The following is a 111,012-nucleotide window of genomic DNA, read 5'->3' on the forward strand; positions in this document are numbered from 1 at the left end:
GCCGTACTCGTGCGAGTCGTCGAGGATCAACTCGAGAACGGAGTAACCCCGCTCGTCCTGCACGTACGCGTCGACCTTGTCGATCCACTCCGCGAAGATCGGATCGCGCAGGTACAGGCTCTTACCCATCTTGCGATGCTGCGCACCGAAACCGGCCATCACCCACACCGGACCGCTGGTGACGGGACCATCCACGGAGTAGACGTACGGCTTCTGCTTGCCTTCGGCGACGGCGCGCAGGCCCTTGATGGCCTCATCGAAATCGTGGGCCAACACCACGGCGCGCGAGCGCCCATGATTGCGCCGGGACAGCGATCGCCCGATGGACTCCAGCGAATAGGACTGGCCCTCTTCGGATTCCATCCAGTCCGCCAGCGCGGCCGCGGCGGCCTTCTTGCGAGAGGACAGGAAGCCCGAGATAAAGAGCGGAACAACGGGAGTCACCGGCTCTTCGGCAGAAAGCTCGGCCAACGCCTCCTCTTTGAGGCGCTTGGCCTCATCGGTCAGTCCGGGTAGCTCCTGCGGCCCATCGGAGTACCCGCCGATGAACTCGCCGTACTCATTAAACCGGGACTCAACGGATTCGACCTTTCCTTCTTCAGTATCCGCCTCTGCCACAACATGTTTGCCGTCGACGTCGGAATCTTCGTCCACGTCGGATTCTGACGGCTCACTGGGTTCCACCAGGTCGATCGGCAGCACCTCACGCACCACGATGTGGGCGTTGGCGCCACCGAAACCGAAGCCGGAAACACCGGCGATGGCGTGCCCGCTGTAGCGCGGCCAGTCGGAGACCTGGTCGACGACCTTCAAGTGAATTGCGTCGAAGTCGATGTATGGGTTAGGGCCGGTGTAGTTGATCGACGGCGGAACCTTGTTGTTCTGCAGGGCCAGCACGATCTTCGACAGGCTCGCGGCACCGGCCGCGGATTCCAGGTGCCCGAAGTTCGACTTGGCCGAGCCCAGCAGTGCCGGCTTGTCGGCGTCGCGGCCACGGCCCACTACCCGGCCCAGGCCGTCGGCCTCGATCGGATCGCCGAGAATAGTGCCGGTGCCGTGCGCCTCGATGACGTCGACGGTGCGCGGATCGATACCGGCGTCCTTGTAGGCCTTGCGCAACACCTCGGCCTGGGCGTCGGGGTTTGGCGCGAGCAGACCATTGGACCGGCCATCGTGATTCACCGCGGACCCGGCGATGATCGCCATGATCGGGTCACCGTCGCGTCGCGCATCGGAGAGGCGCTTGAGCACCAGCATGCCGCCACCCTCGGAACGGCTGTAGCCGTTGGCATCCTGCGAGAACGACTTGATGCGGCCGTCCGGGGCCAGCACGCCGCCGACCTCGTCGAAACCGACCGTCACGAGCGGTGTGATGAGTGCGTTCACGCCACCGGCCAACACGACGTCGGCCTCACCGGACCGCAGGGCCTTCACGCCCTGATGTACCGCGACCAACGAGGAAGAACATGCGGTGTCGACGGCGACACTGGGGCCGCGAAAGTCAAAGAAGTACGAAACCCGGTTGGCGATAATCGAACTCGCGTTTCCGGTGATGGCGTACGGGTGCATAACGGTGGGGTCGGCCACCGACAGGTAACCGTAGTCGTTGTTGGAGCTGCCGATGTAGACACCGACGCTGTCTCCCTTGAGGCTCGATGCCGGGATGCGCGCGTTCTCCAGCGCCTCCCAGGTGAGTTCGAGGGCCATCCGCTGCTGCGGATCGATATTGTCGGCCTCCATCTTGGAGAGCGTGAAGAACTCGGCGTCGAACCCCTTGATGTCCTTGAGGTATCCGCCACGGGTGGCGGCTTGCGCAACGCGTTCGGCGATTCGCGGTTCACTGGTGAACTCTTCCCAGCGCCCCTCGGGCAGGTCGGTGATCGCGTCGCGGCCCTCCAACAGCGCCTCCCACAGCTCCGCCGGGGTATTGACGTCACCGGGCAGGCGGGTGGCAAGACCGATCACCGCAATATCGAATTCGCCTGTGGCAGCCTTGGGATCGCGTGACCAGTCCTCATCACCGGCGTCCGGCAACTCCGGCTCGCCCTCGATGATGCGGGTGGCCAGTGACTCGATGGTGGGGTGCTGGAAGGCCACGGTGGCCGTCAGCGTCACCCCGGTGAGGTCTTCGATATCGGCCGCCATGGCCACCGCGTCGCGCGAGGACAGACCCATCTCCACCATAGGTGCCGACTCGTCAATGCGATCGGGGCTCACCCCGGTGGCCTTGGCGATCCAGTTGCGCAGCCACTCGCGCATCTCGGCGACAGTCAGCTCGGCGCCGCCCGTGGATGTCGCAGCTTCTGGAGCCTCGGGCTCGGTTTCGATCTCTGGTATCGAATCCTGTTGCGTATCAGTCATGTTCGAGCCCTCTCCGGGGTATCGCGTACGGACGACCGTGTGTAACGGTTACTGCCGGTCGTCGGGGAATGCGGTCTGCTGGTAGCCGCCGCGCAGGCTGCCATCCAGGTAGCTGGTCCGCGCGGCCCGGCGGGCGATCTTGCCGCTGGAGGTCCGCGCGATCGAGCCGGCCGGAACCAGCAGCACATCGCGCACCGTCACACCGTGGCGCACCGCGACCGCGGCGCGCACGTCGTCACCCACCGCTTGGTTATCCGACTTGTGAGCACCCACGCTGCGCTCGCCGATGACGACCAACTGCTCGGAGGAGTCCTCCGGGTCGTACTTCAAGCCGGCGTGCGGGTTGTCGAAGACCACCTGCGGCAGCTGGTTGGCCGGCACCGAGAACGCCGCGACGTATCCCGGACGCAGCGCCTTGTTGGCTTCCTGCGCGGTGAACTCCACATCCTGCGGGTAGTGGTTACGCCCGTCCACGATGATGAGGTCCTTGACGCGACCGGTGATGTACAGCTCGCCGTCCACCCACACTCCGAGGTCACCGGTGTTGAGCCAGATGGCGTCGTCCGGCACACCCTCGGCATGCGATTCGGCGATCCGCGACTTGAGAGTGTTCTGGAACGCCTCGCGGGTTTCCTCTGGCCGGCCCCAGTAGCCGGAGCCAATGTTGTTGCCGTGCAACCAGATCTCACCGATCTGGCCGTCGGGCAGTTCGGAGGCGGTCTCACCGTCCACGATGACGCCCCACTCGTCGCGGGCCATCCGTCCGCTGGACACCTGGGTCACCGAGTTTTCAGCGCCCGGCTCCACCTCCACGATGCGCCCGGCGTTCAGCTCGGTGCGGTCCACGTGCAGCACGCGCGCCCGGTCCGTGTTCCAGATGGTAGAGGTGACGAACAGCGTGGCCTCGGCCATGCCATAGGACGGGTGAATGGCCCTGGGGTCAAAGCCGTAGGGCTCGAAGGCGTCGCAGAACTTCTTGATGGAGGACGTCGACACCGGCTCGGAACCGTTGATGATCGAGTACACGTTCGACAGGTCCAGCGGCGGCTCGCCCTCCTTGGGCAGACCGCGCAGCGCGCAATGCTCGAAGGCGAAGTTGGGCAGCGCCGAGAAGCTTCCCGAGCGGTCGTCACCCTTGACCGCCATCTCCCGCAGCCAGCGCAGCGGGCGGCGAATGAACGCCGCCGGACTCATTACCGTCATGTGCTCACCGATCATGGACGGCACCATCACCGTGATCAGACCCATGTCATGGAAGAACGGCAGCCAGGTGGTCCCACGGTGACCGGACTGACCGTCCTTGCCTTCCTGCTGCGACAACGCGTCGACCAACTGCAGCAGGTTGGTGGCGAGCGACAGGTGCGTGATCTGCACACCCGCCGGGGCGCGGGTCGAACCGGAGGTGTACTGCAGGTAGGCGATGGTGTCCTTGGTGGCCACGGGCTCCACCCAGGTCTGCCCGACGTCCGCCGGAATCGCATCAACGGCGATCACACGGGGGCGCTCCTTGGGGGGACGGTTCCGGAAGAACTTCCGCACGCCCTCGGCGCACTCGGTCGTGGTCAGCACCGCGGACGGCTGGCAGTCGTCGAGCACCGCATGGAGGCGGCCCGCATGGCCGGCCTCGCTGGGATCGAACAGCGGCACCGAAATTGCGCCGGCATAGAGGGCACCGAAGTGCGCGACCAGGTAGTCGAGGCTCTGCGGCGCCAGGATGGCGACGCGGTCGCCCGGCTTGGTCACCTGCTGCAGGCGGGCCGCGACGGCGCGGTTGCGTGCGCCGAACTCCGACCAGGTGATGTCGATATAGGCGCCATCGCGCTCTTTGGAGAAGTCGAGGAACCGGTACGCCAGGCTGTCGCCCTGCGACTCCGCCCAACCTTCGACGTGACCAACGATGCTCCCGTCTTCTGGGAACTTGATGTGGCCCGCCGAGTCGAGGAACGGGTTGTCGAACGCCATGTGTGCTTATCTCCTCTGACGGTGCATGGTGCGCGTTTCGCGGGCCTGAGGCATTCGCGAGCACGCGTCATCGCGAACGTCAAATCCTCGATGATGGTACCGAGAGGCGATCGCGTACTACGGCAGCTCAGGCGGCCATTCGCGACGAGATTATCGGTCGGCGTCGGCCAGCCAAAATCCCGCGACCCCGCGAACGGCTTACAGTCTTATTTTTCTCTTAATCTTAGGCGAGCGTACCGTGCCCGCCAAATATCTCGGCGCCCTGTTGCGAAGATGACATCGAGGCCTGTCAGCCGTGCTTCGGATGGGGCGCCTTCTCGATGAGCCCCTCGGCCCAGCTGGTGGTCCATACCGTCGCCGGCTGACCATCGATCTGCCAAAACTCCGGCGTGGCATACAGCGCGTGTACGGGTGCACCCGCGCCGCCGGACAGAATGTCCAGCGTCTTGCCCAGGTTGGAGATGTTGAAGGCGTCCGGCGGCGCCGCGCAGATCAGATCCCCGGTACCGCAGATCTGATTGGTGCGGTCGCTGAGCTCACCAAATCCTCCGGGACGCGGACCCGACATCTTCAGACCGAACGAATCCAGCACCCCTAGATCGCCGAGCGTGACCTCAGCACCCTGTCCGGGCGGGTTGGGTCCGGGCGAGAGCCCGACCCCGTCCTGACGGCGGCCGTCTGCGATCAATGTCACGCCAAGCACCAGGTCCTGATCGACCGGTCCCTCGCCGTTTCCGATCTGGTTGGCGATGTCACCGGCGATCACCGCACCTTGCGAGAAACCAATCAGAACGTAGCTGGTGAGCGGGCAGCGGTCGTACATCTCGGACAGCTGCTTGACCGCGCGGTCCGTACCTTCCTTGCGGCTGTCGTTGTAGGACATCTGGTTGTCATTGGCGAACGGGTTGTGGAACTGGGCGGTGTACGGCACCGTCCACGTCTCCAACCGGGCCTTGTCGAACTTCTCAGTGATCGGCCGCGAGACGTTCAGCAGCAGCGAGCGCGGGAACTGCGTGGGATTGAGCGGATCCTCGGTGACCGACGACTCCCACGTGCCGGGGATGACGAGCGTCTGCACATCAGGGCAGTCGGCGCTCTGGAAGGCAGGCCGGGGTTTCTGCCCGGGCCGGGTCAACGGCGGTGTCGTCGTCGTCACCTGCCCCGCCGGGGGCGTGACGTCGTCAGGCCTGCGGACGATGACAACGACGATCGCGATCACCAGGATGACGACGACGGCCACGGCCAGCGCCGCGGCCAAACCGAGAATCCGGTGTCGTTTACTACTCGAGGTCTTGGGCATGTGTCTCCTGGCCGTTCTTGACGTGCGGTCTCGCAGCTTGCTCCACGGTACCGGGAGCCCCGGGCGAGGCTACCGAACCGATGCGATCCGCACCTGCGCAAATGATCGTCACAGCACAGAATTCGTTACGCGATTGTGGCCGTCGGCCGTCGCCCGAAACGACGAAAGCGGCGACCACCGAAGTGGTCGCCGCTTTCGCGATTGTCAGTGATGCTCAGTGGCTGCCCAGGTAGGCGACCATGTCAGACTTCATGGCCTTGAGTTGGTTGCCCCAGTAGGTCCAGTTGTGCAAACCACCCGGGGGGAACTCCACGTGGGCGTTCTTGCCACCGGCGGCGGTGTAGGCATCGACGTACTGCTTGTTGATGCCGATCGCCATACCCTCCAGGAATCCACCGGTGAAGTTCTCGAAGCCGTTACGTGTGGCGTCGAGGTCGGTGGCGTCGCCGCTACCGCAGTAGATCCACAGGCGGGTGCCGTTGGCCACGGTCTTGTCGATGTTCAGGAACGGGTCGTTGCGAACCCAGGCCGGATCGCTATCCGGTCCCCACATGTCCTGCGCACTGAAGCCACCGGCGTCGCCCATAGCCATACCGACCTGCCCCTTCATATCTGCGGGGTGCAGGAAGCCGGACAGCGCGCCGGCGTAGATGAACTGCTGCGGGTGGTAGTTGGCCAGCGTGATGGCCGACGCGCCACCCATGGACAAACCGACGACAGCGTTACCGGTCCGGGACACACCGTTGTTGGCGGCCAGGTACGCGGGCAGCTCCTGGGTCAGGAAGGTCTCCCACTTGTAGGTGAAGACGCCGTCCTTGCCCTTGGCGGGCTGGTACCAGTCGGTGTACCAGCTGGACTGGCCGCCGACCGGCATGACCACCGAGATGCCGGACTGGTAGTAGTCCTCGAACGCCGTGGTCTCGATGTCCCAGCCGCTGAAGTCATCGCGCGCACGCAGACCGTCCAGCAGGTAGAGGGCCTTGGAGCCGCCTCCCTGGAACTGGATCTTGATGTCGTGACCCATGGAGGCCGACGGCACCTGTAGGTCCACGACCGGGAGACCCGGACGCGAGAAGGCATTCGCTACCGCCGAACCACCGGCAACGCCGATAAGTCCTGGTAGAACGGCCGCAGCAGCGGCTACAGCCGCAAGTCGACGCGCAGTTGCGCCACGCATGTTTGTAAAGAGCTTCATTACCTCAGTATCCCGTCTGCTTCAGTCGGCGTTACATGTCAGGCCGACAGACATCCTGTGGGGTCCCCGAAGTAGTCAACCACATCAGGAGGGCTGTCAACACATCCCGGCGCGGATGTTGGCCCTCCGCAACCGGACCGATGTGGTCTCGAGACACAATCCGGCGAAAGACGAAAAGAGCGGTGGCCACCGGGGTAGCCACCGCTCTTTTGACTGCTTATGCCTAGTGGCTCTGCAGGTAGGCGACCATGTCGGACTTCATGGCCCGCAACTGCTGACCCCAGTAGGTCCAGTTGTGGATACCGCCCGGAGGAAACTCGACGTGAGCGTTCTTGCCACCGGCTGCGGTGTAGGCCTCGACGAACTTCTTGTTCGACCCGATGGCCATGCCCTCCAGGAATCCACCGGTGAAGTTCTCGAAACCGTTACGGCTGGCGTCCAGGTCGGTGGCGTCGCCGGTGCCGCAGTAGAGCCACAGGCGAGTGCCGTTGTCGATGATCTTCTGGATGTTCAGGAACGGGTCATTGCGCTGCCAGGCCGGATCGCTATCCGGGCCCCACATGTCGGAAGCGCTGAAGCCACCGGCGTCACCCATGGCCATACCGATCTGAAACTTCATGTCCGACGGGTTCAGGAAGCCCGAGAGCGCACCCGCGTAGATGAACAGCTGCGGGTGGTAGATCGACAGGGTCAGCGCGGCCGAGGCACCCATCGAGAGACCGACGACAGCGTTACCGGTCTGCGAGATGCCCTTATTGGCAGCCAGGTACGCCGGGAGTTCCTGGGTGGTGAAGGTTTCCCACTTGTAAGTCCAGACGCCGTCCTTGCCCTTGGCCGGGTTGTACCAGTCCGTGTAGAAGCTGGACTGACCGCCGACAGGCATGACCATGGAGATACCGGACTGGTAGTAGTCCTCGAACGCCGTGGTCTCGATGTCCCAGCCGCTGAAGTCATCGCGCGCACGCAGACCATCAAGCAGGTAGACGGCCTTGGTACCGCCGGGCTGGAACTGGACCTTGATTTCGCGGCCCATCGACGCCGACGGCACCTGCAGGTACTCGACCGGAAGCCCGGGACGCGAGAACGCGCCCGCAATCGCCGAGCCACCGGTAACGCCGACAAGACCGGGCAGCACGGCTGCGGCCGTTGCCACTACAGCCAGTCGACGCGCGGTAACACCACGCATCTTCGAAAAGAGCTTCATTTACTTCGTTTTCCCATCTGTTTCAATCGATTTCCCACGCGCAGGCCAACGGATTTGATGGACGCCCATCGCACACTCGCGCGGTAGTCAACCACATCGCTGGACCTGACAGCATCATCACTATGTGCGCCTGCGGACCTTCTCAAGGTGCTCCGAGACCCTAGCCATTGAGCGTGGCAATCAGATCACCCTTGAGGGCCTGCAGTTGCTGTCCCCAATACGGCCAGGAGTGATTCCCGGACGAGGGGAAGACAAATGTGGCGTTGCTGCCGCCGGCGGCGACATACGCCTGCTGGAACCTCTTGTTGCCGCTGACAGCCAGCGACTCCAAGCTGCTCGCGCTCAGGGCGACACCGGCATCGCCGTTTTCGTCGATCGGTGTCGAGCCACCGGGAGCGCAATAGATATAGAGGCGGGTTCCGGCCGCGACCAGCCCCTGGACCTGCGCGGTGGGGTCATTGCGCCGCCACGCCGGATCCCACGGCGGGCCCCACATGTTGTCGACGCTGTAGCTGCCGGCGTCGAGCATCGCGACCCGAATCGCGTTGGTCATGAAAATGGTTGAGGGATTGAGGAATCCCGAGAGCGAGCCCGCGAATCTGAACTGTGCGGGGTGGTAGGCGGCCAGGATCAGCGCCGCGCCGCCACTCATCGACAGTCCCACCACACCATTACCGGTGGCCGATATTTGCTTGTTGGTGGCGAGGTACACGGGCAGCTCTTGTGTGAGGAATGTTTCCCACTTGTACGTGTACGGCTGCTTGTTGAGCGCAGACGGCGAATACCAGTCGCTGTAGAAACTCGACTGGCCGCCCACGGGCATGACCACCGAAATTCCGGACTGATAGAACCACTCGAATGCCCCGGTGTTGATATCCCAGCCGTTGAAGTCGTCCTGAGCACGAAGCCCGTCAAGCAGGTAGACCGCCTTAGGTCCCCCACCCATGAACTCGACACGAATATTGCGCCCCATCGAATTGGAGTAGACGTCCAGGTACTCGACCGGAAGTCCCTCACGCGAAAACGCATGCGCGGTGGCCGGACTGATCGCCAAACCCGCAGCCATCGCCAATGGCATCACAACCGCCGCTAACAGGGCCGTCAGCACGCGGCGGGCTCTCACGCGCACGCTCATCTGGGGTCCATCCGTTTCATTGGGGGAAGTCACAACTGTCACTTCTGTAACGCAACATTGCGCCTGAAGTGTCTGACACGGTCGTCTTCGTATCGCCGTGACGGGGCCGCGGCGTTACCTAATTGGGATCTCGATTCGGACACGGAAACCCACCGGCACTGTCGCGTGGAGGGCCCCGACGGGGAACGCTCTAGGGACCGGTCGCCGGAAGCCCAGTGTACGGGGGAGTATCCAGCTTCGGCATCGGCAGACCGCATCGAGCCAGTTCAAAGGGCGGCACACGGTCAATTCGGTAGGTGGTGAACTCCGCGGAGTGCAGCAGATTGGACACGAAAAGCCGAGGTGAGAGCGGCCGACGTATCGAACCCAACATCGCATCAGTCTGGGGGCATTTGAGCGCCTCCACGGCCTCCGCCACCCAGTCCTGGTCGATGTATCGAGGGATGTACGGGTAGCGCTTGAGCCAGGGCCCGTCGGCGATCATCCAGTCCGGGAAGAGGTTCTTGTCGTGCCCGATGCGTCCGTCGGTGATGCGCGCGGTGTGTGCGGCCAACGGGTTGGCCAGACCGATTTGGTCCACGATCCGCACATCCAGGCCCAGGTTCATCCCCAGCATGCCCAGGTTGGTGAACAGCACCGCGTGCGGCCCGCGATAACCGTGCGGAATCGGAGGTGGCGGCGGGATGGCCGGCACCACATCCCACTGGTCGTAGTTCCCCGACGGGAGCAGTAGCGCGCCATCCGGGGTGTTGTCGATGGCCACCAGCACCGCACGCATGCGCGGGTAGTTCAGGTAGTCCGCGGCGGTCAGCGGATGGGCGACACCGGTCGCCTGCGCGTAGAAGCGCCGTTCATCGACAATGCCGCTGTAGGTGACCTTGGTGCCATCCCCACCCATTCCCGGGGAATTGGCCACCCACACCGACCAGCCGGCAATGCCGGCGAACAGGCCGACAGTGGCCGCAGTGAGCAGGCGAGCCTGCTTCGGAGTGAAGGCCGCACTGTCCGGAGCGGCCAGCGGAACCACCGAGATCGGGAGCAACAGACAGAACACCGGTGTCAACAGCACGCGCGCGTGCATGAAGTCCCCGCCCTGGCGGATCCAGTACACGCCCTGGATGAATCCGCTCGCAAGCATGAAAAGAACTACGGCGGTGGGGTTTTGGACAAGACGTGCCAGCCAGCCGTATCCGGGGGCGGCCACCTGACGCACCCACCATTGACCGCGGCGAGCCTGGTAGGCCGCCACGCCGAGCGCGATGAGCAGGACCGCCGGAACCCAGATGAGATACGGCGAATTCATGTTCTGCAGGTAGACGAAGCCCTGTCCCCATTTGGAGCCCGACGCATCCTTGGCGATCGCCGTACTCGGCACCAGCAGGCCGTAATAGCCCATCCTGAAGATCTGGTACAGCACAGGCAGTGCTCCACCGGCCGCCACGATGTACACCCGGATGGTGAACCCGCGCGCAGCGATCACCATCATCACCAGGAAGCCGCCACCGATGAGCGCGAGCTCCGGACGGATCAGCACGCTCAGCCCGGCCAAAAAGGCCAGCCCTAACGTAAACCGCTTGCTCAGAACATCTTTCTGGTCTTTGTGGGCGGCATGCACGATCCGCCGGTCCACCGGTTGATGCGGGCCGCCGCGCCGATCGAGGGTCACCGGCATGCGCACGGCCTGTGCCCACATCACCATCATGAGCCACAGCCCACCCAAATATGCCAGCACCAAACCGTTTTCAAGGCCAGAGGTGGCGAAGTCGCGGGCCGGAGGGATGGCGATGTACACCAGCATTCCTGCGGGCACCATGACGGCGGCGCGCCCGGCAAGCAGCGGCGCGTAGAGCCGGGCGGTACCCAAGATGGCCAGCGCGACTCCGGCCAGGCTCAGCACCAGCGACAGCGTCAGCGCCACGTACTCCAGGCGCATGCCTCCACCGGCCCAACTACCCAGATACGTCAGATAGGTCCACACCGTGGAGGTATTGGCCTCCACCCGTTCTCCCTTATTGAAAACAGGACCGTTGCCCGCCAGCAGATTTCGCACGGTACGCAGCACGATGAGGCCGTCATCCGCTATCCAGCGCCGCTGCCAGGCACCCCAGCCGAACAGCACGGTCACGGTGAGGACGCTGACCCACATGGTGAAGCGGGTCAGTCCATTGCTAGGGCCCAGCGCCCGGGTCCGTTCAGGAGAAGTAGAAGGCCGCACCGAGTGATCCGATCCATGCGACGAACAGGAACTGCAGCACCCTGTCCCCCAGAGCGATCTCCTCGGGCTCGCCTGCCTCGCCCCCGTCGACATCAACCGCGTAGCGCAGGATGGCGACGGTGAACGGAATCATCGATGCCACAAACCAGGATCCGGCGCGGTGGTCACGTTCGAAGGCCCACAACCCATAACAGACCACGATGGCGGTGGCCGATAGCGTCCACACGAAACGCAGGTAGCTGGAGGTATATCCCTCGAGCGACTTACGTATCTTGGCACCCGTCTTCTCGACGATCTGCAATTCGGCATAGCGCTTACCCGCGGTCATCATGAGCGACCCGAAGGCCATGATCAGCAGGAACCACTGCGACAGATACACCCCGGCGGCCACACCGCCGGCAATCGCCCGAATGAGATAGGCCGATGAGACGATGCAGATATCGATGACCGGCTGGTGTTTCAGGCCGAAACAGTAGGCCAGCTGGATGGCGATGTAGATCGCTATCACGATGACCAGATTGATGTTGACGCGCGATGCGATACCCAGCGATCCGGTAGCCAGCACCACCGCAAGCCCGTACGCGGCGGGTATCGGGAGCACCCCCGCGGCGATCGGCCGGAATCGCTTGGTGGGGTGCTGCCGATCGGCCTCCACGTCGCGGGCGTCGTTGATCAGATAAATGGATGAGGCCGCCATGCTGAACGCAACAAAGGCAATAGCTACCCGGATGAAGATGCCCCGGTAGTCGTGCGGCGAGATATCGCCGAGCGCCGCCAACGGCGCCGCGAAGACCAGAACGTTCTTCACCCACTGGCGCGGGCGCACCGCCTTGACGATCCCCGAAACGAGATTCTTGGGCGGGCCCGCCGTAGGAGTCGGTGCCTCACTCATCGCTGTTCCTCCTTGAGCGCCAGGCGAACGTCCGCCCGACGAACGGCCGCGCCGATCAGTGCGCCAATCGCGGCGCCCGCGGCCACATCTGTGGGGTAATGCACGCCAAGAACCAACCGCGACAATGCCATCGGCGGAATCAGCAGCGCGGGCAGCGGCAATCCCGTCAGCGGTGCGAGCAGCACTGCCGCCGCCGCGGTCGAGGTGGCATGCGAGGAGGGGAAGCTCAACCGACTTGGCGTACTGACGTTCACCCGCACCGCCTCATGGCTGGGACGACGGCGACGCACCACACGCTTGATGATCACCGAGGCGGCGTGGGCGCCAAAGGCGCCGGCGCCCGCTGCCAACCAGCTGCGACGACGGGGCTTGTCGCGCCTATTGATGGCGGCGCCGACCAGCGCCGCGGCCACCCATCCGATGCTGTGCTCACCGAAATGGGACAGCCCGCGAGCAGTGCTGAGCACCCCGGGCCGACCGGCGAGGGCCGACTGCACGGCGACCAGAACCGCGGTCTCACCCTGCGGCGCGGTCACCTCGCCCGGCAGCAGACCGGTCATGCACTCACCCCGGGATTCACCGACTGAGCCGCCATGTTGTCCTTCTCGATGCCAAGGATGTTCTCCCACTGCTCTTTGCTGGTCAGCGTCGGCAGCGCGTTGCGGTAGGTCTTGCGCATCTTGTTGAAATTACGCATCAGCTGCAGGTGGCGGCGCACCGACGCGCGCAGTAGCTCGAACATCTTGGCGCGGTCACGCTGCCGGTACACCACGCCCCGCCCGTCGGCGGTGGTCACGGTGACACCATCGACACGGCACAGCAGGAACCAGCGAGCATCCTGGGTCGCTACATTCAGCTCCGGGCGCACGTGATGCGCGGGGTCTTCCTTCTTGAGCTGATGGATGACACCGCGGGAGAGCCGGAACCCGATGGCGGGCAACGACACCGGCGGCTTGTGCACCTTGCGGCGTCCGGACGGGGCTGGCAGCGAGGTGGCCGTCGGGAGCACCACGGCGTCCGGGAAATCCTGGCGCATCTTGCGCACATCGGGCAGCGCCGACTCCAGAATCGATGCGATGTGCTCGGGCCCCGCCAGGAAGTCGTCAATGGCCCGGTTCTGGATGGCCACGGTCGAGTACTCCAGGCACAGCAGGTGTTTGAAGGTAGCCTTCAGCGAGCTGGCGAGCAGACCGCGGATCGGGCTGTCCCAGTGCAGTGCCGCGACCACCAGCCGGTTGCGCAGGTGGAAGTAGGCCTGCCAGTCGATGGCGTCGTCCTTGTCGCTCCAGGCCATGTGCCAGATCGCGGTGCCCGGCATCGACGCGGTGCCGTAACCGTGCTCGTTGGCCCGCAGGCCGTACTCGACATCGTCCCACTTGATGAACAGTGGCAGCGGCTGGCCCAATTCCTCGGCCACCGCACGGGGGATCATGCACATCCACCAGCCGTTGAAGTCAACATCGATGCGGCGGTGCAGCAGCCTGCTGCGATCATGCTCGATATCGTCGAGTGCGAACTCGGCGAAATCGTGGTCGTACTCGGCGAACGGAGCACTGGTCCACATGAAGTTGTCGCGGTTGACCATCTCACCCATCACATGCAGGTGCGAGGGCTCCTGCAGATTGAGCATCTGGCCACCGACGAGCATCGGCGCCTTGGCAAACCGGCTCAACGCCAGGGCCCGCAGGATCGAATCCGGCTCGATCCGGATGTCGTCGTCCATGTAGAGAATCTGCTCGCAGTCGGTGTTCTTGAGCGCCTCGTACATGACACGGCTGTAGCCACCCGAACCACCCAGGTTCGGTTGATTGAACACTCGCAGCCGGTCCCCCAGGGGCCCCGCGGCAGCGGCCCACTCGGGATGATCCTTGGCCTTCTTGGTGCCCTGGTCCGGAACAATGACCGCGGTAATCACCTTGTCCACCTGCGGGTCCGAGGTGAGCGCCTTGAGGGCGTTCACGCAGTCTCCGGGGCGGTTGAAGGTGGGGATGCCCACGGTGATGCTGGCCCGGCCGGGCGCAGCGCTCGGCGCGTACCAGCCCGCGTTATGCAGCGCGACTTCGGTATCGGAGGTGATGTCGAACCAGATCCAGCCGCCATCCTCGAATGCGTCCAGGCCGATTTCGAACTCGATCACGGCATTCTGGCCACTGAACTGGGTGCCGCCCACTGTGATTCGAGCTCCAGTGGCCTTGGTTCGGTACACGTCGATGCGCCCGGCGCCGCTTAGTTCAATGTGCAGCACCACGTTTTCCAGCGTCGACCAGCGGCGCCAGTAGCTCGCCGGGAAGGCGTTGAAGTACGTCGCGAATGACACCTCGGACTCCGCGCCGATCTCCAGGGTGGTGCGGGTGGGCGCGTGCGCACGCTTGGCATTGGTGTCGGACTCGACGATGTAGAGCTTGCGCACGTCGAGCGGTTCACCCGGCCGGGGCAGGATCACCCGGGACAGCAGGCTCACCGCATGCGATTCAGCCGAATCGATGGGGCCGAATGGAATATCACTCATTGTCGTCACCTCCGGACAAGGGTGCACCGTCGGCCAGGTGCGGCGCGAGCACGTTGTCGTACATGCTCAGCGCACTGGCGATCGCCATGTGCATATCGAGATATTGATAGGTACCCAGCCGGCCACCGAACAGCACCTTGGCCGAAGCTGTTTCCTGCTTCGCGCGCGCACGGTAGGCGGCCAGGATGGCCCGATCGGATTCTGTGTTGATCGGGTAGTACGGCTCGTCATTCCCCTCGGCGAACCGCGAGAATTCCCGCATGATCACGGTCTTATCCGTCGGATAGGCCCGTTCCGGATGGAAGTGACGGAACTCGTGGATCCGGGTGTAGGGCACATCAGCGTCGTTGTAGTTCATCACCGGAGTGCCCTGGAAATCGCCGGTATCGAGCACCTCGACCTCGAAGTCCAGAGTGCGCCAACCCAACTGGCCTTCCGCATAGTCGAAGTAGCGATCCAACGGCCCGGTGTACACAACCGGAGCATGAGGCGACTGCGCGCGCAGGTCTTCCTGGACTTCGAACCAGTCGGTATCCAGGCGCACCTCGATCCGGTCGTCGGCGGCCATGTTCTGCAGCCACGCGGTGTACCCGTCGACCGGCAGTCCTTCGTAGGTGTCGTTGAAGTACCGGTTGTCAAAGGTGTAGCGCACCGGCAGTCGGGTGATGTTCCCCGCGGGCAGCAGCTTGGGGTCGGTCTGCCACTGCTTGGCGGTGTACGCCTTGACGAACGCCTCATACAGCGGGCGCCCAATCAGCGATATCGCCTTTTCCTCAAGGTTGGTGGCGTCCTCGGTGGTGATCTCGGCGGCCTGCTCGGCAATGAGCGCGCGGGCCTCGTCCGGGGTGAAGTAGCGGCCGAAGAACTGCGACACCAGCCCCAGGCCCAACGGGAACTGATAGGACTGCCCGTTGTGCATCGCGAAAACGCGATGCTGATACCCGGTGAACTCGGTGAACTGCCGCACGTAGTCCCAGACTCTCTTATTAGAGGTATGGAACAGGTGGGCGCCGTACTTGTGCACCTCGATACCGGTCTGCGGCTCGGGCTCGGAGTAGGCATTACCACCAATGTGGTGACGCCTCTCGACGACGAGCACCCGCTTGTTCAGTTGCGTGGCCGCACGCTCGGCGATGGTGAGGCCGAAAAACCCGGATCCGACGACGATCAGGTCGAACTGTTGGCTTTCTCCGGTCACGTGCAGTCAGGGTACTGGACCGGCACCACGAGCCCCGGACAGCGACATCCGCCCCGCGTGGAACAAGCCCGCAAGGGTTCGCAGGTACGGATCCGGTCGCGATTGGCTCACGATTTGGTTTCGTCCCTCTAGTCACACCAGTAACTCTGGTTACCATCGAAAGCGACGGTTCCGGTGCCGATCCGCCGATCCGACACCCACGGGAAATCCCGTGAAAGAACACGCAAAACCGCAGTACACCATAAGTGATCGACCCGATATTGAGGAGACTTCCGTGCCTAATCGTCGCCGCCGCCGGCTTTCGACAGCCTTGAGCTCGGTCGCCGCGCTGGCCGTTGCAAGTCCGTTTGCCATCGCCCTCGCGACCAACATGACCCAGGCCGCCGCGCCCGCGCCTTCACAGCAGGAATTCGTGCAGGCCGCGATCGTGTCGGATCTCCCCGGCGAGCTCATGGGCGCAGTTCAACAGATGACGTCACAGTTCGGCGTGCAGATCCCCGGGCTGTCCGGTCTCAACATCCCCGGTCTGGGCGGTGGCGGGCTCGGTAGCCTCGGTGGCGCCAACCCGGCGCTCGCCCCCGGTGGTCTCACCACGCCGGGCGGCCTGACCAGCCCGTCTACGTCGCTGACGAACCCTGCGCTGACCAACCCCGGACTCACCAGCCCGGGCGGGACCACCACGCCTGGACTTACCGATCCGGCACTGACCAACCCCGGTCTGACCAATCCGGGTCTGACTAACCCGGCCGCTCCGGCGAGCACCCCGGGACTCACTCCCGCGACGGGTGTGAACCCGGCGCTGACCGATCCGGCCGCAAGCACTGCGGGTCTAACCTCTCCCGCCGGTGAAGTCCCGATCACACCAAACCCGGCCCTGGGCACCGGCCTGACCAACCCGGCGCTTGCCGACCCTTCGCTGGCGGGCCTCGGCACGCCCAGCGGACTCGGCGGCGGCAGCAGCCTGATCAGCGACGCGATGGGGGCCGTGAACCAGCTGGGCATCACCCAGGCGGTTGACCTCATCAAGGGCGCCATCCCGGCGGCCGCCTCCGCGGCGGCTCCGGCGCCGGCCGGCTAGGTCGACACACAAGCTAGGTAGCGAAACGGCACCGCAGGGCATAGAGGCTCTGCGGTGTCGTTGCGTGTGACCAACCCGCCAAATATCAAGATTGACAATTGACGCGTGTCGAATCACTAGTCACATTTGTCCCATACGTAACATCCCTGGTGGTCGTTTCGCTCCATGCGGCGCGTCCGGTGTGATCCAGGAGAGACGACGTGCCAGTACGAATCAGCAAGATGCCCATGAGGCGGCAGCTTGCGCTGGCTCTTGCCGCGACCGCGACGGTAATGACCGTCAGCGTGGTCGATCACCTCAAAACCGAGCAGGCCGAAGAGACTGCCATCACCTCGCAGTCTCTACAGAATTCCGCGACTCACGAGATCCTGACCGCGGAGGTCGGACTACCCGGCCTGAACACACCGGCCACCGTGCACGATATCCAGCAGGCCGAATCCTTCAGCCTTGTCGCCGTCCGCGGTGAAGACCTGGCCTCCGTCAACGTTTCCGTGCGGGCGCAACAGACCGATGGCGGTTGGGGGCAGTGGTACGAACTCCACCCCGTTGAGTCCGGCGACCCCGTGGCCCAAGACAAGGCAATACCCGCGGCGACAGAGCCGGTATTCGTCGGCTCCACCCATTCCGCTCAGATCGCCGTGCAACCCCGGTACGGCGCGAACGTGAAGGCGCCGAAGACCGGCGGCGGCGACCCCGGCCTGGGTTACCGGCCGGCGAGCATCGAGCAGCCGCTGACCACTGGGCTCGACGCCATCTTGATCAGCCCCAAGCTGGCACCACCCGACGGTGCACGGTTCGAAGAGCGCTGGTCGGCGCCGATAGCGCTGCCCCAGGCGGGCCCGCGCATCATCACTCGTGCCCAATGGGGAGCCAACGAATCGGACCGGTGCCCACCGGTTTACAACAGGGACGTGCGCGCGGGAGTGGTCCACCACACCGCCGGAAGCAACAACTACTCGCCGTACGATTCCGCCGCCATCATCCGGGCTATCTACGCATATCACACCAAAACCCTCAAATGGTGCGACATCGCCTACAACGTGCTGGTGGACAAGTACGGGCAGATCTTCGAGGGCCGTTTCGGCGGCATCACCAACAACGTGCAGGGCGCCCACACCGGCGGATTCAACGAGCACAGCTGGGGGCTGGCGCTGATCGGCGACTTCACTCGCGAAGAGCCCTCTCCCGCAATGCTGCAATCCGCCGGCCGCATGCTGGGCTGGCGTCTGCGGCTCGCCGGAGTGGATCCGCGGGGCCAGGTGGACCTGGCGTCGGAGGGCGGCCCCTTCACCACCGTGCCCGGAGGAAGAATCGTCACGCTGCCCACGATTTTCACGCATCGCGACGTCGGCAACACCGAATGCCCAGGTGAGGCCGCGTACCGCTTGATACCCCGCCTTCGCGATATCGCCGCAGGCGCCGCCAACGGAGAGCCCCCTGATCTGGTCGACGCGATGCGCGGCGGCGCCATCTATGACACCTGGACGCGGTTGGGCAGCACCGACAGTTCCCTTGGTGCGCCCACATCCACTGAGCAACAGGCTGCCGGTGATGCCCGCTTCGCCACCTTCCGCAATGGCGCCATGTACTTCTCCCCCGGCACCGGCACCCATCCCGTTGTCGGCGCGATCTACCACGCCTGGGCCGAAACAGATTTTGAGCGAGGGTCGTTGGGGCTCCCGGTGACCGACGAAGTGAGCGAACCGAACATCATCGTGCAGAACTTCCAGAAGGGCTCCCTGATCTACGACCGGGCCAGCGGCCGGGTGTCAAGCGTGATCAACGGCGAGACCCGCGAAATCCTCGGAGTAGCACCAGTGGCACAAAGTGCCTTGCCCGAACAGTTCTCAGCTCCGGCCGCACCGGCAGCACCGCCGCCGCCCGCACCGGCTCCGCCTCCCCCGCCTCCCCCGGTAGAACAGTTCGCGCCCGCCGCCTAACGCCGGACGCACCTAAAAGGTCTCAGCCCCACCAGCGTTCAAGAACCTTCGCCACCCCGTCGTCGTCGTTGGTGGCAGTGATCTCATCGGCGGCAGCCCGCGCATCCGGGTGCGCATTACCCATCGCCACCCCGTGCCCGGCCCAGCGCAACATGGCTACGTCATTGGGCATATCGCCGAAGGCGATGATCGATTCCGGCTGCACCCCAGCCTGATCCGCCACCACAGCGATTCCGCTGGCCTTGCTGATCCCGATGGGCATCACCTCGATGAGCCCGTTGTCGGTGGAATAGGTGATGGCCGCTCCCGCCTCGGTCACCAGCGGCGCGAGGATCTCGGCCATCTCCGAGCTACGGGCTCCGGCCTTGCGCACCAGCAGCTTCACCGCCGGAAAGCTCAGCAGGTCCTCCAGCGACACCTCGGTGTTGTCGGGGTTCAGCCAGGCATGCTCGTATCCGGGCGAACTGACGAATTGCGGCGTCGCGGCGTCGTGTGCGCTGCGGCCCACCCGCTCCACCGCCAGGCCCACCCCGGGAATTGCGGCTTCCGCCACCTCTGCGAGCACGGCGAGCTCCACCGGGCTGAGTGTGGCCGCCGAGATGATCCGGTCACTGTCCGCGTCGTACAGAACGGAGCCGTTGGCGCACACCGAGATCGGCGCGAAGCCGAGGGCATCGACGATTGGGGTGATCCAGCGGGGCGGACGGCCGGTGGCCAGAACGAACGTGCTGCCCGATTCGACCGCGGCGGTGATGACTGCGCGGGTGCGTGCCGACAGCAGCTCGTCGGAATCGATCAGCGTCCCGTCCACGTCGGACGCGATAAGGGTGGGAGGAGTCACGTGCGGCCCGGCCCTGTCTTCTTCTGGGCCCGCTTATGGGCACGTTCTGCCGATTCCGCCGCATCGAGCGCTGCGGCTTCCTCCAGTGTGGGGGCGCTACCGCCCAGGCGCCTGGGCAGCCAGTACGCGCCGGGCTCTTCCGGGTAGTCCTGCTGCGCCAGCGTCAGCAGCTGCTCCATGGCGTCGTGCAATTCGGCGGTCGTGCGCCCGAAGTCCGGGGACGCGTTCAGCAGCGGACCGACTGCGACATTGACGGGGATTTTGCTGTGCCCCAGATCTTTTGGATGATCCTTGGTCCAGATACGCTGAGCCCCCCAGACGATGAGCGGAACGATCGGTACGCCGGCCTCATGAGCCATCCGGGCGGCGCCGCTCTTGAACTCCTTGAGCTCGAAACTACGGCTGATGGTGGCCTCCGGGTACACCCCGACGATCTCTCCGCCACGCAGACTGGCCACCGCCGCCTCATAGGCACCGTGGCCCGCGCTGCGGTGGACGGGAATCGCCTTGGCATGTTTGATCAGGAAGTTCATGATGGGCACCTCCTGCATTTCCGCCTTGAGCATGAACCGCAGCCGCCGACCGGCGCGGACCGTCGCCAAACCCGCCGGAAGAAAGTCGACGTAACTGGTGTGCTTGATCGCGATCACCGCACCACCGCCGGACGGGACCTGCTCCAGACCTCGATATCTGATCACGGTCCCTGTGAGGAAGACCGCCGTATTAGCCGTGATTTCGAGGAGTCGGTAAACCGGTTCCATCTAGCTGTCTTTCTGGGCCTGCTTTTCTGCCTCGCGAGCGGCGCGTTGTGCCTTGCGCTCGGCAGCGTCCTGGGCATCCCACTGTGCGGCCTCGGCCAAGGTCGGCGCGGACCCACCCAGCCGATGCGGCACCCAGTACTCTCCGGCCGGATGCTGGCCGTAGTCGTCCTGCACCTCCAGCAGCAGGTGTTGCATGCGTGCATGGAGCAGCGCGGTGAGCTCCGAAACCGGCAGCGTCGGCTCGATAGGTGCGCCCACCGCGATGGAGATCGGCGTATTGGTGCGACCGAGATTCTTGGGATGCCCCTTGGTCCAAATGCGCTGCGCGCCCCAGACGACGTGCGGGACGATCGGCACACCGGCCTCGATGGCCATGCGCGCCGCCCCTGACTTGAATTCCTTGATCTCAAAGCTGCGGCTAATGGTCGCCTCCGGGTACACCCCCACCAGTTCACCGGCCTTGAGCTTGTCGACTGCCTCGGCGTACGACGCGGCACCGTCGACGCGGTCGACCGAGATGTGCCGACAGCCCCGCATGATGGGGCCGGTGATCTTGTTGTCGAAGGTTTCCTTCTTGGCCATGAACCGCACCTTGCGTCCCTTTTTCTGAAGGAACGCCGGCAGCCCGGCGAAGGTAAAGTCCATGTACCCGGTGTGATTGATCGCCACGACCGCCCCGCCTTCAGTCGGCAGGTTCTCGACACCCGTAACGGTGAACTTCAGGCCTTGAATGGCCCAGACGGTACGGGCAAGCCCAATCACCGTTCCATAGACAGGCTCCACGTGACGAGCCTAGCGCTGGCGGCCCGCTCAGTGCACTCGGATACCCGCCTAACGCTGAACCCCACCACCGCCGTCAGCCACGATCACCTGGCCCGTGATGAACGAACCCGCGTCGGACAGCAGCAACAGCGCCGGGCCGACCATCTCGTCGGTGTGTGCCACACGTCCCATGAAGGATTGCGCGGCCATGGCATCGATGACCTCCTGCGGGTTCTGCTGCAGCATGTAGGTGTCGACCGTGCCGGGAGCCAGCGCGTTCACCCGGATGCCCCGCCCGGTGTACTCGGCGGCCATCGACCGGGTGAAGGACATGAGCGTGGCCTTCATGGCCGCGTACATCGACAACATCGGCACGTACTGAAAAGCGGCCACCGATACCACGTTGAGCACCGAGGCATACTCACTGGCGGTCAGATGCGGCAACGCCGACTGCACCAGAAACACCGGACCGCGCACATTGACGTCGAACGACTTGCCCAGCGCCTCCGGCGTGTAGCTGCCCATGGGCTGCGCGACCGGGTTCGCGGCGGCGTTCACCACGATGTCGACACCTCCGTACTCGTCGACCGTGCTCGCGACCAGCCGGTCGATATCACCCAGATCGCCCATGTGGGCGGGCACGCCAAATGCGCGATACCCCTTGTCCTGTAGCTCCTTTGCCGCAGCGGTACAGGCATCGGCCTTCCGGCTGGACACCACGACCGATGCCCCACAGGCGCCGAGAGCCTCGGCAATCGCGTATCCGATTCCGCGGGTACCACCGGTGACGATGGCGGTGCGTCCCGACAAGTCGTAGAGCGCTTGGAAGTGGTTGAGGTTCACGTTCGGCACGCTACCCGCCGATCGATGGCGGGCAGACTGGAACCGTGACGATTCCGATCGAGCCGGTGACCACCCCCGACATCGTGGCACATATCGCTGCTGGCCGACCGGTACTCCCGGTGTGGTACAACGAGATTGGTGGTCGCACGTTTCAGATCGGAGCGGGGCCCGGCCGTGAATTCGTGAAGGTATCGGCACCCCATCCGGCGATTGACCTGCGTGTCGAGGCCGAGAAGCTCGCCTGGGCGGGCCACTACACGACGGTTCCCCGGGTCCTGGGCGTCGACACCGACGGCCCGCTGCATTGGCTGCACACCGCCGGTGTGCCCGGCCACAGCGCGGTGGCGCCCCGCTGGATCGCCAACCCGGAGCCCGCGGTGCGGGCCATAGGTTTCCGGGCTGCGGGCGCTGCATGACAGCCTGCAATTGTCCATACAGCCGGTCAGTGGCCGATCGCGTGGCCCGCATCGCCAAGCCGGACGAGCTTTCAGCGCACCCGCCCATCGACCGCCTGGCGGTATGCCACGGCGACGCCTGCGCACCCACCACCCTCGTGGACGACGAGGGCAACTGGTGCGGGCACGTGGACTTCGGTGATCTGGAGTTGCCGATCGCTGGGCCGACCTCGCGGTCGCCAGCTGGTCCTTGGAATGGAATTACGGCAAGGGCTTGGATGCGGTGTTCTTCGAGGCCTATGGCGTCGTCGACGACCGCGAACGCATGGCCTACTACCGGCGACTGTGGGACGCCGAAGACTAACCCTGCCTAGAAGCGGCCCCGCGGCAAGTTTCCGTAATCTGGATCGCATGCGTCTGTCGACCCGCCGGGCCTTGTTGCTGGTAGCACTCGTCGCGACCCTGGCGGTGGCGGCGGGCGGCGCCATCGGTTTCTACCGTGCGCGCACCGCGAGCCCGGCATTTCCCATCGTCGATACCACCGCGCTGACCCCCGGACGGGCGACCGTGGTGCGGATCCTCGGGCAGGAATACGCCGAGCAGGCCGGGATGGTGAAGTACTCCGAGGGCAACGACGAGCCCTGGTGCGCCGACTTCACCAGTTGGGTGATGCGTGAGTCCGGGCGGCCGTTCGCCAACCCGAACTCCGGGAACTGGCGCATTCCGGGGGTGTTGACGCTCACCGCATACCTCAAGGATCAAGGGCGCTACGAGACCGCCGGGTACGCGCCGAAGCCGGGCGACATGGTGTTGTACGACGAGCCGAGTCCGAAGGGCCAGCATGTCAACATCGTGCTGATCAATGACAACGGCACCCTGACCACGGTCGGCGGCGGCGAGGGCAGGGGAGTCGGGTTGTCGACCTATGTGGCCGCCGATGATTCGGGTATCACCGGATACGGGCGCTACGAGTAATCACCGCGCGACCGATCGCAGCATCACCGGTGTATCGGCACGCTGCAGGTGGCGCAGGAACTGCGACATCGCCGGCGATACGGCCGAGTCCGCACGACGGACAAACAGCGTTTCGACACGTGCCTGGACGGGCGGCAGCTGGTGCACACGCACTGCGGAGACACGCTGCGATGCCGTGACGACCGCAACCGGAAGTAGCGTCGCACCCATATCCGCCGCGACACATCCGAGAATTCCTTCCAGGCTCCCGAACTCAAGGACTTGAGGGTCTGCGATGCCATGGTCGACAAAGATCTCGTGCAGCCTGTCGCGGTAGGCGCAGCCATTGCGAAAGACGAGCATCCGCGCCGACGTATCGAAGACTTCCCGGATATCGTTGTGGTGCTGGGCGGTAACCAGGACTAGCTCTTCGACGAAAGCCAAATCCTTTGTAAGAGAATCATACTCGACAGGGCCACAGACAAACCCGCCATCGAGCCGATGATCGTTCACCATATCGGTCAGCTCGGCCGTGGTACCCGTGGTGAGTGTGAAATCGACTCGCGGGCAGTGCGCCGCATACGCGGCCAGAATGCCGGGCAGGCGCAGGCCTGCCGTAGTTTCCATGGAGCCGATCGCCAGCGTCCCGGTGGGTTCGGCCTCATCGCCGACCACTTGAGCGGCTTCTCTCAGCAGTGCCGTGATGCGCTCGGCATACGGGAGAAAGGCTTCCCCCGCGTTGGTCAGGGTCACTCCCCGCGCGTGCCGACGAAACAGCTCGACGCCGAGTTCGTCTTCCAGCGCCTTGATGTGGGTGCTGACGTTCGACTGCACGGTGTGGAGCCGCTTCGCCGCATGAGAGATGCCACCGGCCTCGGCAACCGCGAGGAAATGCGTGATGTCACTGAGCTCCATGTCCGAAGCCGATCACGCACTGGCGGCGGCCGGAACGGCCAGCTCACCGGTGACGTACTGCGCCTGCCCGAAGCCGAAAGACCAATCCTGCGGCCCGTTTTCGCTGATCGCCACGAACAGATCCGGGCCTGCCACGTCAACTGCCGCCAGTTTCGTGGCCAGCGCCGAGAAGACCTTCTGTTTGGTCTCCGTCGTCCGGCCGGCTTGTGTGAAGATGTGCACGATCACCACCTGCGCCGATCGGCGGAATCCCAGTCCCGCATCTTCGGCGATGATATCCGCCGAGTCATGCCCCGTAATGATCTGGAATCGGTCGCGCACAGGGATTTTCAAGACCTCGACCAGGGCCTCGTGCACCGCGTCGGCGATAGCGCGCTGCTGTTCGCCCGTCCGATCCGAGGTGACGTCGATACGCACTAGTGGCATGGGCTTACTCCTTGGTGTGTCGGGTTGATAGCCGCGGCCTGGGCCACCATGGAATGGATGATGTCGGCGGCACTTTCGATACTCCGTATCTGCCCAATGCCCTCGCCGACGATCACATTCGCGACGGTGTAATCCTCACCGGCCAAACCTGTCTGGTAATCGGCACGGGCCCGGTCGAGATGCCGGACGAGCTCGGCTTCGTGGCCGTGCCACCTGTTGACGAAATCGTTGCGCAATACCCTGCCGCTGTACGCGGACGGCCAACTCTTGCCGCGCACAATGTCATAGACGTGTTGGCGGATGGTGTCGTCGCCGCTGGCCTGAATGGCGGACTGCTGGGCGGCTGGAGAGATTGCCGCTTCCTGCGCAGCCAGAAAGCGCGTGCCGACCAAGGCCCCGTCGGCGCCCAGTGCCAGCGCTGCCGCCAGACCGCGGCCATCGGCCACTCCGCCGGCCGCCAACACGAGGACCTGAGGCGCGTTCTTCGCGACAACATCCACGATCTCGGGCACCAGGGTGAACGTCGATCGTTGTCCTGCCCCGTGTCCGCCCGCTTCTCCCCCCTGAGCGGCGATGACGTCGGCACCCACCTCGACGGCACGGAACGCCTGCTCGACGTTGTGGACCTGGCAGATCAGTGGCACCCCGGCGGCCCGGATCCGCGGCGCATAGGGCGCGGGGTCTCCGAATGACAGCAAGATCGCTGCGGGACTCTGTTCCAACACGAAATCAAGGACATGCTCGTTGCCGTTCAGGGTCCAGGTGATGAACCCGCATCCCACGGCGCCGCGCGCCCGCTCAAACTGTTGGCGAACCCACGCCTCGTTCGTGTAGCCGCCGCCGAGTAGGCCCAACCCACCCGCCGCGCCGACGGCGCTCGCGAGGCGCGCATCGGCGACATCATCCATCGGCGCCAGGACCACCGGATGCTCGATGCCGAAGTGGTGGGTTAACCGAGTTTTCAAGGTCATGTCTCAACCGTAGGTTCGCGAGAAACCCCAGGTCCAACGGTTTCTAGCGATAGGAGAATTCTGTTTTTCAGAACGTTCTCCAGACTATATCCCTCTCCTTGAGAAGGGTGAGTCCCGATACCATCGGCGAGTGATCCTGCGCCAGATCGCGATCAATCGTGAAAAGCAGCCCGATGCTTGGTATCTGGAGATCCCTGCGATAGCACAGATCGCGAGAGAGCCTCTTCGGTTGACCACCGGCGTCACCGTGATCGTCGGGGAGAACGGCTCGGGCAAGTCCACCTTCCTGGAAGCGGTGGCCTCTTCGTGGCGTTCGCGGCTGCCCTATGCCGTCAGACACTGGGGCGCACCCGGTGGGACCGAGGACACCGACCTGTACTGGGCCGTCACCTTCGATGCCGAGCACCCGCGTCCGGGAGGGGGCTGTTTCTTGCGTGCCGAGGCGATGCACCAGCTGTTCACGACGGTCGACCAACGCACCCCGGAACAGATCTTCGACGGCAGGCTCAATGAGCGCTCGCATGGCGAGTCGTTTCTGGCGTTCCTTGCCGAACGCGACATGGAGCGCGGGCTGTTCATCCTCGACGAACCCGAGGCGGCACTGTCCTTCACCTCGTCCCTGCAATTGATGGCGATGCTCGACGCCGTGGTCGCCGCGGGATCTCAGGTCATCATGGCCACCCACTCCCCCGTGCTCGCGGCATTTCCTGGCGCCACCATCCTGGAGTTCGGGGAAGATGGTGTGCAGCAGTGTAATTGGAACGAGCTGGAGATGGTCGGGCACTGGCAGCGCTTTCTTTCCGAACCGCACTCCTATCTGCGCCACTTGTTCGAGGCCGAATGATGCAACGGGACATGCGCTGTGCGGTACTGGGCGCCGCCTGCGCGATCGGATTCAGTCCTATTGCGGCGGCGCTGACTGTGGTCGCATACCGGTTTCCGGTGCCGATGACGGGTTACGTCAGCGGTCCAGCCAATATCTGGGCAGCGATGTTTGGCGCCGTTTTCTACTTGGTGCTGGGCGGTTTCGCCGTCATCGGCGGCTTCGGGGCCGGAGCCGGTCTGGTGGCGGAACGGCTACGACCACACCACGCAGTGCCCTACACGGTCGGTGCCGCGTTCGTCGTCGCGCTATTGGGCGCGCTATCCCTTGCCCTGTTGGAATACGTCGTCGGGGTCTGGTGACCGGCCGCCCTGCGCAACCATCCGGCGGGTGAGGCCTCCGAGGATCCTGGCGGCCTCGGCAAGCGTGCGCTGCTCATCGGACGGCAGCGTGCTCAGCCACGGATCCAGAACGCTCTGCCGCTGCGCGCGCATGGCAACAAGAGCCTCGCGTCCCCGTGCGGTCAGCTTGATGCGCTGCGCCCGCTTGTCGGCGGAATCCACCCGTCGCTCGACGTACCCGACATCCTGGAGCCGCTTCAACTGCACGGTCATGGTGGGTTGGCTGCAATGGTCGGCCTGAGCCAGGTCCGAGATCCGCGCGTCCTCCATCTCACCGACGAGTGCCAGCAGCCGCGCCTGCCCGGTGGGTACAGGCAGCTCGGCCTGACTGGATACCCAGCGGTTAAGCCGCGCGATCACGGTCAGTACGTCGGCGGTCAGGCCATCGGCGGTGGACACACGCCGATTTTACGTAGCGTCTCTATACAAGGGGATTTCGATGTACAAATAGCGGACCTACGCTCCCGTCCGCGGCTTTGGACCCCGTAATCGCAGCTCGATAGGCTGGGGGTCATGCGAGTCACCAGTGTCGGCCACGCCGGATTCTTCATCGAGACGGCTGCGGGCAGCATTCTCTGCGACCCCTGGGTCAACCCCGCGTACTTCGCTTCCTGGTTCCCGTTCCCCGATAACAGCACACTGGACTGGGACCGGCTCGGGAACTGCGACTACCTCTACGTCTCGCATCTGCACAAGGACCACTACGACCCGAAGAATCTGACCGAGCACGTCAACAAGGACGCGGTGGTACTGCTGCCCGACTATCCGGTGCCTGACCTGAAGCACGAGCTCGAAGGACTGGGATTCCACACCTTCGTGGAGACCGAGGACTCGGTGAAGCATCACGTGAGCGGTCCCAAGGGTGATCTGGACATCATGATCATCGCGCTGCGGGCTCCTGCCGACGGACCCATCGGCGACTCCGGCCTCGTGGTCTCTGACGGCATCACCACGGCTTTCAACATGAACGACGCCCGCCCCGTCGACCTCGACGTGCTGGCCGAAGAATTCGGTCATATCGACGTGCACATGCTGCAGTACTCGGGGGCCATCTGGTACCCCATGGTCTACGACATGCCCGCCCGCGCCAAGGAGGCCTTCGGCACCCAGAAGCGGCAGCGCGGAATGGACCGATGCCGTCAGTACATCGCGCAGGTGGGCGCCACCTGGGTGATCCCGTCGGCCGGGCCACCGTGCTTTCTGGATGCAGAGCTGCGCGACCTCAACGACGACCACGGTGATCCGGCGAACATCTTCCCGGACCAGCTGGTGTTCCTGGACCAGATGCGACAGCACGGCCACGACCGGGGCCTGCTGATGATTCCCGGCACCATCGCCGATTTCACTGGCTCCGAACTGAATTCGTTGACGCATCCGGTGTCAGACGAGGAGGCCGAATACATCTTCGGCGCAGGCAAGGCCGCATATATCGAGGCGTACGCGCAGCGAATGGCTCCCGTACTGGCCGCAGAGAAGGCCTCCTGGGCGCTCGCCGAGGGAGAACCGCTACTGGAGCCGCTGCGCGCCAAATTCGAGCCGATCATGGCGCAAACCGATCAGATCTGTGATGGCATCGGCTATCCCGTGGAACTGCGCATCGGAAACGAGACCGTTGCGCTTGATTTCCCCAAACGCATTGTCCGCGAACCTATTCCCAATGAGAAGTTCCGCTACGGGTTCGGAATCGCGCCCGAGTTGGTGCGTACGGTGCTCCGCGATGACGAGCCCGACTGGGTGAACACCATCTTCTTGTCCACCCGCTTTAAGGCCTGGCGAGTGGGTGGCTACAACGAGTACCTGTACACCTTCTTCAAATGCCTCACCAACGAGCGCATCGCCTACGCCGATGGCTGGTTCGCCGAAGCCCACGACGACAGTGCCTCGATCACCTTGGACGGCTGGGAGATACAGCGCCGCTGCCCACACCTGAAGGCTGACCTGTCGAAATTTGGTGTGGTAGAAGGAAAGACGCTCACCTGCAATCTGCACGGGTGGGACTGGAACCTGGAGACCGGCCGCTGCCTGACCTCCAAGGGCCACGAGCTGCGGTCCAAGAAGCTCGGCTAAGCCGGTACCAACTCGAACATCGGAATCACCCGGTCAATCCGCGACTGGTAGTCGCCGAAGAACGCGTACCTGGGCACCAGCGCCGGGAACATCTCGTCGCGCTCACTCGAATCCAACTCGCGCACAACGGCGTTGTAGATATCGGGAACGATCTCGACGGCCACCTCGGGATGGGTGCACACATTGAAGATCCACGACGGGGGCCTCTGTTGTCCGCCGTTGGACCCCACAACGAACCTGCGCCCGTCGTGCGCGAAGTACCCCAACGGTGTCAGCCGTTTGATTCCTGACGCAGCGCCGGTGATCGTCAGGATGAGCACCGGCATCTCGTCGTCGGCTACTCCGGGCAGCTTGCCGCCGTTCTCGCGGAGCAGCCGAAAGTCCGAACCCCACCGTCCCACCTAGTGGACGCTGCGCACCCGCTGCCGCAGCTCGGACGCCTCGACAGACTCGGTGCTGTACACACGCACCACCGCCTCGTCGCCTGCCTGTAGATACGTGGACTCGCCCAGCGGCGTGTACTTGGTTGCCCCGATACCGATCAACACATGCGCGGGGTGCCCGGCGGCCACCATGAGCGCGCCCACATCCTCCAAAGGAGTGTCCGGCGAACCCTTTTGGTTGTCCAGTCTTTCGGTGATCCAGTCCAAGAGCACTTCGCCGTAGTAGGAGTAACCAAGCAGCGGGCTGTCCACGCCGTACTCATGCTCTTGTCCGTCCGCAGTGTGTAGATGACAGTTCAACCGCAGGGTGGCGGTTGGTCCGTCGGGGGTAAGATCGCTGACTTCAAAGAACTGTCGCGCAACGCCTTTGGATGCCGCCCCCCAATTCTTCTTGTAACTGATCTTGGGGGCATTGGGCCGCCGGATAGAGCAGTCGTTGAAAGCCCCCAGTGCAAACGGCTCCAGCGATGCGACAACGTCACCACGCCAGTGCACCCGGCATGCCAACCCCACCTCGGGTTCGATCTGCAGGTTCAGCGGGGTGTCACTCTCGGGCAGTACCGTCTCATCGTGCGAGAGCGGGAACTGCCCCAGGAATCCACCGTCACCGGGCACGTACCAGGGGAAGATCCCCTTGGGCGCGATGCCGTTAGACGCCACGTTCACGAAATCCGCTGACTCCCCGGCCTGTTCGAGATGCCCGGCGAAGTTCCCGGCCACCCCGAAGCCGAACCAGCTACGCAGTTCGTCCAGCTCGACGTCGAGCATCTTGCTCATTTGGGCTCCAGCACTTCGGTTCCGACGAAGGGCACCAGGGCCGCGGGTACCCGAACGCTGCCATCGGGTAACTGGTGGTTCTCCAGGATCGCCACCAACCACCGCGTGGTCGCCAGCGTGCCGTTGAGTGTCGCGGCCGTCTGCGGCTTACCGTTCTCGTCGCGGTAACGCACGGCCAGCCGCCGCGCCTGGAAGGTGGTGCAGTTGGAGGTGGAGGTGAGTTCGCGGTAGGCCTGCTGCGTCGGAACCCATGCCTCGCAGTCAAACTTGCGGGCCGCCGACGATCCCAAATCTCCTGCCGCAACGTCGATCACGCGGTACGGCACGTCGATGTGGGCCAGCATCTGACGCTCCCAGCCCAGGATCTTGTTGTGCTCGGCCTCGGCGTCCTCGGGCTTGCAGTAGACGAAGGCCTCCACCTTGTCGAACTGGTGCACCCGGATGATGCCGCGGGTGTCCTTGCCGTAGCTGCCGGCCTCGCGGCGGAAACAGCTGGACCATCCGGCGTACCGCAGCGGACCCTCATTCAAGTCGAGGATCTCGCCAGAGTGGTACCCGGCGATCGGCACCTCCGAGGTGCCGACCAGATACAGGTCGTCTTCCTCGAGGTGGTACACCTCGTCGGCATGGGCGCCTAAAAACCCTGTGCCACCCATTATTTCGGGCTTGACCAAGACCGGGGGAATCAGCAGGGTGAAGCCGTTGGCCACCGCGGTCTGCACGGCCAGCTGCAGCAGACCGAGTTGCAGCAGCGCTCCATATCCAGTGAGGAAGTAGAACCGGGCACCGGAGACCTTCGCGCCACGCTCCATGTCGAACAGTCGCAGTGACTCGCCCAATTCCACATGGTCCTTGGGATTTTCGATGGCAGTCGGCTCACCCACCAGCTCGCGGACCACAAAGTCCTGCTCGCCACCGGCCGGGACGCCGTCGATCACCACATTGCTGATCGCCTTGTGTGCCTCGGTGAATGCGGCCTCTGCGATCACCTGCTCGGCTTCGGCGGCCTTGACTCGCGCCGCGAGCTCAGAGGCGGCAGCCAGCAACGCGGGGCGCTCCTCGGGCGTCGCCTGACCTACCTTCTTACTTGCCGTCTTCTGCTCCGCGCGCAATGTATCGCCGGTCGACACCGCCGCCCGCCGCGACGTATCGGCGTCGAGGAGCACATCCACGAGTGCCGGGTCCTCGCCTCGCAGACGCTGCGAGGCACGCACCGCGTCGGGGTTTTCACGCAGAAATTTGAGGTCGATCACCCGCTGAACACTACTGGGGCTAGTTTCCGCACCTGCGATTCAGCCCAGTGCTGACCCATCGGCTCCGACAATCGTCTCGACCTGGGCACGCAACCCCGCCAGCTCCTCGCGCCGGGCCGGCGTGTACTCGCGCGCCACCTCGTCGAGCACACACACCGTCCCGGCGACCTCACCGGCTGAGTTGTGAACGGGAAGCCCCAGATAGTTGGTGAGGCCGAACTCGATTTCATCCTCGTTGCCCGCGAAAAGCTCGTCGACGCGCAAGTCCCTCACGAAGACCTCGTCACGGGTGTCCACGACATGCTCGCAGTACAGAGGGACCCTGCCCGGGTCGTCTCCCGCTTTCTTTCCGACAGAGCCAACCGCGTAGTGCTCGGCCGCCTCTCCAGCCGTGGCAGCGACAGCCATCGCACCAGGCTCCGAACGCATGACCGGCCCCGATCGGACACCTAGCAGGCGCGCGACCTCGTCGAGCCGCGGCGCCAGCAGCGAGGGCTGCACTCGCCATGAATCCCCAAGCGGCCTAACGGCCGAACAGGCTCACATACTCGTCCTTGCCGAACATCCGCGCCGCATCGAGCGCGGACGGGGTCCCGGCGGTGGGGTCGGCGCCCGCCTTGACCAGGATTTCGACGATGTCGTCGGAGCCCTTGAACACCGCGCCGGCCAACGGGGTCTGCCCCTTGTCGTTGGCGCGATTGACGTCGGCGCCGCGCGCTATCAGCGACCGCACCGTCGACGCGTTCCCGTGGTATGCGGCCAGCATGACGAGGGTGTCGCCTGCCTCGTTCGTCAGATCCACCGGTGCACCGGAGTCCAGGTATGCGGCCAGGGTGGACGCGTTGCCCTCTCTGGCCATATCGAAAAGTTCGTGGGCGAGCGCGGCGACCTGCTCGGCAACGCGGGCCTGATGCTCGGCTTCCCCCGCTGAAGAGTCGCCGATCTCGTCGCCGTCATCACGGTCAGGTTCCATCGATGTCACAGAGTTCAATCTAGCTGCGCTCGCGGAGAGCATCGCTGGGCTAACCCGCGCCGCCACCTGTAACAATGACTGCAGTATGAGTGACGAAGCCGAACCCACGCCGAAGGTCGAGCGGGACGAGTCCTCCCCGGACCAGTCCACCGACGACGAGGTGGGCACCGATACGTCCGGGGACTCCGCTGCTGAGTCCCCGGACGCTGCCGTGCCACCCGCGGAGGCCCAGGAAACCCCGGAGACCCCCGGCACCTCGGACTCTGATACCGAATCGGTCGCTGCCGACTCTCCGCAGACGGAAGTCCTGGACTACCCCGAAAACGAGGATCCCGACGCGTCCGCCGATGGCGTCGACGAGGCCGCTCAGCCGGCGAAGAACCGCTGGTGGGACGGCCTGAAAGAGGGCCTCAAAGAGCGCTCCACCCACCGTGCGCTGCTGCTCGTCACTTTTGGCGGGTTGTTCATCGCGGGTCTCACTCAGGCGCTGCCGGACGGCTGGACCTCGGCAGACCGTTTGGTCAACAAGATCGACTCCAACCCGGTGCCGAGCACCGGCGCCCCGGGCAACAGCACCTTCAATTCGGCAAAGGGTGGCGACTGCCTCAGTTGGTCCGCGCCCACGTCCATGGCCGATGTCCGCACCGTTGATTGTGCGATCGACCATCGTTTCGAGGTCGCCGAATCCATTGACCTGCGGACCTTCCCCGGCACGGAGTACGGGCCGGATTCGCAGCCGCCCAGCATGGTGCGCATCCAGGAGATCAGCCAGGAGCAGTGCCAGGTCGCCATCAATCGCTATCTGGGCGATCGCTACGACCCGAACAGCCGATTCACCATGGGCATGCTGTACCCGGATAAAAAGGGCTGGTCTGAGGCGGGCGAACGACGCGTGCTGTGTGGGCTACAGCTCCCCGGCTCCGACAACCAGCAACAGCTCTTCCGCGGCAAGGTGGCCGAGCAGGACCAGTCCAAGGTCTGGCCGGTAGGCACGTGTGTCGGCATCGACTCGACGACGAACCTGCCCACCGAGCTCCCGGTGGACTGCGACAGGGCTCATGCCATGGAGATCACCGGAACCGTGAGCCTCGCGGAGCAGTTCCCGGGTTCGGTACCACCCGAACCCGACCAGGACGCGTTCATCAAGGACAACTGCAACCGCCTGACCAACGAGTACATGGGGAATCCCGACGGGTTCCGCGCCACCACGCTGACGCTGTCGTACAACACGATCACCTTGCCGAGCTGGACCGCGGGGAGCCGTCAGGTCAGCTGCAACATCGGTTCCACCCTCGGCAACGGCGCGTGGTCGACCTTGGTCAACAGCGCCAAGAGCGGGCAATTACTGATCAATGGGCAACCGCCGGTACCGCCGCCGGACATTCCCGCGGACCGGCTGAACCTGCCGCCGATCCCGTTGTCCACCACCCCGGCGCCGACCCAGCAGCCGACTCAGCAACCCAGCTACACCCAGCAGCCGACATACACGCAGCAGCCAACCCGCACTCAACAACCAACACAGCAACCGAACCAGCAGCCGACGCGGACCTCTGCGCCGCCGACATCTTCGGTCGCGCCTAACCCCAGCAATCCTCCCGGCAACACGATCGTGACGACGCTGCCGCCGGGTGCGGGTCCACCACCGCCGCCTGCGGGCCCGCCGATGGATGGTCCTCCCATGGAGGGACCGCCGATGGAGGGGCAGGTACCGGGACAGGCACCCCCGGGAGCCCCGCCACCCGGGCCGGCCTAGCTGTGCCCGCTCCCACCTCCGGCCCCTGATGGCAGTCCCAATGAGCGAGCAACGGTTCGAAGAACTCGTCGCCGATGCCCTCGACGCCGTGCCGCCCAAGCTCGCCGCCGCCATCGACAACGTGGTGGTGCTGGTCCAGGACCGGCATCCGGAGGATCCCGAGCTACTTGGGCTGTACGAGGGGATCGCGCTGACCGAGCGTGACAGCTTCTACGCGGGCGCGCTGCCGGACACCATCACGATCTATCGCGAACCGCTGCTCGAGATGTGTTCCAGCGAACACGAGGTGGTCGACGAGGTGACGATCACGGTCATCCACGAGATCGCTCACCATTTTGGTATCGACGATGAGCGATTACACCAGCTGGGCTGGGACTAAAGAGGCGGCTGAGGTTTGCTAGAAAAAAATCCAAAAATCTTGGAGAATGATGGAACCGAATAGAGGGATCCGCCGTCCATCTCTAGTGAAAGGGCAAATCTGCCCTTAGGACGACGCGAGACGAGTGGGGGAAAGGGGACAGAAGATGGCTGACGTACCGGCGCCCGCCCAGCGTGAGGAGATCCGTTGGGACCTGGCTAACCAGCCGGGAACTGTTCTGCAGGTCGATCCGGATGTGATGAAGGATGCCGCTGTCGAGTACGACGCGATGGCGCAGCGACTGCAGGAAGCTCTCGACAAGCAGCTCGAGGCCACGAAGTTCGGCTCCGCGGGCCGCGACGAGGTGTCCACCGCAGTGGCCAACGCGTCCGCGAAGACCAACGAGAACTTCGAGAAGGTCGCCAAGGACGGTATCGAGCAGCTCAAGCGCATTGCCGAGGCGTTCCGACGCAACTCGCAGGCGTTCGTGGACCTCGAACGGCACAACGCCGCCCGTATCAATGGTGTGGGGGAATAGATCATGACCGGATTCACTGGCGTCAACTGGGTGGCCCGTAAGGCGAAGAAGCTGGCCCTGGACCTGACCACCGGTGCTGGCCCGACGCATGTGGTCGACAGTGCCCTGGCCTGGCAAGAGATCAGCGCCGCGTTCGCCGAGGTGCACGAGAACAGCCTGGGTGTCAGCGAGAAGCTCGTGGAGGGGTACCGCGGACCTCGTGCCGAGGAGGCGCTGTCCAAGCTGACCCCGTTCACCGAGTGGCTGGACAAGATGGCCGGACTGACTCAAGAGGTCAGCGTCACCGCTAACACCTATGCCGAGTCCTACGGCACCGCGGTTCTCGACATGCCGCACATCAACGACCTGGCCCAGCTTGAGAAGGCCAAGGCCGAGGCTCTGTCCGCAGGCGGAGCGCTGTTCGGACTCCACGCCACCACCGAAGGCATGGAGCAGGGCCTCGATCTGCAGGCCGCTAAGGCCATGGAGACCTACGAGTCAGCTAGCGAGCCCGCGGCCAAGGTCGTGGAGTTCCCGGCGGCTCCGGAGATCATCAAGTACCCCGAAGAGAAGTCGGAGGCCAACAGCGGCAACACCGGTGTCAGCGCCGCAGGCGTCGGCCTGTCCGAGATGGGCCCGAGCCCGCTGAGCCCCGACTCCGTGCCCGGCGTGCAGAGTGCCCGTGCGGCGGCCATATCGATGACCGCCAACGCGGCCTCCGCCGGCGGCTCCGGTATGGGCATGGGCGGAATGGGCGCGCCGATGGCCGGCATGATGGCCGGCGGCGCGCTGGCCGCGAGTGCGGGCAAGGGCATCAAGGTCGGAAACGTCAACAACAAGAGGGATGAGGACGAGGACGACGAGAAGCTCACCGCCATCGGCGCCACTGGCGTCTTCATGGGCGACGAGAGCAAGCCCGTCGAACTGCCGGACATTCTGACCACCAAGTCGGGTACCGACAAGGTCGCCGACTTTGAAAATGTAGATGCCTCAACGCTGTTCGAGCGCGGCGGCTCCAAGGGAGCAGTGGCGCCGCCGGTCCTCGGTGCGAGCGCGGAGCTGTGACCGTCCGCCTGGACTTCGACGAACTGGAGCTGACCCGCGAGATCACCGGTAACGACCTCTTGCCGGTTGTGTTGGCCGCGGGTCCGCGCCACGAAGACGAAGTCGAACATCGAGACGCCCTGGAAAACGCCCGCGCCAGGCTCAAGGAGCGCAACCTACTGAAGGGCGAGGACCTTCACCCGACGCTGCGCGACATGCTGACCTCGGCCAGCAAGGCCACCGGTCAGGTGGCGGTACGCCGTTGGGCGGGATCGCAAATGCTGCGCCTGTGCCTGGTCGAGCACGGCGAGGCGTATGTGCTGCTGGTCAACGATGGCGAGGGTGTGGCCATGCGATCGGTGTCCGGTTCACTCGGCGCCGAACTGTGGCGCTACCTGGGGGATGCCACCCCGCTGAAGTTCGGGTCGGTCAACGCGCCCGCCGAGCAGCTGGCCCTGGCCCTCAATGCCGAGCCCGCCGATATGGCCCGCCATCTCATGGCGCTCGGTGCCACCAAGGCCGACGCCGTAACCGTCGCGAAGGCGATGGCTCGCCGCGGCGCGATGACCGAGATCACCGCGATTCGCCGAGTCGACGGCATCACCGACCGTGCACCTGGCGGAGTTGCGGTGTACGACACCGCGTTTGGCCGAATCATGGCGACCCCCAGCACGTCTGCCGACGGTGCGTTGTGGGCCACGCTCACTCCAGCGACACCGCAGCGGATGACGCACGCACTCAAGAGCCTCGGCCTGGAGTAGGGCAGCGGCCCTGTTCACACCGTCTTGGTGACGCCGTAGTGGCCGATGATGTCTTCAGTTCCTGAGGTCGTGCTGGTGAGCACCGCATAGGACCGCAGGAACAACTGCCCGATGCACCCATCGATCTTGATGTGGACATCCTTGAGCGTGACGCGTGATTGCGTGCCCTTGAACTTCTTCTTGTGACAGAGACGTTGATGACCTCACCGGGCTTTGGCCCCACCTCAATGTTTCCCACGAGGAGCATGCTGATATTGCCGAGTCCGGACTGGCCGATCGACGAGGAGAGGCCGACGCTTCCGGTTAGACGAACACCACCCAGCGCGATACCGCAGCCGATCTGATAACCCGCCTCGACAGTGCCGCCCTTCAATGTGGTGTTACCGCCGCCCTTCACGCTGGCGATGAATGTGCCTCCGGCCAGATACAAAAGAAGGCTCCCCCGCCGCTCGGTTACGGCCACTCGTCGGCATACGGTGCTAGAACACGGGTATGAAGAAATCACCGGAGTGGCGGCACGCCATCAGCTGCGGCGTGGCCTGCCGAGATTGCATCCGAGATATCGACCACTGCCACGGTACGTTGATCGTGCATTCCTCCCGGCATTCCGAGTGCACAGACCGTGACTGCGACGGGCACTATCTACTACGACACAGCCTCATCATTGATTGCATTGCCGCGCAATGTAATTGCGAGGGCGAGAGCCGGCTGGCGGTCTAGCCCATTGGGTCGGCCGACTGCGCCAGTTCCTCGGCGCTGGCAGCTTCCTGATGCGGGAAGGGCGCAGCCGCATCGCCCCACTGCACGCAGCTCCATCGTCCGTCGGTAATCGGTGCCAGCACAACCGCTTCCGCATTACGCAGGTGATGGTTCACCGCGAAGCCAGGGTCCACTCCAGCGAGAGTGGCCGCCACCAAGCGGATCGCCGCACCATGGCTCACCACCACCACATCACCGGTCGACGCGTCGTTTTCGAGGTGTCGCAACCGGAGCTCGGCAACCACGGGCAGATACCTGTCGAACACGTCTTGCGCGGATTCACCACCAGGCAAACGGGTTCCAAATTCACCGAAGTGCCAACGCTCATATGTGCGGTCGAAAATCTCGAACGACTCCAGGCCGGTGTGATCCTCCAACTCCCCCGCCTGCACCTCATGCAAACCGTCGAGCTGAAGCGCCTCCGCACCAAGATGTCCCGCGATCTCCGTGGCGCTCTGGACGGCGCGCAGCGCCACCGAATGCACCAGCGCCGCAGGCGCATGCTCCTCGTACTGTTTGGCGAACAGGCGGGCCTGTTGCAGTCCGAGCTCGGTCAGCGCCGCACCCGGCGGTTTGGTGTCCAGCCTGCGTTCAACGTTTCCGTACGACTGCCCGTGCCGGACCAGGACAAGGCGCCCGCTCACCGCAGCTTCCCTTCTCGCGTCTCGGCGAGCCATCCGGACGCCTCGTCCAATACCGGCGGGTTGGCGCCGGCGGGCGCTGTGATTCCTCTTGGCCACGATCCCAAATACCGCACATCCGCACAACGACGATGTAGTCCCTTGAGTGCCTCGCCGACGGCGACGTCGTCGATATGGCCGGCACAGTCCAGGAAGAACCGATAGGTACCCAGGCCGGTACGAGTCGGCCGGGACTCGATGCGGGTGAGATCGATATCCCGGATCGCGAACTCGTTCATGGCGGTGGCGAGAGCGCCGGGTACGTTCCCCAGCCCCAGCACCACCGAGGTGCGATCCGAGCCGGTTGCCGCCGGCGGCGGCCCCGGTTGCCCCACCAGCACGAAGCGCGTGTGCGCATGAGCTTCATCGACGACGCCGCTGGCCAGGGCATCCAGCCCCAGTCGCTGCGCGGCCCATTCCGTGCATACGCCCGCGTCGGCCCGCAGCGCCTTCACATCCTCGGCCGCCGCGGCATTTGAGTTGGCGGCGATTAGCTCGGCGTTCGGCAGGTTGGCCGCCAGCCACTCGCGCACCTGCGCGGCGGCGATCGGGAAACCGGCGACAGTCTTCACGTCCTCCGCGGACGTACCCGGCCGCACCGCGATGGTGAAGGACACCGGCAACACCGTCTCCGCGAAGATCTGCAGCGGAGTGCCCACCGCCAAGGTATCGAGTGTCGGGACCACCGGGCCCTCGAGCGAGCTTTCTATCGGAACGCAGGCGTAGGCCGCGTCACCCTTCTGTACCTGCACCAACGCCTCACGCGCACTGGCAACCGAGACCGGCTCCACCTCAAGCGAGCCGGGAATCCGCCCCGTCGTGCGCAGCGTGGTCAGCGCGGCCTCGGAGAACGTGCCTTCCGGCCCCAAATACGTGATGCGCTGCACACTTCAAACCTTAGGCGTTCCACGGCCGGGCGAACCCTCGACACAGGCGACAGCACAGGTGTCCCTTGCACTCTCGACGGTCCGTTGTTAACTTAGGCTTACCTCAGTTCATCGGGTTCTCCAGGGTTTGAACAGGAAGGGTCACCATGACCGCAGCACCGCCCACCACCGCCGAGCGTGTTCGTTCGGCTTGCGCACGGGCCGCGAGCTCAACTCTCGCCATCGCCGGAGCCGATGTGGTCGGGACCTCGCTGCATCATCTGTTCGACGACGGCACCTTCGCCGTCGCGGTCCCCTCGGATAGCGCCACCGCCGCCACCGTCGTCGCGGCCGGCCAATCCGGGATGCCCGCCCTCCTTGAGCTGACCGACCAAGCACCGCTTCCCGTGCGTGAGCCGGTGCGCTCACTGGTTTGGGTGCGCGGCAACGTGGTGGCCGCATCCGACCGGGAGGCCCGCGGCATCGTCGACGTGATCGCCAGCCGGATACCCAATCCGGCACTCCTGGACATCCGCACCGATATGCGGCTGCGCACAGAGCCCGGCTCGGTACTGCTGTGCCTGAACGTGGAGTCCGTCGTCGTCGCCGACTCGACAGGAGCCGAGTCGGTTGATGTCTCCGCACTGCTCGGTGCACGTCCCGACCCCTTCTGCGCACTCGAGGCCGGCTGGTTGTCACATATCGACCACGACCACCGCGATCTCGTCGAACGACTGGCGCGACGCCTTCCCCTGAACCTGCAGCACGGCGAGGTTCGGCTGCTCGGCATCGACCGCTACGGCATCCAGCTGCGCGTGGAAGGCGCGGCGGGCGACCACGACGTGAGACTGCCGTTCAACGAGCCCGTCAACGACACCGCGGGCCTGAGCCAGGCACTGCGCATTCTCGCCGGCTGCCCGTTTCTCAACGGACTGCGTGCCCGCAAGATCTAACCCAGCAACAGTTCGCGCAATACCTCGGCGAACATCACCGGCGCCTCACGGTGCGCGAAATGACCTTGGCCAACAAGCTCTTTGACTCGCACACCGGCTACCCGCCGTGCCAAATATCCCACCGGCTCACGGAACTGCAGCGGCGAGTTCGCCCCTTCGAGTAGCAGCATCGGGATGACCACACGGGTGTACTCACCGAGCACCTCCACGCAATGATCCAGGGCCTGGAACTCCCGCGACACGGTCGCCGAGCGCGCTCGAACCGCCGCGCTCCCTTGCCGATTCGCCGTCGCCACACTGTCCGACACCGGAAGCGGTGGCTCGTATAAGACGACGGCAGCAACATCGAGTCCGCGACGCAAGGCCTCCAGCACGACAACGGCACCGAACGAATGGCCGAGGATCACCGCGTCGGGTCCCGCTTCCGCAGCCACCGCGATGACATCGTCCGCCTCACGCGCCAGGCTGTGTTCCTCGGCGTCCGTACTCGCACCATGGCCACGCCGGTCGACAAGAAAGCACGTGAAGTCCCGTCGCAGCGCCGCGGCGACATCTGACCAGGTCGCTCCCGAATCCATCGCGCCGTGCACCATCACGAGCGGCGGCCCCTCACCGGACACGGTCAGGCTCAGACGAACCCCATCGGGCGACGCCACATAGCGCAGAGTGCTCACCACATCGGACACTCTTCCACCAATACCAGCCACAATGGGCGCCGTGGCAGAATCGGAGTCTTCACCTCTTCGTGTATGCGGCTCACCAGACATGACACCGAGCACCATCCGCATCGAGATCTGGATCGTGCTCGCCATCAGCTTCGGGATGAGCGCGGTCAGCGCAATCCTGCAGTTCACGTCTGCCGTCCTGGCCGGGCTTGCCGGCCAGACCGTAGCGCTCAATCCGCGCCGCGCTGAGCTCAGCCTGATCGACCTGGGATTGAACCTGGTGTCGATCACACGGCTGGTGGCCTGGGGCGCACTCGCGATATATCTGTTGTGGCGCAGCGGTTTCAGTCCGTCTTCGATCGGGCTTGGCCGCTGGCGCTGGCGGCCCGACAGCTTGGGTGCACTCGGATTGGCGGCGCTTATCGGGCTGCCGGGCCTGGCGCTGTACGTCGGCGCGCGCTGGATGGGCTTGAGCGTTCAGGTCATTCCCGCCTCCCTCGATGACACCTGGTGGCGGCTGCCGGTGCTGGTGCTGTCCGCATTCGCGAATGGCTGGGCCGAGGAGGTCGTTGTCGTCGCCTACCTACAGACACGACTGCGGCAACTGGGCTACGGAACGACCGCCGCCATCGTGTCCTCGGCGCTACTACGCGGTTGCTACCACCTCTATCAAGGTTTCTCGGCCGGTATCGGAAACCTGGCGATGGGTCTGGTCTTCGGATACGTCTGGCACCGCACCGGACGACTATGGCCGCTGGTCGTCGGCCATGGCGTGATCGACACCGTCGCCTTCGTCGGGTTCGCGTTGCTCCGTGATCACCTGGTCTGGCTCCATTAGCCTGATCTCATGGGACGCGCAGGATGACCGAGCCCACTATCCCCTTCCGTGGACGGCGTCCCCGTCAACGGAAGAGCCGGGAGGACAGCGAGGTCATCCGCCGGCACCTGCACCAGCCACCTCCTCCGGCGCGCGGTAACCCGCCGCGCCGCCCGAACCTCCCGCCGCCGCGCCGCGAGCAACCACCGCCACCGAGGCCGTCTTCCCGCGATCCACGACCGCGTCGTCCGGCACCACCAGCCAAACCACCACCCTCGCGTCCACGACGCACCCGGCGATGGGGCACCTGGATACGGCGCACCTTCGTTCTCGCGACGACCCTTGTCCTCCTTGGGTTCTGCACCATCATTGGCACGGCGTTCTGGATCGACGGGCGGCTACATCGCGTGGACGCGCTCACCAACTATCCGGAACGCCCCTCGGCCGGTAGTGGCACCAATTGGCTTCTGGTCGGCTCAGATAGCCGCCAGGCCCTCAGCCCGGAACAGGAAGCAGAGCTCGCCACCGGCGGAGACACCGGAGACGGCCGCACCGACACAATCCTGCTGGTGCACATACCCGCGTTCTACAACGGCGGGCCGGCCACCATGGTGTCCCTTCCGCGTGATTCGTATGTCCCCATCCCCGGCTACGGAAGTGACAAGATCAACGCCGCGTTTACGCTGGGCGGGCCATCGTTGCTCACCCAGACCGTCGAACAGGCCACCGGGCTGCGCATCGACCACTACGCGGAAATCGGATTCGGTGGATTCGCCTCGGTAGTCGATGCCATCGGCGGCGTCGCGATCTGCCTCGACGAGCCGATCGACGATCCATTGGCCGGAATCAGCCTGGCGGCCGAGTGCCAGACACTCAACGGGCCCGACGCACTGGGATACGTGCGCAGCCGGGCTACGCCTCGCGCCGACCTGGATCGCATGACACACCAACGGGCGTTCATGTCCGCACTGCTTCACCGAGTAAGCAGTCCGGCGGTCTGGACCAACCCGTTCCGCTGGTATCCCCTCGCCACATCCACCTCCGATGCCATCACCATCGCGCAAGGCGATCACAGCTGGAATCTGGCCCAATTGGGGCTGGCCCTATCGGGTTCCGTGCAGAACCTCACCATGCCTATCGGCTCGTTCTCCTCGAACTGGGCGGGAGACATCGTCACCTGGGATGAGGACGCCTCCGGACGGCTCTTCGAGGCGCTACGCACCGGTCGACAAGTTCCCGCAGACCTCTTGCCCGACCCGGCCACAGCGACCCCTTGACGCACTAGGCTTTTCGATGTGGCTACCACCGATCTCCATGCGCGCGCATCCTCGCCATTCCTCGAACTGTTGCGTGATCAGATCCGCAATGAGTTCACGGCCTCGCAGCAGTACATCGCCATCGCGGTCTACTACGACGATGCCGATCTGCCGCAGCTGGCCAAGCGCTTCTACGCGCAGGCGGTCGAGGAGCGCAATCACGCGATGATGATCATCCGCTACCTGATCGACAAGAACGTCGCCATCTCCATCCCCGGCGTCGACCCCGTCATCAACGAATTCGCGGACGCGCGCGCACCGATCGCCCTAGCCCTCGAACAGGAAAAGCGCGTGACCGATCAGGTCACCGAACTCGCTCGGTCGGCCCGGTCTTCAGGTGATTACTACGGCGAGCAGTTCATGCAGTGGTTCCTCAAGGAGCAAGTCGAGGAGGTCGCCCTCATGGACACGCTGCTCACGGTCGTCGACCGCGCTGATCACGACCTGTTCGATCTGGAGAACTTTGTGGAGCGCGAACTCAACCGCCCCGTCGGCCAGGATGCGACGGCGCCCCCTGCAGCCGGCGGCGCACTCTAAATCAATTTTGCGCACTGCGATTCCCAATTAGGGGTGCGCGTACATTAACTTTGGCTAAGTTAAGAATAAGCCAATTAGCTTGCGTAATATTCAACCAGTACTTAGGTGACGATAACCTCATTAAGGTTGGCCTTGGCTGACAATGGCCCTGACCTGGTCTATTGTCGAATTCATGTCCGCGACCGACACCCCCAAGACCAAATTCAATGCGCTCCTTCATGACCAGATCGGCCACGAGTTCACCGCGTCGCAGCAATACATTGCAATTGCCGCGTATTTCGATGATGCCGACCTTCCACAGCTCGCCGCGCATTTCTACAAGCAGGCGGTCGAAGAACGTAATCACGCCATGATGATCGTGCGTTACCTCATCGACCGGAGCGTTACCGTGGAGATCCCCGCTGTGGGTACGGTGACCAACGGATTCACCGCGCCGCGCGAGCCCCTGGCCCTGGCGCTAGCTCAGGAGCAGACCGTCACCGAGCAGGTCACCGAGCTGGCCCGTACTGCCCGGGATGAGGGCGACTACATCGGTGAGCAGTTCATGCAGTGGTTCCTCAAGGAGCAAGTGGAAGAGGTCGCACTCATGGACACGCTACTCACGGTCGCCGAGCGTGCCGGAGACAACTACTTCGACCTCGAGGAGTTCGTGGCGCGCGAGATCTCGGTCGTATCAAGCGATCCCACCGCACCCCCGGCCGCGGGTGGCTCGCTGTAGTCATCCTGACGGGCTCGAAAACAATCTCTCCCCTGTCCTCGGCCGTGGTCGAGGACAGGGGAGAGATTGTTTTCGAGCCCGTCACGCCACTTCACGGAACCCCCGTCGGCTAATCTTGAATAGCAGATCCTGATTTGCCATCTCCAGGGACGACGCGACGAAAGGGGGGCAGTGGACCCGATGTTCCGCGGCCGACACATTCAGCTGACGCTCACCGCTTCTCGTGCCATCGAGTCACTTCGCGCTAATCCTTTGTTTGTCGATGCATGGGCCGAGCATCTGGTACAGGCATCGGGCGAGCCCTACGCATTGGCACTGCTGAACCAGCAACCAGCGGGTTCCCCCGTTGCTGCGGACGCGACCAGCGACCACAAATCCTTCGTCGCGCATTGTCGGTCTCTCATGACGAAGCATTACGACGATTCCCTCCTCGCGGCGACGCGTTCCGGCGCCCGCCAGGTGGTGCTGTTGGCAGGCGGACTAGACACTCGCGCCTACCGGCTGGATTGGCCCGAGGGCACCACGGTCTTCGAGGTCGACTACCCCGAACTACTCAGCTTCAAGCAAGAAGTGCTCGCCGATAGCGGCGTGGAGTCACGGGCCGAGCGCCGACAGGTCGGAACATTCCTCAGCGGCCCCTGGCAATCGGACCTCACCGCTGCGGACTTCGATCCGGATCTGCCCACCGCATGGCTCGCGGAGGCACTTGTCTCACACCTACCCGGCCCCAGCCATGACGCGCTCTTTGAGCGAGTCATCGAGATGTCGGCGCTCGGCAGCAGTATCGCCACCGACACCGATGGCATCGCGCCCTCTGGTCAGCCGTGGGCTGACGTCCGTGATGCATTGGGCCCGAACGCATTGCATGCCGACGGGCTCTCCCCGGTGAACGACGGACGCACCCTATCCGGGGAGTGGCTGTCGGGACATGGCTGGCTGATAAGAACAACCACCGGTTACGAACTCGCGGAACGCTATGACCGTCCGTTGGACGGCGAGCCGGCGCCATACTCTCAGGAATTCGCGGAACGCCGGTTCCTTACCGCGACGCTGCCGGCGACGTATCTGTCCTAAGCGGAGAACTCGGGCCCTGTGGTGGGATTCCGCACCGCACGCGTGGTTTCGGCTACAACGCCGTACCGGTGAGGCCCCGCTGTAGCCACGATTTGGTGCGACCGGGATGGTTGGTCGCGATCCAGGCGACGCCAATGCTTCGGCAGAACTCGACGTCCTCGTAGTGGTCGACCGTCCAGCAGTACGTCGCCCGTCCTTGAGCCGCCGCCCTGTCGACCAACTCCGGATGCTCACGCAGGGTCGCGATGGACGGTCCCACTGCGGTGGCTCCCACCGTGGTCGCAGCGCTGCCCCCTAAATACCGGGACGTCTCACCCAGTAGCACTGTCGGCAACATGGGGGCCGCGCGACGGATGCGCCACACCGCCGCAGCCGAGAAGGACATGACGACTGCTCGCGACATATCCGCCGATGCCGGTGCGGCGATCCCGAACCGGTGCAGCAGAGCGAGCACCTTGTTTTCCACCAGCGACCCGTAGCGCACAGGGTGCTTAGTTTCGATGAATAGTTTCACCGGGCGGCGGTTCCAGTCGAGCACGAGCGAGACCAGCTCCTCCAACGTGAGCAGCCCGGTGCCTGGTCCGGCCTCAGCGCCGCCCGGATGCCAGCCGCCGAAGTCCAACGCGCGCAACTGACTCAGTGTCATTTCGCTGACCAACCCGGTCCCGTTCGACGTGCGATCCACCCTGCGGTCGTGCACGCAGACGAGCTGTCCGTCCCGAGTGAGACGGACATCGCATTCCACCCCATCCGCGCCTTCTTCGAGAGCGAGCTCGTAGGCGGCAAGGGTGTGCTCGGGCCGGTCCGCCGACGCACCCCGATGCGCGACGACGAACGGATGTCGTTTAGCCCTGCCGTCTATCTCGTCGGCTCCTTGCACAAGCTGGGGCTCCGCCCCATCACCAGGCTCCGGCGACTCGGTCACGCTCCAATGCTGCCGGTTCCTGCCCCGTCGGTTCAACCGCAGCGCCGGAATTGTCCCCGCGTGTCGTCGGCATATCCGGGCGATCGGCATCAACGGGTACCGGCCCCTGCGGGGATTCCACCGCCAGCCAGCGCACCGAGCGGTGCTGCCCCTCCGGAGCGGTGAAGCCGTTGTATACGCGCCGCAGTGACCAGGCCGCAACCGCAGCGACGGCGTAATCGAGGGTGGTGAACAGCGCGTTGTCGGCGACGCCCTGCACGGTGAGCGGATCGCGGACGACCCACGTCACGAGCACCAGCAGCCAAGTCACTCCCCAGAGGATCGACCACCACACGATGTTTCGGTACTGCCGATACCACCGGTTTTCGACCTTGGCGAGCTCGAGCAGCAGCAGGGGTATGCCGACGATATTCACGATCGGCACCAGACAGCCCACGCGGATCTCCCACCGCGCCCGTGGATCATCAAATCCCAGGTCACGGTATGTTTCAGCACGCCGCTCGATCATCCAGTCGGTGAGGAACCACGCGGTGGCGGCCATCACCGCGAAGGCAACCGCCACACTGAAGAGCACTAGCCCGTTCGAAGCGCTGGCGACGGAGCGCGGAATCAGCGCCCCGCGGTTGTACACCATCAGCGCATATCGAAGAAAATGCGCACACGAAACGATTGCCAGGGTGATGATTGTGGCCAGCAGGAGCCTCTCGAGCACACGGCTGGGGATATGACCCCCGGCTATCCCTTGGTGTGAGGACCCGGCCGGTTCGATGTGGTCTACCAGACCCCAGCGGGGGATGTATCCGTAACGCGGTGTCGGCCCGAGCGGACGCCGACGGCGGGCCGGGGTCGGGGGCGAGCCGGGACGCACGGCAATCCATCGATATCCCGCGGGAAGCCGCGTGGGACGGGCCGGAGGACGCCCGGCGGGCGTTGCCACAGGCCCCTGTGCGGTGGGCGGAACCCAGTACTTGCCGGTCGGCGGCTGGGCTCCGGCGGGCGGACGGGGCATCGGCGCGGAAGGACGCGGCGAGGCCGTCATCCCCGGGTCAAGCAACGTGCCCCGACACCGCGGGCACCAGTATCGACGCTGCTCACGCACGTTCCACTGGGTACCGCAGCGGGAGCACACCTGGATCATTCGTCCAGCGTAACGGCCTGAGGGCGCAACCTGCAGCGAGCAGTGCACTGGCACCAACCTGAGAGGGAGGTCGCCAGGAACTCAGCTGATCGTCGGTTTACCTGCCTGTACCCAGGCCAGCATGCCGCCAGAGACGTTGCTGACATCGAATCCGTTGCGATTCAGGTAGGCGGCGGCGCGCTGAGATCGCCCGCCCGCATGGCAGATCACCCACAACGGCGCATCAGGATCGAGCTCGTCCATCCGGGAGGGCACATCGCCGAGCGGTATATGTTGCGCGCCGTCGATATGCCCGGCTGCCCACTCGTCATCCTCGCGGACGTCAAGCAACTTGACACCAAGATCAAACGCGGCCGAGATCTCATCGATGCCGACCTGAGGGACTTCATCGCCCGAGGGGAAAGTCATCGTCCATTCCTGTCGCTCAATTGGGGTGGCGGCTGCTGTGCCTGCAACTTCTCGCAGTGTGACGTACGCCACGGCAATGTCGGCTTATCCACAGTATCCACAGGTTGATCCACAAACCACAGGCTGCTCATTTGTATTTGCGCTGGCCAGGACTTCGTAGAGGCGCTCAGCAGGGCTGGCGACGGGGAACCGTAGCACTGCCTGCGCATAGTTAGCGAATTCATAGTCACCGCCGTGGGATAGCTCACGCCTGTGCTGGATCGCCGGGTGGCACATCCAGTCCGATAGGGCAGGAAACCGATGTCCCGCCGAGTCCGCAGTATCCGTTTGGGTTCTTGGCCAGGTACTGCTGGTGATACTCCTCGGCGTAGTAGAAGCGCCGCGACGCATGATCGATCGGCCCGTCCAACGGAGCTATCTCCGTGGTGACCGCTCCGTATCCGGCGTCAGCAAGTGCGGACCCGTACCGTGTGGCGCTCTCGGCGGCCTGCGTCGCCTGACTCTCACTCGTCGCATAGATGGCCGAGCGGTATTGGCTGCCGCGATCGTTGCCCTGCCGCATGCCCTGAGTGGGATCGTGGCTCTCCCAGAACTGCACCAGAAGCTGCCCGTAGGTCACCTCACGAGGATCGAACACCACCAGCACGACCTCCGCGTGCCCGGTCTGCCCAGAGCACACCTCTTCATAGGTCGGATTGGGCGTGTAGCCCCCGGCGTATCCAACGGCGGTGGAATAGACACCGTTAACCTTCCAGAAGCCCCGTTCAGCGCCCCAGAAGCACCCCTCGCCAAACACCGCGGTGTCGAGCCCCTCCGGGAAGGGCGGCACGGTTGCGTGACCGTTGACGAAGTGCGTGCCGGATATCCGAATCGGGGTGGTACGCCCGGGCAGCGCGGCACCCTCCCCGACGATTGCCGACTTTCCCGGTGCGAGCCCGCCTTCGAGTCGCCCCAAGATCTGATCGCGAACGTTATTTACCCAAGAAGCCATGCCGCTGATGGTACGCCGCAGCACTCCACCAATTTGCTGGTCTAGCTGGGGTTTCCAGGTACACACAGGGTGAATTTTCGCGCATCGCGATTTGGAGCTATGATAACCGTCACACGCGAGATGCTGTGACTCATCTCACCGTGACGGTACTTGCGCAGGGTGACAGGAGGGCGGCGATGACGGCACAGTGGGCAGGGCACGAGTCGATGTCCACTTCCGGCTGGCAGTTGACCCCACGCTGCTACAACACCTCCTACCGCGTCGCGGCCTTCCGAGCGCTTGTCATCGCGCTCATCCTCGCCGCCGGCCTCGCGTTTCTCATCCTGATCTAGCCGGGAGTCTCGGCGATCCGCTTCGTCCGGCCAACATTGGGTGACCAAATAAGGATGCATGCGTCCTTGCTACGCGTTGCGCAATAGAGCAGGGTTGAATCGGTAGGCCGGCGCATCCGGTGCATCCGGTTTGGCCGTGTCTTCTCATGGAATGGATCTGCACACACGCGGATACGAAGCAAGCCGAAAGGAATCTCGTGGCTGAGTACACACTGCCCGATTTGGACTACGACTACGGAGCTCTGGAGCCCCACATCTCGGGACAGATCAACGAGCTGCACCACAGTAAGCACCACGCGGCCTATGTGGCGGGCGTCAATTCCGCTGTCGCCAAGTTGGAAGAGGCCCGCGAGACGGGGGACCACGCCGCGATCTTCCTCAATGAGAAGAACCTGGCCTTCCACCTCGGTGGTCACGTGAACCACTCGATCTGGTGGAAGAACCTGTCGCCCAACGGTGGCGACAAGCCCACCGGCGATCTGGCCGCCGCTATCGACGACCAGTTCGGCTCGTTCGACAAGTTCCAGGCGCAGTTCACTGCGGCGGCCAACGGTCTGCAGGGCTCAGGTTGGGCAGTGCTCGGCTACGACAGCCTGGGGCAGAAGCTGCTGACCTTCCAGCTGTACGACCAGCAGGCCAACGTCCCGCTGGGCATCATCCCGCTGCTCCAGGTCGACATGTGGGAGCACGCCTTCTACCTGCAGTACAAGAACGTCAAGGCGGACTACGTCAAGGCGTTCTGGAACGTCGTCAACTGGGCCGACGTGCAGGACCGCTACACCGCGGCCACCACGAAGACATCGGGCCTTATCTTCGGCTGATCTCGCTGTTTCGCTTGGGCCCCGGGTTTGTTACGAATCCGGGGCCCAAGTGTGTTATCGGCGTGTCCGCTAGCAATTGCGGGGCGACTCCGCGCATGGTAATTCTGGAATAAGCAGCGTCGCGCAGCGTGGATGTGGTGTCAGAGTGATTGCGAGCGTGACAGATATGACAACTAGTTCCGATCAGCCGATCGAGATCGCGCCCTTCCACGCGGGCGGATCGCTCAGGGGGTTCGTGGTGTGCGGCCGCTGGCCCGATTCCACCAAGGAATGGATGCAGCTGCTGATTGTGACAGTGCGCATCGCCACACTGCCCGGATTACTTTCCACCACAACGATTTTTGGCGCCCGCGAGGACCTGCCTGACGATCCCGCGCCCGGCATGGTCGGTTTGGTCGTCGCCGAAGGCACGGTGCTCGGGGAGTCGGCGGTCGCGCCCGGGCATTTTGCAGAACATCAACCACCGGCGTTGCTTATGCTCCATCCGCCATCCGAGACCAACCCCACACTGCCGGAATGCCTTGGTGCAGCCTCGGGTTGCCTGCTTCTTCCCGGATTGCCACACCTGGGGCTAGAGCATCGAGCCGCATGGGTTGAGGCCGAGTCAGACGGCACGGTGACATCGGTGGTGAGTCGGGTAGGCATCGATCCCATCAGCGATCCCGACACGGCCGTGTTGGCCATGTTGCTTGCCGCGTAAAGGAATTCGTCGACTCGACTTCCACCACTACCGGCCATGGCGCCGCATACCCGTTCTTCTGCTTAGGTTTTCGATCCGGCACCGCCGTGCCCACGATGCGGGCCGAGAGTAGGCATCCCCAAAGTCGCGATCACCATTACTCGCGCCAAACAGCCATTCGGCGAACCGGTTACGTTCGGTGCGCGAGGCCTCGACAACCGCCCCGAGCACGATCCGTCAGCCGCCGCCAGTGACAACACGGCATTCCTGGGCGAGCTCGGCAACCATTCCCACACTGATGACAATGCGGCCTGAACTGCGCTGGCATTGATCGATCGCGCGGGCGGGCGTCCGACCCATGCCGGCCCCAGTTCACGGTCCCTCCGTCGCCGTCGAACACGCCCCCCGGGGCCATACTCCTCAAACGGCCCCATCGCCCTCCGAGCAGGTTTGGCATTCCCCGGCTCCGGGAGTTGGATTCGGTGCACGAACAACGCAAACCACCGCCCTAAACCAGCGACCGCCCGCACGACTCGTTTCCCCTCCCTGGCGATCATTTCCTCAAAATTTAGGCCGAGCTCGGTGACACGACAATGCCGACCGCCGCCGCCCCGCCAGCGACCATCGGTGGAACCACGCGCTGCTGGGCTCTCCGACAGGCACGGTGTGCGCTGAAACGGGCACGTTCCCCGCGGGACCCAGCCGCACCGGTCACTTCCGTCACATCTGCTCCAGGACGTGACCGCGACACCCGTCGCGATCTCGGTTTGGGAGGGTCTTCGGCGGCTCTGACGGGGCGTTGGACGGCGGTGGCAGACCACACGCTCCCATAGTTGCTGTGATCTTGCTCACAGCTCACCGCCATGGATTTACCGCTGGTCAGAGGGGATGCCCTGCTGACGGGCACGCTTGCCGTCAACGTTCCACTATTAAAACGTTACCTATGCGCGGCGATTCCCGCCATAATCGCTAGCTGCAGTTATCGTCACGGACATGACATCGTGCCAGGTCAGCGCGGCGTGCGCGGAGAAGACGCGGTGCCGGTGCCAGTAGCAACTCAGCAGGTTATACAGCCAGACACTGTGCCCGGCCGACTTAGGAAACGAATGCGACCTCTCCGCACGGCCCACACCGGAGTCTCCGAGCCATCGCCCTGGGGATTCATCAATCATTTGCCTGAGAACGAAGATTCCCAGATCGTCCCGAATATTGGACGCTGCACGAATGTGCCTGAGCTAGCAGGTTTGGATTACCGAACATCATGTCCATCCGCGGCGAACTTGATGGTTGCGCTTGGCTGCAGGCAAAACTAAGGTTACGATAGGCAGCAAATACGTCCCCCGAATTAGCAACTTTATCTGTTTGTGGAGGTAAGGCTCGATGAGCACCACGTTCACCGCACGTTTGAATCGGTTGTTCGACACCGTGTACCCGCCCGGGCGCGGCCCCCACACCTCTGCCGAGGTGATCGCGGCCCTGCGTTCCGAGGGCATCACGATGTCCGCGCCGTACCTGTCGCAGCTGCGATCAGGTAACCGCACCAACCCTTCGTCGGCGACCATGAAGGCGCTCGCGAACTTCTTCCGGATCAAGCCGGCGTACTTCACCGACGATGAGTACTACGAGAAGCTCGACCAGGAACTGACCTGGCTCGCCAACATGCGCGATGAGGGTGTCCGTCGAATCGCGGCCCGCACCGTGGGGCTGTCTGTCGAGGCACAGGACCGCATCACGCAGGCCGTCGACGAATACCGTCGCCAAGAAGGTCTCGACAGCTAGTCCGCTTCTCGCCTGACCGGTCCACTCGGGGAAGGACCGGTCAGTTTGGCGTTCACCGCTCATCGAGCTGGCGGCGTACGCACGGAGGGACGGCGATGTACAACTTAAGAACGACGTTCGGCACGCACCAGCCTGCGGTACTCAGTGGCGATCGCGAGAATCCATTCGCGATCGGAGTATCCGTCAGGCTGGTGTAGCCATTCCGGGCCCGGGAAGTTTTCTTTCGGATCACCTTCGGTAAGAATCCATTTCACCACCGCGTGGGCCTGCGCGTCCGGTGGTACGTCGAGTCTCACCGGTTCTGCTCCGAGCTCGATATCGCCCTCGCCCTCCGATTCGGGGTCTAGCCCCTGGGCGTGCATCGCCTCCAGGAAGAGCGCATCGGAGATGTAGGCCATGCGGTCTGCCACCTGGAACGCCAGCGGTCCACGCGGACGCACTCCGATGGCCGCGTCCGGCTGACGCTTCTTGATGTCGTTGTACAACGGAGCCAATACGAACATCTCGCGTCGAGCGACCAGCCACGTCTCGAAGGTCGGCAATAGCGATCCCACCGCCACCATCGCCATTGCACAACCTATCAACGTCGCCGCGGTCCCGATCGTCACGTACTCCGAATTGGCCACGGCGACACCGGCCACCACCAAGACGGCCAGTACCAGCAGGCTGATCCCGACGGTGAAAAGGAACAAGGCGCGACCCCGACGGCTGCGATTCGAATAGGCCATCCCCGCCCACAGCACCACCGACAGGGCAACGGCGATGTACAGCATCGGGATGAGCCAGGCTGTGCCAGAGGCGAATCCACCCAGATCGTGCTTGAGAAACTCGCGGGGCGTCATCTCGGGCTGCGGACCACGGGAAAAGAAGACGGCAAGGCTGGCGCCGGCGATCACGGCCGCGGCCAGGTACTGCCAGCGCGCCCATCGCCTGTTGGCCGCCGCGGTGCGGCTGGCGGACATGCTGGTGATCATCACGCAGCTGCCCGCCGCGCAGGCCGTCAGCGCGGCCTGGCTTACCGCCACCGAGATATTGGGCCAGCCCAGCGAACTGTCCACAAGAATTGTCAGCGGCTCCCAGTTCAGCGCCGACACCAGCGCCAGGCTCCCCAGCGCAACGATCATTCCGGTGCTCACCGGGGATTGTTTGTGGACGAGCACCCACCCGATGCGCAAACCCGTCGCCATACCCAGCAGCCCGGCAATCACCCAGGCGATCACCCAAAGGCCTCCCCGAGCCTCACCTGAACAATGGAAGCGCGGTCTGAGGGCAGCCGGCCAAGCCGGTAGAGCAACAACGCCGCGAAGTCCTCGGCTTCTTGTTCGGCCTCCATCCCGGCCGCACCCATGCATCCGGTGCGCTGGGACAGCATGTATGCGATGAGGTCGTCGCTGGCAAATTCTGCTTCGTCCCTAGCCATTTCAGCCACCGAGATGCCCTCATGCCGCAGCACCACATGCCCAAGTTCATGGGCGAGCGTGCGATCCCAGGTGGGCAGGCCGCGCTGGATGATGAAGATGTCTTCGTTCTCGTACTGGCGCCATTGACCGCACACCCCGGGCGGTAGATCAGCCGAGATGATCTCGATCGACCGGTCCCGATCGCGACCGACGGCCTCCACGAGTGCGGTCAGCGTCACCTCGCCCTTGCGCGGGGCCAGATCCAGCACAGCGTTGACGGCGTCGGTCACACGACGGCCTGCGCCCATGTGCGTCTCCCCTCAACACGTGCCTTCCCGAACAGCCCCCTTTCGGGGTGCTGTATCGATTCTCCCCTACTCCAGGAAGCGGGCGGCAGCGGAGGCACGCACGGTATGCCCGGCCTTGGCTTGCCGGTATCCGATGGCGCCCCCCACGAAGGTCATCATCGCGATACCCACGGCACCCGGAATGGCCACCGCGGCGATCTCGGACGTCTTCGTGAGTCGGAGGTAGTCGCCGTAGCCGGTACGCGGCGCAATGGTCTGGGCGGCGACGAACTGCTCGATCGGCTTCGTGGCGGCCTCGGGTTGCTTGGACCCACCAGCGGTCACGACGGCGTCGCCGCCCCGGCCACCCTCGGCCTGCTTGATGGTCACAACCGGCGGCGCCGGCGGCACGACCGGCGCTATGGCCGGCGGCGCGGGTGGTGCCGCGATCGCGACTGCGGGAGCCTTGGGCGTGAGCACCGTCGGCGGCGCTATGGGCCCGGTGTGAATACCGGGGTTTCCGCCCGGGGTCCGGGTGCCGGCCGCGCCACCGAACGACGGCGTGGCCGGGTTCGGGGCGCCACCGATATCAGGAAGCCCGGGCAGCGTGATCACGTGGTCGTCGGATTCATGCTCGTGCGCCGATCCGCCCCCGGCGCCCGCCTCGTGCGTCGATCCACCGCCGGTACCTGGCGTGTGCGTCGACGTACTCGGCTTTTTCTTCCAGATGACAATGGTGCGTCCACCCATGTTGATGGTGACGCCCGGAACTCTGGGTTCCTCGGACGACGTCTCGTGTCCTGTTGGTGCAGAGCCCGAAGCGGGGGTGTCCGCCGTACCCGTCGCACCCGGTGCGGTCGCGTTGTGCGGAGAGGTCGCGGTGTCGGCCTTAGGCGTCGTGGCGGTCTGCGTCTTCGGGGCCATCGCACCGGCGACGGAGCCCAAAGCGCCCTTCAACGTCGGTGACGTTTCGGTGTGAGCTGTTGTGCCGCTGGTGCTTTCAGCAGTGGGTGCCGTGCCGTTCGGGGTATGAACACCCGCCGCGCCACCCGAATGCGGAAGGGTTATCTCGGGGCCGCCACCGATCCCCACGCTGGACGTACCGCCAGAGGAGCCGGGGGTGCTGGTGCTCGAATCATGGCTGCCCGCCGCATTGTCGGACGATTTGCCATTGGCGCCGGCAGACCCGGGCTTGGGAACGTTCGCCCCGGGGCCCTTGTCTTTGCCTTTGTCCTTGTCGCCGGCGGAGGAATCGCTGCTACTACCGCCCGCAGCACCTTCCGATCCAGCGCCGCCGTGCAGGCTTTTACCGAAGCTCGGGGACGAGGGCGCGTTGCGCGTGCCGCCGCTGCCTGGTCCACCGCCTCCGCCGACTCCGCCACCGAGCAGGCCGCCAGTGATCTTGTGGATCGCGCCACCCAAGCCATGGTCGTGGTCGCTGTCACCACCTGAACCACCGCCGGGCTTTGCATCCGCAGCCGGGGTCGATACGGCGAAAACCCCGAATCCCCCCATGAGCGTCCCCGAGCTGAGCACCGTCACCACAGCAGCGCGCGCCGAAGCACGCTTCAGCTGCTGGCTCCGCCTACTCTGCTTTGCTCGATGTCGCCCCACGGCGATCAGAATGCCGGGAATTTGCTCGGAGGTCAAATATCTATCGCAAATTGTGGGCCCTTTCACCTTATGTTCGCCATATACCACCCGAATGGGGACTTCTAGAACTTCGCTGGCGACTGCCGGGGACCTTTGCAGCGTGCGGCGCGACCACCTAAATACGCGGCCCCATCCGCACGGGGCCAGCGCGGGTCGGCGCGCTAGGGTTAGCGCCACACTCGCAACGCGATGAACGGAGGCCGCTGGGATGGGTTTTCTCACCAGCCGCAAGAGCCGCTCGACGAAACGCGCCGAGGCTCGGGCTCTGAAGGCGAAGGCCAAGCTCGAAGCCAGATTGGCGGCGCGCAACGACCGGCGACGGATGCTCATGCAGGCGCGCTCGGAGTCCGCCGCCCGGCGCGACTCGCGCAAGACGGAGCTCGCGACGTTGAAGGCTCAGCGGCAAATCGCCCAGGACCAGCTCAGGGCGGTGCGCGAGGGCAAGCTGCTCTCGCCGACCCGGATCAAACGCACCCTCACGGTGGTGCGGCTGCTAGCCCCTGTGCTCCTGCCGGTGTTGTACAAAGGGGCCATCGCGGTTCGCGGGGTGCTGGATCAGCGCCGCGCCGATCGCCTTGGCATACCGCTGGCAGAGCTTGGTCAGTACTCAGGATTCGGAGCGGAGCTGTCGGCCCGTATCGCCGGCGCTGAGCAGTCCCTCCAAGCCGTACTCGACCGTGCGCCCAAGGACGCGGAGACCAAGAAGTTCACCTCGGCAGTCCGTGCGCGGCTGGAGGAGTTGGGTACCGCAGTGGGGGCCTCCGAGCACATGCCACCGACCCGCAGGCGCGCTGCCCATGCCGCCATCGCCCGCGAGCTCGACGGCATCGACGCAGATCTACTTGCCCGACTCGGAGTGAGGTAATCCATGCGGTTGTTTCCTCGACTGATCGCGGCGTCGACCGCGGCGGCCGCAGCGCTACTGACGCTCGCCATTCCGGCGTCCGCCCACGTGCGCGTGACCACGGACAACACCGCCCGCGGCGGCTACGCGACGCTGGAGTTCTCGGTTCCCAACGAGTCCCAGAGCAAGGCGCTGACCACCGAGTTGACCGTCCAGCTGCCCGATGCCGGTTCGGCGAGCACCGAGCTACTGCCGGGCTGGACCAGCACCGTGGATCGGGACGCCGGTCAAGGCACGGTCCGGTCGGTGACATGGAAGGCCGTCCCGGGTAACGGGATTGGGCCCGACCAGTTCGCACTGTTCCGGGTACGCGTCAAGCTTCCCGATACCGAGTCGGTGGTCTTCCCCGCAACACAGACATATGCCGACGGCCAAGTCGTCAGGTGGGATCAGCGGGCCCAGCCCGATGGCACCGAGCCGGAGCACCCCGCACCCACACTCGACCTAACACAGAGCAAGGCCGACCACGATGGACACTCGGCGCACGCACCTCAGGTGTCGGCAACCCATGATTCCGGGCAGAACGCGGCACATCCGGACAAGACGGCCCGCTGGTTCGGCGGGATCGGTCTGGTCCTCGGTGCTGTCGCGCTCGTGCTCGCGGTGACAAATCGGCGGAGGCAGCAGTGATGACGGTTCTACGCAAGTCGGTGTCCGTGTTCTTGTCGGCCTTCATTGTGTTGGGGCTGGGCCTGGCATTGCCGGGTGTGGCGGCGGCACACGCCGTCAAGGTGTCCTCCGATCCGGCCGAGAACGCCGTGTTATCCGGGACTCCCGCGCAGGTCAGCGCCACCTTCAACGAGCCGCTGCAGAAGCGTTTTTCCGCGCTGACGATCATCGGGCCGGATGCCAAGACCGACCAGTGGCAGGCGGGCGATCCGCTGGTGTCCGGTGCGACGATCTCGGTCGGTATGAAGCCGGGAGCACCCGCCGGAAAGTACACGGTGAACTTTCGTGTGATCTCCGAGGACGGGCATCCGGTCGACGGATCCTGGCAGTTCACCATCACCGGCTCGGGTGCACCCGCCTCCGCGGGCGCCCCGGCGATGTCGCAGCAGCCGTCGGGCACGAGTTCTCCCGCTCCGGCGCCTTCGGCGAATCCGACCGACGGCGACCTGCCCATGTGGCCATTTGTCGTGGCTGTGGTGGTCTCGGTGGGTGCGGCACTCATCTGGACTCAGCGTCGTCAGTCGTAATCCGCGAGGGGGCCCACTGGCCTTTTTCCGGTGTGACGGCATGATGGACAACGGCGGGGCGGCAGAGATTCGGGTGTGAGCCGCCCATCGTGGCCGCGAGCGCGCCACGAACACCCAGGACGACCGAAACTTGCGAAGGAGCAGGCGCATGGCGGACCAGGACAATTCGGGTAACGAGCCCAACCAGACACCGGAGAAGCCGGCTGGCGGCGAGGCACCAAAGCCCGCGACACCGGCTCGCCCCGCGAAGGCCGCGAAACGTCCAGCAGCCAAGCGCGCGCCTGCAAAACGGCCCGCTGGTTCGTCGGCACCGCCGAAGTCGGGTCCCAAGGCCGAACCCGGGTCCGGCACAGCCCCCGCCCCGAAGCCGCCCGCCGCACCGAAGCCCGCCAAACCGGAGCAGCCCGCCGAGGCAGCAGCACCAGCATCCGAGGCCCCCAAGCCCGCCGCCCCACCGGTACCGAAACCTGCGCCAGTGGCGGCACCCGCACCTACACCCAAGCCCGCGCCCGCGCCGACCCCTGAGCCCGTTGTCGAGGCCCCCAAACCGGAGGCGCCCGCACCGGCACCCACGCCTGAACCTGCCCAGCCCGACCTCGCGGCGGCTGCCCGGGAGGCTGCCGCGCAAGCGAAGTCGGCGGTCGATTCGGCGCCGCCACCGATTCCCGGCCCGGCACCTGAAGCGGGCCGGCAATCACCGAACCTGAAAATCGCATTCGGTGCCGCGTTCGCGATTTTCGTCGTGTTGCTGCTTCGGCGCCGGCGTCGCCGCGAGGACTCCGTCGAACTGGACTGATCGGCTCCGGTTCCGCCGTCACGAGAAGAGGGCTTGACCCTCACGTCACGGGAGGCCACACAGTGTCGGACGTGAACGAAGACACAAGTGGACCAAACCTGGTGACGGTGGGTCGGGTATCCGATCTGACCGGCCTCTCGGTCCGGACACTGCACCACTTTGACGAGATCGGCCTCGTGGTGCCCAGTGCCCGCACCCCGGTCGGCTACCGCGGATACACCGATACCGACTGCACTCCGCAGACGCAGCTGCGCCTCACCGAAATGTATGTCGCTGACGATCGATTCCGGGCGTACTACGACGGCGCCAAGCCCGGTCTAGCGCAATGGCTACGAGATGTCGTGATTGCCTATGCGCCAGAGCCGGCAGCGGCGCCTGACGAATAAGCTTGGGGCATGACGACAGCACCGATCACGCCCCGCCCGACCGCCGACCTGGGAGATGAGCTCGGCATCGACATGGCCAGTTGCGATCTTCAGCTCGCGCAGTTCGGCGCGCGGCCGGTATTCGCCGGGGTCATCACCACGGTGCGCTGCCACCATGACAACGCTCTATTGAAATCCATTCTCTCAGAGCCTAGTTCGGGTGGTGTGCTGGTGATCGACGGCGGCGGATCGCTGCATTGCGCGCTGGTCGGCGACATCATCGCGGGGATCGCCGTCGACAGCGGATGGTCGGGTCTGGTGATCAACGGAGTGGTTCGGGACAGTGCCGAGCTGGCCACCATGGACATCGGCATCAAGGCCCTCGGCACCAACCCGCGAAAGGGCAGCAAGACCGGCGCCGGGGAGCGCGATGTCGTCGTCAGCTTCGGCGGCATCGACTTCACGCCGGGGGCGATCTGTTATGCCGACCATGACGGCGTTGTCGTGGTTCCTGCCTGATGTCGGTGCGGAGGCTGGCCGAGGCGCTGCGGGGGGCACCCGTACCGCTGGCCGCGGTCGACTTGGACGCGGTGCGGACCAACGCCGCGTCGCTGATCGCCGCCGCCTCCGGTCTACCCATCAGGGTGGCCAGCAAGTCGATACGCAGCACCGCGCTGATTCGAAAGTTTTTGGAGATACCAGGCTTTCGAGGGGCGCTCGCCTTCACCCCCGCGGAGGCCGTGCATCTCGCCGATGCTGGCATAGACGATCTGCTGATCGCCTACCCCAGTGTCGACCGGGGAGCCCTGGCCACGGCGGCCCGGCATCGCTCAGTCATCCGCCCTTTGATCGACTCCGCCGACCACGTGAATCTGCTCGCGGCGATCTCGCAGGAGACCAACGCACCAATCCCGGTGTGCCTGGATGTCGATGCCGGGTGGCGTCCCCTCAACGGCCCGCTGCACCTGGGGCCTAAGCGATCACCGGTGCACACCCCCGAGCAGGCGGCCGCTCTCACCGATCTGGTGTGCGCCACCCCCGGGCTGCGGCTGGCTGCTGTGATGGCCTACGACGGGCAGATCGCCGGCGTGGGCGACATCGTCCCGGGAAACCCGTGGTACCAGTTGGCGGTTCGCGGCATGCAGGCGTCCTCGCTGCGCGACCTCGGCCAGCGTCTCCCCCGGGTGCTGAACGCGGTCACCGCGCGGTTGTGTGCCGCCGGGGCACCGCCGCTCGAGCTGGTGAACTCCGGAGGTACCGGCAGCCTAGCCCGGATCGCGGGACTGGGATTCGCCACCGAATTGGCGGCCGGGTCGGGCTTCTTCGCTCCGGCCCTTTTCGACAACTACCGCAGTCTGCGGCTAGATCCAGCCGCCGCGTTCGCGTTGCCGGTGGTGCGCAAACCGGCACCCGAGCTGGCCACGGTACTGGGCGGTGGGTACATAGCCAGTGGCCCCGCCGGGGCGAGTCGCGTGCCGGAGCCCTCGTGGCCCAAAGGTTTGTCCTTTGACCCATCCGAAGGTGCCGGGGAGGTTCAGACGCCGTTGCGCGGCGCGCGGGAGCTGGAGATCGGCGATGTGGTGTGGTTCCGGCACGCCAAGGCCGGCGAGCTCTGCGAACACTTCACCGAACTGCAGCTCGTCGAGGACGGTCAGCATGCGGGATCGGTGCCCACCTACCGCGGCGAGGGAATGATGTTCCTGTGAGCGAGTGGCACAACTGGAGTGGTCAAACATCTTGTGCACCAGGACTAGTGGTACGCCCACGGTCCGAGGAGGAGCTGGCATTCGCCCTCAGACGTTCTGCCGGGCGGACGGTACGGCCGGTCGGTTCATCGCATTCCTTCACCGAGCTGTGTGTCACCGACGGCGTGCAGGTGGACATCTCGGAACTGCGGCAACTGATATCGGTGGACGAGCAAGACCGGGTGCGGGTCCAGGCCGGCATCACCCTGCATGATCTGAACCGCAGGCTGTTGCGGCACGGACTGGCCCTGCCGAACCTCGGCGATATCGACGCCCAGACACTCGCCGGGGCCGCTGCTACCGGAACTCACGGGACGGGCCTGCGATTCGGCAATATCTCGCAGACCATCGTTTCGATGCGAATCATGACTGCCGACGGCACTACTCACGAGATCGCCGGTGGTGATGAGTTGCGCGCCGCACGGATCTCATTGGGTGCGCTGGGAGTGGTCACCGAGTTCACCCTGCAATGTGTTCCGGCCTTCCGACTGCACCGCCGTCAATCCGTGCACGATCTCGACACTGTGCTGGCCGATCTGCCCACATTGCTGGCCGATACCGATCACCTTGAGCTGTACCTCTTTCCGCACACACGAAGGGTCTTGCTGCTGGAGTCGACACGCACGCAGGAGGATCCCTGGCCTCGCCATCCGGTGCGGCATTGGGTGGAGCGCGATCTGGTAGAGAACGGCGCGCTCGGCGCGCTGATGTGGGCGGCCGGGCGTGTGCCTGCTGCCGCCCCGTACATATCGAAATTCGTTGCCGATCTTGCTGGTTCCAATGAGTCGCAGGATGAGAGCGCTGCGGTGTTCGCGAGCCCCCGCAAGGTGAAGTTCACCGAGATGGAGTACTCGCTGCCACGGGAGAATGCCCGCGACGCCATCCAGACCGCCCTGGCCACCATTGAGCAGAACCGTCATCTGGTGGCCTTTCCGTTGGAGGTCCGCTTCACCCAAGCCGATGACGCGCTGCTGGCACCGGCCTATGGCCGCGAAAGCGTCTATCTCGCAGTGCATCAGACGATTCACGGTCCGTGGGAGTCGTACTTCCACGATCTCGAACCCATCCTGATCGGGCTGGGTGGCCGCCCACACTGGGGTAAGCGGCACACCCTCACCGCCGCGCAGCTGAGCGAGCGCTATCCGGAATGGCGGACATTCCAAGAGGTCCGCGCACGGTTCGACCCCGAGGGCGTGTTCAGCGGCGAATACCTGGACAGGCTCCTCGGCCCGATCAGCCCCTGAACCAGGGCGGCGGTGTCGGGGCCAGAGCGCCGTCAGGCTCACCTACCGCATGGGACGTCCCGGGGGGTTCACTGTCCCCGACGAAGCCGGCGGTCCAGTCCGCACCGGACGGCCATTCGTCCGTGGCGGGCGCATCCTCAACGGCGGAGGGCCAGTTGTGTCGTCCCACGATGCACTCCATCCCGTGACCACGATGGTCATCTGGTTACGTAATGTACCCAAATGCAGTGAGGTGCGCGAGGTGCGGGATTCAACCCCGGCACGCTGCGACGCTACCCGTGGCCACTCCAGCGCGGGGCGCGACGTTCGGTAAACGCACGCGGGCCCTCGGCCGCATCCGGCGAGCCCATGAGCCGCAGGTGATCGCTCGTCTCCCGCGCCGCCACCTCGGCGGGCGACATCCCCGTCATCTGCGCGTCCCATAGCAGCCGTTTGGTCCGCGCCGCAGACTGCGGTGCGACATTGGCCGCGATGTCGCGAGCCATCTCCAGCGCGGCGGCGAGCACCTGTTCGGCGGGCAGACATCTGTTGGCCAGACCCGTCTCGACAGCCCTGCGGGCCGAGAATGTCGTACCGGTGAGCAGTAGTTCGGCCGCCACCGCCGTACCCACCAACCGCGGTAACGTCCAGTGCGCCATGGCATCCGGCGCCACCCCGAATCTCACCTGAGGTATCGCGTAGCGACCTTCCTCGGCGAGGATGCGGATGTCGGCGTGCAGCGCCAATGTCATCCCGATACCGATGGCATGCCCGTTCACCGCGGCGATCACGGGAGTGCTCAGCTCGAAGGCGGCCGGCCGCACCGGTGACGCCGAAAAGTCGGCATTGTCCGGGGCGGCAAAGGTCTCCGCACCCGCCGAGATCTGAGCTCCACTGCAGAATGCGGGCGCAGTGCCCGTCAGCACGATGACACGCACGGCCCGGTCATCATCGAGCCGCCGATAGGCCGCGCCGAGCGCACGACCCACTTCGGCCGTGAAGGCGTTGCGTGTCCCCGGGCCGTGCAGGGTGAGCGTCGCCACCCCATCGGCGATGTCGGTCAAGAGCTCGGTCAGGTCATCACCCCGCAGCGGGTCATGGCCCGACCGTACATCGGCATCACGGGGCCGGATTCTCCTGGTGAGCTGAGCCGAGCGCATAGACTCAATGGTCGTGGCCAAACGATTGACTCGCTCTGAGGCTCAGGCTCAGACAAAGGCCCGACTCGTGGAGTCCGCGACTCAGCTTTACTTGCAGCAGGGATTTGCGGCAACGTCGAATGAACAAGTGGCCGAAGATGCCGGCTACAGCCGTGGCGCCGTGTACTCGAATTTCCCGAGTAAAGAGGCCTTGGCGCTGGAGGTCATCGATCGGCACACCGAACAAGTTCTGGAAAGCTCGCGCCAAGCGCTTGGCGAAGGTTCTTCAGGGATTCGCCTTGAGAAGTTTCAGGACTGGATTGAGCAATCACTCAGTGACACCGGCTGGGCCCTGCTGAAGATCGAGCTCGCCTTGGTTGCCCGGCGCAATTCGACGCTGAACGAGGAACTGGCGGCCCGCGACAAGACCATGCTGGACCACGTTGCCGGCGTGATCGCGCAGCTCGATGACGATCTCGAACTTCCCGAGGCGAGCCTGCAGGACCTCGCCCGCCTGTGCGTCGCAGTCGGGCAGGGAGTGGCCATCGACAGCATCAAAGACCCCTCGTCGACTACCGACTGGACCGAACGACTCCTGGCCGCCGTACAACGGCTGTTGCCCATGCGGCCAATGCTTCCCATGCTGATCGCCGCGAGCGCGAATCAGGCTGCACTCGAACAGGAATAGCGTCCGTGAACCTTGGGCCACGACCGCGAACGGCTGGAGTCGACGGGCAACACCCGGCCGTTCTGCAGCAATCATCTAGCCGTTAATGGCCACCGGTGCGGTCTCGGCTGCGGCCTTCTTCCTGCCGAAGCGCATGCCCTCGGCGATCCGGCTACGCCGCATCATCCCGACGTCGTAGGCGTAGTTCTGCTTCAAACGCCACGGGTGCTTGTTGCCCTGCTTGGGCAGTTCTTCCAGCGCGCGCAGCACGTACCCCGGGGTGAAGTCCATGAACGGCTGCTTCTCGAGCGTCTCGTCGGCGAGCTCCGGAACCGCCGTGACATAGCCGTTCTCGTCCATGTAGTTCAGCAGCCGGCCGACATACTCAGACACCAGGTCCGCCTTGAGTGTCCATGAGGCGTTGGTGTACCCGATGGTGAACGCCATGTTCGGGATGCCGGTGAGCATCGCACCCTTGTACACGGTCTGCGCGGGCAGATCCACGGGCACACCATCGACCGTCGGGATGACGCCGCTGAAGAACTTCAGGTTCAAACCCGTCGCGGTGATGATGATGTCGGCGTCGAGATGCTTGCCTGACTTGAGCTTGATGCCCGTCTCGTCGAACGTCTCGATGTGATCGGTGACGATGTCGGCCTTGCCCTTGCGGATCGTCTTGTACAGGTCACCGTTGGGCACCACGCAGAGGCGCTCGTCCCACGGGTTGTACTTGGGGCCGAAGTGGGTCTTGTAGTCGTAGCCCTTGGGCAGCTGAAGTTTGGCCTGCTGCATAATGATCCGCCGCGCAGCCTTCGGGAACTTGCGGCTGGCCTGGTAGCTGAAGATCAGCTGGCCGATGTTGATCCACCTCGCGATCGGGTAGGCCACCTTGGGCGGCAATATCTTTCGCAGGCCGTTGATGATCGGGTTCTCGTTCGGCAGCGACAGGATGTAGGTGGGCGAGCGCTGCAGCATGGTGATGTGTCCGACATCGGGCGCCATCGCCGGAACCAGGGTCACCGCGGTGGCGCCAGAGCCGATCACCACGACTTTCTTGCCCTTGTAATCGAGGTCCTCGGGCCAGTGCTGCGGGTGGATCACGGTGCCCTTGAAGTCGGCGACGCCCGGGAACTCCGGTGAGTAACCCTGGTCGTAGTCGTAGTAGCCGGTGCAGCAGAACAGGAAGGAGCAGGTGTACTCGACGGTCTTACCATCAAGATCCACCTGAACGGTCCACTGCTGGGTCTCGGTGGACCACGCCGCCCCGACGACCTTGTGTCTATACCGGACGTGTCCGTCAATGCCGGAATTGGCCGCGGTCTTGTGCACGTAGTCGAGGATGGAAGGGCCGTCCGCCAGGGTGCGGCTGTCGTTCCACGGTGAGAAGCGGAAGCCCAGCGTGTACATGTCCGAATCGGACCGGATACCTGGGTACTTGAATAGATTCCAGGTGCCGCCCATATCGTCGCGGGCCTCGAGCACTGCATAGGTCTTGGACGGGCAGCGGTTCTGAATGTGCCAGGCCGCGCTGATGCCGGAGATGCCGGCGCCGACGATGAGCACGTCAAAGTGTTCGGACATGCCGCGATGCTACCGCTTACGGATCGGGGAGAAAAGTAAAGTTAGACCCTTGCGGTGGCACCCACACTGTGCCGACGACGCCGCAGGTCAGGGCCCTCCGGCGCTGGTGAACACGTACTCGGACCAGTCCGGACGCCGGATGGCGTGCCAGTACTCGGGCAATCGCCAGGGGCTGACGGTGTGTATCTCGCCGTCCGCGTTCTTGAAGTAGGAGTGTTTGACGGCAGGGTGCGACCACACCATCTTCTTGATCTGCTCCTGCGTGCGCCGATGCCACTCGGCCGCCGCCCGTGGCTTCGGCTCCATCGCCAGGGTGCTGTCGGTCGCCAGGTGTTCCAGGCATTGCGTGATGTACCGCATCTGCAGTTCGGACTGGAAGATCAGGCTCCCACCGTGGGCCAGGTGCGTTCCCGGGCCGTAGAGAATGAAGAAATTGGGGAACCCCGGAACGGTGATGCCGCGATGCGCGTAGGGCCGTTCCCCCCACATGCTGCGCAGCTCGACGCCGCCGCGTCCCGTGATCCGCATCGGCCACAGCACCTCGGTGGCCCGAAATCCCGTGGCGTACACGATCACATCGGCGGGGTGGACCGCACCGTCCACGGTGACGACGCCGTCCGGCTCGATTCGGTCAATCGGTGTGCGCACCAGCGCGACATTGCCGCGCCGGAGGGTTCGTAACCAGCTGCCGTTGTCCTGGAGCGTGCGCTTACCCGTGGCCGGGTAGTCGGGCAACACCTGAGCAAGCAGCTGTGCGTCACCCTCGACCTGCCGGGTTATCCAGTCGGTGAACATCATTCGTGCGGCGGCGTTGATCCCGCTCACCGCGTAATCCTGGTCGGGGTAGTCGGGATCGATCTCGGCTGCATCCAGCCCCTTGTCCGCACCGGGCCACATGAGCAGGAACCGGTACCAGCGCCCGTAGAACGGCAGATACCTCATGGCCCACCGCACGCCGGCCTCGACGCGGTCGTGGTACATGACATTGGGGAACATCCATTGCGGGGTGCGCTGGAAGACGCTCAGGTGCTCTACGGTCTCGGCGATGGCCGGCGCGATCTGGAATCCGCTGGCGCCAGCCCCGATAAGAGCGACGCGCTTCCCGGCCAGATCTACGGAGCCGTCCCACCGCGCGGAGTGAAAGGCAGGGCCTGCGAAGGTCCCGGCACCGTCGAAGTGCGGGATGCTGGGACGGTTGAGCTGGCCCACCGCACTGATGACGGCTCGGGCCGCAAGCTCCTGTATCGCACCCTCTTTCGTGCGTACCCGGATGCTCCAGTGCCCGTGTCGTTCGTCCCAGCTTGCCGACTCGACCTCGGACTCCCATCGCACATGCTCACCGAGACCGCGTCTGTCGACAACCTCCTGAAAGTAGTCGCGTAGCTCGGGCTGTTGGGCAAAGTAGTGACTCCAACGGTCGGTCGGCTCGAAGCTGTAGCAGTAGAAGTGATTCGCGACGTCCACACGAGCACCCGGGTATGTGTTCTCCCACCAGGTTCCGCCGGGGCCTGCGTTCTTCTCGACGATAGTGAAGGGGATGTTGGCCTGCACGAGCCTGATTCCGGCCAAGATCCCCGACTCACCGCAACCGATCACGACGACGGGCAAGCTGTCCGTCTGCCCCGAATCCAGCGGTGTGGCGCGTCGCGGATCGACGCCCTCCAGATCGAGTTCCTCCAGAACCAACGGCCGGTAGTGTTCGGGAACCTCTTCGCAGGCCGTCCAATTCATCATCTCCCGCACGACGTCGATATCCAGTGGCGCCGGCTCCGGGCATCCCCGATCGCGATAGTCCACGAGCACCGCGAGCGCCACCTGCCGGGCCCTCGCCTTGTCCTCCTCGGACATGAAGCCCTGGACTTCGTTGAGGAAGGTGGCCGCCTGCTTGAACTCCCGGATGTACCGCGGATCGCCCGTGATGTGCACTAGTGACAGCAGCAGCGTCGGGATGCTGACATCCTCCAAGGCAGCGACGATCTCCTGCGTAGAGGTGAAAAAGGGTTGCCCAGCATAGCGGTTGCGCACGGTGTCTACCCGAGGTAGTTCGCAGGCAGGGACACCACACCGTTGATCCACCCCGACCTGAACCGGGTGGGCTCGCCGGTCGGCATCAGATCCGGCAGCCTGTCGGCCATGGCGTCGAACATGATGCCGATCTCCAGCCGGGCGAGGTTGGCGCCGAGGCAGTAGTGAATTCCGTGACCACCGAAGGCGAGGTGCGGGTTGGCGTCGCGCCCGATGTTGAAGGTGAACGGGTCGTCGAACACTTCCTCGTCGAAGTTGGCCGATGCGTAGAACATTCCCACGCGCTGGCCCTTCCGGATCCGCACACCTCCGAGATCGACATCCTGCAGCGCGGTGCGCTGGAAGGCGATGATGGGGCTGGCCCAACGGATGATCTCGTCGGCGGTGGTGTGCGGGCGCCGTTCCCGGTACAGCTCCCATTGCGCGGGGTTGTCGGCGAAGGCCAGCACGCCGTGCGTGATGGCGTTGCGTGAGGTTTCGTTGCCCGCGACCATGAGTTGGATGACGAAGTAGGCGAACTCCAGTGGGGTGAGCGGGCGATCGTCGTACGCGCCCTGAACGAGACCGGTGAGGATGTCGTCGCGCGGATTCAGTTGCCGCTCTTCGGCCATCGCGTAGGCGTAGCCCAACATGGAAGCAGTTGCGGTGGTGGCGGTATCTTTCCCGATGGCCGGGTCGTCGTAAGCGAACATCTGGTTGGTCCAGTCCAGCACCTGCTGACGATCCGATTCGGGGATGCCCACCAGGTCGGCGATGGCATGCATGGGCAGCACCGCGGCGATATCGGACACGAAATCGCCCCTGGACTTTTCGGCGGCGGCCTCCACGATGTCCCTGGCGCGCGTGACCAATCGTTCGTATAGTCCGTTGACGGCCTTGGGCGTAAATAGTGGCGACACGATGCGCCGCAGGACGCGATGTTTGGGCTCGTCCATGTCGATGAGCAGGTTCTCGCGCTGGATGTCGAGCTGCTCAGCGGTGATGTCCTCGTTGTAGCGCACCACCGTCGTGTTCACGCTGTTGGAGAACACGTCATTGAGCCGCGATACCTCCTTGACATCAACGTGTTTGGACACCACCCAGTAGCCGTCGTCGTCGAATCCGGCCGCTCCCCTGGGCTGGGTGTTCCACCAGACGGGTTCGGTCTTACGCAGGTATGCGAACTCCTCGACGGGGATGCGCTGCTGGATGAGGTCCGGGTCGGTGAAATCGAACCCGGGCGCGAACGGGCATGTGGTCATCGCTTCAGGTAACCCTTGTCGACGGGAATCTGAGCTCCGGTCATGACGCCGGATGCATCGCCGGCGAGCCAGGCCACTACCTCGGCGATTTCGGCGGGTTCGACGAGCCTGTCGTTGTCCACCAGCGTCTGGCTGAAGCTCTGCAGGTATGCCGGGTGCTTCTCGAACACCCGCAGCACCGACTCATCGGCCGCCAGCGGGGTGTTGGTTCCGTAGGGGTGGATGGAGTTGACCCGAATCCCGTACTCCCCCAGTTCGACCGCTAGCGAGTTCGTCAGTCCCACTACCCCGAACTTGGCCGCCACATAATGGCCGCAGCCGGGCATGGCCTTGATCCCGGCAGAGGAGCTGACCGTGATGATGGATCCACCATTGCCGGCTTCGATCATCGCGGGGACCGCCGCCTTGACGGTGTTCCACACGCCGGTCAGATTCACGTCGATGACGTCGCGCCACTGATCGGCCTCGATCTCCCACAGCCGCGCCCAGCTCGCGATGCCCGCATTGGCGACCACGATATCCAGGCGGCCGAATCGCGTGATCGCCTCATTGATCACTTTCTGCTGTCCGGCAAGGTCGCGCACGTCGATGCGCTCGGCGATGATTTCGCGGCCCAGATCCCGGACCGCCGCGACGGTTTCGTCGAAATCTTCGGCAGTGGTGGCCGGGTATTCATTGTAGGGGGAAGGCTTGTCGCAAGTGTCGATGGCCACAATGTCGGCTCCGTCGGCGGCGAGCCGAATGGCGTGCGCGCGGCCCTGGCCGCGGCCCGCCCCGGTGATGTAGGCGACGCGCCCGGCGAGCGGCTTGTCAGGCTGATTGCTCATGAAGCACCCTTGCTTTCCGGGAGGCGGGACGAAACGAGTAATCGGAGAGTGGTGAATGCCGAGAGAACCAGTTCATTTCACTCACCGTCTGCGGCCGGTAGTAGCGGGCCTCGCCCTTTGAGTTGACGAAGTAGGTGCTCAGCGGTGGCTGGCAGTCGGTGGCGTACAGGCGAATCGCCTTGCCCTGACGGGTCATCCGGCGCACCCACTTGTCGAAAGCCTGTTGCCTCACTTCCGCGACCTCTCGGCGGCTGCGGCTGGATGCCGCGATGACGCGGGCGGCGTGGCGCGCATTAGCCTCCACCATGGCGTGCCATCCCTGCCCTTGGTTTCCCTCGGGGCCCACCAACACCCACCGGTTGGGCAGGCCCGGTAGTGCCGAGCCGCCATAGGTCCGCATCTCGTGGTCGCGGTAATACTCGCCCAGGTCAAACCCGTTACGGCCCCGTACAGTTCCGGGCTTGTAGTGCTCCGGGTCGGTGTAGATCTCGTACCCGGTCGCCAACACCAAGAGGTCGACATCATGATGTGTGCCGTCCCTTGTCTCGATGCCGGTTTCGGTGACGCGCACAATGGGGTCGGTAACCAGCCGCACCTTTCCGGCATCGACGGCCTGCAGGAAGTCGTTGGATAAGACGGTGCGTCGCGCCAGGATCCCGTACCCGGGCATCAGGGCGTCACGCAACGCGGGGTCTCTGACGGTGCCTGCCAGCAGCTTGCGGTACCACCGCCGCGCCATGTCGTCGTAGCGGGGAATCATCTGGCACAACAAGGGTTCCGGCAACAGCGGCAGCAGATGGAACAGCACCGCCTGTGCGGCGTCCATGGCTCCGACGATCAGCGCGTTGATGACTGTCAGTACGGACGGCGCACTCAGTATCCGCTGGGCACGGGGCGAGAGATCGGGGTTGGGTTTAGGAATAATCCATGCGGGGGTTCGCTGGAATGTCGTGACCGACGCCGCTGCGCCCGCAACAGCGGGGGCAATCTGGATGCCGCTGGAACCGGTGCCGACCACCGCGACACGCTTACCGGTGTAATCGTAGGTATGGTCCCACGCATTGGGTCGCATGGTTCTGCCGCGGAAGTCGCTGAGGCCAGGGATATCGGGGCCAGGTTTGGTGTCGATGTATCCGCCTACCGCACTGATGACGTACCGGGCCCGAATGCCCGGCTTCCCGGCCACGGTGAGCTCCCAGTGTCCGCCGTCCTCGTTCCAGCGTTCCGCGGTGACGGCGCTGCTTCCCCGAAAGTGCTTGCGCAACCCAAGTTCTTCTGCTACCGACAGGTGATAACGCTGGATTTCGGCGCCGTCGGCGAATAGCTTCTTCCACCGACCGGTTCGCGCAAAGCTCAACTGGTAGAACAGCACCGGGATATCGACGCCCAGGCCCGGATAGGTGTTGTCACGCCAGGTGCCACCGAAATCCTCGGCACGGTCCAGGATCACGAAGTCCTCGATACCCTGCTGGCGCAGGTAGTGCGCGGCAGCGATACCCCCCGGACCGGCGCCGACGATCGCCACCTGACAATCGATGTCGCTCATGTGAGTCCGCGCAAGATGAATCGGGAGAAGTAGTCGCGCACCACGGCCGGGTCCTTCAGATTCACGGAGATGGCAGGCAGCACTTCGATGCTCATCAGCGTTCGCATGATCCATTCGGCGCCTTCGGTGGCGTCGACATCCTTACCGATCTCGCCACGCTCCTTGGCGGCCTCGACCTGCGGCGCCCAGAACTCGACCGACCGGCGCATCAGGTCATCACCACATTCGTCGAGCACCAGCTCCAGCACGTTGGACACGTGCAGCGTCGGGTCCAGGCGATCGGACCACGCTCGGTGGTCGCTGATGCGCACCGCTGCCTCGCCGACCTGGTCGGTCAGGGTGGTCTTAGCGCTCACCGCCCCCGCGAATAGCTCGATGAAGGCGCCGGCGATGAAGCCAACGGCGACGTCGATGGCTTCCTTCTTGCCACCGAACCAGTTGTAGATGGTTCCGCGGGAGACCCCCGCCTCGTCGGCGGCAGCCGACAGGCTGAAACGCTGAATTCCCGAGCGGACCAGGGTCTGCGCGACGGCCGCGACGATCGGTTCGGGTACCTCACCGCGCGGGCCCGTCGTCTTCACAAGCTTCACGTTTGAACACTTTGCGCGAATATGTTCAAAGTGTCAATGAGTGGTCAGCCGCGCTGCGTGGTTCTGGCCAATAGCTGCTCAACGGGCCAGGTGTTGATCACTCGTTCTTCTGGAACGCCGGCCTCCAGCGCACGCTCGCAGCCGTATCCAGAGAATTCCAGCTGCCCCGGTGCGTGCGCGTCGGTGTCGATGGAGAAGTCGCAGCCGATGTTCAGCGCGAGGTCGAGCAGACGGCGCGGCGGATCGCGCCGCTCCGGGCGCGAGTTGATCTCGACGGCAGTGCCGGAGTCGCGGCAAGCCCGGAAGACCTCTGCGGCATCGAATGTCGACTCACCGCGGGTTCCCCGCTCTCCCTCCACCAGCCGTCCCGTGCAGTGTCCCAGCACATCGACGCGCGGGTTGGTGACGGCGGCGATCATGCGCCGGGTCATCGCGGCGGAGTCCATCGCAAGCTTGGAATGCACACTCGCGACAACGATATCGAGCGCATCGAGAAGCTCGGGGTCCTGGTCCAGCGCGCCGTCATCCAGGATGTCCACCTCGATACCGGTGAGGATTCGCATGGGCGCCATCTGATCCCGTAGTCCGTCGATGACCTTCAGCTGGGCGCGCAACCGTTCCGCCGAGAGACCATTGGCGACGCGCAGGCGGGGCGAATGATCGGTGAGCGCACAGTACTCGTGGCCAAGCGCCTTGGCGGTGCTCATCATTTCTTCGATCGGCACCGAACCGTCCGACCAATTCGAATGTAGATGCAGGTCCCCCTTGAGTGCGGCACGCATGCTGCCACCGCCGGTGCTCTTGGCATTGGCGCGCAGCTGTTCGAGAGTCTCGGGCACCTTGCCGGCCCAGGCCTCGGCGGCGACGGTCGCCGTTTTGGGCCCCAGGCCCGTCAGGCTCTTCCAGGTCTTGCTGGCGCCATGGCGCTCTCGCTCTTCGGGACTGAGCGCAGCGATAACGTCGGCGGCCTTCCGGTACGCCATGACGCGGCGCGACTCCTCGCGAGCGAGTTCCTTGTAGTAGGCGATCTCGCGCAGGGCGGCGACGGGGTCCATGTCCTGGACTCTAGGCGCGTACCGCCAGCTCCTCATCACGATTATCTGGCGGATAGTCCTCAATCTCTGCCGACAGCATCGCCAGCTCGTCCAGTTCGTCAATCTCTGTCGGCGCGCTCAGCCGAAGCCAGCTGACGGCGCCGATCATGAAGCACAAGAACGCCAATGGGTACCAGCCGCTCATCAGCTGGCCTATCCAGAACGGTCGCAGGTCAAGGAAGTTCCAATACACGCCGCTGAAGTAGATCGTGGTGTGCCCGCGACCTGGCCGGTGCAGGGTCCACATGAAGACCATGGTGAACAGACCCACCGCACGCCAGGCCCAGCCGCTCGACCATGGCCGCTCCGTGGTGCATGCCTTCGCGACGAGCCAGATGATCGCGGGGGCGAACCACACCCAGTGCGCGGCCCAGCTGAACGGTGACACCGCGCAACCGGTAAGTCCCACCAGCACCACCGCCAAGAGCCGTTCTCCCCTGCGGTGCGCCCACACCGCGACGGCCATACCTACGGCAAGTACTAAGAGGTTCGACACAATCCACAACCACTCCGGGCGCGCGTGCGGGAAGAAGTACCGGGCCAGGAATCCGTTGATCGACTGGTTCGCTAGGTGGTCAATCCGGCTGATGTGCGCGGTGTCGCCTAAATGACTCCAAAACCACACGCTGTCACGTAACAGCAGTGGCCAGGTCAGCGCCACCGTGGCGGCAAAAGTCACCAATGCGGTCAGGGAGGTGCGCCATTGCCGGGTAAGCAGCAAATACGGCAGAAAGACCAGCGGGGTGAGCTTGATACCGGCGGCAAGACCGAGGCCGATCCCCTGCCACCGCCCCTGATTCGATCGCACCAGATCCAGGAGCACCCCCGCCATGAGCAGGACGTTGATCTGCCCCCACCAGAGGGTGGCCTGCACCGGCTCGACATCGATGACGGTGGCCGCGAGCGCGGCACTCATCGCTGCGAGCCGGATGTCCGCGCGCACGCCGGCCAGACGCAGGATGCGCCATGCGATCACCGCCAACGCACAGATGGACAGCGCGAGCAGCAGCCACTTCGCGACGTCGAATGAGGCCCAGGCAAGCGGTGCCAGAACCAATGTTGCGAAGGGCGGGTAGACGAACCAGGCCTGGTTCAGCGCCGGGGCCTGATACAGCCTCTTGCCGTCCCAGAGCCCGCGCACCGCGGCACGGTAGGTATCCAGGTCGTAGCCGTTTTCGGTCAGCCCAAAGAATCGCGTGCCGAAGGGGACGAGGCGATTTTGTACCACCATGGCCAGGAAAGCCACCGCCAACGCACCCAGAACGGCGCCACGTGGCAGCCGCATTTCCCCACCCCAGCTGTGCATCCGGCCGATTTTACGGCCGCGGCGGTTAGGACGCGGCGCCGATCTTGGCCTCGTCCTGCCAAGCGGCCGCGACGTCGTTGAGGTCGAGACGCAGAGTTGCGGCCAGCTGAACGACGGCACCAAATGCGGGCGTCGGGAGCCGTCCGGTCTCAATCTTGCGCAGGGTCTCCGGAGAGATTCCCGACGCACGGGCGACATCGTCGAGGGGTCGGTCCCCGCGCGCGGCGCGCAGCAGCCCACCCAGCCGCTTACCCGCGGCGAGTTGCTCTGCGGTGAGCGGCTGACGAACCATGCCGCCGACTCTAGTCTTGGTATTTAAATACCAAAAGCCCTAAGGTGGTATTTAAATACCGTCCAGGAGGTGTGCGTGATCGAATTGAAATCGCCCGCGGAGATCGCGCGCATGCGGGTGACCGGCGGGTTCGTGGCCGCGGTGCTCTCCGAACTGTCGGCGATCGCGGCACCCGGCGTTAATCTGCTCGACCTGGAGCACCGCGCCCGTGAGATGGTCACCGAACGCGGCGCAGTGTCCTGCTACTGGGACTACTCCCCTTCCTTCGGGCGTGGACCGTTCCGCAATGTCATCTGTCTGTCGGTGAATGACGCAGTGCTGCACGGGCTTCCGCATGATTACGTGCTGGCTGATGGTGATCTGCTGAGCATGGACTTCGCGGTGAGCATCGACGGCTGGGTGGCCGACTCCGCGGTGAGCGTCGTCGTCGGCACCGCAGATCCCGAGGACGTGCGGCTCATCGACACCACCCGCGCCGCCCTGGATGCGGCCATCGCGGCTGCTCAACCGGGCAACCGGCTTGGCGACATCTCGGCGGCGGTGGCCACGGTGGCCGAGGGGGCCAAATACCGAATCAACACGGACTTCGGCGGACACGGCCTGGGCCGGACCATGCACGAAGATCCCCACGTCCCGAACAAGGGGACCGCCGGCCGCGGGTTGAAGCTGGAACCCGGCCTCACCCTGGCATTGGAGCCGTGGTTCGGACGCGGAACCCATCGGCTCACCGTGGATCCGGACGGGTGGACGCTCCGGATGGCCGACGGCTCCCGGGGCGCGCATTCCGAGCACACCATCGCCATCACCGAGGACGGGCCGCAGGTATTGACGTTACGGGACTAGAGGGGATCGGCTACGGCACACGATCCGCTACCGCCTCCAACCCGGACTGGTTACAGGTCTATAACGATCGTGAGCGGCAGGCGTGTCCGCGATCCGACACGCTGCGCGGTCACCGTGAGCAACGCTCAGTGACTGAAGCGCATGGCCTCTTCGGGAGTGATGAGCCGCTCGTTCTTCGCGGGGAAACTGTGGCTTTTCATGGGATGACGGAGCAGTGACCAGGCAATTCGGCCAACCCATGTCTTCGTAACGGGCGTGTTGGGCACGAGAACATCTCCTGCGTCGGCAAGCTTTCAGAACCGGTCAGTAGCATACCGCAAATCCCGGCCTAGATCACGTGCCTCACCGGTGTTAGGCAAACATGTCGCCCAACACGGAGTGAAGCTTTCCGGAGCTACCGATGCTGTGTCGGGCCTGGCAACAGTCCCGCGTCTCAGCGCTGCGGCGCGGCGGTCGGCTTGATGGGCGCGGGCAGCGCCGTCTCACCGGTCAGGTAGGTGTCCACCGCGGCGGCCGCGGAGCGGCCTTCGGCAATCGCCCACACAATCAGCGACTGGCCACGGCCCATGTCACCCGCCACGAACACGCCGTCAACGGACGTCGCGTACGCGCCATCGCGCGCCACGTTGCCACGCTCGGTGAATTCCACACCCAGGCTCTCCAGCAGGCCAGGCTTCTCCGGCCCTACGAATCCCATTGCGAGGAAGACGATGTCGGCCTCGAGCTCGAAGTCCGAGCCCTCGACCTTCTCGAACTTGCCGGCGTTGAAGACAACCTCGTGGGCGCGCAGACCGGTCACCTTGCCGTCTTCACCGAGGAACCGTTCGGTGTTGACGGCGTAGATCCGCTCGCCGCCCTCTTCGTGGGCGGAGGCCACCCGGAACAGCGTCGGGTAGGTGGGCCACGGGTCGCGCTCGGAACGGATCTCCGGCGGCCTGGGCATGATCTCGAACTGCTGGACGCTCGCTGCACCCTGGCGGTGGGCGGTGCCCAGGCAGTCAGCCCCGGTATCGCCGCCACCAATGATGATGACGCGCTTACCCTTTGCGGTGACGGGGGGCTGGCCGTTCTCGTCCAGGACATCATCGCCCAGCTGCACCTTGTTGGCCCACGGCAGGTATTCCATGGCCTGATAGATGCCCTCGAGCTCACGGCCCGGAACTGGCAGGTCGCGCCAGGCAGTCGCCCCGCCCGCGAGCACCACCGCATCGAAGTTCGAGCGGAGGTCATCCGCTGTTACATCAACTCCGACGTTCACGCCGGCCTCGAAAACCGTGCCCTCGGCCCGCATCTGATCCAGGCGCCGGTCGATGTGGCGCTTTTCCATCTTGAACTCGGGAATGCCGTACCGCAGCAGACCGCCGATGCGGTCGGCCCGCTCGTACACGGTGACATCGTGTCCGGCGCGGGTGAGCTGCTGGGCCGCAGCCAATCCGGCCGGGCCCGAACCCACGACGGCAACCTTCTTGCCGGTCTTCACCTCGGACGGAATGGGCCTGACCCAGTCGTTCTCGAAGGCGTTGTCGATCAGCTCGACCTCGACCTGCTTGATGGTCACCGGATCCTGGTTGATGCCCAGCACACACGATGCCTCACATGGCGCGGGGCAGAGCCGACCGGTGAACTCGGGAAAGTTGTTGGTCGCGTGCAGCCGCTCGATGGCCTCGCGCCAGTTCCCGCGGTACACCATGTCGTTCCACTCGGGAATCAAGTTGCCCAGCGGGCAGCCCTTGTGGCAGAACGGGATTCCACAGTCCATGCAGCGCGACGCCTGCGTCTGCAGGGTCGTGTGCTCGAAGTCTTCGTAGACCTCTTTCCAGTCGAGCAACCGCAGCGGCACAGGACGCCGCTTCGGCAGTTCGCGGGTGGTGTGGGTCAGAAAGCCGCTTGGGTCACCCACGAGCTGCCGCCATGATCGCCTCGTTCACATCGCCTCCGGTCAGCTCCGCGTCGGCGATGGCCTCGAGCACGCGACGGTAGTCGCGGGGCATCACCTTGACGAAGGAGTCGCTTTGGCCGCTCCAGTCGGCCAGAATGCGTTGTCCGACAGGAGAGTCGGTCGCCGCCACATGCTTTTCGATCAGACTGCGCAGCACCTGCTCATCGTCAGGGTCCAACGCGTCCACATCGACCATCTCATCGTTGAGGTTGTCCACCAGCTGCTTGGCCGGGTCGTACACGTACGCCACCCCACCCGACATACCCGCGGCGAAGTTGCGCCCGGTCGGGCCGAGCACCACGACGGTGCCACCGGTCATGTACTCGCACCCGTGATCGCCCACACCCTCGACGACAGCGGATGCACCCGAGTTACGCACCGCGAACCGCTCTCCCACGAGGCCGTTGAGGAAGGCCTCACCGCTGGTGGCGCCGAACAGGATGACGTTTCCGCCGATGATGTTCTTCTCGGCCTCGAAGTCGGCCGGTGCCTCACGCGAGGGCCGCACCGCAATGTGTCCGCCAGACAGGCCCTTGCCCACGTAGTCGTTGGCATCGCCGAACAACCGCAGCGTGATGCCCCGCGGGACGAACGCGCCAAAGCTGTTACCCGCCGAGCCGGTGAAGGTGATGTCGATGGTGTCGTCCGGGAGGCCCTCGCCGCCGTAGACCTTGGTGACCTCGTGACCAAGCATGGTGCCCACGGTCCGGTTGACGTTGGTGATCAGCGTCTCGAACTTCACCGGGGTAGCGCGATCGAGCGCCTCGCGGCTCATCACGATCAGCTGCTGGTCCAGCGCCTTCTCCAGGCCGTGGTCTTGCGAACCACTGCAGTACAGATCCTGGTTCATGAACGCCGACTCCGGCTCCGTCAGCACCGGCGTCAGGTCGATCTTGCTGGCCTTCCAGTGCGCAATGGCCTTTTCGGTGTCCAGCGCGGCGACCTGGCCCACCGCCTCGTTGACGGTGCGGAAACCGAGCTCCGCCATCAGCTCCCGCACTTCCTCGGCGATGAACAGGAAGAAGTTCTCCACGAACTCCGGCTTGCCGTTGAAACGCTCGCGCAGCACGGGGTTCTGGGTAGCCACACCCACCGGGCAGGTGTCCAGGTGGCAGACACGCATCATGATGCAGCCCGAGACCACCAGGGGAGCCGTCGCGAAACCGAATTCTTCGCCGCCGAGCAGCATGGCGATCATCACGTCGCGGCCGGTCTTGAGCTGACCATCGACCTGCACGACGATGCGGTCACGAAGACCGTTGAGCAACAGCGTCTGCTGTGTCTCGGCCAGCCCCAGCTCCCACGGCGCACCGGCGTGCTTCATGGAGGTCAGCGGGGTGGCGCCCGTTCCACCGTCGTGCCCGGAGATGAGCACCACGTCGGCGTGGGCCTTCGAAACGCCCGTGGCGACCGTGCCCACACCATTCTCCGACACCAGCTTCACGTGGATACGCGCCTGCGGGTTGGCGTTCTTCAGGTCATGGATCAGCTGTGCCAGATCCTCGATCGAGTAAATGTCGTGATGCGGCGGCGGGGAGATGAGTCCCACGCCGGGTGTCGAGTGCCGCACTTCAGCAACCCATGGGTACACCTTGTGCGCGGGCAACTGGCCGCCCTCACCTGGCTTGGCGCCCTGCGCCATCTTGATCTGGATATCGGTGCAGTTGCTCAGGTAGTGCGAGGTGACACCGAACCGGCCGGAGGCCACCTGTTTGACCGCACTGCGCCGCCAGTCGCCGTTCTCGTCGGGGGTGAACCGTCGCGGATCCTCGCCGCCCTCACCGGAGTTCGACCGGCCGCCCAGTCGGTTCATGGCGATTGCCAGGGTCTCGTGTGCCTCGGCGGAGATGGAGCCGAAGCTCATCGCACCGGTCGAGAAGCGCTTGACGATCTCGCTGGCGGGCTCCACCTCGTCGATGGAAATCGACGGGCGCCCGCTCTCTTCGGGGGTCTTGAACTTCAGCAGACCGCGCAGGGAGGCCATCCGCTCGCTCTGGTCGTCGACCAGGGCGGTGTACTCCTTGAAGATCGAGTACTGGCCGGTCCGGGTGGAGTGCTGCAGCTTGAAAACGGTGTCGGGGTTGAACAGGTGATACTCACCCTCGCGGCGCCACTGATACTCGCCGCCGACCTCCAGTTCCCGGTGCGCCCATTCTGCGGGGCGCTCCAGGAAGGCCAGGTGGTGGCGCGAGGCAACATCGGCAGCGATCTCGTCCAGGCCAATACCGCCTGTGGGGCAAGACAATCCGATGAAGTACTCGCTCAGAAGCTCCTGCGACAGGCCGATGGCCTGGAACAGCTGGGCACCCGTGTAGGAGGCCAGCGTGGAGATGCCCATCTTGGACATGACCTTGAGCACGCCCTTGCCCGCGGCCTTGATGTAGTTGCGGATCGCCTTGTCGCGCTCCACCCCCGAGATCATGCCGCGGTCAATCAGATCCTCGATGGACTCGAAAGCCATGTAGGGGTTGACGGCAGCCGCGCCGAAACCGACCAGCGCCGCCACATGGTGGACCTCGCGGGCGTCCCCGGCCTCGACGACGAGGCCGACCTTCGTGCGAGACCGTTCGCGAACGAGGTGGTGATGCACCGCCGCAACAGCCAGAAGCGAAGGGATGGGCGCCATCTGGTCGTCCGACTCGCGGTCGGACAGGACGATGACCTGTGCGCCGGCGGCGATAGCGGCGGAAACCTCCGCACGCACCGACTCGAGCGCGGTCCGCAACCCGGCACCCCCCTCGGCGACGGGGTACAGGCAGCGGATCACGCGGCTGGAGAACCCATGCGGCCGACCGTTGACCTCATCCAGCGGGTCAAGGTGGATGAGCTTGTCCAGCTCGTCGTTGTGCAGCACCGGCTGCGGCAGCAGAATCTGGTGGCACGACTCAGCGGTCGGGTGCAGCAGATCGCCCTCGGGGCCGATTACACCGCCGAGACTGGTGACGACCTCCTCGCGAATGGCATCCAGCGGCGGGTTGGTGACCTGTGCGAAAAGCTGCTGGAAGTAGTCGAACAACATCCGGGAACGGTTGGACAGCACGGCGATCGGGGTGTCGGTGCCCATCGACCCGAGGGCCTCGGCACCAGTGCGGGCCATCGGCGCGACCAGGAGGTTGATCTCCTCGTATGTGTAGCCAAATACCTGCTGGCGCAACACGATCCGGTCGTGCGGCATGTGCTGGTGCGGACGGTCCGGCAGCTGCTCCATGCGCACCAGACCTTCATCGATCCACTGCTGGTACGGCTCTGCCGCGGCGAGCTCCGCCTTGACCTCTTCATCGGAGATGATGCGGCCCTGGGTGGTGTCCACCAGAAACATGCGGCCGGGCTGCAGGCGAGTGCGCTGCACCACGGTGGACGGGTCCAGATCGAGCACGCCCGCCTCGGAAGCCATCACGACGAGTCCGTCGGTGGTCACCCAAACACGGCCCGGCCGTAGGCCGTTGCGATCGAGCACGGCGCCCACGATGGTGCCGTCGGTAAAGCAGACCGAGGCCGGTCCGTCCCAGGGCTCCATGAGAGAGGCGTGGTACTCGTAGAAGGCGCGCCGCTGCGGGTCCATGGACTCGTGCCGTTCCCACGCCTCGGGAATCATCATCAGCACCGCGTGGTGCAAGGGGCGGCCACCCAGGTGCAGCAACTCCAGTGCCTCGTCGAACCGCGCCGTGTCCGAGGCACCGCGCGTACAGATCGGGAAGATCTTGTCGAGCTGAGCCGGATCACCGAAAACGTCGGTCTTGATGAGCGCCTCACGGGCCCGCATCCAGTTCTCGTTGCCTGCGACGGTGTTGATCTCACCGTTGTGCGCCACCCGGCGATAGGGATGGGCGAGCGGCCAAGACGGGAAGGTGTTGGTGGAGAAACGCGAGTGCACGATGCCCAGCGCGCTCTCGACCCGCTCGTCCTGCAGATCGAGGTAGAACGCCCGCAGCTGCGGGGTGGTCAGCATGCCCTTGTACACAAAGGTGCGACCGGAAAGGCTTGGGAAATAGACGGTCTCCTCGCCGAGGCTGCCCCGGCCGGAACCCTGGTTACCCAGCTCGTGCTCGATGCGCTTGCGTACCACGTAGACGCGCCGTTCCAGATCGATGCCCGAGGCGCCGGAGATGAACAGCTGCCGGAAGGCCGGCATGGCGTCGCGGGCGAGGGCACCCAGCGATGAGTCGTCGTGAGGAACCTCACGCCAACCCAGAACCGTCAAACCTTCTGCCTCGACGATCTTCTCGACGGCTTCGCACGCGTTGGCGGCGTCCTTGGACCCCTGGGGCAGAAAGGCGATTCCGGAGGCGTAGCTGCCCTCGGCGGGCAACTCGAACTCCACAACGGCGCGGAAGAACTTGTCCGGGATCTGCAGCATGATTCCGGCGCCGTCACCGCTGTTCGGCTCGGCTCCCGCGGCACCACGGTGCTCCAAGTTCAGCAGTGCGGTGATGGCCTTGTCCACGATGTCGCGGCTGCGCCGGCCGTGCATATCCACGACCATGGCGACACCGCACGCATCGTGCTCGTAGGCCGGGTTATAGAGCCCGGTCGCGGGGTGTGGCATGGCTGCTCGTCTCGTCTCCAGGGCCTCCCTAGGTGCATAGGCTGTATGCACCCGTCAATGCCCTCCTCGAAGGTGCCCCACAGACCGGCACGGGGTGGTGCTCAAAACCCCGGGGCTGGCCCGTTGGCCCTTGTCCGTAGCGTCCTTCTCGGCCGTCTGCTGGGTGTGCTCGCGGTGACGATGAGGCACCCACCGGACACCTTTGACCAGCGGATCTCGTGCCCCGACGCGACAAGTAATCAAAACGATATGCCAGGAACCCCGGTAGACGCCAACTCGGGTGGTTAGATGGCGCGACACGTCGTAGCGTCATTCTCTCAACGCGTAGGTCAACGCCTGTTTCCTCGACAAACCCCGGTGAACCCCGTATTGAGCATCACGCCTTTTTCTGTACACCCGCAGTGATTACAATCTCCTCCATCACGTAAGCGCAGCGGTGCGCAGGATTTGGAGGATGCATGACATCCGGCAGTGCCCAGCGCAACAGCCTGGTGGTGGTGACCGGTGGCGGAAGCGGTATTGGCCGCGAAACGGCACTGGCCTTCGCCCGCCAGGGCGCCCGCGTCGTCGTCGCCGACATCAACCTCGACACCGCCCATGAGACGGTCGGGCTCGTCGAAAAGCTGGGCAGCACCGCCTACCCCTATGCCCTGGATGTCGCCGACGAGAGCGCCGTCACCGCCTTCGCCGACGAGGTGTGCACCGCCCACGGCGTGCCGGATGTCCTGATCAACAATGCCGGCATCGGCCAGGCCGGTCGATTCTTCGACACCCCGTCCGCGGACTTTCAGCGAGTGCTCAACATCAACTTGGGCGGAGTCGTCTACGGCTGCCGCGCCTTCGGGCCGCGGATGGCCGAGCGCAAGAGCGGCCATATCGTCAACATCTCCAGTGCCGCCGCGTACACGCCGATCCCCGAGATGGGCGCCTACGCAACCAGCAAGGCGGCTGTGTTCATGTTCTCCGACGTGCTGCGTGGCGAGCTCGGCCGCGACAAGGTCAAGGTCAGCACCATCTGCCCGGGCATCGTCAACACGAACATCATTCGTACCACCCAGTTTTCGGGCCTGTCGCCCGAAGACGAAGCGCATCGTCAGCAGCAGGGTGCTGGGCTGTACGCCAAGCGCGGATACGGCCCCGAGAAGGTGGCCAGGGAGATCGTCAACGCCGTCACCAAGGGCAAGTCGGTCGTCCCGGTCACCCCGGAAGCACATGTGCAGTACCACCTCAGCCGCCTGGCCCCAGCGCTGAACCGGTTCTTCTGGGGCAACCTTGGCAACAAGCTCAACAAATAGGAGGGCATCATGGCGCGCAATACAACTGAGGCCACTGGCCTGCACGTCGTACCGACCGAGCCCGGCGAGGTCGTGCTGCGGCCGCGCAATGTCCAGTTCGACACGAGCCACACCCCGCTGCACTGGATTCCCAATGAGCCCATCGTCTCGCACTTCATTTCCGCCTTCAATCTGCTTCTGCCGGAAGGAGAACGCGCCTTCGTAGACACCTTCACCCGTGCGCTGCCGTACGTGAAGGACGACAAAATCCGGGAAGCGATGATCGGATTCATGGGTCAGGAGGCCGTGCACGCCGAGACCCACAGCAAGGTGCTGGGCGACTTCCTGGAGAAGAACGGGATCAACATCGCGCCCGCGATCACCCAGATCGAGTACATCACCCACATGCTGGAGCGCACCAACGAGCTGCGCAGCGAGAAGCTCCGCTACCGGGTGATGGTGGAGAAGCTGGCGCTCATCGCGGGTATCGAACACTTCACCGCCGTGCTTGGCGACTGGGTGCTGAACCACCCCTTCGAGAAGTTCAACGCCGACGCGGAGATGGTGGACCTGTTCCGCTGGCATGGCGCCGAGGAGGTCGAGCACCGCAGCGTCGCATACGACGTCGCCCGGTACTTCCAGATCCGTCGCGGGCACATGATACTGACCTTCGTGCTGGCCACCCTGCTGCTCGTCGGAGTGATGCTGCGTTACACCAAGTTCTTGGTGCGGCAGGACCCGTCGCTGCCCAACTATGGCGTCTTCGGCGTGCTGCGGCAGATGAACAAGGCCATGAAGCGGGGAGCGTTCCTGCGGTGGCGAGAGCTGGCCAAGTCGGCCATGGAGTTCATGCGTCCGGGCTTCTCCCCCGACCAGGTGGGCAGCACGGCACAGGCGGTGGCATACCTGAGTACGTCACCCGCCGCGAAGGCCGCGGCCGGCTACTGATGTTCGATCGCTTTCGCCGCACACCGCAGCCCACTCCCCAGCGCAAGCGGCCGTCGCTGCCGCCCACGCTGTACGGCACTCTGCCGGTTTCACCCACGATCGCGCTCGGCACCGTGCTGTTCCCGGTCGCGGTCCGCGCCATCGGCGCCCTGCTGATCCTCAAGAAGCCACCCGAGAATCACGTCGACCGGACGCTGACGCTGGTGGTGAAGGACCGCTGGATCGAGGCTAAGGACCAGGACGTGGCGAGTCTGGTCTTGGCCGCGCCCGACGGGGCGCGGCTGCCGCCGTGGCACCCTGGTGCCCACCTGGATCTGCTGTTGCCGTCGGGCCGCATGCGGCAGTACTCGCTCTGCGGTGACGTCTCGGACCCCTTCCACTACCGCATCGCCGTGCGCCGCATCCCCGAAGGCGGGGGTGGCTCCATCGAGGTGCACGACGTATTGAACGTCGGGTCGACGGTATCCATCTTGGGACCACGCAACGCGTTCCCGCTGGCCATGACCCAGCCCGGGCCGCGCAAGCTGCACTTCGTGGCTGGCGGCATCGGCATCACGCCAATCCTGTCCATGATCGCGTTCGCCGAGCAGCTGGGAAAGCCATGGACCATGGTGTACACCGGCCGGAACCGCGATTCACTCCCGTTCCTGAACGAGCTCAAGCGATTTGGCGATCGCGTGATCGTGCGGACCGACGATCAATCGGGTCTACCGACCGCCGACGATCTGCTGCCCGAGGTGGGGGAGAACGACGCGGTGTACTGCTGCGGCCCCGCGCCGATGCTTGCCGTCCTACAGCGGCGTCTCCTCGAAATGCCCTCGGTGGAACTACATTTCGAGCGGTTTGCCGCCGCACCCGTGGTGGACGGTCATCCCTTCGAGGTGCAACTGGGCCCCGGCGGGCCGGTGCTCGAGGTTCCCGCCGATCGCACGGCGCTGGACGTCATCAAGAAACGGCTGCCGCACGTGGCGTACTCATGCCAGCAGGGTTTCTGCGGCACCTGCAGGGTGAATGTGCTCGCGGGCACGGCCGACCATCGCGACCAGATCCTGACCGAATCCCAGCGGGAAGAGGGGCAGATCCTGACCTGCGTGTCCCGCGGTGAGGGTCGTCTGGTTCTGGACCTGCCCGCCGAGTAACACCTCTACGCCGAGACCGAGGTTGTGGCGAATTTGTGCGAGACATATGCGCCATAACCTCGGTCTGGCCGGGACGCCTCCGGGTCGGTTTACCGAGCGTTCATCGGTTGCCGGGAAACTGTCCCGATGCGCATCTCCCACGCAGCCACGGTCCTCACATCCGCACTGATCCTGGCGCTGGCGCCGTCCGCGGCCGCCGCCCCGCCCTCGGATTCCCCTGAGGTACCCGTCGGCGATATCGCCAAGACCGGTGGCGCTAACCGCACCAAAGGCGGGCGCGACGGCGATAAGGCGGCGGATCTGCGGAATTCGCTGCTGGGCCGCAACGCCAAGAACGTCATCCTGCTGATCGGTGATGGCATGGGGACCTCGGAGATCACCTCGGCGCGCAACTACCAGCACGGCGCGGCCGGGACGCTTCCCGGACTCGACGCGCTGCCGATCACCGGCGAGTACACCACGTTCGCCCTCACCAAGGACGGTCCCGAGAAGGGCAAGCCCGACTACGTGACCGACTCGGCGGCCTCCGGCACCGGGTGGGCGACCGGGACCAAGACCTACAACGGCGCCATCTCGGTTGACCTCGACGGCAAGCCGCTGGACACGATCCTGGAGATCGTGCAGAAGCAGGGCTTTGCGACGGGAAATGTCACCACCGCGGAGCTGCAGGACGCCACCCCGGCGGTGCTTACCGCTCATGTCACAGATCGGGACTGCAAGGGCCCCAAGGAAACCCTGGAGAAGTGCGCGGGTAACGCCGTCGACAACGGCGGCAAGGGCTCTATCTCCGAGCAGCTGGTGAGTACCCGGGCAGACATCAGCCTGGGCGGCGGCGGCAAGTACTTCGAGGAGACCATCACCGCCGGTGAGCATAGGGGTAAGACCTCGCTGGATGTCGCCAAGGCCACCGGCTACCAGTTGCCCACCACCGCAGGTGATCTGAATAAGGTGAACAACCTCGATAACCCGGTACTGGGTGTGTTCGGCAGGGGCAACCTGCCGGTGCAGTGGGATAAGGTGCCCGCGGCGGTCCCCAACGGCGGCAAGCTGCCCGCGACCACCTGCCAGGCCAACCCCGAGCTGCCCAAGGATCAACCGCAACTCTCCGCGATGACGACCAAAGCCATTGACCTGCTGGTGAACTCGACCAAGGGCCAGGACAAGGGCTTCTTCCTGCAGGTGGAGTCGGCATCAATCGACAAGCAGGACCACGCCGCCAACATCTGCGGTCAGATCGGCGAGACCATCGCTCTGGACGAGGCGGTCGCCGCCGCCCTGGACTTCGCCCGCAAGGACGGCAACACCCTGGTGATCGTGACCGCCGATCATGGACACTCCTCGCTCATCGTTCCCGAGGACTTCGACAATCCGACCGCGCTGTCGGTCGCGGTGAAGACTGCCGACGGCGCCACCATGCGGATCATGTACCCCACCGCGCCGGAGGGTGAATCGCAGACACACACCGGAACTCAGGTGCGCATCGCGGCTTACGGCCCGGGTGCCGCGAACGTCTCCGGCCTCACCGATCAGACCGACAACTTCAACACGATCGTCGGGGCACTGCTCGGATCCAAGAGCCCCGACGCCTCGAACGGTCCGTCCTGGTGGCTGGCCGGCGGAATTGCTGCGGTAGCGGCCGCCGTGGCTGCCGCGGCCGCGTTCTTCCTGGGCAGGCGCCGGGCCTGACGTCGGTGAATTGCACCTCGACGGGGACGCATGATCCCCGGGGATGAACTAGCCCACCCACCGAGTGGGAATCTCGCGAGGAGAATCGGCCGGATTTCCTCGCGAGATTCCCACTCGAAGCCCAGCGGCCTTAGGCCACCAACCGCTTCGGGTTGTCGATCACCGAGTAGTCGCTGGCGTCCCCGGCGACTACTCGGCTGCTTTCGCCGTTCACACCGACCGGCACATCACCGGCAAGCGTCACGCGATGCATCCGGCGCCGCTGATCGCCGTAGTCAGAGACGGCGTAATGCTGGGTGGCCCGGTTGTCCCACATCGCGACATCACCTAACTCCCAGTTCCATCGAATCGTGTTCTCCAACCAGGTAATCCGATCCTGGAGCATTCGGAACAGCGCCTGTGACTCGCTTGCGCTCACGTCCAGGATCCGCTTGACGAAGTTGCCCAGCAGCAGCGCCTTCTCGCCCGTCTCGGGGTGCACCCGGACCACCGGATGATGCGCCTCGAAATGTGTCGCCCCGAACTCGCGCACGTACTTGGATCCGGACCCCGCCTTGGCCAGCAGCTCCGCCACCTTGGCGGGATCAACCTGGGCGTAATCGAATTGGTTGTTGTGCATGGCCCACAGATTGTCTGCCAGCTCCTGCAAGGCCCTGGGCAGCTGCCGATAGGCCGCGACTGTCGAGGTCCAGGTAGTGGTTCCGCCGTACGGCGGCAATTCGACCGCCCGCAGGATCGACGCCTTGGGAATCCGGTCCACGAAGGTGACATCGGTGTGCCACTGGTTGGCGCGACCACCCTCCTCCGAGTCGAGCCGCATCACGCGCTCACCGTCGAATTTCAGCGTGGGATGCGCCGATGTCGGCACGCCCATGCACCGCGCGAACGCGAATTGCGCCTCGTCGTCGAGGTGATGCTGTCCACGAAAGAAGACCACCCTGTGCTCCAGCATTGCCTCGTTGATGGCACACGCCATCTCGGCATCCACCTCTCCGAGCCGCACACCCTCGATGCGGGCGCCAATGTTCTCGCCCACCTTCACCACACGAAAATCGCTGCTCATGACGGCTCCCTTCGGTAATCGTTTGGTGTAGTCAAGTGACTACACCAAGTCATCCGCTACTGTACACACATGACTACACCGCAGGCAACGGACGCCCGGCCCGTGGGCAAGGAGGAGGTCGTGGAGGCCGTCCTGAATGCCGCGTCTGAGCTCTTCGCCGAGAAGGGGCCGGCGGCGACGTCCATCCGGGAGGTCGCCACGCGCGCGGGTGTGAACCACGGTCTGGTGCACCGCCACTTCGGAAGCAAGCGTCAGCTGCTGGCGGACACCTTGCAGCACCTGGCCGATGCCGCAGCGACCTTGCGGGAGGCGGGGGCACCCCGTGAAGAGCTGGAGGCGGCACACGATCTGCAGCTGCGCGTCATGGTCCGCTCCACTCTCGACGGCTTCCCCATCGAAGAACTGCAAGAACGTAAACCCGGCATGGAATGGCTGCTCGAACAGATCCGTCCTGCCCACGCCGACGATCGAGAGGCGCGGCTGGCCGGGGCCCACGCGATTGCGCTACAGCTTGGCTGGCGCCTGATGGGCCCCAGCCTGCGAGCCGGTTTCGGTCTTGACGACATGTCCGATGCCGACATCCGATCCGAGGTTGCTCAGCAGATCGCGAAATTCGTTAACCCACAATAGGGCTGACTACCCGACGGGCTGCGCCTCCGGGAACACCCACCGGCCGTCGAGAATCTGCGGCTGCGCGCGGTACAGCCGGACCGCGTAGTTCCAGCCCGGCGTGATCGGCAGGCAGTTCACCGTGGCGTTGGTGCATCCCCCGAATTGCACGGTCGTGTTGCCGCTGGCATCCCGCTGTGCAGTGACATTGTTGAGCGAGTAAGCATTCCGGGTATTTGGCGTGAAATACCCGTCCTTGTTGTAGACGGTGACCGACCAGAATCCGTCGACCGGCACCTGTCCCACGGTGAGCCGATACACCGTGGCGCCGTCGTTCTTGGCGGGATTCACCGTGAGATAGAGGGCATCCTTCTCGGGGTTCCCGCCCCAGGCCGACGCGGTGCCGATGAGATGGCGCACGGGGTCCGTGTCGTCCCTGGTGCCAAAGGTCGCCCTGGTATCGGGAAGCGTCGCGGCGAGCTGGAGCAGACCGTCGCGCACCTTCTCCTGACTTACGTTGTCCCACTGGGGCACAACGAACTCTCCCGTGCGGTCTTGCCGTGCCGCGACGGCGTCCTGCAGGGCATGGACCTGAGCCAGGTCGGCCGGATCGGCCGGATTCACCAAGGTCCGCAACGCCGCGGCGACGTAGCGGGTACCGGCCTGCTCCTTGGTGATGGTGTGCTCACCCTTGCCGTAGAAGACCGCCGGCACATAGTGGTCCTCGGTGATGAGCTGCAGCGACATGAACCGCTGTCCCGGACCCGGCGTCGAGATGGTGACCGGCCCCGCATCCAGGTCGAACACCGCCGACGAATAGAGCGTGTCGCGGTTCTGCCGGATGACCAGCTGCCTATCCAGTGGAGACAATTCGCGGATGTGATGGAAGGAACCAAAACCGCCGTCCTTCACGATGTTCCCGAAATACCGGTCCGTCTCCGCGCGCACGAAGTTGTCCGGAGTGACGACGATGGCACCCTCTGAGGTGCGCCGCTCTGGGGACGGTGCGCTCGACGCGCCGGAGGGAACCACTGGCGGTGGTGTCGTGGCGCACCCCGCGAGCACTGCCGATATTCCAACCACCACACCAGCCGCGAGCCTCTTCATGGCACCAAAACTACCCTCCGGCGTTCCCCCGGACGCGCGATTCAGCAGCTAGTCGCATCCTCACCCGCGATATCGCGCAGGGTTTGGAAGAAGTCGCCGCGCTGCTGTGACGAGATGCCCGACAGCAACCGCTCTTCGGCCTCTTGCGCCAGCACGTCTGCCTGCTTGAGCATGGCGGCACCGGACCGGCTCAGCTGCGCCGGGCGCGCGCGGCCGGAGTCGACGGTGTCCGGCCGGGATACCAAACCGGCGTCCTGCAGCGCCTGCAAAACGGTGTTCATCGACTGCGGCGTGACATCCGTCGCACGGGCTAGGTCCGCGTTGGACCAGCCGGGATTCTTGGACAGCACCCTCATACAGACGTACTGCGGGAAGGGCAGATTCAATGGCGCCAACGCCGCGGCAATCTCCGAACGCAAGGCCGCCGACACGCGGTATACCAATGCGCCGAGAGGTTGCCATTCCTGCTGATCCATATCAGTGATGTTGACACAGTTACCATCGTCCCGCTGAGCGGCCCCGGCGCCCGCACAGCGGCCAATGAGCTTGGACCGCTCAGTATCCGGGTCAACACGGTGCACCCAGACGGGGATGCTCCTCAATCCCGGCGTCATCGCCCATCTGTGTCAGGACCCCACCGAGTAGACCTCCGACCAGGCGCGCTACATCACCTCGGTGAGCCTGCCGGTAGATTCGGGCGGCACGCAGCGATAACCCACACCGGCGGTACCGTTTCGGTATGGACGTGCTCATCTCGGCGGCCGAACTCGCCGGCCGCCTCTCCGAGGTCCGGCTACTCGACGTGCGCTGGACCGTCATGGCCCCTGACGGCCACCCGGCCTATCTAGAGGGCCACCTCCCCGGCGCAGTATTCGTCGATCTCGACGCCGACCTCGCCGACCACTCGGCGACGGCTCGCGGTCGTCATCCACTACCGACGCCCGAGGCCTTTCAGGCCAGTGCACGCCGCTGGGGCCTCAACGACGGTGACGCCGTGGTCGTCTACGACGACTGGAACGGACAGGCCGCCTCGCGGGCCTGGTGGCTGCTGCGCACCGCCGGAATTGCCGACGTCCGGATTCTCGATGGCGGCTGGGCGGCCTGGCAGCGCTTCGGCGGGCCCGTCGAGACGGGCGAGGTAGTCCCCGGGCCCGGCGAAGTCAGCATCTCTTCGCTGGACGGTTTGGCCGTCATCGATATCGCCGAGGTCGCCATCCAATCGAAGTGGGGGGACATCCAAATTCTGGACGCCCGCGCTGCTGCGCGCTATCGCGGAGACGAGGAGCCACTCGATCCGCGTGCCGGGCACATTCCGCGCGCCATCTCCGCGCCCACTGCTGAGAACCTCAATGCCGACGGCACCTTCCGATCCGCCGCCGAACTTCGTGAACGCTTTGGCGAGCTCGGCGTCGAACACAGCCCCGCCGTCACCGTGTACTGCGGGTCGGGTGTCACCGCGACACATCAGATCGCCGCCTTAGCCATCGCGGGATACGACGCCGCCCTCTACCCCGGGTCCTGGTCGGAGTGGTCGAGTGACCCGCAGCGTCCGGTGGCGACCGGACCCGATCCGAACTAACCGATCAGAGCGCCAATCCCACGGCCAGAGCAACGATCCCAAGAAGCGGGGGCACCAGCTGCTTCAGCGCGGCCGACGCCTTGTCCGGTGACGAGATCAACAGCACCAGCCCGGCGGCGACCATCGACCCCGCGCCCGTAAAGACCAGCGTCGCGCCCACCGGTGTGCAACCACGTGCCCATAGCACCGTCCCCACCGCGATAGCGATGGCAAGAAACAGGTTGTAGAAACCCTGGTTGAAGGCAAGCGGTTTGGTGATCTCGGCTTCCTCCACCGTGCGGACACCGAATACCTTCCGAGTCTTCTCACTGGTCCACGTGATCGATTCCAGATAGAAGATGTAGACGTGGATGAGCGCTGCGATTCCGGTCAGTACCAGCCCTGCGATGATCATGCTGCGAGAGCCTATCCGGCTCGCCGCTAACGCAGTGCCGACTCAAGCGTTCCCTCAGCCTGCGTCGCCTCGACGCGCGGCTGCTCGCAGATATCGGTCCGCGAGTTTATCGCCACCACCGCCGCACAGACCGTCGCCAATACCGCGCCGCCGCCGAGCAACAGAGGGTGCGTCAGCGTCGGCAGCGCACCGCTGATCACCGTCAGCATCATCGGCACCCCGAAGCCCAGATAGGTCAGCCCGTAGAAGACGGCGGTGAGGCCGGCCAGGTCCGTGAGCCCGGCGATTCGGTTGACCTCCTGCAGCCCACTGACCAGCGCTGTTCCGTACCCCGCGCCGAGCACCAGCGCGGCGATCAGGACCAACGGGATCGTGAGCCGGTATGCGGCAACGGCGGCCAGCGCCATCCCCGTGGCGACCAGTGCCAGCCCGATGATGCCAAGCCGGGCGGTGCCCGCCCGGTCAATCCTGGGCGCGAACATCTGCGCGGTGAAACCGCAGCCCAGACAGACCAGACAGCACAACGCCGAAAATGCGATGCGGTCACCCGGAAGCGTCGGCGCGATGAGGCTGGGCAGCACCGCATACGCCACCGCTGCCGATCCGAACACCCACGGCGCCAACGGCATAACAACGAGCAGGAAGCGCTGACGGCGTGCGGCGGGAATCTTGAGGTCGTCGATCAGTCGTCCCGGTGCGCGCTCGGCGGCCGATTCCGGAACCGAGAGTGCCAGCACCGCACCGGGAATCGTGATCGCAATGTTGACCAGGAAGGCCAGGTGCTGCGGCCAGGGTCCCCACTGCGCCAACGCCCCGGCCACGGCCGCACCCAGCGCGAAGCCCGCCGTGAGGCTCATCGCGCCCCGCCGGGCTCCGGTGCCGGGGCGATCGAACGGCGGTGCCGACAGTTCCTTGACCCACGAACTGCCCGCGGCCATGGCCAGGCCCAGTGCGATGCCGGACAACACACGCCCCGTGAACAGCAGCGCGAAGTGCTGCGAGCCGAGCGCGAGTACCAGGGACCCCGCCATCGAGATGAACGGCGCGGGCAGCATCACCGCACGACGGCCGTAGCGGTCCGAGAGGGGTCCGCCCAGGAACAACGCGGGAATGATGCCCAGCACGTAGGCGAACAACAGCGTGTCAACAGAGGCAGCCGACTGGCCAGCCTGCCGGTACATCACTAGCAGCGGGGTGAATTCATTACCACCCCAGGCGATTCCGAACATCGCGAGGGCCACCCGCTGCCAGGGTGCCAGCCGCGGCAACAGCCGGCTAGTCACCCTCGGTCACCACTTTCATGTGCTCGACCAGCTCGACGCTGAAGCGTGCCGCGTGGCCCACCGCAAGAGCGTCCACCAGCGCGCGGTGCCCGGCAACCGACCGTGCGACCCGCACCGGGTCCACCCCGATGGCGGCAGCCGCCATCCGGCGCTGGCGCTCGCGAAGACTGTCGTAGAAGTTCTCCAGCAGCGGGTTGCCCAGCTTGGCAACGATCGCGCGGTGGAAGTCCACATCGGCCGCGGCGAAACCCGCCGCATCGCCCTGCGCGGCACGCCCCAATTGCACATCGATGAGAGCGGACAGGTCAGACAGGAGTGCCTGCGACGCGCCCCGTTCGGCAATGCGTGCCGCCGCCGCACTCTCCACGACACGGCGCGCGTCGACGACATGCCGCCGTTCCTCGGGGGTAATGGGCACCACCAGGGCCCCGCGCTTGGGATAGAGCCTCAGCCAGCCTTCGGTTTCAAGCCGCAGGAAGGCCTCGCGTACCGGGGTGCGGCTGCATCCCATCCACGCCGAGATCTCGCCTTCGCTCAGCAGCTCACCTCCGGGGATGTCGCCGCTGAGGATGCGCTCCTTGACGCAGCGATACGCCTCTTCACTTGCGGAGATGGCTGCCGTACGACTGATAGACACAAGATGTATCTAAGCTCCCCGCCAGTGGCCCCCGCAAGCCGAAAGTCGCACCTCACAGGGTGTTCAGCGTCACGTCGACGGCTGCCGCACGGTCGCCGTCACCTCAGATTGCACACCGTCGAAGTGGCACGCACCGCTGGCCCGGAACGGCTCGGCGAGCTGCGCGGTGTATCCGGCCGGATAGTTCGGCTTGGCCGCCATACCCAGGTCGTCACTGTGAAAGCGCCGCGCCGGGTCAAAGGAGAACGTCCGCAGCAGATGGTCCCAGACCAGCGTGAACAGCCCGAAGTTGACGTCGCCGATGCCCGCCCACTTGAGGTGATGGAACCGGTGCCCCTCATTGAGCGCCAACACCACCCGCAGTCGGCCGATCCGGTAGTCGGCGTTGGAATGCTGCAGCAGCAGCTGGACCGCGATCAAGACCGTCAATGCTTCGGCGACCGCCTGCGGCAACCCCATGATGAGAAGCGGCGCCGTTCCCGCCATCAGTTCCAGCCCACCGTGCACGGGATGTTTCATCAATCCGTTGAAGCCGTAGAACCTCTTGATGCTGTGGTGCACGGCATGCAGTCGCCACAGTGCCGGCACCTTGTGGCTGGCGTAGTGCATGAGCGTGATTCCGAAATCGGCGACGGTCGCAGCGATGAGCACCTGCAACACAAAGGGGATCGACGACGGCCACCAGGCGTGGAACGGCGAGAGCAGCGCAACCGCCGGCACGGCCAGCACCGTGAGCAGCAGCGCGGTCTCGTTCACGAAGGCATGCGCGGCATCCCGCGGCGCGTCCCCCATCGACTCGTTCCACTCGGGCGAGTAGGGCGCCACCCGCTCGGCAAGGAACGACAGCCCGATCGCCACCAGAATGAGAATTGCCATCCACAGTGGTGCCCACGGCCGATGCGCCAGTGCAATCGCAACCCCGTTGATACCCAACAACATCAGCGGCACGTAGCCGTACCGCACAAACCAAATAGCCATGCAAGCAGTCTTGGTTTTTGTGTGCATGCCGCGCATGTATAGATCCGTTGACCTGTCGCCGATACTCAAAGGCATGGGCTGGACAGGCGAGGCAGTCATCGAACCCGGGAGGCTCGTCTACCGCGGGGCGCTGGGGGATACCCACCGACATACTCATGCGGCAGTGCAGATCGCCATCGCCCTGGATGGGACCCTGCAGATCACCGACGCGGCAGATCGCCGGGTCAGTAGCCCCGCCGCCGTCATTCCCGCGGGAGCGCAACACACCGTGCACGGCGGCACATCGACCGGTCTGATGATCTACCTGGAACCCACCTGCCTCGAAGGCCGCGGTCTCGGCGCACTATTCGACGACGCCTCACGCAACGACGCCGCCGCCTGGTGCGCTGCAGCATCAGAACTCATCGATATACAAGATGATTCGTCTGCGGCAGAGAACGTCATCGCCCGTCTTGTCGGCGATGCGCACGCGCCCGAACCACATGAGAGTGTCCGGGAGGCCATCCGGCTGCTGCCCGGCATACTGACCGGGCCGGTGCGGCTGGCCGAAGTGGCGCGGGTCGTACATCTCTCCGCGGACCGGCTGGGGCGCATGTTCGCCCGCGATACCGGCATGTCCTTCCCCGCGTATGTCCGCTGGGCACGACTCATCCGCACCATCGAGGTCGCGCGCACCGGAGGCACCCTGACCGATGCCGCGCACGCGGCCGGTTTCAGCGACAGTTCCCATGCCAACCGGGCGTTTCACGAGATGTTCGGCATCACCCCGGTGGAGCTGCACCGCAGTGTGCAGCTGAGCTAGCGGAGCCCGGTGCACGCGGATTTAGACGCGTGCTTCGATAACACCATGCAACGCACTATCTACACCGAGGACCACGACGCGTTCCGGGAGTCCGTAAAGGCATTCGTGCAGCGCCACGTCGAGCCGCGCGCCGAGAGCTTCATCGAGCAGCGCTACATCGACCGCGAATTGTGGTTAGAGGCGGGCAAGCAGGGCTACCTGGGGCTCGACGTGCCCGAGGAGTTCGGGGGCAGCAGCGCCGGAGACTACCGCTACAACGCGGTTCTACAGGAGGAGCTGTCCCGCTCCAGCGCCGCACTGGCCTCGTCGATGTCCATCCATTTCGACATCGTCGCCCCCTACCTGGTCGAGCTGACCACCGACGAGCAGAAGCAGCGCTGGCTGCCGAAGTTCTGTAGCGGCGAGATGATCACCGCCATCGGTATGACCGAACCGTCGGGTGGCTCCGATCTGGCTGCCCTCAAGACCACCGCGGTCAAGGACGGCGACGACTGGGTCATCAACGGCTCCAAAACGTTCATCACCAACGGCGCCCGCGCCGATCTCGTCGTCGTTGCCGCGCGCACGGCACCCGAGCTCAAGGCCAAGGGCATCACCTTGTTCGCCGTCGAAGAGGGCATGCCCGGTTTTGAGCGCGGCCGCAAGCTGGACAAGGTGGGCCAGCCCGAGGCCGATACCGCCGAACTGTTCTTCACCGATGTCCGGGTGCCCGCCGAGAACGTGATCGGCGAGGTGAACCAGGGATTCATCTCGATGATGCAGCGCCTGCCCCAGGAGCGGATGGGCTGTGCGGTCGCTAACATCGCCCACGCAGCCGCCGTGCTGGAGGAGACGATCGAGTACGCCAAGGAGCGCAAGGCGTTCGGTCAGCAGATCGGCAGCCTGCAGTACAACAAGTTCCTCATCGCCGAGCTCGTCACCAAACTCGAAGCGGCACAGGTGTATGTCGATCAAGGTGTGCTGTCGCACAGCAAGGGTGAGCTCTCGGCAATCGATGCCGCGAAGGCCAAGTGGTGGTCCTCGCAGGTGCAGAACGAGGTCATCGACGCGTGTGTGCAGCTGCACGGCGGCTACGGCTACATGAAGGAGTGCCGGGTCGCGCGGGCCTGGATGGACGCCCGCGTCACCAAGATCTGGGCAGGCTCCAACGAGATCATGAAGGAGCTCATCGGGCGCGACCTGGGCTTCTGATCCGACCCCGCCCGGGCCGCTAACGTCGAATGGGAATCTGACGAGGCGTTTGGCCGGAATTTCCTCGTGAGATTCCCACTCGGCGAAAGGGCACTATGACTGACGACGGACGCATACGAGTTCCGGCAGACCTGGACTCGGTGACGAACACCGCCGACGAGGACCACTCCGGCATCGATCCGGCCGCCGTCGAACGAATCTGGCAGGCAACCCGGTACTGGTACCAGGCCGGTATGCACCCAGCGATTCAGGTGTGTCTGCGACACAAGGGAAAGGTGATCCTCAACCGTGCCATCGGACACGGCTGGGGCAACGCTCCCACCGATCCGGCCGACGCCGAGAAGATCCCCGTCACCACCGACACGCCGTTCTGCGTGTACTCGGCCGCCAAGGCCATCTCCACGACGGTGGTCCACCTACTGGTCGAGCGCGGAGCGCTATCGCTCGATGACCGCGTCTGCGACTACTTGCCCACCTTCACCAGCCGGGGCAAGGATCGCATCACCCTTCGCCACGTGATGACGCACAGCGCGGGCATTCCGGTGCCCACCGGACCGCGGCCGGACGTCACCCGGATGGACGACAGCGAGTACACCCGCGAACAGCTCGGCCAGCTGCGCCCGCTCTACCGTCCCGGCCTGGTGCACATGTACCACGCACTGACCTGGGGACCGTTGGTGCGCGAGATCGTTCTGGGCGCCACCGGCAAGAGCATCCGCGACATACTTGCCACGGAAATCCTTGACCCCCTTGGGTTCCGATGGACCAACTACGGTGTCGCGCCGGAGGACGTGCCGCTGGTGGCACCGAGTCATCCCACCGGCAAGCCACTGCCCGCGCCCATGCGCGCGGCCTTCCGGGCGGTAGTCGGCGGCACCATGCACGAGATCATCCCGATGTCGAACCAGCCGTTCTTCCTCACCGGCGTGGTGCCATCGTCCAACACCGTCTCCACCGCAAACGAGCTGTCCCGCTTCGCCGAGATGCTGTGCCGCGGAGGGGAACTCGATGGGGTACGGATTATGTCTCCCGAAACCATCCGGGCCGCCGCGGCACCCGCCCGGCGGCTGCGCCCCGACATGGCGACCGGCGGTATGCCGATGCGCTGGGGTACCGGATACATGTTGGGCTCCAAACGATTCGGCCCATTCGGGCGCAACTCTCCGGCCGCGTTCGGGCACACCGGGTTGGTAGACATCGCCGTCTGGGCTGATCCCGCACGCGCTCTATCCGTCGGCGTGGTCAGCAGCGGCAAGCCGGGCAACCACAAGGAAGCCAAGCGCTATCCGGCGCTGCTGGACAGCATCGCCGCGGAGATTCCGCTGGTCGGTTGACCTCGCGGCGGTCAAGCGCCGCCGTGTAAACAAGGGCCGGGGAACACCCGGTCGGGGATCAGTGCACGACTGACCCTAAGAGAGACACCATGAAACTCCACCACGTACGCATACGCCAGATAGCCCTCACCAGCGCAATCAGCCTCTTCGGAGGATTAGCCGTCGTCGTAGCGGCTCCCGCCGCATTCACGGCGCCGGACTGCAGCCAAGAGAGACTGTCCGACACTGTCGGCACCACCACCTCGGCGACACGCAGCTACCTCGACAGCCACCCGGGCGCACGCGCGGTGTTCGATGCCGCCCCCCAACCAGTCCCGGCCCGAGGCTGCCGCCAACATCCGCACGTCCTTCACCGCTCATCTCACGGAGTACCACGAGTTACGCGGCATGCTGGCACCGATCGGCAACGCCCAGCGTGAATGCAATGTCACGGTGCTGCCCGCAGGCCTGGCTTCCGCCTACGACGAGTTCGTGGCCGGCTGAGCTAAAGCTCCAGTCCCAGTAGCGCATTCTCGATCAGCTCGGGGAGTGCCGGGTGTATCCAGTACTGCCCACGCGCCATCTCGCGCACCGGAATCGAGAAACTCATCGCGGTGATCAACGACTGGATAAGCGCCGATGCCTGATAGCCGACGATGTGCGCGCCCACCAGCAGACCCGTCGCGCGATCCGCGATCAGCTTGCACAGGCCCTCGGTGTCCTCCATCGCCCATCCGTACGCGATGTCCCCGTACGTCTGAACCTTCACCACCACATCGATCCCGCGCTGCCTCGCCTCGTCCTCTGACAACCCCACCGATGCCACCTGGGGGCGGCTGAACACCGCACCCGGCACGAACCGGTGATCACTGGCCGTGGTCGGCGAGTCCCACCCGGAAAGCAGATTCGCCTGCACCACCCGGGCTTCGTGATTGGCCACATGCTTGAGCAGATAGTGCGAACTCACATCGCCCAGGGCGTAGATGCCGCGCACCGGGGTGCGCTGGTACTGGTCGACGGGGACGCGTCCCCCTTCGTCGAGCGTCAATCCCGCCGCCGCCACATCCAGTTGATCACCATTGGGGGTACGTCCGGTCGCGACCAGCAGAGCATCACCCGCCACCGTTGATCCGTCCGTGAGTTCCAATTCGACTCCGCCGGTATCGATCTCACGGGCCGCCACCACCTCCCTGTTCAGCCGCACATCCCACCGGTCCGACACCACCTCGGTGAAACGCTGCGAGATCGTCTCATCCTGGGCGCGCAGCAGTCTTGGGCCGCGTGCGATCACCGTCACCACCGACCCCAAGCCATTGAATACGTGCGCCAATTCGGCGGCGATGAAGCCGCTGCCCACGATGACCACACGATCGGGCAATTCCGGCAGCCGCATGATGTCGTCATTGGTGTGGAAGGCCACGCCGCTCTCGGCGATCACTGGCGGGATGACCGGGCGCGATCCTGCGGCGATCACGACCTGCCGGGCCTCCAGGATGGTGCCGTCGGCCAATTGGAGCCGGTGAATCAGATCGCCCTCGGCATCGGCTCCCGGCGCGATGAATCGCGCCTCCTGCTGAAAGACGGTGATGTTCGGGCAGTCCTCGACGCGGTAGCGCAGCCCACCCGCCGCGATCGAGTCTATCCGGCCGAAGACACGCTCGCGGATATCGGCCCAGCGGGTCCCGCTCACCGAGCTGTCCACACCGAGCCGGGCACCGTCGCGTGCCTCATCGGCCAGGTCCGCCGGATAGACGAACATCTTGGTGGGTATGCATCCGACATTCAGGCAGGTGCCGCCATAGGCACCCCCGTACACACCGCGATCAACGATCGCGATCTTCTGATCCGCGAAACGGTCGTCGGGCAAGGAATTTCCACTGCCGGAACCGATGATGACGAGGTCGTACACCTGTTCTCCATCTGTTGAGGGCCCGCTCTCGGTGCCGAGCGTCCCCCTTACGCTGCCATATTGGCGGGCACCGTGACGGACACCCGGGTGCCCGCACCCGGCGCCGACACGATCTCGACGTTGCCGCCGGTAGCCGCGATCGGAACCGTCAGCGAGGCCAGCCCGATATGCCCGTTGGCGACCGATGAGGTGAGTTCGCGCGGATCGAAGCCCCTGCCGTCGTCCGCGACCACAAGCGTCAAAAGATTCCCGTCCCGGGTCAGCTCGACGTGAATGTTCTTGGCACGGCCGTGTTTCACGGCATTGGTCAAAAGCTCCTTGGCCGCGCGATACACCAACGGCTGCACCGGGAGACTGCCGACTTCCTGCAGTTCGGTGTTGACCTCCGCGGTCCCCCGCGCCGCGTACTGGCGCCCGAGCTCGTGGATCGCCGCCGTCAATCCCAGCTCGGCGAGCACCTGCGGATGCAGCGAGGACACCGCCCCGCGAAGCTCCGCCGCCGTCTCCCGCAGGGAGGAGTGAACCGCCCTCAATATCGGATCCGGTTGACGTTCAAGCACTTCTTCGATCTCCAGGCGCGCCGCCAGCAGGTTCTGCAACGGACCGTCGTGCAGGCGTTCGGCGACCTCGCGGTTATGCCGCTCATCGGCGCGCATCGCTTCCAGGACCAGCTGCTCGCGGGTGTGCAACAGCTGCCCCACGTGTTCGGAGCGGCGTTTGAGGACGAAGCACATTCCCGCGGTGGCAGCGGCCAACCACAGCAAGGTCGCCACCGTGACGTACTCGTCGCCGGGGATGCCGTCGATGTTGCCGCTCCTGGCGTAGAACACCAAAACACCCAAATACCCTGCAGCGGTGATGATTCCAAGGGCAGCAGTCACCGCGGGCCGCTCTTGAAAGGCCACCGAGACGGGTAACAGGAAGAACACCGGAAGCAATTCCGACGTGCCGTAACCGGAGGCCACACACAGCGCCACCACGGCGGCGATGTCGATGGCCGTGGCGGCGGGAGCCACCCACAGCGGGACATGTCCACGAACCGCGATCACCACCCAGGCGATCGCGGACACCGTGTACACCGCGATCACCCCGTAATACACACCGTCATGCCACATTTCGATGTTGGGGTTCGACCCCAACAGCACGATCAGCACGATCAGCGGCAACCGCAGCCAGGCCGAAACCCGCATGGGTTCGGCGGTGAAGTAGTCGGCTATCTGGTCCAGTCCGATCGCCACGGCTACTCCAGCAATCCACGCCGCATGGCCTCGGCCACCGCGGCGGCACGGTCGCCGACACCCAGCTTCTCGTACAACCGCTGCACATGGGTTTTCACGGTGGACGGGGCCAGGAACAGCTGCTTGGCGATGGTAGGCACGGTAAGCCCGGCGGCGATCATCCGCAGCACCTCACGTTCACGGGCGCTCAGTGCGGGGCCCGCCGGTTGGGCGCGCCTGCGGATCTCACCGGCCAGACCTGACGTCAGGCTCGCAGTCACCACGTCACGGCCCCGCGCACAGTCGAGCACCGCACTGACCAGTTCCGCGCGGGTGGACTCCTTCGACAGAAAGCCCGCGGCGCCCTCCTCCAACGCGCGATAAACGATCGCCGCATCGTCATGCGCGGATAACAAGAGCACTCGGGTGCGCAGTTCATCACGGCGCACCGCGGCCGCCACCTGCGTCCCGTCGAGCTCCGGCATGCGGTAGTCGATGAGCGCGACATCAGGCAGGTGCTGCCTGATCAGCGCGAGTGCGCCGGCGCCGTCCTCGGCCTCCGCCACCACCTCTATCTGGCCGCTGCCGGTCAGCGCCCGCACCACACCCTCACGGAAGAGCGGGTGATCGTCACCGACCACTACCCGCACGAGCTCGCCGCTCACCTGCACAAACGCAAGCTTGGCACGCCAAAACGGCACGTGTCCCCCAATTGGTGGACAACACGGTCATCCCCCTGATCGGCCACTTGCCCGACAGACTTTCCCGCCGCCAGGTCGCATCGTTGAAGTATCACCAAACAACCCGGTGATCAAACACAAAGACCAACTGGCACAGGAGAAATCATGAAGAAGTACATCATCGCCGGAACCGCCGCCGCCGCTCTTGCGCTCGCGCCCCTCGGCTTCGCCCTGGGCACCGCGTCCGCCCAGACCGACAGCTCAAACGCCCAGCAGACCGTCAGCGAGCTTCAGGCACAGGGATACAACGTGATCGTCAGCAAGTCCGGTTCCAAGGCCCTCACCCAGTGCACCGCCAGCAGTGTGCGTCCCGGACAGACCACCACTCGGTCCGATTACGGCCTGCCGAGCAACAAGCGTCCGGGCGTCTTCACCACCACCACAACCACCAAGACCATGTACGTGGATGTGACCTGCTGATTTACCGCCGGTACCGAGTGCATACCAACCTCGTCCCATTTGATGCCGATTCAGACACGGGTGGGTAACGGCCCTCGCCAACCGCGCAACGGCCATAAGAGACTGCGTATGCGACGGGTCTCATGCTGCCCGCGATGCAGAACGAACTGTCGGAGCGCTGGGGCCAGACGGCTTCTGGTGGAGGAGGAGATTCCGTGAGTGCGCCCAACGATTCCCCGGCGGACGGCTCCGAGGAGGAGATCCTCGACCGGACCGGACCCATCATCCCCATCAAGCTCGGGGCACACGCCAAACGACAGCGCGCGGAGGCAGCGGCACAGCAGCAGCCCGAATTACGGCCTCTGCCGCCGCCCGTGCAACTGCCACCCCGCGGCCCGCTGTCCATCGTGGACGCTGTGCCGCCCCACGATCCGCGCGTCGATCTCCCTCCGGCGATCGGCGACGCATTGGGCGCCCAGCTCCGCTCGGAAATGCTGCCCTCTCCGCGTCGGCCCGCTTCGGTTGGTTGGCGTAAGTGGATGTACCGCGGAAGCTTTGGCGTCATCAATCCTGGCGAGTCCCGCGAGGAGGCCGAACTTCGCGAGCTCACCGCTGTGGTGCGGACGCCGTGGCGAGGCATCCACTCGCTGGCGGTTCTGGGCGGCAATGGCGGCGTCGGCAAGACGATGATGACCGCCGCCCTCGGTTCTGTGCTGTCCGAGCTGCGCCGCAAGGACATGGTGCTGGCCACCGATGCCGATCCGGGCCAGTCGGCCAACCTGGCGTCGTGGATCGACCCGTCCGCTTCGTCCACCTTCGCCGATGTGCTGGCGCAAAACGAGCCCGAGCGCAACTTCGATCTGCGCTTCTTCGTCGGTCAGAACTCCGAGACCGGGCTGGATGTGCTTGCCGCCAACGGACATTCGGTGCGTCCCCGGGGAGAACTCAACTCCGAGGTCTACACCCAGGTCCACGATCGGCTGCAGCGGCTCTACAGCCTGCTCATCACCGATACGGGCGTTGACTTCTGGCATCCGGTGATGCCGGGCGTGCTGCGGTGCGCCAACGGTGTGGTGCTCGTGGCGGCGGCCACGCCGGTCGGCGCCGAGGGTGCGGTCCGGGCGATTGAGTGGCTCATCTCCGAGGGCTACGAGTACCTGATCCCCCGCATGGTGGTGGTGATCAACCATGTCCGTGGCTACGACAGTCGGGAAGATCGCAGGAACTCTGAGCGGCTGGTGGCGGCCATGGTCGCCCGATTCCACCGCTGGATCTCGCCGAACCACATTGTCGCCGTTCCGTATGACCCACACATCGCGACCGCGGGCCCGCTGGACATCCAGCAGCTGCAGCCGGAGACCTGGCATGGGCTACTGACGGCCGCGGCGTCGGTCTCTGCCGGCCTGGCAAGTGCCTGGAGCGTCTAGCGCAGCGCGTACCCGCCGTCGGTGTACAACGTTGAGCCGGTAGTGCCGGTGTTCAGCAGTAGGTAGACGGCGGTCTCGGCGACCTCGTCCTCCGTGACAGCCCGGCCCAGCGTGGCCGCTGCCGCAATATGTTCAAACGCCTGACGGCGCACCTCGGGCGCGCGCTGGTTCCACAGGTGCCCGTTCATGCCCGGCGCGAGCGCATTGACCCGGATCGGTGCCAGTTCCAAGGCCAACCCCCGGGCCAGGCCCTCGATCGCCGCGTTGGCCGCGACCTACGCCAGTGCGTCTCCGGCCGGACGAACGCTGGCCGCCCCCGACATCAACACCACCGAGGCGTCCGCGGCAAGCTTCGGCACAGCCGTCTTCACCATCCGGCACCGTCCCCAAAACTTCGACTCGAACGGCATTGCAGCCTCCTCGATGGACAGCTCGGAGATCGAACCGGTGACGTAGGTCGCGGCGGTGGTGAACAACCCGTGCACCCTGTCGATATCCGCGAAGAACTTGTCGATGCTCGCCTGCTCCGATGTGTCGACCAGATGCCAGCGCGCTCGCGGCCCCAGCTCGTGTGCAGCGGTGGAGAGGGTTGCGGCGGTGCGCCCGCCGAGCACGACTTCGCCGCCCGCCGCAGTCACGAACCCGGCTACACGGCGCCCGATGCCGGTTCCCCCGCCGATCAAGACGACAGTGCGTCCGGCGAAGGCAGTCTCAGACAAGAACCCGGTCACCGGTGCGAAGTTACCCAGCGAGATACATCGGGTCCCGCGTTCGGCGCCACCGGATTTGAATCGCTATTGACTTCTGCTCGCCCGGGTAGCAACAATCAGTCATATCTGCGAACAACTGTGTGCAGATATGACTGACCCCGTTTCTCAGCCCGAGGAGCTCGCGATGACCCTTGCCGACAGCCGTGTGGCCGACGCCCTCACGATGTATTTGCCCGCGCAGGAAACCCCCGGTGAAATGGTGTTACCGCTGATCGGCTCGGTGCCCCGCGAGCTTCGGGGCACCCTCTATCGCAACGGCCCGGCCGATTGGGACCACGGCGGTTTCCGCGCCGCCCACCCGTTTGACGGTGACGGACTGGTCGTGAAGTTCACGATCACCGACGGTGCGGTCCGCTTCCGCTCACGCTTCGTCGATACACCGAAACGACGCAAGGAAGCGCGCGGTCGAGGTGCGCATGTCCGCGGTGTCTACACGCAAGGAAAACACCTGTGGGACAACGCGGGACGACCGCCGGCCGATGCCGCGAACACTCATGCCGTCGTCCACGCCGACCGGCTACTGGCGCTCAGCGACGCCGGCCGGCCCTGGGAGATCGACCCGGGCGACCTGAGCACGATCGGGCCCTGCACATTCGAGGGACGGCTGCCGCGATTCTCCCGGTTCTCACCGCATCCGCGCATCGATCCGGACACCGGCGAGCTGTTCAACTTCGGGCTGGATGTCTCGCCCTCGCTGACGGGCCCCGCCCTCGCATGCCTCCGGTGTTTCCGGATTGACGCGAACGGGACACTGACCCAGATCGCCAAGGTTCCCACCGAACACATCTACATTCAGCACGACTTTGCCATCACCCCAACCTATTTGGTCTTCGCACTGGCGCCCATCACCGTCGACCCCGTGCGCGCCGCATGGGCAGGCCTGGGCCTCGCGGCCCTGGGCGACAGCGCGGACTACCGGCCCGAACAGGGCATGAGGATCGTTTTGGTCCCGCGCGACGGGGGCCCGCACCGCACCGTCGAATGTGACCCCCTGGTCTACGTCCACGTCGACAATGCCTACGAAGACCGCGGCGACGTCGTGCTGGATATCGTGCGCCATCAGGATTTCGACTTCCTCACCGCCGGGCTGAAGCAATTCCGTACCCAGGTGCCCACACTGGGCTGGCCGACACGACTGCGCATCACCCCGGCGGGAACTGTGCACATCACCGATTACCCCACCGCCCCAGCCGAGTTCCCTACCCACGACGAACGGCGCACCGGGCGCGAGCACCGCTACACCTATCTGTCCGCGCAGACCCGGGCCGACGAGAACACGATCGTCAAGCTCGATCGCGCGAACGACACCCAACGCCACCACACGTTCGAGCCCGGACTCGTCGCGGGCGAGCCTCTCTTCGTCCCGCGGTCGCACTCCTCGGATGAAGACGAAGGCTGGATACTCGCCGTCATCTACAACAGCGGTGAACACCGCACAGAACTACATATTCTCGACGCCCACGCCATCGAAGACCCAGCCCTCGCCATCGCGATCCTTCCGGGCCACCACTTTCCCGGATTCCACGGCAGTTTCACCGACAGAATCTAGAGGCGACCAGCGGGACTCTTCGTCACGCGCCCTATCCTTGTCCGAGTGTCCGAATTGTCCCGTCCCGCGTTGCGCGCGCGCCTCGACGGACTGACCATTCGTGACGCGTCTCGCCTCGGGCGCCGTCTCAAGAATCAGCGTGACTCAGACCCCGACGCCTTGGCGAAACTCGCCGAACAGTTCGTGGCCGCAGAGGCCCTGGTCGCCACCCGGACCGCCGCGATCCCCGTCATCACGTACCCGGATCTGCCCGTGAGTGCGCATCGAGAAGAACTCACCCGCGCGATCTCCGCGCATCAAGTTGTCGTCGTCGCAGGCGCGACCGGGTCGGGGAAGACCACCCAGCTTCCCAAGATATGCCTGGAGCTGGGCCGAGGAATCCGCGGCACCATCGGCCACACCCAACCGCGCCGGCTGGCGGCGCGCACCGTCGCCGAGCGCATCGCCGAGGAGCTGGGGACCCCGCTCGGTGAGACCGTGGGCTACACCGTCAGATTCACCGATCAAGCCAGCGATCGCACCCTCGTCAAGCTAATGACCGACGGCATCTTGCTCGCGGAGATCCAGCGCGACCGGCGACTGCTCCGTTACGACACACTCATCCTCGACGAAGCACACGAGCGCAGCCTCAACATCGATTTCCTGCTCGGCTATCTGCGCGAACTGCTGCCACGACGGCCCGATCTGAAGATCATCGTCACCTCGGCAACCATTGAGCCCCAGCGATTTTCGGCACATTTCGGAGGCGCACCCATCGTCGAGGTCTCCGGCCGGACCTACCCTGTCGAGATTCGGTACCGGCCATTGGAAGTCCCCGTACCCGGCAACTCCCGTACCAAAGCTGACGACGAACCCGATGACCCCGATCACGAGATCGTCCGTACCGAGATACGTGACCAGACCGAGGCCATCGCCGACGCCGTCCGTGAGCTGGAGAGCGAGCCGCCCGGGGACGTGCTGGTCTTCCTGTCCGGCGAGCGTGAGATCCGCGACACCGCCGAGACGTTGCGCGGTGCCTTTCGCAACACCGAGGTACTTCCGCTGTACGCTCGGCTGCCAACAGCCGAGCAGCACAAGGTCTTTCAGCCTCACACCGGTCGGCGCGTGGTACTGGCCACCAACGTCGCCGAAACCTCGCTGACCGTTCCCGGCATCCGGTACGTCATCGACCCCGGCACCGCACGCATCTCCCGCTACAGTCGGCGCACCAAGGTGCAGCGCCTACCCATCGAACCCATCTCGCAGGCGTCGGCCGCGCAACGGTCCGGCCGGTCGGGACGGACCGCACCCGGCGTGTGCATCCGGCTGTACTCCGAGCAGGATTTTGAGGCTCGGCCCCGCTACACCGATCCGGAGATCCTGCGGACTAACCTTGCCGCCGTCATCCTGCAGATGGCAGCCCTGCAGCTCGGCGACATCGAAAACTTCCCCTTCCTGGATCCGCCCGACAAACGCAGCATCCGCGACGGTGTGCAACTGCTGCAGGAACTGGGCGCCTTCGACACCGCCGACACCATCACCGAGCTGGGCCGCCGGCTGGCGCGCCTACCCCTCGACCCCCGCATCGGGCGGATGATTCTGCAGGCCGATGCCGAAGGCTGCGTCGAGGAGATCCTGGTGCTCGCGGCGGCCCTGTCCATTCCCGATCCGCGGGAGCGCCCGGTCGACCGCGAGGACGCCGCGCGGCAAAAACATGCGCGGTTCGCCGACGACCATTCCGACTTCAGTGCCTACCTCAACCTCTGGCGGTACATACAGGATCAACGAAGCCAGCTCTCCGGCAGTGCGTTTCGGCGTATGTGCCGAGATGAGTTTCTGCATTACCTGCGTATCCGGGAATGGCAGGATCTGGTGGGCCAGTTGCGCAGCATCGCGCGCGACCTCGGCATTCGCGAGTCGGGGGAGCAGGCCGACCCCGCCCTAGTCCATGCCGCGCTGATCGGCGGCCTGCTGTCCCACATCGGGTTACGCGACGGCGACACCCGCGACTACTCCGGCGCACGTAACACCAAGTTCGTGTTGGCGCCCGGTTCGGTGCTCACCAAGAAGCCCCCACGGTGGGTGGTCGTCGCCGACCTGGTCGAGACCAGCCGATTGTTCGGCCGCGTCGCGGCACGGATCGAACCGCAATCGGTCGAGCGAATCGCCGGGGATCTGGTGCAACGCGCCTACAGCGAGCCGCACTGGGACGCCGAGCGCGGCTCCGTGATGGCCTTCGAGCGGGTCACGCTGTACGGGCTGCCCCTGGTGCCTCGCCGCCGCGTGGGTTACGCACAGGTCGATCCGGAGCTGGCCCGCGAATTGTTCATCAGACACGCCCTCGTGGAGGGCGACTGGCAGAGCAAGCACCACTTCCTGCGAGACAACGCACGCTTGCTGGAAGAGCTGTCCGAGCTCGAGGACAAGGCCCGGCGCCGCGACCTGCTGGTGGGCGATGACGAGATCTTCGCGCTCTACGCTGCTCGTATTCCCGCCGATACGGTGTCCGCAAGGCACTTTGACGCCTGGTGGCGCAAGCAACGGCACAAGACGCCGGACCTGCTGACCTTCACCCGCAACGATCTGCTGCGCGCCGAGGATGCGGCCACCGACATGCCCGACACCTGGCGCGCGGGCGACGTGGCGCTGCCGGTGAGCTATCGATTCGAACCGGGTGCGGCCGACGACGGCGTGTCCGTGCACATCCCGGTGGAAGTTCTTGCCCGTCTTGGCGGTGATGAATTTGCCTGGCATGTACCGGCTTTGCGCGAGGAGCTGATCACCGCCCTCATCCGCTCGTTGCCCAAGGACCTGCGCCGCAACTTCGTTCCCGCACCCGATACCGCCCGCGCAGTGCTGGAAAGCCTCGAACCCGGTGCCGAACCGCTCGTATACGCACTAGGGCGCGAGCTGCATCGGCTTACCGGCATTCGCGTACCCACCGATGCGTTCGACCTGGATAAAGTGCCCCCGCACCTCCGGGTCACGTTCATCGTCGAGTCCGCCGACGGCTCCGAGGTGGCACGCGACAAGAATCTCGAAGCATTGCAACAGCAGCTCGCAGGTTCCACCCGCCAGGCCGTCGCGGCCGTGGTGGCGGGCGAATGGGAACGCCGCGGTCTACGCGGCTGGCCCGAGGATCTGGCCGAATTGCCCCGCACCGTGGAACAAGTCAGCGGCGCACACACCGTGCGCGGATACCCGGCCCTAGTGGACACGGGAGCCGCCGTGGATATCCACGTGTTCGCCACCGACTCCGAGCAGCGGGCAGCCATGTCAGTGGGCACCCGGCGCCTGCTGCGGCTGTCCATTCCGTCACCCATGAAAACCGTTGAAAGAGGCTTAGACCCGCGATCCAAGCTGATGCTCGCCTCAAATCCGGATGGCTCGCTGGCGGCACTGCTCGATGATTGCGCCGACGCAGCAGTCGATCTGCTGGCACCCGCACCGGTATGGACCCGAGCGGAGTTCAGCGCACTTCGAGACCACGCCGCCCAGAATCTGGCGGCGACTACGCTCGATATCGTGCGCCGTGCCGAGAAGGTGGTGGTGGCCTGGAGTGAGGTACAGGTGGCGCTGCCCACCAAAGCACCTGCGGTGCAAGCCGATGCGATCGCCGACATGCGCGACCAACTTGCCAGGCTGCTCGAGGGCGGGTTCGTCGCGGCCACCGGCGCGGCGCGGCTGACAGACCTGGCACGCTACGTCACCGCGATCGGGAATCGACTAGAGCGCCTACCGCAGGGTGTGGAAGCCGACCGCGAGCGCATGCAACGCGTGCACGCCGTCGAAGACACCTACGACGACCTACTGCGCGATCTGCCAGCCGGGCGCGCGGACGATCCCGACGTCAGGGACATCGCGTGGTTCATCGAAGAGCTGCGCGTGAGCCTCTGGGCCCAGCAGCTCGGCACCGCGCGCGCGGTCAGCGAGCAACGAATTCTCAAGGCCATCAACGCCGCTCGGTGAGTGGCTGGCAGCCCAGTGTCCAGGCCTCCTCGCCCAGTACGGGCGCCTCCGATCTTGGCTACGACTCCACCCGATCCCGGGAACGGGATACCAGGCTAGCGCGCCCTTTGCCTGAATCACCGAACACGCACGTCACTTCCTCACACTCCAGTAGCCCTCAAGTGCGCATCGCATCGACAATCTGGCACACTGGCAACCATGGGGATTCGATTCTTGCTGCAACAATGGTGGGCGCGATTTGCGGTCACCGCGGGTCTTGGGGCGGCGCTGTACATTCCGTTCTGGCTGCTGTACTTCGGCAATCGCGCTACCGATCCCCGCTGGCTGGCGCTCCAGGCCGGCGTCGTGGTTGTCGGCATCGCAGTCCTCGCGGTCGGCATTCAGCAACGCCCGCACCGCTACTGCACGACTGCAGTTGCCGGGCTCGACAAACACCAACGTTCGCAGGCGATCACCTCACTGTGGCGCGGCGATCCGCCCGACGATCCGGCCGTGCTAGCGGCGGCGATCCAGATGGGCAGCGTCATCCTCGAGACACGAAAGCAGATGCCCCGCTGGCTGGTTCGCCTTTGGTGGCTCCCGATCGTGTTGATGATCAGCGGAGCTTCGTTGATGCTCTACAGCGACGGCGCTCAACGAGGTCTCACCTATCTACTTCTCGTGCTCCTAGTGTCTGCACTGGTCTGCTGGAGCGAGTATCACTTCCGGCGGGTACAGCGTCAGATGCAGCGGCTCGACGCTGTGGCGGGTTCGCCTCCCGATGCCGCACCTGCGCCGCCACCTCGCTATCAGCCCCCACCGCGGTCACGTCTACTGATCGCTGCTGCCATCGTCGGGGTCATCGCCGGGGGACTCACCGTCGTCAATGGCGGCAAAAGGCCCACCGACTGCGAAACCGCCTTGAACGTGGTCGGGATCTACGTCGACGACGAGCACCGCGATCTCACCAAAAGCAATCTCATTGGGCCCGAAGGGCCTCCGCTCAGCGCCTATCAGGACTGGGCCGACCGCATGCGCGCGCACCCCACCCTGTCCGATCAGAATCTCGCGGGGCGGGTTCAGCGCCTGACCGACCTTGCCGACCAATCCGTTGACATCGTGAAACGAAGTCGTGAAACAGCCGTCGACGCCGCTGCCTATGACGCGATGGTGCAGCAGATACTCCAGGAGAGCGAAGCCATCATCAACGTCTGCAAAGCGCAGCGCTAGCGGCGCCCCCGCCGGACCTTGGTGTGATTCGCAAGAAGCCAACGCATAAGGGCTAGAGGCCCTTTGGGGTCTCTAGCCCTTATGCGTCCGCTAGTCGGCGTTTATGCGCCCCATTTGGCTCCTTCGGCCATGTCGCGGGCGTTCATGGACA

Annotated in this window: 101 protein-coding genes and 6 pseudogenes (1 of these 107 only partly in view); 49 read left to right on the plus strand and 58 right to left on the minus strand. The window is 64.9% G+C overall.

Annotation, left to right across the window (positions count from 1 at the left end; all coding sequences use genetic code 11):
* The 11 genes from pks13 to glf form a co-directional block, all read right to left on the minus strand.
* A protein-coding gene (pks13, locus tag B4383_RS13065; protein ID WP_078290726.1) for a polyketide synthase Pks13 crosses the window boundary here: on the minus strand, positions 1–2,361 show its 5' portion. It extends 2,982 nt beyond the left edge of the window; 2,361 of the gene's 5,343 nt are visible here — the first part of the coding sequence; the start codon lies at positions 2,359–2,361; its stop codon lies off the left edge, out of view.
* Positions 2,362–2,409: 48 nt separating this feature from the next.
* The gene (gene fadD32 / locus B4383_RS13070; RefSeq protein ID WP_078290727.1) at positions 2,410–4,323 is read right to left on the minus strand and encodes a long-chain-fatty-acid--AMP ligase FadD32; all 1,914 of its coding nucleotides are present in this window, start codon (positions 4,321–4,323) and stop codon (positions 2,410–2,412) included.
* A gap of 289 nt (positions 4,324–4,612) precedes the next feature.
* On the minus strand, positions 4,613–5,623 hold the full coding sequence (locus tag B4383_RS13075) for a cutinase family protein (protein WP_078290728.1): 1,011 nt from the start codon (positions 5,621–5,623) through the stop codon (positions 4,613–4,615).
* Positions 5,624–5,837: 214 nt separating this feature from the next.
* On the minus strand, positions 5,838–6,818 hold the full coding sequence (locus tag B4383_RS13080) for an alpha/beta hydrolase family protein (protein WP_078290729.1): 981 nt from the start codon (positions 6,816–6,818) through the stop codon (positions 5,838–5,840).
* Between the two features lie 223 nt (positions 6,819–7,041).
* Positions 7,042–8,022, minus strand: coding sequence for an alpha/beta hydrolase family protein (locus B4383_RS13085; protein ID WP_078290730.1), 981 nt, complete (start codon positions 8,020–8,022; stop codon positions 7,042–7,044).
* Between the two features lie 160 nt (positions 8,023–8,182).
* Positions 8,183–9,157, minus strand: coding sequence for an alpha/beta hydrolase family protein (locus B4383_RS13090; protein ID WP_078290731.1), 975 nt, complete (start codon positions 9,155–9,157; stop codon positions 8,183–8,185).
* 190 nt (positions 9,158–9,347) lie between these two features.
* On the minus strand, positions 9,348–11,336 hold the full coding sequence (gene zomB / locus B4383_RS13095; protein ID WP_078290830.1) for a flagellar motor control protein ZomB: 1,989 nt from the start codon (positions 11,334–11,336) through the stop codon (positions 9,348–9,350).
* Between the two features lie 13 nt (positions 11,337–11,349).
* Positions 11,350–12,264 carry a decaprenyl-phosphate phosphoribosyltransferase gene (locus B4383_RS13100; protein WP_078290732.1) on the minus strand — a complete coding sequence of 305 codons (915 nt, stop codon included), beginning with the start codon at positions 12,262–12,264 and terminating at the stop codon, positions 11,350–11,352.
* On the minus strand, positions 12,261–12,824 hold the full coding sequence (locus B4383_RS13105) for a phosphatase PAP2 family protein (RefSeq protein WP_078290733.1): 564 nt from the start codon (positions 12,822–12,824) through the stop codon (positions 12,261–12,263). Before B4383_RS13105 ends, B4383_RS13100 begins: the two co-directional genes overlap by 4 nt.
* Positions 12,821–14,773: a glycosyltransferase gene (locus B4383_RS13110; protein ID WP_078290734.1), complete on the minus strand. Its 1,953-nt coding sequence runs from the start codon at positions 14,771–14,773 to the stop codon at positions 12,821–12,823. Before B4383_RS13110 ends, B4383_RS13105 begins: the two co-directional genes overlap by 4 nt.
* Positions 14,766–15,971 carry a UDP-galactopyranose mutase gene (gene glf / locus B4383_RS13115; RefSeq protein WP_078290735.1) on the minus strand — a complete coding sequence of 402 codons (1,206 nt, stop codon included), beginning with the start codon at positions 15,969–15,971 and terminating at the stop codon, positions 14,766–14,768. Before glf ends, B4383_RS13110 begins: the two co-directional genes overlap by 8 nt.
* A 274-nt stretch (positions 15,972–16,245) precedes the next feature.
* Here glf and B4383_RS13120 point away from each other — a divergent pair, with 274 nt between their 5' ends.
* Together B4383_RS13120 and B4383_RS13125 are read left to right on the plus strand one after the other, a co-directional pair.
* A complete protein-coding gene (locus B4383_RS13120; RefSeq protein ID WP_078290736.1) occupies positions 16,246–17,049 on the plus strand; it encodes a hypothetical protein in 804 nt (267 codons plus the stop codon).
* Between the two features lie 200 nt (positions 17,050–17,249).
* Positions 17,250–18,989 (plus strand): N-acetylmuramoyl-L-alanine amidase, encoded by a 1,740-nt coding sequence (locus B4383_RS13125; protein ID WP_078290737.1) that lies wholly within the window; start codon positions 17,250–17,252, stop codon positions 18,987–18,989.
* Positions 18,990–19,011: 22 nt separating this feature from the next.
* Here the strand turns inward: B4383_RS13125 and B4383_RS13130 are convergent, their stop codons facing one another.
* The 4 genes from B4383_RS13130 to B4383_RS13145 are packed head-to-tail and all read right to left on the minus strand — an operon-like array spanning position 19,012 to position 22,196.
* Entirely contained in the window at positions 19,012–19,830 is an 819-nt protein-coding gene (locus B4383_RS13130; protein WP_078290738.1) for a Cof-type HAD-IIB family hydrolase, read from the minus strand.
* Positions 19,827–20,591, minus strand: coding sequence for a 1-acyl-sn-glycerol-3-phosphate acyltransferase (locus tag B4383_RS13135; protein WP_078290739.1), 765 nt, complete (start codon positions 20,589–20,591; stop codon positions 19,827–19,829). The genes B4383_RS13130 and B4383_RS13135 overlap by 4 nt, the downstream gene beginning before the upstream one ends.
* Positions 20,592–21,374, minus strand: coding sequence for a lysophospholipid acyltransferase family protein (locus B4383_RS13140; RefSeq protein WP_078290740.1), 783 nt, complete (start codon positions 21,372–21,374; stop codon positions 20,592–20,594). It abuts the gene before it with no gap.
* 48 nt (positions 21,375–21,422) lie between these two features.
* A complete protein-coding gene (locus B4383_RS13145) occupies positions 21,423–22,196 on the minus strand; it encodes an SDR family oxidoreductase (RefSeq protein WP_078290832.1) in 774 nt (257 codons plus the stop codon).
* A 44-nt stretch (positions 22,197–22,240) separates the two neighbouring features.
* Here B4383_RS13145 and B4383_RS13150 point away from each other — a divergent pair.
* Together B4383_RS13150 and B4383_RS13155 are read left to right on the plus strand one after the other, a co-directional pair.
* Positions 22,241–22,955 (plus strand): annotated as a pseudogene (locus B4383_RS13150) (aminoglycoside 3'-phosphotransferase).
* Positions 22,956–23,002: 47 nt separating this feature from the next.
* Positions 23,003–23,566: a CHAP domain-containing protein gene (locus B4383_RS13155; protein ID WP_078290741.1), complete on the plus strand. Its 564-nt coding sequence runs from the start codon at positions 23,003–23,005 to the stop codon at positions 23,564–23,566.
* Here B4383_RS13155 and B4383_RS13160 read toward each other — a convergent pair whose 3' ends face one another.
* The 3 genes from B4383_RS13160 to B4383_RS13170 are packed head-to-tail and all read right to left on the minus strand — an operon-like array spanning position 23,567 to position 25,857.
* Positions 23,567–24,460, minus strand: coding sequence for a LysR family transcriptional regulator (locus tag B4383_RS13160; protein ID WP_078290742.1), 894 nt, complete (start codon positions 24,458–24,460; stop codon positions 23,567–23,569).
* A 12-nt stretch (positions 24,461–24,472) separates the two neighbouring features.
* Positions 24,473–24,886 carry a tautomerase family protein gene (locus tag B4383_RS13165; RefSeq protein ID WP_078290743.1) on the minus strand — a complete coding sequence of 138 codons (414 nt, stop codon included), beginning with the start codon at positions 24,884–24,886 and terminating at the stop codon, positions 24,473–24,475.
* On the minus strand, positions 24,877–25,857 hold the full coding sequence (locus tag B4383_RS13170) for a nitronate monooxygenase (protein WP_078290744.1): 981 nt from the start codon (positions 25,855–25,857) through the stop codon (positions 24,877–24,879). Before B4383_RS13170 ends, B4383_RS13165 begins: the two co-directional genes overlap by 10 nt.
* A 130-nt stretch (positions 25,858–25,987) precedes the next feature.
* Here B4383_RS13170 and B4383_RS13175 point away from each other — a divergent pair, with 130 nt between their 5' ends.
* Positions 25,988–26,701: an AAA family ATPase gene (locus B4383_RS13175; RefSeq protein ID WP_078290745.1), complete on the plus strand. Its 714-nt coding sequence runs from the start codon at positions 25,988–25,990 to the stop codon at positions 26,699–26,701.
* On the plus strand, positions 26,698–27,042 hold the full coding sequence (locus tag B4383_RS13180; protein WP_139360744.1) for a hypothetical protein: 345 nt from the start codon (positions 26,698–26,700) through the stop codon (positions 27,040–27,042). The genes B4383_RS13175 and B4383_RS13180 overlap by 4 nt, the downstream gene beginning before the upstream one ends.
* On the opposite strand, the gene B4383_RS13185 is transcribed toward B4383_RS13180, so the two are convergent.
* Positions 27,001–27,480 carry a MarR family winged helix-turn-helix transcriptional regulator gene (locus B4383_RS13185; RefSeq protein ID WP_078290747.1) on the minus strand — a complete coding sequence of 160 codons (480 nt, stop codon included), beginning with the start codon at positions 27,478–27,480 and terminating at the stop codon, positions 27,001–27,003. The two genes, B4383_RS13180 and B4383_RS13185, sit on opposite strands and share 42 nt — an antisense overlap.
* 114 nt (positions 27,481–27,594) lie before the next feature.
* Here B4383_RS13185 and B4383_RS13190 point away from each other — a divergent pair, with 114 nt between their 5' ends.
* Complete coding sequence (locus tag B4383_RS13190) at positions 27,595–29,148, plus strand: MBL fold metallo-hydrolase (protein WP_078290748.1); 1,554 nt, start codon at positions 27,595–27,597, stop codon at positions 29,146–29,148.
* Here the strand turns inward: B4383_RS13190 and B4383_RS13195 are convergent.
* From B4383_RS13195 to B4383_RS13215, 5 genes are read right to left on the minus strand one after another with little or no spacing between them, the layout of a single operon-like run.
* Entirely contained in the window at positions 29,145–29,549 is a 405-nt protein-coding gene (locus B4383_RS13195) for a nitroreductase/quinone reductase family protein (protein WP_286143802.1), read from the minus strand. The genes B4383_RS13190 and B4383_RS13195 overlap by 4 nt on opposite strands.
* Entirely contained in the window at positions 29,550–30,359 is an 810-nt protein-coding gene (locus tag B4383_RS13200) for a DUF5718 family protein (RefSeq protein WP_078290838.1), read from the minus strand.
* Between the two features lie 5 nt (positions 30,360–30,364).
* Positions 30,365–31,621: a serine--tRNA ligase gene (serS, locus tag B4383_RS13205; protein WP_078290749.1), complete on the minus strand. Its 1,257-nt coding sequence runs from the start codon at positions 31,619–31,621 to the stop codon at positions 30,365–30,367.
* A 39-nt stretch (positions 31,622–31,660) separates the two neighbouring features.
* A complete protein-coding gene (locus tag B4383_RS13210; RefSeq protein WP_078290750.1) occupies positions 31,661–32,122 on the minus strand; it encodes a GAF domain-containing protein in 462 nt (153 codons plus the stop codon).
* 22 nt (positions 32,123–32,144) lie between these two features.
* Positions 32,145–32,594, minus strand: a complete 450-nt coding sequence (locus B4383_RS13215; RefSeq protein WP_078290751.1) for an ankyrin repeat domain-containing protein — start codon at positions 32,592–32,594, stop codon at positions 32,145–32,147.
* A gap of 85 nt (positions 32,595–32,679) precedes the next feature.
* On the opposite strand from B4383_RS13215, the gene B4383_RS13220 reads away from it, so the two are divergent.
* From B4383_RS13220 to B4383_RS13240, 5 genes are all read left to right on the plus strand, one after another.
* A complete protein-coding gene (locus B4383_RS13220) occupies positions 32,680–34,347 on the plus strand; it encodes a septum formation family protein (RefSeq protein WP_078290752.1) in 1,668 nt (555 codons plus the stop codon).
* 28 nt (positions 34,348–34,375) lie between these two features.
* On the plus strand, positions 34,376–34,726 hold the full coding sequence (locus B4383_RS13225) for a metallopeptidase family protein (RefSeq protein WP_078290753.1): 351 nt from the start codon (positions 34,376–34,378) through the stop codon (positions 34,724–34,726).
* Between the two features lie 145 nt (positions 34,727–34,871).
* Positions 34,872–35,243 carry a PE family protein gene (locus B4383_RS13230; RefSeq protein ID WP_030096139.1) on the plus strand — a complete coding sequence of 124 codons (372 nt, stop codon included), beginning with the start codon at positions 34,872–34,874 and terminating at the stop codon, positions 35,241–35,243.
* A gap of 3 nt (positions 35,244–35,246) precedes the next feature.
* Complete coding sequence (locus B4383_RS13235; protein ID WP_078290754.1) at positions 35,247–36,287, plus strand: PPE domain-containing protein; 1,041 nt, start codon at positions 35,247–35,249, stop codon at positions 36,285–36,287.
* On the plus strand, positions 36,284–37,027 hold the full coding sequence (locus B4383_RS13240) for an ESX secretion-associated protein EspG (protein WP_078290755.1): 744 nt from the start codon (positions 36,284–36,286) through the stop codon (positions 37,025–37,027). The genes B4383_RS13235 and B4383_RS13240 overlap by 4 nt, the downstream gene beginning before the upstream one ends.
* Before the next feature lie 14 nt (positions 37,028–37,041).
* On the opposite strand, the pseudogene B4383_RS13245 reads toward B4383_RS13240, so the two are convergent.
* Positions 37,042–37,454: pseudogene (locus tag B4383_RS13245) on the minus strand (MspA family porin); the annotation flags it as partial.
* Positions 37,455–37,519: 65 nt separating this feature from the next.
* Between B4383_RS13245 and B4383_RS13250 the strand changes: the two are divergent.
* Positions 37,520–37,747: a hypothetical protein gene (locus B4383_RS13250; RefSeq protein ID WP_078290756.1), complete on the plus strand. Its 228-nt coding sequence runs from the start codon at positions 37,520–37,522 to the stop codon at positions 37,745–37,747.
* On the opposite strand, the gene B4383_RS13255 is transcribed toward B4383_RS13250, so the two are convergent.
* Together B4383_RS13255 and pheA are read right to left on the minus strand one after the other, a co-directional pair.
* Positions 37,744–38,430, minus strand: coding sequence for a histidine phosphatase family protein (locus tag B4383_RS13255; protein WP_078290757.1), 687 nt, complete (start codon positions 38,428–38,430; stop codon positions 37,744–37,746). The genes B4383_RS13250 and B4383_RS13255 overlap by 4 nt on opposite strands.
* On the minus strand, positions 38,427–39,353 hold the full coding sequence (gene pheA, locus B4383_RS13260; protein WP_078290758.1) for a prephenate dehydratase: 927 nt from the start codon (positions 39,351–39,353) through the stop codon (positions 38,427–38,429). Before pheA ends, B4383_RS13255 begins: the two co-directional genes overlap by 4 nt.
* A 146-nt stretch (positions 39,354–39,499) precedes the next feature.
* On the opposite strand from pheA, the gene B4383_RS13265 reads away from it, so the two are divergent.
* Positions 39,500–40,285 (plus strand): DUF2470 domain-containing protein, encoded by a 786-nt coding sequence (locus B4383_RS13265; RefSeq protein ID WP_078290759.1) that lies wholly within the window; start codon positions 39,500–39,502, stop codon positions 40,283–40,285.
* Here the strand turns inward: B4383_RS13265 and B4383_RS13270 are convergent.
* Positions 40,282–40,971 carry an alpha/beta hydrolase gene (locus tag B4383_RS13270; RefSeq protein WP_078290760.1) on the minus strand — a complete coding sequence of 230 codons (690 nt, stop codon included), beginning with the start codon at positions 40,969–40,971 and terminating at the stop codon, positions 40,282–40,284. The two genes, B4383_RS13265 and B4383_RS13270, sit on opposite strands and share 4 nt — an antisense overlap.
* A gap of 79 nt (positions 40,972–41,050) precedes the next feature.
* On the opposite strand from B4383_RS13270, the gene B4383_RS13275 reads away from it, so the two are divergent.
* The 5 genes from B4383_RS13275 (at position 41,051) to B4383_RS13295 (ending at position 45,412) form a co-directional block, all read left to right on the plus strand.
* Complete coding sequence (locus tag B4383_RS13275; RefSeq protein WP_139360749.1) at positions 41,051–41,788, plus strand: CPBP family intramembrane glutamic endopeptidase; 738 nt, start codon at positions 41,051–41,053, stop codon at positions 41,786–41,788.
* A 290-nt stretch (positions 41,789–42,078) separates the two neighbouring features.
* Positions 42,079–43,044, plus strand: coding sequence for an LCP family protein (locus B4383_RS13280; RefSeq protein WP_078290840.1), 966 nt, complete (start codon positions 42,079–42,081; stop codon positions 43,042–43,044).
* An 18-nt stretch (positions 43,045–43,062) separates the two neighbouring features.
* Positions 43,063–43,620 (plus strand): ferritin, encoded by a 558-nt coding sequence (locus B4383_RS13285; RefSeq protein ID WP_078290762.1) that lies wholly within the window; start codon positions 43,063–43,065, stop codon positions 43,618–43,620.
* Positions 43,621–43,792: 172 nt separating this feature from the next.
* A complete protein-coding gene (locus tag B4383_RS13290) occupies positions 43,793–44,338 on the plus strand; it encodes a ferritin (protein WP_078290843.1) in 546 nt (181 codons plus the stop codon).
* Positions 44,339–44,518: 180 nt separating this feature from the next.
* On the plus strand, positions 44,519–45,412 hold the full coding sequence (locus B4383_RS13295; protein WP_078290845.1) for an SAM-dependent methyltransferase: 894 nt from the start codon (positions 44,519–44,521) through the stop codon (positions 45,410–45,412).
* A gap of 52 nt (positions 45,413–45,464) precedes the next feature.
* On the opposite strand, the gene B4383_RS13300 is transcribed toward B4383_RS13295, so the two are convergent.
* The 4 genes from B4383_RS13300 to msrA form a co-directional block, all read right to left on the minus strand.
* Positions 45,465–46,292 (minus strand): glycerophosphodiester phosphodiesterase, encoded by an 828-nt coding sequence (locus B4383_RS13300; protein ID WP_078290848.1) that lies wholly within the window; start codon positions 46,290–46,292, stop codon positions 45,465–45,467.
* Positions 46,293–46,311: 19 nt separating this feature from the next.
* Positions 46,312–47,475, minus strand: a complete 1,164-nt coding sequence (locus tag B4383_RS26910) for a DUF4328 domain-containing protein (protein ID WP_139360751.1) — start codon at positions 47,473–47,475, stop codon at positions 46,312–46,314.
* A gap of 81 nt (positions 47,476–47,556) precedes the next feature.
* Positions 47,557–47,883 (minus strand): rhodanese-like domain-containing protein, encoded by a 327-nt coding sequence (locus B4383_RS13310; protein WP_078290764.1) that lies wholly within the window; start codon positions 47,881–47,883, stop codon positions 47,557–47,559.
* Between the two features lie 244 nt (positions 47,884–48,127).
* Positions 48,128–48,874 (minus strand): peptide-methionine (S)-S-oxide reductase MsrA, encoded by a 747-nt coding sequence (gene msrA, locus B4383_RS13315; protein ID WP_078290851.1) that lies wholly within the window; start codon positions 48,872–48,874, stop codon positions 48,128–48,130.
* Between the two features lie 176 nt (positions 48,875–49,050).
* Here msrA and B4383_RS13320 point away from each other — a divergent pair, with 176 nt between their 5' ends.
* The 4 genes from B4383_RS13320 (at position 49,051) to B4383_RS13335 (ending at position 52,485) form a co-directional block, all read left to right on the plus strand.
* Positions 49,051–49,206: a hypothetical protein gene (locus tag B4383_RS13320; RefSeq protein WP_139360752.1), complete on the plus strand. Its 156-nt coding sequence runs from the start codon at positions 49,051–49,053 to the stop codon at positions 49,204–49,206.
* A 197-nt stretch (positions 49,207–49,403) separates the two neighbouring features.
* Positions 49,404–50,027 (plus strand): superoxide dismutase, encoded by a 624-nt coding sequence (locus B4383_RS13325; protein ID WP_078290854.1) that lies wholly within the window; start codon positions 49,404–49,406, stop codon positions 50,025–50,027.
* Positions 50,028–50,193: 166 nt separating this feature from the next.
* On the plus strand, positions 50,194–50,727 hold the full coding sequence (locus tag B4383_RS13330; RefSeq protein ID WP_078290766.1) for a peptidase: 534 nt from the start codon (positions 50,194–50,196) through the stop codon (positions 50,725–50,727).
* 1,359 nt (positions 50,728–52,086) lie between these two features.
* Positions 52,087–52,485, plus strand: coding sequence for a secretion protein EspR (locus B4383_RS13335; RefSeq protein WP_046252093.1), 399 nt, complete (start codon positions 52,087–52,089; stop codon positions 52,483–52,485).
* A gap of 104 nt (positions 52,486–52,589) precedes the next feature.
* Here the strand turns inward: B4383_RS13335 and B4383_RS13340 are convergent, their stop codons facing one another.
* From B4383_RS13340 to B4383_RS13350, 3 genes are all read right to left on the minus strand, one after another.
* Complete coding sequence (locus B4383_RS13340; protein ID WP_078290767.1) at positions 52,590–53,705, minus strand: hypothetical protein; 1,116 nt, start codon at positions 53,703–53,705, stop codon at positions 52,590–52,592.
* Positions 53,702–54,193: a DUF955 domain-containing protein gene (locus B4383_RS13345; RefSeq protein ID WP_078290768.1), complete on the minus strand. Its 492-nt coding sequence runs from the start codon at positions 54,191–54,193 to the stop codon at positions 53,702–53,704. Before B4383_RS13345 ends, B4383_RS13340 begins: the two co-directional genes overlap by 4 nt.
* 66 nt (positions 54,194–54,259) lie before the next feature.
* Positions 54,260–55,717 (minus strand): hypothetical protein, encoded by a 1,458-nt coding sequence (locus B4383_RS13350; RefSeq protein ID WP_078290769.1) that lies wholly within the window; start codon positions 55,715–55,717, stop codon positions 54,260–54,262.
* Between the two features lie 316 nt (positions 55,718–56,033).
* On the opposite strand from B4383_RS13350, the gene B4383_RS13355 reads away from it, so the two are divergent.
* The 9 genes and pseudogenes from B4383_RS13355 to B4383_RS13390 all read left to right on the plus strand — a co-directional run bounded on the left by B4383_RS13355 (position 56,034) and on the right by B4383_RS13390 (position 62,075).
* A complete protein-coding gene (locus tag B4383_RS13355) occupies positions 56,034–56,690 on the plus strand; it encodes a DUF6474 family protein (RefSeq protein WP_078290770.1) in 657 nt (218 codons plus the stop codon).
* Positions 56,691–56,693: 3 nt separating this feature from the next.
* Positions 56,694–57,359, plus strand: a complete 666-nt coding sequence (locus B4383_RS13360; RefSeq protein WP_078290771.1) for a YcnI family protein — start codon at positions 56,694–56,696, stop codon at positions 57,357–57,359.
* Positions 57,359–57,925: a copper resistance CopC family protein gene (locus B4383_RS13365; RefSeq protein WP_078290772.1), complete on the plus strand. Its 567-nt coding sequence runs from the start codon at positions 57,359–57,361 to the stop codon at positions 57,923–57,925. The genes B4383_RS13360 and B4383_RS13365 overlap by 1 nt, the downstream gene beginning before the upstream one ends.
* Before the next feature lie 148 nt (positions 57,926–58,073).
* A complete protein-coding gene (locus B4383_RS13370) occupies positions 58,074–58,721 on the plus strand; it encodes a hypothetical protein (protein ID WP_078290773.1) in 648 nt (215 codons plus the stop codon).
* A 98-nt stretch (positions 58,722–58,819) separates the two neighbouring features.
* Positions 58,820–58,951: pseudogene (locus tag B4383_RS27160) on the plus strand (MerR family DNA-binding transcriptional regulator); the annotation flags it as partial.
* A gap of 6 nt (positions 58,952–58,957) precedes the next feature.
* Positions 58,958–59,107: pseudogene (locus B4383_RS27165) on the plus strand (TipAS antibiotic-recognition domain-containing protein); the annotation flags it as partial.
* Between the two features lie 9 nt (positions 59,108–59,116).
* Complete coding sequence (gene rraA, locus B4383_RS13380; RefSeq protein ID WP_078290775.1) at positions 59,117–59,605, plus strand: ribonuclease E activity regulator RraA; 489 nt, start codon at positions 59,117–59,119, stop codon at positions 59,603–59,605.
* On the plus strand, positions 59,605–60,792 hold the full coding sequence (locus tag B4383_RS13385) for an amino acid deaminase/aldolase (protein ID WP_078290776.1): 1,188 nt from the start codon (positions 59,605–59,607) through the stop codon (positions 60,790–60,792). The genes rraA and B4383_RS13385 overlap by 1 nt, the downstream gene beginning before the upstream one ends.
* A complete protein-coding gene (locus B4383_RS13390) occupies positions 60,789–62,075 on the plus strand; it encodes a D-arabinono-1,4-lactone oxidase (protein WP_078290777.1) in 1,287 nt (428 codons plus the stop codon). The genes B4383_RS13385 and B4383_RS13390 overlap by 4 nt, the downstream gene beginning before the upstream one ends.
* Before the next feature lie 272 nt (positions 62,076–62,347).
* Here the strand turns inward: B4383_RS13390 and B4383_RS13400 are convergent, their stop codons facing one another.
* Positions 62,348–63,130: an enoyl-CoA hydratase-related protein gene (locus tag B4383_RS13400; RefSeq protein ID WP_078290860.1), complete on the minus strand. Its 783-nt coding sequence runs from the start codon at positions 63,128–63,130 to the stop codon at positions 62,348–62,350.
* A gap of 151 nt (positions 63,131–63,281) precedes the next feature.
* Here B4383_RS13400 and B4383_RS13405 point away from each other — a divergent pair, with 151 nt between their 5' ends.
* The gene (locus B4383_RS13405) at positions 63,282–63,881 is read left to right on the plus strand and encodes a TetR/AcrR family transcriptional regulator (protein ID WP_176126703.1); all 600 of its coding nucleotides are present in this window, start codon (positions 63,282–63,284) and stop codon (positions 63,879–63,881) included.
* Between the two features lie 75 nt (positions 63,882–63,956).
* On the opposite strand, the gene B4383_RS13410 is transcribed toward B4383_RS13405, so the two are convergent.
* The 9 genes from B4383_RS13410 to B4383_RS13450 form a co-directional block, all read right to left on the minus strand.
* Positions 63,957–65,441, minus strand: coding sequence for an NAD(P)/FAD-dependent oxidoreductase (locus B4383_RS13410; protein WP_078290779.1), 1,485 nt, complete (start codon positions 65,439–65,441; stop codon positions 63,957–63,959).
* A gap of 87 nt (positions 65,442–65,528) precedes the next feature.
* Positions 65,529–67,466, minus strand: coding sequence for an NAD(P)/FAD-dependent oxidoreductase (locus tag B4383_RS13415; RefSeq protein ID WP_078290780.1), 1,938 nt, complete (start codon positions 67,464–67,466; stop codon positions 65,529–65,531).
* A gap of 5 nt (positions 67,467–67,471) precedes the next feature.
* Complete coding sequence (locus B4383_RS13420; RefSeq protein ID WP_078290781.1) at positions 67,472–68,707, minus strand: cytochrome P450; 1,236 nt, start codon at positions 68,705–68,707, stop codon at positions 67,472–67,474.
* Positions 68,704–69,534, minus strand: a complete 831-nt coding sequence (locus tag B4383_RS13425; protein WP_078290782.1) for a mycofactocin-coupled SDR family oxidoreductase — start codon at positions 69,532–69,534, stop codon at positions 68,704–68,706. Before B4383_RS13425 ends, B4383_RS13420 begins: the two co-directional genes overlap by 4 nt.
* Positions 69,518–71,080 (minus strand): NAD(P)/FAD-dependent oxidoreductase, encoded by a 1,563-nt coding sequence (locus B4383_RS13430; RefSeq protein ID WP_078290783.1) that lies wholly within the window; start codon positions 71,078–71,080, stop codon positions 69,518–69,520. The genes B4383_RS13425 and B4383_RS13430 overlap by 17 nt, the downstream gene beginning before the upstream one ends.
* Positions 71,077–71,670, minus strand: a complete 594-nt coding sequence (locus tag B4383_RS13435; RefSeq protein WP_078290784.1) for a TetR/AcrR family transcriptional regulator — start codon at positions 71,668–71,670, stop codon at positions 71,077–71,079. The genes B4383_RS13430 and B4383_RS13435 overlap by 4 nt, the downstream gene beginning before the upstream one ends.
* 44 nt (positions 71,671–71,714) lie before the next feature.
* Complete coding sequence (locus B4383_RS13440) at positions 71,715–72,725, minus strand: PHP domain-containing protein (protein WP_078290785.1); 1,011 nt, start codon at positions 72,723–72,725, stop codon at positions 71,715–71,717.
* A 10-nt stretch (positions 72,726–72,735) separates the two neighbouring features.
* Entirely contained in the window at positions 72,736–74,070 is a 1,335-nt protein-coding gene (locus B4383_RS13445; protein ID WP_078290786.1) for a glycosyltransferase 87 family protein, read from the minus strand.
* 25 nt (positions 74,071–74,095) lie between these two features.
* Complete coding sequence (locus tag B4383_RS13450) at positions 74,096–74,362, minus strand: helix-turn-helix transcriptional regulator (RefSeq protein WP_078290787.1); 267 nt, start codon at positions 74,360–74,362, stop codon at positions 74,096–74,098.
* A 75-nt stretch (positions 74,363–74,437) separates the two neighbouring features.
* Here B4383_RS13450 and map point away from each other — a divergent pair, with 75 nt between their 5' ends.
* Entirely contained in the window at positions 74,438–75,205 is a 768-nt protein-coding gene (gene map, locus B4383_RS13455; protein WP_078290788.1) for a type I methionyl aminopeptidase, read from the plus strand.
* Positions 75,206–75,638: 433 nt separating this feature from the next.
* On the opposite strand, the gene B4383_RS13460 is transcribed toward map, so the two are convergent.
* Positions 75,639–77,105 carry a glutamate synthase subunit beta gene (locus B4383_RS13460; RefSeq protein WP_078290789.1) on the minus strand — a complete coding sequence of 489 codons (1,467 nt, stop codon included), beginning with the start codon at positions 77,103–77,105 and terminating at the stop codon, positions 75,639–75,641.
* The gene (gltB, locus tag B4383_RS13465) at positions 77,098–81,690 is read right to left on the minus strand and encodes a glutamate synthase large subunit (protein ID WP_078290790.1); all 4,593 of its coding nucleotides are present in this window, start codon (positions 81,688–81,690) and stop codon (positions 77,098–77,100) included. Before gltB ends, B4383_RS13460 begins: the two co-directional genes overlap by 8 nt.
* Positions 81,691–82,148: 458 nt before the next feature.
* On the opposite strand from gltB, the gene B4383_RS13470 reads away from it, so the two are divergent.
* The 4 genes from B4383_RS13470 to phoA all read left to right on the plus strand — a co-directional run bounded on the left by B4383_RS13470 (position 82,149) and on the right by phoA (position 86,737).
* The gene (locus B4383_RS13470; protein WP_078290791.1) at positions 82,149–82,985 is read left to right on the plus strand and encodes an SDR family NAD(P)-dependent oxidoreductase; all 837 of its coding nucleotides are present in this window, start codon (positions 82,149–82,151) and stop codon (positions 82,983–82,985) included.
* 9 nt (positions 82,986–82,994) lie between these two features.
* Positions 82,995–83,912, plus strand: a complete 918-nt coding sequence (locus tag B4383_RS13475; RefSeq protein WP_078290792.1) for a metal-dependent hydrolase — start codon at positions 82,995–82,997, stop codon at positions 83,910–83,912.
* Positions 83,912–85,051: a PDR/VanB family oxidoreductase gene (locus B4383_RS13480; protein WP_078290793.1), complete on the plus strand. Its 1,140-nt coding sequence runs from the start codon at positions 83,912–83,914 to the stop codon at positions 85,049–85,051. Before B4383_RS13475 ends, B4383_RS13480 begins: the two co-directional genes overlap by 1 nt.
* Positions 85,052–85,177: 126 nt before the next feature.
* Entirely contained in the window at positions 85,178–86,737 is a 1,560-nt protein-coding gene (phoA, locus tag B4383_RS13485) for an alkaline phosphatase (RefSeq protein ID WP_078290794.1), read from the plus strand.
* Positions 86,738–86,867: 130 nt separating this feature from the next.
* Here the strand turns inward: phoA and B4383_RS13490 are convergent, their stop codons facing one another.
* Positions 86,868–87,800, minus strand: coding sequence for a TauD/TfdA family dioxygenase (locus B4383_RS13490; RefSeq protein ID WP_078290795.1), 933 nt, complete (start codon positions 87,798–87,800; stop codon positions 86,868–86,870).
* Positions 87,801–87,869: 69 nt separating this feature from the next.
* Between B4383_RS13490 and B4383_RS13495 the strand changes: the two genes are divergently transcribed.
* Positions 87,870–88,430: a TetR/AcrR family transcriptional regulator gene (locus tag B4383_RS13495; protein ID WP_078290796.1), complete on the plus strand. Its 561-nt coding sequence runs from the start codon at positions 87,870–87,872 to the stop codon at positions 88,428–88,430.
* A gap of 6 nt (positions 88,431–88,436) precedes the next feature.
* Here the strand turns inward: B4383_RS13495 and B4383_RS13500 are convergent, their stop codons facing one another.
* Together B4383_RS13500 and B4383_RS13505 are read right to left on the minus strand one after the other, a co-directional pair.
* Positions 88,437–89,516, minus strand: coding sequence for a DUF1254 domain-containing protein (locus B4383_RS13500; protein WP_078290797.1), 1,080 nt, complete (start codon positions 89,514–89,516; stop codon positions 88,437–88,439).
* Positions 89,517–89,557: 41 nt separating this feature from the next.
* Positions 89,558–89,992: a MarR family transcriptional regulator gene (locus tag B4383_RS13505; RefSeq protein WP_078290863.1), complete on the minus strand. Its 435-nt coding sequence runs from the start codon at positions 89,990–89,992 to the stop codon at positions 89,558–89,560.
* 263 nt (positions 89,993–90,255) lie between these two features.
* Here B4383_RS13505 and B4383_RS13510 point away from each other — a divergent pair, with 263 nt between their 5' ends.
* Positions 90,256–91,095 (plus strand): sulfurtransferase, encoded by an 840-nt coding sequence (locus B4383_RS13510; RefSeq protein WP_078290798.1) that lies wholly within the window; start codon positions 90,256–90,258, stop codon positions 91,093–91,095.
* A gap of 4 nt (positions 91,096–91,099) precedes the next feature.
* Here the strand turns inward: B4383_RS13510 and B4383_RS13515 are convergent, their stop codons facing one another.
* From B4383_RS13515 to B4383_RS13530, 4 genes are all read right to left on the minus strand, one after another.
* Entirely contained in the window at positions 91,100–91,489 is a 390-nt protein-coding gene (locus B4383_RS13515; RefSeq protein ID WP_078290799.1) for a DUF1304 domain-containing protein, read from the minus strand.
* 26 nt (positions 91,490–91,515) lie between these two features.
* Positions 91,516–92,718: an MFS transporter gene (locus B4383_RS13520; RefSeq protein WP_078290866.1), complete on the minus strand. Its 1,203-nt coding sequence runs from the start codon at positions 92,716–92,718 to the stop codon at positions 91,516–91,518.
* A 46-nt stretch (positions 92,719–92,764) separates the two neighbouring features.
* The gene (locus B4383_RS13525) at positions 92,765–93,403 is read right to left on the minus strand and encodes a GntR family transcriptional regulator (RefSeq protein WP_078290869.1); all 639 of its coding nucleotides are present in this window, start codon (positions 93,401–93,403) and stop codon (positions 92,765–92,767) included.
* Between the two features lie 75 nt (positions 93,404–93,478).
* The gene (locus tag B4383_RS13530; protein WP_078290871.1) at positions 93,479–94,387 is read right to left on the minus strand and encodes a sterol desaturase family protein; all 909 of its coding nucleotides are present in this window, start codon (positions 94,385–94,387) and stop codon (positions 93,479–93,481) included.
* A 25-nt stretch (positions 94,388–94,412) separates the two neighbouring features.
* Between B4383_RS13530 and B4383_RS13535 the strand changes: the two genes are divergently transcribed.
* The 4 genes and pseudogenes from B4383_RS13535 (at position 94,413) to B4383_RS13550 (ending at position 98,197) form a co-directional block, all read left to right on the plus strand.
* Positions 94,413–95,189 (plus strand): AraC family transcriptional regulator, encoded by a 777-nt coding sequence (locus B4383_RS13535; RefSeq protein ID WP_078290800.1) that lies wholly within the window; start codon positions 94,413–94,415, stop codon positions 95,187–95,189.
* Between the two features lie 45 nt (positions 95,190–95,234).
* Positions 95,235–96,380 (plus strand): acyl-CoA dehydrogenase family protein, encoded by a 1,146-nt coding sequence (locus B4383_RS13540; protein WP_078290801.1) that lies wholly within the window; start codon positions 95,235–95,237, stop codon positions 96,378–96,380.
* 95 nt (positions 96,381–96,475) lie between these two features.
* Positions 96,476–97,714, plus strand: a complete 1,239-nt coding sequence (lipE, locus tag B4383_RS13545; protein ID WP_078290802.1) for a lipase LipE — start codon at positions 96,476–96,478, stop codon at positions 97,712–97,714.
* A gap of 89 nt (positions 97,715–97,803) precedes the next feature.
* A pseudogene (locus tag B4383_RS13550) lies at positions 97,804–98,197 on the plus strand (hemophore-related protein).
* Between the two features lies 1 nt (position 98,198).
* Here the strand turns inward: B4383_RS13550 and B4383_RS13555 are convergent.
* The 3 genes from B4383_RS13555 to B4383_RS13565 are packed head-to-tail and all read right to left on the minus strand — an operon-like array spanning position 98,199 to position 101,469.
* Positions 98,199–99,602: a mycothione reductase gene (locus B4383_RS13555; protein WP_078290803.1), complete on the minus strand. Its 1,404-nt coding sequence runs from the start codon at positions 99,600–99,602 to the stop codon at positions 98,199–98,201.
* Positions 99,603–99,649: 47 nt separating this feature from the next.
* The gene (locus B4383_RS13560; protein ID WP_078290873.1) at positions 99,650–100,792 is read right to left on the minus strand and encodes an ATP-binding protein; all 1,143 of its coding nucleotides are present in this window, start codon (positions 100,790–100,792) and stop codon (positions 99,650–99,652) included.
* A gap of 50 nt (positions 100,793–100,842) precedes the next feature.
* On the minus strand, positions 100,843–101,469 hold the full coding sequence (locus tag B4383_RS13565) for a response regulator transcription factor (RefSeq protein WP_078290876.1): 627 nt from the start codon (positions 101,467–101,469) through the stop codon (positions 100,843–100,845).
* A 195-nt stretch (positions 101,470–101,664) separates the two neighbouring features.
* Between B4383_RS13565 and B4383_RS13570 the strand changes: the two genes are divergently transcribed.
* Together B4383_RS13570 and B4383_RS13575 are read left to right on the plus strand one after the other, a co-directional pair.
* Positions 101,665–101,979, plus strand: coding sequence for a hypothetical protein (locus tag B4383_RS13570; RefSeq protein ID WP_078290804.1), 315 nt, complete (start codon positions 101,665–101,667; stop codon positions 101,977–101,979).
* A gap of 134 nt (positions 101,980–102,113) precedes the next feature.
* Positions 102,114–103,385 carry a MinD/ParA family protein gene (locus B4383_RS13575; RefSeq protein ID WP_078290878.1) on the plus strand — a complete coding sequence of 424 codons (1,272 nt, stop codon included), beginning with the start codon at positions 102,114–102,116 and terminating at the stop codon, positions 103,383–103,385.
* Here the strand turns inward: B4383_RS13575 and B4383_RS13580 are convergent.
* A pseudogene (locus B4383_RS13580) lies at positions 103,382–104,116 on the minus strand (SDR family oxidoreductase). The gene B4383_RS13575 and the pseudogene B4383_RS13580 sit on opposite strands and share 4 nt — an antisense overlap.
* A gap of 127 nt (positions 104,117–104,243) precedes the next feature.
* On the opposite strand from B4383_RS13580, the gene B4383_RS13585 reads away from it, so the two are divergent.
* The 3 genes from B4383_RS13585 to B4383_RS13595 all read left to right on the plus strand — a co-directional run bounded on the left by B4383_RS13585 (position 104,244) and on the right by B4383_RS13595 (position 110,861).
* Complete coding sequence (locus tag B4383_RS13585) at positions 104,244–105,704, plus strand: carotenoid oxygenase family protein (RefSeq protein WP_078290805.1); 1,461 nt, start codon at positions 104,244–104,246, stop codon at positions 105,702–105,704.
* Positions 105,705–105,749: 45 nt separating this feature from the next.
* Positions 105,750–109,652 carry an ATP-dependent RNA helicase HrpA gene (hrpA, locus tag B4383_RS13590; RefSeq protein WP_078290806.1) on the plus strand — a complete coding sequence of 1,301 codons (3,903 nt, stop codon included), beginning with the start codon at positions 105,750–105,752 and terminating at the stop codon, positions 109,650–109,652.
* Between the two features lie 198 nt (positions 109,653–109,850).
* Positions 109,851–110,861, plus strand: a complete 1,011-nt coding sequence (locus B4383_RS13595) for a hypothetical protein (protein ID WP_078290807.1) — start codon at positions 109,851–109,853, stop codon at positions 110,859–110,861.
* Positions 110,862–111,012 lie beyond the last annotated feature (151 nt).

The organism is Mycobacterium sp. D16R24, from assembly GCF_002013385.1.
Taxonomy (GTDB): domain Bacteria; phylum Actinomycetota; class Actinomycetes; order Mycobacteriales; family Mycobacteriaceae; genus Mycobacterium.

Coding starts and splice junctions, on each gene's coding strand:
- fadD32 (WP_078290727.1), bottom strand. CDS start 4,323: ATGGCGTTCGACAACCCGTTCCTCGACTCGGCGGGCCACATCAAGTTC.
- B4383_RS13075 (WP_078290728.1), bottom strand. CDS start 5,623: ATGCCCAAGACCTCGAGTAGTAAACGACACCGGATTCTCGGTTTGGCC.
- B4383_RS13080 (WP_078290729.1), bottom strand. CDS start 6,818: ATGAAGCTCTTTACAAACATGCGTGGCGCAACTGCGCGTCGACTTGCG.
- B4383_RS13085 (WP_078290730.1), bottom strand. CDS start 8,022: ATGAAGCTCTTTTCGAAGATGCGTGGTGTTACCGCGCGTCGACTGGCT.
- B4383_RS13090 (WP_078290731.1), bottom strand. CDS start 9,157: ATGAGCGTGCGCGTGAGAGCCCGCCGCGTGCTGACGGCCCTGTTAGCG.
- B4383_RS13100 (WP_078290732.1), bottom strand. CDS start 12,264: ATGAGTGAGGCACCGACTCCTACGGCGGGCCCGCCCAAGAATCTCGTT.
- B4383_RS13105 (WP_078290733.1), bottom strand. CDS start 12,824: ATGACCGGTCTGCTGCCGGGCGAGGTGACCGCGCCGCAGGGTGAGACC.
- B4383_RS13110 (WP_078290734.1), bottom strand. CDS start 14,773: ATGAGTGATATTCCATTCGGCCCCATCGATTCGGCTGAATCGCATGCG.
- B4383_RS13135 (WP_078290739.1), bottom strand. CDS start 20,591: ATGGAACCGGTTTACCGACTCCTCGAAATCACGGCTAATACGGCGGTC.
- B4383_RS13155 (WP_078290741.1), top strand. CDS start 23,003: ATGCGTCTGTCGACCCGCCGGGCCTTGTTGCTGGTAGCACTCGTCGCG.
- B4383_RS13160 (WP_078290742.1), bottom strand. CDS start 24,460: ATGGAGCTCAGTGACATCACGCATTTCCTCGCGGTTGCCGAGGCCGGT.
- B4383_RS13165 (WP_078290743.1), bottom strand. CDS start 24,886: ATGCCACTAGTGCGTATCGACGTCACCTCGGATCGGACGGGCGAACAG.
- B4383_RS13170 (WP_078290744.1), bottom strand. CDS start 25,857: ATGACCTTGAAAACTCGGTTAACCCACCACTTCGGCATCGAGCATCCG.
- B4383_RS13180 (WP_139360744.1), top strand. CDS start 26,698: ATGATGCAACGGGACATGCGCTGTGCGGTACTGGGCGCCGCCTGCGCG.
- B4383_RS13190 (WP_078290748.1), top strand. CDS start 27,595: ATGCGAGTCACCAGTGTCGGCCACGCCGGATTCTTCATCGAGACGGCT.
- B4383_RS13200 (WP_078290838.1), bottom strand. CDS start 30,359: ATGCTCGACGTCGAGCTGGACGAACTGCGTAGCTGGTTCGGCTTCGGG.
- B4383_RS13215 (WP_078290751.1), bottom strand. CDS start 32,594: ATGGAACCTGACCGTGATGACGGCGACGAGATCGGCGACTCTTCAGCG.
- B4383_RS13220 (WP_078290752.1), top strand. CDS start 32,680: ATGAGTGACGAAGCCGAACCCACGCCGAAGGTCGAGCGGGACGAGTCC.
- B4383_RS13225 (WP_078290753.1), top strand. CDS start 34,376: ATGGCAGTCCCAATGAGCGAGCAACGGTTCGAAGAACTCGTCGCCGAT.
- B4383_RS13230 (WP_030096139.1), top strand. CDS start 34,872: ATGGCTGACGTACCGGCGCCCGCCCAGCGTGAGGAGATCCGTTGGGAC.
- B4383_RS13235 (WP_078290754.1), top strand. CDS start 35,247: ATGACCGGATTCACTGGCGTCAACTGGGTGGCCCGTAAGGCGAAGAAG.
- B4383_RS13250 (WP_078290756.1), top strand. CDS start 37,520: ATGAAGAAATCACCGGAGTGGCGGCACGCCATCAGCTGCGGCGTGGCC.
- B4383_RS13265 (WP_078290759.1), top strand. CDS start 39,500: ATGACCGCAGCACCGCCCACCACCGCCGAGCGTGTTCGTTCGGCTTGC.
- B4383_RS13275 (WP_139360749.1), top strand. CDS start 41,051: ATGACACCGAGCACCATCCGCATCGAGATCTGGATCGTGCTCGCCATC.
- B4383_RS13290 (WP_078290843.1), top strand. CDS start 43,793: ATGTCCGCGACCGACACCCCCAAGACCAAATTCAATGCGCTCCTTCAT.
- B4383_RS13295 (WP_078290845.1), top strand. CDS start 44,519: ATGTTCCGCGGCCGACACATTCAGCTGACGCTCACCGCTTCTCGTGCC.
- B4383_RS26910 (WP_139360751.1), bottom strand. CDS start 47,475: ATGATCCAGGTGTGCTCCCGCTGCGGTACCCAGTGGAACGTGCGTGAG.
- B4383_RS13310 (WP_078290764.1), bottom strand. CDS start 47,883: ATGACTTTCCCCTCGGGCGATGAAGTCCCTCAGGTCGGCATCGATGAG.
- msrA (WP_078290851.1), bottom strand. CDS start 48,874: ATGGCTTCTTGGGTAAATAACGTTCGCGATCAGATCTTGGGGCGACTC.
- B4383_RS13320 (WP_139360752.1), top strand. CDS start 49,051: ATGACGGCACAGTGGGCAGGGCACGAGTCGATGTCCACTTCCGGCTGG.
- B4383_RS13330 (WP_078290766.1), top strand. CDS start 50,194: ATGACAACTAGTTCCGATCAGCCGATCGAGATCGCGCCCTTCCACGCG.
- B4383_RS13335 (WP_046252093.1), top strand. CDS start 52,087: ATGAGCACCACGTTCACCGCACGTTTGAATCGGTTGTTCGACACCGTG.
- B4383_RS13345 (WP_078290768.1), bottom strand. CDS start 54,193: ATGGGCGCAGGCCGTCGTGTGACCGACGCCGTCAACGCTGTGCTGGAT.
- B4383_RS13355 (WP_078290770.1), top strand. CDS start 56,034: ATGGGTTTTCTCACCAGCCGCAAGAGCCGCTCGACGAAACGCGCCGAG.
- B4383_RS13360 (WP_078290771.1), top strand. CDS start 56,694: ATGCGGTTGTTTCCTCGACTGATCGCGGCGTCGACCGCGGCGGCCGCA.
- B4383_RS13365 (WP_078290772.1), top strand. CDS start 57,359: ATGACGGTTCTACGCAAGTCGGTGTCCGTGTTCTTGTCGGCCTTCATT.
- B4383_RS13370 (WP_078290773.1), top strand. CDS start 58,074: ATGGCGGACCAGGACAATTCGGGTAACGAGCCCAACCAGACACCGGAG.
- rraA (WP_078290775.1), top strand. CDS start 59,117: ATGACGACAGCACCGATCACGCCCCGCCCGACCGCCGACCTGGGAGAT.
- B4383_RS13385 (WP_078290776.1), top strand. CDS start 59,605: ATGTCGGTGCGGAGGCTGGCCGAGGCGCTGCGGGGGGCACCCGTACCG.
- B4383_RS13410 (WP_078290779.1), bottom strand. CDS start 65,441: ATGTCCGAACACTTTGACGTGCTCATCGTCGGCGCCGGCATCTCCGGC.
- B4383_RS13420 (WP_078290781.1), bottom strand. CDS start 68,707: ATGACCACATGCCCGTTCGCGCCCGGGTTCGATTTCACCGACCCGGAC.
- B4383_RS13425 (WP_078290782.1), bottom strand. CDS start 69,534: ATGAGCAATCAGCCTGACAAGCCGCTCGCCGGGCGCGTCGCCTACATC.
- B4383_RS13430 (WP_078290783.1), bottom strand. CDS start 71,080: ATGAGCGACATCGATTGTCAGGTGGCGATCGTCGGCGCCGGTCCGGGG.
- B4383_RS13440 (WP_078290785.1), bottom strand. CDS start 72,725: ATGGACCCCGTCGCCGCCCTGCGCGAGATCGCCTACTACAAGGAACTC.
- B4383_RS13445 (WP_078290786.1), bottom strand. CDS start 74,070: ATGCACAGCTGGGGTGGGGAAATGCGGCTGCCACGTGGCGCCGTTCTG.
- B4383_RS13450 (WP_078290787.1), bottom strand. CDS start 74,362: ATGGTTCGTCAGCCGCTCACCGCAGAGCAACTCGCCGCGGGTAAGCGG.
- gltB (WP_078290790.1), bottom strand. CDS start 81,690: ATGCCACACCCCGCGACCGGGCTCTATAACCCGGCCTACGAGCACGAT.
- B4383_RS13470 (WP_078290791.1), top strand. CDS start 82,149: ATGACATCCGGCAGTGCCCAGCGCAACAGCCTGGTGGTGGTGACCGGT.
- B4383_RS13475 (WP_078290792.1), top strand. CDS start 82,995: ATGGCGCGCAATACAACTGAGGCCACTGGCCTGCACGTCGTACCGACC.
- B4383_RS13480 (WP_078290793.1), top strand. CDS start 83,912: ATGTTCGATCGCTTTCGCCGCACACCGCAGCCCACTCCCCAGCGCAAG.
- phoA (WP_078290794.1), top strand. CDS start 85,178: ATGCGCATCTCCCACGCAGCCACGGTCCTCACATCCGCACTGATCCTG.
- B4383_RS13490 (WP_078290795.1), bottom strand. CDS start 87,800: ATGAGCAGCGATTTTCGTGTGGTGAAGGTGGGCGAGAACATTGGCGCC.
- B4383_RS13495 (WP_078290796.1), top strand. CDS start 87,870: ATGACTACACCGCAGGCAACGGACGCCCGGCCCGTGGGCAAGGAGGAG.
- B4383_RS13500 (WP_078290797.1), bottom strand. CDS start 89,516: ATGAAGAGGCTCGCGGCTGGTGTGGTGGTTGGAATATCGGCAGTGCTC.
- B4383_RS13505 (WP_078290863.1), bottom strand. CDS start 89,992: ATGGATCAGCAGGAATGGCAACCTCTCGGCGCATTGGTATACCGCGTG.
- B4383_RS13510 (WP_078290798.1), top strand. CDS start 90,256: ATGGACGTGCTCATCTCGGCGGCCGAACTCGCCGGCCGCCTCTCCGAG.
- B4383_RS13515 (WP_078290799.1), bottom strand. CDS start 91,489: ATGATCATCGCAGGGCTGGTACTGACCGGAATCGCAGCGCTCATCCAC.
- B4383_RS13520 (WP_078290866.1), bottom strand. CDS start 92,718: ATGTTCGGAATCGCCTGGGGTGGTAATGAATTCACCCCGCTGCTAGTG.
- B4383_RS13530 (WP_078290871.1), bottom strand. CDS start 94,387: ATGGCTATTTGGTTTGTGCGGTACGGCTACGTGCCGCTGATGTTGTTG.
- B4383_RS13535 (WP_078290800.1), top strand. CDS start 94,413: ATGCCGCGCATGTATAGATCCGTTGACCTGTCGCCGATACTCAAAGGC.
- B4383_RS13540 (WP_078290801.1), top strand. CDS start 95,235: ATGCAACGCACTATCTACACCGAGGACCACGACGCGTTCCGGGAGTCC.
- lipE (WP_078290802.1), top strand. CDS start 96,476: ATGACTGACGACGGACGCATACGAGTTCCGGCAGACCTGGACTCGGTG.
- B4383_RS13560 (WP_078290873.1), bottom strand. CDS start 100,792: ATGCGGGTTTCGGCCTGGCTGCGGTTGCCGCTGATCGTGCTGATCGTG.
- B4383_RS13570 (WP_078290804.1), top strand. CDS start 101,665: ATGAAGAAGTACATCATCGCCGGAACCGCCGCCGCCGCTCTTGCGCTC.
- B4383_RS13575 (WP_078290878.1), top strand. CDS start 102,114: ATGCAGAACGAACTGTCGGAGCGCTGGGGCCAGACGGCTTCTGGTGGA.
- B4383_RS13585 (WP_078290805.1), top strand. CDS start 104,244: ATGACTGACCCCGTTTCTCAGCCCGAGGAGCTCGCGATGACCCTTGCC.
- B4383_RS13595 (WP_078290807.1), top strand. CDS start 109,851: ATGGGGATTCGATTCTTGCTGCAACAATGGTGGGCGCGATTTGCGGTC.